Below are 115,343 nucleotides of genomic sequence, written 5' to 3'. Positions count from 1 at the left end.
TAAAGAGTTTGGATAAATACCTTGCCAAACGGGAACGTGGCGAAAAGGTTGGCATGATTCATGTCTTTAAGGACCTAATGAAACATGATGACAAATCTATTCAAGAGGCTGGGGATTTCCTCTTAACAGCAGTCAATCAATCTATTCTAGCGCTTGGATTCTCAAATGGTCAAAATGAGGCTATTTCAGTTAATTCAAAAATTACAATCTTAGAAATCAATGGCCTTAACCTACCTAATGATAAATCCAATATTGACCTAACGCCTGATGATAAGAAAAGCCTAACAATTATGTACGCTTTAGGGTATTACTGTACCAAATTTGGAAAGCAAGATCGAACAGTTGAAACGATTGAGTTTTTCGATGAAGCATGGTTTTTCAATTCAACTACAGTTGGAAAACAAATTCTAAAACGGATGAAACGTGTTGGCCGATCTGAAAACAACTTCCTAGTATTTATCACCCAATCCGTCCATGACTTATCTAGTGAAGAAGATGGTACTGGTTTTGGTTCTGTCTTTGCTTTCTTAGAGGACACTGAAATTGATGCAGTGTTAGAGTATCTAAAGATACCGAAAAACACTACAACATCTGAATGGCTAGGCAATATGACCATGGCTCAATGTATTTTTCTAGATACCTTTGGTCGAAAAGAACGAATTACGGTTGATGGCATGTTCCCTGAAATCACCCAACTCTTTGATACTGTCGAAACAAAGTTGAAGGCTATTTAAATTTATGATTGACTACAATCATCTAATACTGAATATAAAAGGAGTTTACCTTTATGGACACACAAGAATTGCTAGATAATCTTCAAGATGAACTCTACAACCTAGAAATTCGTATTTCTAAGAATGTTTTCAAGGGTGAGATCCCTTCTGAATTAAAGAAATTTGTAGCAGATTTCCTGAAAATTTGTGAACAAAAAGAGTTTGATGTTGCTTTTGAGGTAATCGAGTCGATGTCTTCCCACACTCTTTTATTAGAACAAACACCTCTAGCGTCAGTTGAGTATGTTTCAACATCTATTAAATCATTTTATGAAGATTTCATAGAGCCTACTAAAATTGAATTATATGGATAACTAACTTATTTGCACCTTCATACAAGGTGCTTTTTATTTTAACTAGAAAGGAGTACAATGAATCCAAAAAGAATAAAACCTATTATTTTTCTATCGACTATCTTAACCTCGCTTGTTACAGGAATAAGTGTATTTGCTTCTGAAATTGATTACCAGTATGTCAAAGAGAATCTGTCACAAATTACTAGTAAAGTTTGGTTCAAAGATTCTTGGTTCGGTTTAGACACAACAATGCTATATCTTATTAACAAACTGGTCCAATCAGTCTTTTGGCTAGCTAAATTCTTCTTCACCATCTTTTCGTCTATCTATGAAAAATTGGTTTACTCTGCTGAACTTTTTGCAACTTATGTATCAGATATCATCACAGCAACGGCTTCTATTTTTTCAAGTTTACAAGGAGCGATGTTACCGTTTATTGGTGCAAGTATGGCACTATATTTATCCTATGTTTATTTTGTTAAACACGGTTCTTTCTTTAGAACGTTGATTCGACTCTTATTGGTCTTTACTTGTGGTATACTCTTCTTTTCAAAATATAGTGATGGATCTTATGTTGTTTCTCGCTTTTACACGAATACAGCTTCTATCACGACAAACTTATCATCTACAGTTACTAAAAGTTTAAATGGGACAGCCATAGATGCACCTAATACAGATGGTGCACTAACTGAATACTCAAAGTCTGCTATTTGGGTACCCTATACCTACATGAATTCAGATACTTCAGGAACTGACGGAAAGTTTAAATTGTCCGAAGAGCAACTTAAAAGCTTAGTCGCATATAACGATGGCGATGATGATTATAAAGTCAGTGATGGATCTGAAGAAACTAAAATTTCTGAGATTGCAGGCAGTGAAAAAGAACCTAAGAATAACATGTTAAAATCCAATTGGGGTGCTATGTTCTCATACGCCTTTGTAGCGGTTTTAGAGGCTTTACTAATGGGACTTATCTTAGTTTTCTTTGCGATTATGCAATTTATTCTGAATATCGCTATTCTGATACTATTAGTCTTTACACCATTTACCTTAATCTTTTCAATGATTCCAACCTTTGAAAAGATTCTCTTCAATATCATTAAAAAGCTTGGAGGAACAATCGTCCTAAGTGGATTAATGACATTTATTGCAACCATTGCTCTTTACTTCAATAGTGTCCTTACAGCTATCACAACAGCTATTGGCTTTGACAATATGATTGTTGGTTATGTTTTAAAAGCTATTGTCTTGGTTATCCTTTGGAAAAAGCGGAATTACTTCCTTTCTATTTTAACAGCAGATCGTATTCGCCATATCTCAAATCGTTTCACTCAGCGTGTTGATCAGGCTGGACGAAAGATACAAGAGAATACTTTAGGCAGAGTTCAGAAGAACTCTCAGGCCAAATTAGCAGTTGCAGGCAGTGTTCTAGCCGGTTCTACGACACTTGCTAAACAAGCAATCAAAACGAAATCAAGACAAGTTGCTGGTACTGCGTATCAATCCTCATCTAAAGCCATTTCAGACTCTCTAGCGCATTCTAAAGCTAGACGTGCTGAGTCCTTAGGGGAAAGCTATGCAGTTACGTTTAAAGAAGAAAAAGCGAATCAAGCTCACCGATCTGAACAAGTTTCAAGTGCAGTCCTAAATGTCAAAAAAGGCCTTAAAAATGCAGAGCATGGTATCTACTATGCCAAGTCCATTTCAACAGGCGATAATCGTGATAAAGTGAAAGCAAGTGAAGCTAAAAACCGTTCAGATGAGTTAGGTCAAGCGATTCAAATTAAACGAGAGAGAGTCTCTCAATTGAGACAATCTGCTTATAATCAGAAGTCTAAAGAAAGGCTTCAAGCACAGCGTCTAAACAGACAGAATAGGCCTCAGAGCCAATTTAAAACCTATCTTGAAAAAGAGTCCGCCATCAAGGAACAACTCGCTCAGATAAAACCTAGAAGCTTTAGAAAGCAGGAGGTTTAATTATGAAGTGGTTTGTTAAACGTTTTGGCTGTCTTACTCTATTACTAGCACCACTATTAGCGGTGCTTTTTCTTTTTATAGGTGCTGGTTCAACTTCAAACAGTGGGTCAGCTTCCACTCTAGACGGAGTTCAGTATGTAGACCATTGGTCAAATGGTGATGCCTATACTCACAACATTTTAATCCATCGATATGGTATTACTGCCGAACAACTTGATGGATTTCTAGATTCAACTGGAATTGCCTATGACAAAACCCGTATCAACGGTACAAAACTTTTAGAGTGGTCTAATAAATCAGGACTAGATGTTCGTGCTATAGTTGCTATCGCTCAGATGGAAAGTTCATTTGGGACTGCTGGTGTAGCAACTAAACCTGGAGCTAATATGTTTGGTTATGGAGCCTTTGACTCAAATCCTGACAATGCTTCAAACTATAATGATGAAACAGCGGTTGTTGCATTAACAAGAGTATCCATTATTAATAATCGTAATGAGACCTTTAAAATCCAAGATGAAAAAGCAAAGAAAAATGCCAATGGTACTGTGAACGTCGCTCGAGACGGAGGGGTATATTTTACGGACACCTCTGGTTCTGGAAAAGGACGTGCTGAGGTGATGGAAAAATTAGATAAATGGATAGATGAACATGGTGGAACTCCAGAACCACCTAAAACGTCTGGTTCAAGAACTGGAGGTGGAGTAACTTCTGGTAATATCCCTGCTGGTTATAATCTTACTAAAGCGATTGATAGTTCATCCTATATCACGAGTTCATACCCTTGGGGGCAGTGTACTTGGTTTGTTTGGAATCGAGGACGAGAACTCGGAATTACTTTTGATCCATACATGGGAAACGGTGGGGATTGGAAATACAAACCAGGCTATCAGACCACTAGAACACCAACCAAACATTCAGCAATCTGCTTTTCACCTGGTGAAGGCGGTTCTCATCCGTATTATGGACACATCGCCTTTGTGGAGCAAGTCAAGCCTGACGGTTCAATATTAATCTCTGAATCAAATGTTCAAGGTCTGGGGGTTATCTCGTATCGAGTCTTTGATGCACAAATAGCTAAACAATTCACTTATGTGATTGGGAAATAAAATTAGAAAGGAACTAATATGCTAAAAATAAAATATGTACCTGTGGAAAACTGTGAAGCAGAATGGGGAGATAAAATGGCTTTAATAAAACGATTTGAAGGATTAAAATTAAAAACCCTTAATAATCTACTAACTGAAATGAGACTACATCCAACTTTTGCAGAATATGTCATTAACTCTGGACATAGAACAGTGTGGATAAACTTCAATGGTTTTTTGATGTTTTTGCGATTTAGACAAAACAAAAGATATAAGGAGGTAAGTTGATGAATAATATCCGCCTCCACTCTATTGTTCAGAAGAGTATAAAAAAATCATCTAAAAAAGGTTATGTAGATGTTAAATTCAGGACCCGCTTTATTAACCCTCTAACAGAAAAAAGGCGTGAAATTCTCTCAGAATGGTATACTGTTCCAAATAAAGCAGATGAAAATGGAAAAATAAAAATATCTCCTCAAATAAAATCTTTAGTTTATAAGGAGCTCCAAATTAAAGCAAATGAAACGTTTGAAGAAATAACAAAAAAATCACTCAAAGATAAAGAAAATATAACTTTAAATGAAGTTTGGACCTTATGGCATCAAGAAAGATTAAATCAGAAGTTGGTTCAACCTAAAACATTAGCAGGTGAGGAGGGTAGGTATAGAAATCATATTCAAAAGTATATTCCTCAAGAGACCCTAATAAAAAATATCCCTACAAATTTAATTAAAAACTTTATCGATTCTTTATATCCTATCGGAAGTCACAAAAGAATAGCTCAAAGTGTAAAATCAGATTTATCATCTATTTTTAAATACGCAATTGCTAATAACTTTATCTCTCCAGACCAGAATCCTATGCCCTACATTACAATTGGCAAAAAAGGACTTGAGGAAGAGATTAAAATTCTTAAGGAGAAAAATATTGAAGATTATTACTTAGAGTCATCGGAACTTAGGGAGGTCTTAGAGATAGTTAAAAAATATAACGAACAATACGCAAGAATATTTGAGTTCCAGGCACTTACTGGTATGAGAATTAGTGAAGTTTTAGGCTTAAAAATTGAAACTATTGATTTTGATAAAAAAATAGCTTCTGTAATTAGAAGTCGAGCTACTCATTCTGGAGCTTCAGAATCTAATTACGAAGGAAATGTAAAAAACTTACAAAGCTATAGAAAGGTTCAACTTTCAGATAGAGCAATTGAGATACTTCGTGAAGAAATTGAAGAAAACATTAAGCATATTCAATTCAACCCTGACTACAAAGATAACGGTTGGATTTTTACATCTAAAAGTAAAAACAAACCAGATTTCAATGGATCCCCTTTACATTATAGTGTTCTAAATAATTTTCTAAACTCTTCTCAAAATGGGAAGAAGAATAAAAAAGGCAATCAAAGACGTGTCGGTATAAATATTGATGAAAAGATAAGTTTTAATAAACATATTTCAACTCATATCTTCAGGCATACTCATATAAGTTTTCTTGCAGAACAAGGCGTTCCACTTGAAGCTATTCAAGATCGAGTAGGGCATAATAGAGGAAGTAGAGTTACTAATATATATCTCCATGTAACTCAAAAGACAAAAGACACAATCACACCTCTAATTGATTCATTAACTCAGCAATAACTCATCAAAGTATTAATGGGGGCAAATTGGGGGCAAAATCATACTAAAAAGGCTTACCCTTTCGGATAAACCTTGATTTAATCATGTTTTATAAACTGATTAAGCTTTGTTTGCTGAACCGAATACGTCAATACGTTCTTCAACAGAAGCTTGGATAGCTTTCACGCCGTCTGCCAAGAATTTACGTGGGTCAAAGAGTTTTTTCTTATCGTATTCTGCTTCGTTTGCTTCATAAGCTGCTGCAAATTTACGAGTTGCGTTTGCGAATGCGATTTGGCACTCAGTATTAACGTTAACTTTAGCAACACCCAATTTGATTGCTGCTTGGATTTGCTCATCTGGAATACCAGAACCACCGTGCAATACGATTGGGAAACCAGGTACAGCTTCAGTCAATTTACGCAAGTGGTCAAGATCAAGACCTTCCCAGTTTGCTGGGTATGGGCCGTGGATGTTACCGATACCTGCTGCCAAGAAGTCAATACCAGTTTCAACCATTGCTACTGCATCTTCGATTGGAGCCAATTCACCGCTACCAACGATACCATCTTCTTCACCACCGATAGTACCTACTTCAGCTTCAACTGAGATACCTTTAGCGTGTGCCAATTCTACAACTTCTTTAGCTTTTGCAAGGTTTTCTTCTACTGGAAGGTGTGAACCATCAAACATGATAGAAGTATAACCAACTTCGATACATTCAAGAGCATCTTCGTAGTGACCATGGTCAAGGTGAATAGCAACTGGAACTGTGATGTTCATTGATTCAATCAAGTCTGCAATCAAGTTACGAGCTACTTTGTAACCACCCATGTACTTAGCTGCACCCATTGAAGTTTGGATAAGAACAGGAGCTTGTTTCGCTTCTGCTGCACGCAAGATAGCTTGAGTCCACTCAAGGTTGTTTGTGTTAAATCCACCAACTGCATAACCGTTTTCACGCGCTGCTTGGATAAATTTTTCTGCTGAAACTAATGGCATTTCGAAAGCCTCCTAATATTTTTTGAGGTTGCACCTCATACTCCTCTATTCTACCATTTTTATTTTGAAAATGCTAGTTGAAACCATATTTTTGAGAAAACTTTCACATGTATTTTCATGAAACTCCCTGCAAATTGGACAACAAACGGTAGAAAAGGGGGTAGTGTAACCACTCATATTATTACAAAACAAAAAAAGACTAGCCTCAGCTAGTCTACTATGCGGAGAGTGGGACTTGAACCCACACGACCTAAAGCGGTCACAGGATCCTTAGTCCTGCGCGTCTGCCAATTCCGCCATCCCCGCTCAACACAAGAATTAGTATAACATGAGGAGGGGGCCTTGTCAATACTTTTTAATTACTTTTTGAAATCTTTTGAGTTGATTTATGCTTGCAAAGTATTCCGCCCTCTAAGCAAAATATCATACAAAAAAGTATGTAAAAATCACAAAGAGGGCTAACCACTTTAAACGTGAGGAAAAGGAATCTACAAGAATTCCTTTTTCATTTTATACTAATTACTCTAGCGCTCTGCTTGGCGTTCTGCAAACTCCTCATCGGTCATCATCGAACCACCAAAGTTGGCCGAAGAAGCAAAACGTGTATAACGACGCAGCCAACCACTTGCTATTTTAGGCTTGAATGATTTTAAGTGACGACGACGTTCAGCAAGTACTTCATCATCCACAAGAACATCTATCGTGCGATTGATCAAATCAATCGCTATCTCATCTCCATCCTCTATCAAAGCAATATTTCCACCAGCAGCTGCCTCTGGAGAGACGTGACCAATCGCAATCCCTCTAGTTGCACCAGAGAAACGACCATCCGTTATAAGTGCAACATCTTTCCCCAAACCTCGACCGACAATTTTTGAAGTAGGAGCTAACATTTCTGGCATCCCAGGTCCGCCTTGTGGCCCCTCGTAACGAATCACAACAACATGACCTTTCTGAACTGTACCATTATCAATTGCCTCAAGCGCTTCATCTTGAGAATCAAAGCAAAGAGCCTCACCTTTAAATGTTTTTACAGAAGGGTCTACCCCACCTACCTTAATAACGGAACCATCTTGGGCAATATTCCCATAAAGAATGGATAAGCCACCAACTGGTGAGTATGGATGATCTAATGGATGAATAACCTCTTCATTCTTAATCTCACAACCTGAAACATTCTCTTTCAAAGTTCTACCGGTTACAGTTATGCGATCCCCTTTGATAGAACCATTCTTAATCAATTGATTGATAATCGCTGAAACCCCTCCCGCCTCATGTACATCATGCATAGTGTAAGCTGATGACGGAGATAATTTAGAGAGGTAAGGTGTTTTTTCAGCGATTTCATTAATATCTTTCAAATCATAGGGAATCCCAGCTTCTCTGGCAATGGCTAGCGTGTGTAATACTGTATTCGTTGACCCTCCCATTGCCATATCCAAAGCAAACGCATCATCTATTGCTTCTTTCGTTACAATGTCTCTAGGTTTAATATTCTTTTTAATATTTTCCATTAAGTATTTGGCAGCTTGGCGAACAAGTTCTCGTCGTTCATCCGACACTGCAAGAATTGTACCATTCCCTGGCAATGCAAGTCCCAATACCTCCATCAAACAATTCATTGAATTGGCTGTAAACATTCCCGAACAAGAACCGCAAGTCGGACAAGCATTTTTTTCTAGAAATTCAAACTCCTGTTCTGACATTTCCCCAGCTTGGTAGCTACCAACTGCCTCAAATAGACTAGAAAGGCTGGCATGATGCCCTGTCATATCGACACCACCCTTCATAGGTCCTCCAGAACAAAATACTGCCGGAACATTGGTTCGCATAGCTGCTAAAATCATTCCAGGGGTAATCTTATCGCAGTTTGGAATATAAAAAACTCCATCAAACCAATGCGCATTGATGACTGTTTCAGCCGCATCTGCTATCAATTCCCTTGAAGGCAAACTATATCTCATTCCAATGTGCCCCATGGCAATACCGTCATCAACTCCAATGGTGTTAAACTCAAACGGAATCCCACCAGCTTCCCTTATCGCTTCTTTTGCCACATCCGCCAACTCTCTCAAATGTACATGTCCAGGTACAATATCGATGTAGGAATTGCAAATCGCAATAAAGGGTTTTTGAAAATCCTTTGCAGACTTCACTTGTCCTGTCGCGTATAATAAGCCACGCGCAGGAGCCTTATCAATCCCGATTTTTATCATATCACTTCTCATTGGATTCTCCTTGTATTTAAAATGATTCCTCACATAACATGTTACCACTTTAAAAGTGAATGTCAATAAATTTTCAGAAAATTTGGTCATTTTTGTTTTTGATCTCTCTGTGAATGGATTCATTCACTGGCACATTATTCCTCTCCATAGATTAAGAATGGTAGGAAGGGGTTTCACAACATGATAGGATAGAGCAATGTATCAAGAAATATGATAAATGATACTCCATACAAAAAGAGACCAGGTTTCTCCAGTCTCAGGATACTTAAAGCAAATTTGACTACAGTATTATTTTTACTTGACGAAGATAATCTCCAACCGAAACAGTCTCTGACTTTCCTCGTTCTCCCGTTTCTAGGCTCGGGCTGAAACAGTCACTTGAACTTCCCTCGCTCTCCTATTTCTGGGCTCGGGCTTTCTGTGGTCACTTTCTTATTTCAAGGTGACCATCTGAAACAGTTCCCCGAACTGTTTCACTCCTCATCATCTTCGCTACTTGTTAATAAGGAATTGACATGAACTAAATTGCTTCTACCAAACTCCACATAGTCTACAGCTTCACCTAATAGAACGCCGTTCAAGAAACCAATGACCATAGGCATGTTCATACCTGCATATAGATCAAATTGACCACCATCGAGTAATTTCCGAGAAACTACATTAGCTGGTGTTCCCCCCAACAAATCTGGTAAGCAGAGTAGAGTGTTAAAAGTAATATTTGCCACCATTGCATAATAGTGATCCTCCTTTAAAATTTTTCAAAAAATCCGAATGTTATCTAACCTTATCCAATAATAGCATAAAGCCTTTAGGTGAATCGCCAGGAACCATTTGAGCGAAGAGCTTCACACCCTTAGCTGCCAATGCATCAAAATCTGCAATATCTTTATCTACCACATTGATTGAACGTGTGACAGACCGTGTTTCAGGAGTCTGAGACATATTCCCAACGTTATGTTCAGGAAGGCTTACACCATACTCCACTAGGCGAAGGAAATTTTCAGGACGACGTGCTGCAATAAGCAAGCGTTGAGTATCATATTTTCCTTCTTTAATATTATTTGCAGCTTTATCAATCGGTAAAATAGAAAGTTTTACCCCTGGAGGACAAGCCAACTTCAATCCTTGTTTTTCAAAGTCGCTTTGAGCAACTGCGTCATCAATTACCATAATACGACTAATATTCAATTTAGTCGTCCATAAGTTAGCAACTTGACCATGAATCAAACGACCATCGATACGTGTAGCAATAATTGCCATACTCATTTCTCCTTTATTTTAAATCTTTATAGATGGGTTCTTGAGAAAAAGATAATCTTTCTCTATATTTTCCTTCCGTCTCAAAGACGACTATTTCATTCTCTCCTTTCTTTAAGTATCCGTTTGGAATATAGAGATAGAGAATCGGTCCTTTTTCCCAGAAACGTCCAATATTTACATTGTTTACAAATACAACACCTTTACCAAAGACTATAATTTATATGTAAGCATCCGACAAATCTGACAAGTTACAAGTATAGCGATAGAATGCAGGCTGATTTTCTTGCCAAGTCTTACTATAATCAAGAGCTGAAATTGACTCAAGTGGTAGTGGATAGATTTTCCAGTTTCCAATAAAGTGCAGGTCTGCCATCGCTCCTCTTCCCAATCCTTTAGATTGAGTTGGAGCTGTTAGTTTGTGGCCGTAGTTGACACGTCCTATATTCTCCACAAGAATAGCTAAATCCAATTGCTTGCTTTTGAAATCTAGCGTAATGCCTTCACCAATCTCCGTTTGATATTGTGTTGTAACCTTACACCCATCAGCAAAAACATGAATCCGATCCCGACCATCAATCACACGAAAACGTTCTACTTCTTCCTTATCTTGTTCCAATTAGGTTTTATAGAGAATATAGCCAGTGGATTGATCAAATTGTTCCATATTCTTAGGATAGAATGAATGATAACACTCGCTGATGGTATCAATGGTTTCAAACAAACTAACTCTATTCACTAACTCAGCTGGCTCAAACGCCTTAGCTTTTTTCACTATTGGTTCTGCATAGTCTAATTCTGGATATCTTTCCATCATCAGCTTTTGAAGAATATAAAACTTCTGCGTTGGATTTCCAGCTTCATCTAGAATTGCACCATAATCATAAGATGTCACCTGAGACAAATCAATTTGACCTCGCGCAGAGCATCCATTCATGAAACCAAAGTTCGTACCTTCGTGAAACATGTAGAGATTAATCGAACCAAGTTCAATGCAATCCATGACTGACTGAGCTAGTTCTTCTGGCTCACGACGAATCACTTCATCACCCCAGCGATTGAACCATCCATCCCCAAAATCCCATGCACATCAGTGGCCAAGTCTTTTCATATTCATCAGAGAAAGCTTGCATCATCTGAAAATTTTCGTTCGCTCTTGAACCAAAATTTCCAGTGACCAATATATCATCAGTAATGAGTGAACCTGCACGCAAACAAGCTCTCCATAGACCATCTGATGTGAAGAACGGAGCAGTCAGACCATGTTTACGCATCAAATTCGCAACCGATTTTAAGTAGTCTTTTTCTTTACCATAGGAACCATACTCATTTTCAACTTGAAACATGAGAATGGTTCCTCCTTATGCGAGCTGGAACTTGTCTAATTTAGGAAGAAGAGAAGCGTAATATTCATCTAAGTGCTTCAAATACGTAGGATCACTCGAACGTACTTTCAGCTCTTCCTTCATCAACCAAGCGGGGAGTCCACCTCATTCCCACTCTGCACAAATATAGGGGGGAAGGACGTACAATTGCATAAAGCCCTAGTTCTTGAGCAATTCTTAGAAATCGTTCAACATCTAGAATTCCGTCAAAACAAAAATGTCATTTTTTAGACTCATGCAAATTCCAAGGAACATAAGTCTCAACCGTATTAAACCCAAGAGCCTTTAGGTTGAATAAAGAATGATACCAGTCATCTGGATGTACTCGAAAATAGTGAATTGCACCAGATAATATTTTAAATGGTTTTTCATCTAAATAGAATTGATCTTTTATCTGAAAATCACTCATTTCTACCTCCATGTAATCGTTTATTTTTTCTATCAGTATATCAACTCTTTCTTGCGGTTATGTCCAGTACTTTTGGAAAAAATTTTTATATTTTTTTAAGCAAATAGATGTAAAATAATAAATGGGTATTTTTGCTAAAAAAGCTCCGGAATCATACTAATATCTTTTGATTTTTGTTAGATAATTTAGTATACTAATCACAGAAAGGAGGTATAAAATGAAAGTCCCTAAATATCAACTAATCCAGAATAGTCTTCGTCAACAAATCATTTCGGGAAAATTTGAAAATGGTGATAAATTTTATACAGAAGCGGAATTAACGAAGTTATACAATGTAAGTTCAATTACTGTTATTCGGGCTGTCAATGAGTTAGTTAAAGATGGTTATTTAATTCGCCAACAAGGGAAGGGTACGTTTGTTTCCCGTTCGCGTAAGGGCCGTTTGGTTGAATTTTCAGATGTTGAAATTTTCCCACTTGAAAATGAGCAAGTAATTGTTCTTGCTTGTCAGAAGGGAAATGATACACGAATTCTCGAGAAATTGAACTTAGATAAGAATGACTACTATTATAAAATCGTTCGTATTCGTAAAGCCGACGGAATTCCATTTATTTATCATAATTCTTATATACCTCAACGTTATATTCAAACGCCTGATGCTCCCCTTGAACATTTCCAATCGATCTATCAGCGTCTAAAAATTGATTTTAATATCCACATGTTCGAAGAACCCTTTGTTGAAACAAACGAAGTAAGCTTCCCAACACCCGTGGAAATTGCTGAGGGGTTAGAAACTGATCCAAATCAACCAACTATTTTGCAGAATAAATTGACAACCAATAGTGCTAGTGGAGAAATTATCGAATATACTGAAACTTATAAACATTGGAAATACTATAAATTTGAAATCTCAGCGAATAACCGATAATTCCTATTGAAACAAACACTTTGCTTCCAATAAATAATAAAAAGATTGCATATAATGGTCATTAATCTGACTTTATATACAATCTTTTTATTATTTACATCATTTACAGAGTTAGTTCTCATTCATTGGCTTATGAACCATCCGATACCGAAATTGGTCAGCCCTCGCAATGCTAAACGTATACTCAATAATACGATTCTTATCATTGTATGATTTTCGTAACAAATGAAGGACAGGGCTGTTTCCCCTTACCCCCAAGAGCTTCGCTTCATTATCCAAGGCAATACTAGCATAAAACTCTTCGACAGCCATTCGAATAAATTGATTATATTTTTTAGAGAATACCTCGTATAATGCTGTATTGTCCAAATCTGCAATAGTTAGGCCATCAAATAAATAGGCAGGAATGTAGGTGCGCTCCAACATCATCGGAATACCATCTGCCAAACGTAGTCGTTCTAATTCATAAACATGTTCACCAATATCAATCATCAACTGCTGTGAAATATATTCCGAAGCTTCTATTTCTTGAAATGAAAGAATAATAGTTTGTGGCACCTTACCCATCACTTTCATTTGCTCGGTAAAGCTATAAACCTGAGATAAATCAACAGCTGGTTCTGAAATTTCCGAAACATAGGTCCCTTTACCATGTTTTTTATAGACCAAACCACGTTTTTCTAATTCTTGTAACGCAAGCCGAACTGTAATACGACTTACACCATATAAATGCGTTAATTCTCTCTCCGAAAACAATTTTTCATTTGGCACCATGCTTTCTCGAATTTTCACTTCCAACTCATCCACTAATTGTAAATAGAGTGGTTTTTCTTGGCCATTAATTGACATAGCGCAACCTCACTTCAACTAGGTATATCATATTATACTGTTATTATATCATTTTTTAATAAAATAGACTTTCCAAACCATAAAATGTTCATTCAGATGAGGAATCTAGTTTCCACTGGAAATACTTTAACTTGCATGACGAGTATGTTTGTTCATTAAATAAAACTAACTTCATCAGGCAATGTTATAGTTTCTTGTCCTTGCTTATCTACAACTAATACTGTAGAAGGATAAAATGGATCGAAACGACTTGACAAATCAACCGCCAACACATTTTTATACCGCTCTTGTGAGAAAACTAGGGTAATTTTACCACCTCGGTTTTTAATGGAAAATTGAATCACACTTTTCAAAGGGATAACTCCCTTTAAATAGTTATCAATGACGTACCAGAAACTATCAATCACTTCACCTGGGAGCGAAGTGACAATACCAAAACTTGCATATCTTCCTACCGTCCTATCAAATGCCATCTTTCTACCTCACAGTAAGAAAAAAGCCTGCTAAACAGGTTTTTCTTGAATAACTTTATCGACTTCTCAGTTCTAAATAGCGCTTATACCAGATATTTACATAGGCAGGAGAGAATGGCCCACGTTGATGATTAATCCAATCAACCAATATTTTTACATTTTCCTTCAAAATATAATCAATATCATCTGAATACTTCATATCCTTGCGATGTCGTTCATATTCATCCACATCAAGTAATCTTTTTTCACCATCTGCAAAGACTTTCACATCCAAATCATAATCAATATATTTGAGTGCTTCGTTGTCTAATACAAACGGACTAGCAAGATTACAATAATAAGATACACCATTTTCACGAATCATTGCAATGATATTAAACCAGTATTTTTTATGAAAATATACGATAGCTGGTTCTCTTGTTACCCAACGTCTGCCATCATTTTCTGTCACTAAAGTATGATTATTGACTCCAATGATTGCATGTTCTGTTGTCTTTAATACCATGGTATCACGCCAAGTGCGATGGATTTTTCCGTCATGCTTATAACTTTGAATTGTAATAAAGTCACCTTCTCTTGGTAATTTCACACTGTTACCAACTTTCTACAATTTCAATTTATCTTCATTATTATATCATATTTTTGACACATGTGAAAATATTTCATCACAGATAATTCCTAAGGACTGCCTGAATCTGATCAAACTCGAAACCTTTCCTTGCTAAAGCCTGAATCAAACGTTGCTTCAACTCATATCCATCATATTTTCGACTATATTTTCGATACAGTTTCTCTAATTCCTTACTAATTAAATCGGCTTCCATATTGTCATCTGCAGAAATATCTAACTGACCAACCGTTTTTCTTGCCAAGTCATAGGTAAAACCCTTATTCATTAATCCTTGAACAATCTTATCCTGCAGAGCTCGAATAGGTAATTTATCCTGATACTTTCTAAGCAATTTTTCAGCAACCTTTTCAATCAGATTAGAAAAATCTACCTCAACTAAACAACTATCAATAACAGATTTAGAAATCCCTTTCGTTATTAATTTCTGCCGAATCAGAGCCGGACCCTTGTCACCATTCAACCCATTTTGACGAACGTAGGTTTCCACATAACTCTTATCATCAATCCATCTCTCTTCTTCTAGCGCGGTAATAATCTTTACAGCATTTGCTTCTTTAATTTCATATTTTTTTAAATAATTCAACACTTCTTTTTTTGTTCGTTGTTTGAAAGATAGAAAGTATAATGCTATATTTTTTCCATAAGAGAATTGAGCAAAATCACGAATTTCTTGAAGTTCATTTTCTGTGATTTCCTTATCCTTACTTAGCATAAAACGAACAATGGTATCCTCAGTAATATACAAAGACTCTTGACCATCAAGCTCTAATAAATATAGTCTTTTTTTCTTTTCAATTTTTGTTATTCTCATTCTTTCATTATACAGGAATTTTCGGTAAAATAATAATATGAATCTAAAAGTTAATCAACGAATCCCCTTAAAAATTAAACGAATGGGCATCAATGGAGAAGGAATAGGTTTTTATCAAAAAACGCTTGTCTTTGTTCCCGGTGTTCTTAAAGGTGAAGAAATATATTGTCAAATTACCTCAATCAAACGGAATTTTGTTGAGGCAAAGTTATTGAAAATCAACAAGCAATCCAAATTCCGTGTCACACCACCTTGTGCTATTTATGAAGCCTGTGGCGGTTGCCAAATCATGCACCTCCGCTATGATAAGCAATTGGATTTTAAAAAAGACTTGCTACAGCAAGCACTTAAAAAATTCAAACCTTCTGGCTACGAACAATACACCATCCATCCAACCATTGGAATGGATCAGCCCAGCCACTACCGTGCTAAATTACAATTTCAAACTCGTACTACTAAAGGCAGCGTCAAAGCTGGATTATATGCAGAAAATTCACATCGTCTAATTGGAATTACTGACTGTTATGTCCAGGATCAAGAAACACAGAGAATTATTAACAGTGTTGCGGAACTCCTCGCTAAGCACCGTATCCCAATTTACAACGAACGCAAGGAACAAGGTGTTCGCACTGTCATGGTACGTAGAGCTAGTCAGACGGGACAAGTCCAACTAATTTTTATCACCTCTTGTCAAGTTAATCTAATCAAACTAATTGATGAACTCATCAGTCAGTTTCCAAGTATCGTTACAATAGCCTTAAACTGGAACAGACAAAAAACAAGTGAAGTCTATGGCGAAAAAACTGAAATACTGTGGGGGAAACAAGCTATTGATGAGGCTGTTTTGGACTATGAATTTTCTCTATCACCTCGGGCATTTTACCAATTAAATCCCCAGCAAACCGAAGTACTTTACAATGAAGCAGTAAAAGCCTTGGATATTTCTGGAGACGAAGACCTCATTGATGCCTACTGCGGAGTAGGTACGATTGGCTTTGCCTTTGCCAGAAAAGTCAAATCATTACGTGGTATGGATATTATTCCCGAAGCAATTGAAGATGCAAAAGCAAATGCTAGACAAATGGGCCTAACGAATGCACATTATGAAGCCGGTAAAGCAGAAGACATAATTCCAAAATGGTATCAAGAAGGATATCACGCAGATGCACTCATTGTTGATCCTCCACGGACTGGAATAGACGAAAAACTCCTAAAAACAATCCTTAAGTACAAACCATCAAAAATGGTCTATGTTTCTTGTAATGTTTCAACACTTGCAAGAGACCTGGTTGAATTAACTAAATCCTACCAGGTTGAATATATTCAATCTGTTGACATGTTCCCTCATACCGCTAGAACAGAGGCGGTTGTGAAATTAACAAAAACCGAGTAACTCATCATCATGTAGTCCGAATGCCACTATTCGGACTTTTTTCTCTAAAATTTAAAAATAAAAAAAGTCCCATATGACCTATAATGAAAAGCGTTCAACTAAATCATTAGAAAGACTCATATGGAACAACTAAATCTTATCACAAATTTTCTTAGAATTAAAGACCAAAATATCACTATCACTGATGAATATGATATGGGAACTCACTTAGAACTCCACGGTCACTTGGATTACACAGCCCCTAAATGTCGGACTAATGGCTAAATATGATTTCCAGAAAGCCTCTAAGATCCCCTACCTAGAAACAGCTGGCTATCCACTCCTTTTCCACCTTAAAAAGCGTCGTTTCAAGTGTAAAGATTGCGGAAAAATGGCGGTCGCTGAAACTCCTCTTGTCAAGAAGAACCACCAAATCTCTGTCGCTGTTAACCAGAAAATCGCACAATTACTCATCGAAAATCAAGCAATGCAACATATTGCACACAGGCTATCTATCTCAACATCATCAGTTATGAGAAAGCTCAATGAGTTCAAGTTTGAAACGGATTGGAATATCCTACCTGAGGTGATGAGTTGGGACGAGTATGCCTTCAAGAAGGGGAAAATGAGCTTCATCGCTCAAGATTTCGACTCACTAAATGTCATCGCCATTCTCGACGGAAGAACCCAAGCAACCATCCGAAACCACTTTCTACGCTATCCTAGAAAGGTTAGAAATCGGGTCAAAGTGATTACCATGGATATGTTTAGTCCCTATTATCAACTTGCTAACCCCTTCGCTCTTCTATTTCTGAGCTCAGGCTGAAACAGTCTATTCCCAGACTGTTTCACTCCCCAATGCAAAAATTGTACTCGACCGCTTTCATATCGTGCAACATCTTAGTCGAGCTATGAACCGTGTCCGTATTCAAATTATGAATCAATTCGACAGAAAATCGCAGGAATACCGAGCCTTGAAACGCTACTGGAAATTGATACAACAAGATAGCCGTAAACTCAGCGATAAACGATTTTATCGCCCTATGTTTCGAATGCATTTGACTAACAAGGAAATACTGGAAAAACTCCTGTCTTTCTCCGAGGAACTACGACAGCACTATGAACTCTATCAATTGCTCTTATTCCATTTCCAAGAGAAGAACTCAAACCATTTCTTTGACCTCATCGAACAGGAAATAGCTACTGTTAATCCTATTTTCCAGACGGTATTTAAGACATTTTTAAAGGATAAAGATAAGGTTTTAAACGCCATGGAATTGCCTTATTCCAACGCCAAACTGGAAGCTACAAATAATCTCATCAAAGTCATTAAGAGAAATGCCTTTGGTTTCAGGAACTTTGAAAACTTTAAAAAACGGATTTTGATTGCTTTGAACAGTGAAAAGGGCTGGGGAGAGCCCTTTTCAGCTTATCTCCTAAAAACAAGAAAGAGATAAAGAAAGAGAGAACGAAGTTCGTCCTCTCTAGGTGTTAGCTTTTCATCTACACACTACAGTTGACAAAGAGCCTAAAATTTAAAAATAAAAAAAAAGAGAACCTTGAGTTCTCTGGATTAATCGGGAAGACAGGATTCGAACCTGCGACACCTTTTATCTCCTAAAAACAAGAAAGAGATAAAGAAAGAGAGAGCGAAGTTCGTCCTCTCCAGGTGTTAGCTTTTCATCTACCCACTACAGTTGACAAAGAGCATAAAATTTAAAAATAAAAAAAAAGAGAACCTTGAGTTCTCTGGATTAATCGGGAAGACAGGATTCGAACCTGCGACACCTTGGTCCCAAACCAAGTACTCTACCAAGCTGAGCTACTTCCCGATATCATTAAAAATAAAGCTCCCCTAACGTCTCCATTAAGCGAGTGATGCACCCTAGAGGAGTCGAACCTCTAACCGCCTGATTCGTAGTCAGGTACTCTATCCAATTGAGCTAAGGGTGCTAACTATATATGTAGTCCATGCCGAGGACCGGAATCGAACCGGTACGATGTTGCCATCGCAGGATTTTAAGTCCTGTGCGTCTGCCAGTTCCGCCACCCCGGCTCTTAAAGCGAACGACGGGATTCGAACCCGCGACCCCCACCTTGGCAAGGTGGTGTTCTACCACTGAACTACGTTCGCAATTCTTCTGAATGCCGGCTACATGACTTGAACACGCGACCCTCTGATTACAAATCAGATGCTCTACCAACTGAGCTAAGCCGGCCTATCTCTATTTCTATGCGGGTTAAGGGACTTGAACCCCCACGCCCGAAAGCGCCAGATCCTAAATCTGGTGCGTCTGCCAATTCCGCCAAACCCGCATATGACTCGTGCTGGGCTCGAACCAGCGACCCATTGATTAAAAGTCAATTGCTCTACCAACTGAGCTAACGAGTCTTATATCTTTCTTTGAATTGTACCACAAACAATCCGAACGGTCCCGACGGGAATCGAACCCGCGATCTTCGCCGTGACAGGGCGACGTGATAACCGCTACACTACGGGACCTATCTGTACTCAAGCTAAAATCCTAGTGAAAAAAATTAACTTTCTAGAGTCATTCACTCTGTGTCAGTTTCCTATTTTCATTCGGATTTATTAACGCTTTTAGTAACATGATATGGGAGTTAACGGGATCGAACCGCTGACCCTCTGCTTGTAAGGCAGATGCTCTCCCAGCTGAGCTAAACTCCCAATGGGTGGGACTTAGCTCAGCTGGGCAATGAAGAAAACTTCGTCTTCCTCATCTCCAACTTGAAAGCTCGATTGCCTCTCACTTTCAACTAAGCTAAACTCCCATATGGAGATTTCTCTCCAAATCTTGCTAAGCGACTACCGTATCTAACAGGGGGCAACCCCCAACTACTTCAGGCGTTCTAGGGCTTAACTGCTGTGTTCGGCATGGGTACAGGTGTATCTCCTAGGCTATCGTCACTTAACTACTGAGTCTTGTCAACTCAAAATTGAATATCTATATTCTAACAAGAAAAACCAACGCTGTCAATATTGACTCGTGAGTATTTGTACTCGAACTAAAAAGCTACTGATTTAGATAAATCATACGCTTTTCTTTACGTTCTCTTTACTTATTCTTGGATAAGTCCTCGAGCGATTAGTATTGGTCCGCTACATGTGTCGCCACACTTACACTTCCAACCTATCTACCTGATCTTCTCTCAGGGCTCTTACTAACTTAATGTTATGGGAAATCTCATCTTGAGGTGGGCTTCACACTTAGATGCTTTCAGCGTTTATCCCTTCCCTACATAGCTACCCAGCGATGCCTCTGGCGAGACAACTGGTACACCAGCGGTAAGTCCACTCTGGTCCTCTCGTACTAGGAGCAGATCCTCTCAAATTTCCTACGCCCGCGACGGATAGGGACCGAACTGTCTCACGACGTTCTGAACCCAGCTCGCGTGCCGCTTTAATGGGCGAACAGCCCAACCCTTGGGACCGACTACAGCCCCAGGATGCGACGAGCCGACATCGAGGTGCCAAACCTCCCCGTCGATGTGAACTCTTGGGGGAGATAAGCCTGTTATCCCCAGGGTAGCTTTTATCCGTTGAGCGATGGCCCTTCCATACGGAACCACCGGATCACTAAGCCCGACTTTCGTCCCTGCTCGAGTTGTAGCTCTCGCAGTCAAGCTCCCTTATACCTTTACACTCTGCGAATGATTTCCAACCATTCTGAGGGAACCTTTGGGCGCCTCCGTTACCTTTTAGGAGGCGACCGCCCCAGTCAAACTGCCCGTCAGACACTGTCTCCGTAGATGATTAACCTACCGGGTTAGAGTAGCCATAACACAAGGGTAGTATCCCAACAGCGCCTCAATCGAAACTGGCGTCCCGATTTCATAGGCTCCTACCTATCCTGTACATGTGGTACAGATACTCAATATCAAACTGCAGTAAAGCTCCATGGGGTCTTTCCGTCCTGTCGCGGGTAACCTGCATCTTCACAGGTACTAAAATTTCACCGAGTCTCTCGTTGAGACAGTGCCCAAATCATTACGCCTTTCGTGCGGGTCGGAACTTACCCGACAAGGAATTTCGCTACCTTAGGACCGTTATAGTTACGGCCGCCGTTTACTGGGGCTTCAATTCAGATCTTCGCTTACGCTAAACCCTCCTCTTAACCTTCCAGCACCGGGCAGGCGTCACCCCCTATACATCATCTTACGATTTAGCAGAGAGCTGTGTTTTTGATAAACAGTTGCTTGGGCCTATTCACTGCGGCTGACTAAAAGTCAGCACCCCTTCTCCCGAAGTTACGGGGTCATTTTGCCGAGTTCCTTAACGAGAGTTCTCTCGCTCACCTGAGGCTACTCGCCTCGACTACCTGTGTCGGTTTGCGGTACGGGTAGTGTATACTTATCGCTAGAAGCTTTTCTTGGCAGTGTGACGTCACTAACTTCGCTACTTAATTTCGCTCCCCATCACAGCTCAATGTTACAGATACAAGCATTTGACTCATATCACACCTCACTGCTTAGACGGGCTCTTCCATTCGCCCGCTTTAGTTAGCCTACTGCGTCCCTCCATCACTATATACACTAGTACAGGAATATCAACCTGTTGTCCATCGGATACACCTTTCGGTCTCTCCTTAGGTCCCGACTAACCCAGGGCGGACGAGCCTTCCCCTGGAAACCTTAGTCTTACGGTGGATGGGATTCTCACCCATCTTGCGCTACTCATACCGGCATTCTCACTTCTATGCGTTCCAGCACTCCTCACGGTATACCTTCTTCACACATAGAACGCTCTCCTACCATAACACTTTCGTGTTATCCACAGCTTCGGTAAATTGTTTTAGCCCCGGTACATTTTCGGCGCAGGGTCACTCGACTAGTGAGCTATTACGCACTCTTTGAATGAATAGCTGCTTCTAAGCTAACATCCTAGTTGTCTGTGCAACCCCACATCCTTTTCCACTTAACAATTATTTTGGGACCTTAGCTGGTGGTCTGGGCTGTTTCCCTTTCGACTACGGATCTTAGCACTCGCAGTCTGACTGCCGACCATAAATCATTGGCATTCGGAGTTTATCTGAAATCAGTAAACCGAGATGGCCCCCTCATCCAAACAGTGCTCTACCTCCAAGATTCTCAATGTCGACGCTAGCCCTAAAGCTATTTCGGAGAGAACCAGCTATCTCCAAGTTCGTTTGGAATTTCTCCGCTACCCACAAGTCATCCAAGCACTTTTCAACGTGCCCTGGTTCGGTCCTCCAGTGCGTCTTACCGCACCTTCAACCTGCTCATGGGTAGGTCACATGGTTTCGGGTCTACGACATAATACTAATCCGCCCTATTAAGACTCGGTTTCCCTACGGCTCCGTCTCTTCAACTTAACCTCGCATCATATCGTAACTCGCCGGTTCATTCTACAAAAGGCACGCTCTCACCCATTAACGGGCTCGAACTTGTTGTAGGCACACGGTTTCAGGTTCTATTTCACTCCCCTTCCGGGGTTCTTTTCACCTTTCCCTCACGGTACTGGTTCACTATCGGTCACTAGAGAGTATTTAGGGTTGGGAGATGGTCCTCCCAGATTCCGACGAGATTTCGCGTGTCTCGCCGTACTCAGGATACTGCTAGGTATAAAGACTATTTCAAATACGAGGCTGTTACTCTCTTTGGCCTACCTTCCCAGGTAGTTCTTCTATACTCTTTAAGTCCACTTTGCAGTCCTACAACCCCGAGGAGTAAACTCCTCGGTTTGCCCTCCTGCCGTTTCGCTCGCCGCTACTAAGGCAATCGCTTTTGCTTTCTCTTCCTGCAGCTACTTAGATGTTTCAGTTCACTGCGTCTTCCTCTTCACTACCTTAACAGTAGTGAGTGACAGGCTTTACCTGCCGGGTTCCCCCATTCGGACACCCCTGGATCATTGCTTACTTACAGCTCCCCAAGGCATTTCGTCGTTAGTCACGTCCTTCTTCGGCTTCTAGTGCCAAGGCATCCACCGTGCGCCCTTATTAACTTAACCTTATTAACCTAATTTTTTCAAAAATTAGAAAACTCATTAAATATTCACAGCGTTTTCGGTTTATTTTCTTGTTACTATTTCTTTATGTATCTTTTCAAATACATAAGGATTGTTTGATAGATATTCAATTTTCAATGGACAAGTTTAGGATATGAACGACGGTCGCTTCTGCGAAACTTCTGTAGAAAATTAGGAATCTGACAATGTGTGTCTTGCACACAAGGAAGATGATCTATTTTCCTAAGAAGTTAGTCGTGAATTCAACTTCACTGTTATTCAGTTTAGTAGGATTTCTATCCTAATGGAGCCTAGCGGGATCGAACCGCTGACCTCCTGCGTGCAAAGCAGGCGCTCTCCCAGCTGAGCTAAGGCCCCACGTATAATTACGTGTTTACTGTATTGTTAAATAATATTAAGGGACTTTTGAGAAGTCAAATTGTATTCGAACTAAAATCCTAGTGAAAAAGATAAACTTCTTTGTGTGTTGAACACACTACGTCAGTTTCCTATTTTCATACGGATTTCTTAACGTTCTCATTACTTGGTTCAAAACCTCTCAAAATTAAAGAAGACTAACGTACAGGTTCCTTTTCCTTAGAAAGGAGGTGATCCAGCCGCACCTTCCGATACGGCTACCTTGTTACGACTTCACCCCAATCATCTATCCCACCTTAGGCGGCTGGCTCCAAATGGTTACCTCACCGACTTCGGGTGTTACAAACTCTCGTGGTGTGACGGGCGGTGTGTACAAGGCCCGGGAACGTATTCACCGCGGCGTGCTGATCCGCGATTACTAGCGATTCCGACTTCATGTAGGCGAGTTGCAGCCTACAATCCGAACTGAGACTGGCTTTAAGAGATTAGCTTGTCGTCACCGACTTGCGACTCGTTGTACCAGCCATTGTAGCACGTGTGTAGCCCAGGTCATAAGGGGCATGATGATTTGACGTCATCCCCACCTTCCTCCGGTTTATTACCGGCAGTCTCGCTAGAGTGCCCAACTGAATGATGGCAACTAACAATAGGGGTTGCGCTCGTTGCGGGACTTAACCCAACATCTCACGACACGAGCTGACGACAACCATGCACCACCTGTCTCCAGTGTTCCGAAGAAAAATCCTATCTCTAGGACGGTCACTGGGATGTCAAGACCTGGTAAGGTTCTTCGCGTTGCTTCGAATTAAACCACATGCTCCACCGCTTGTGCGGGCCCCCGTCAATTCCTTTGAGTTTCAACCTTGCGGTCGTACTCCCCAGGCGGAGTGCTTAATGCGTTAGCTGCGGCACTGAGTCCCGGAAAGGACCCAACACCTAGCACTCATCGTTTACGGCGTGGACTACCAGGGTATCTAATCCTGTTCGCTCCCCACGCTTTCGAGCCTCAGCGTCAGTTACAGACCAGAGAGCCGCTTTCGCCACCGGTGTTCCTCCATATATCTACGCATTTCACCGCTACACATGGAATTCCACTCTCCCCTTCTGCACTCAAGTTTGACAGTTTCCAAAGCATACTATGGTTAAGCCACAGCCTTTTACTTCAGACTTATCAAACCGCCTGCGCTCGCTTTACGCCCAATAAATCCGGACAACGCTCGGGACCTACGTATTACCGCGGCTGCTGGCACGTAGTTAGCCGTCCCTTTCTGGTAAGTTACCGTCACTGTGTGAATTTTCCACTCTCACACACGTTCTTCTCTTACAACAGAGCTTTACGATCCGAAAACCTTCTTCACTCACGCGGCGTTGCTCGGTCAGGGTTCCCCCCATTGCCGAAGATTCCCTACTGCTGCCTCCCGTAGGAGTCTGGGCCGTGTCTCAGTCCCAGTGTGGCCGATCACCCTCTCAGGTCGGCTATGTATCGATGCCTTGGTGAGCCGTTACCCCACCAACTAGCTAATACAACGCAGGTCCATCTCATAGTGAAGCAATTGCTCCTTTCAAGCATTTACCATGTGATAAATACTGTTATGCGGTATTAGCTATCGTTTCCAATAGTTATCCCCCGCTATGAGGTAGGTTACCTACGCGTTACTCACCCGTTCGCGACTCATGATTAATGGTGGAGCAAGCTCCGGTATCAATCATGCGTTCCACTTGCATGTATTAGGCACGCCGCCAGCGTTCGTCCTGAGCCAGGATCAAACTCTCATTAAAAGTTTTGATTCAAACTCAAGCTATTGCTAGCTTTCCGTTTTATTGTTTTTTGTTTTGTCATTGACGATTTATCCTTAGATAAATCACCCTGCACGTTTGGTTCGTCTTCTTTAATTTTCAAAGGTCTTGTCGTTGTCACGTCCTTGCGACAACTATATTAGTATATCACTTCTTCAAGGTCTTGTCAATACTTTTTTGAAACTTTTTTTCGTTCCCTTTGTATCGATCGCCCTCAAGAGACAACTCAATTATTCTATCATCTTCACTTACTATTGTCAACTGCTTTTCTAAACTTTTTTCGTTTTTTTTCTTGAAATTTGGGTTCAAATTTACGTCCTAACTCCTGCTCATTTTAACTCATCAATGAAGGACATTTGATAAGATGCGATCGATGATTAGTATAAACTTGAATATAGAAATAGTAAAAGCCGCAAGTTCTCTTGCGACTCAACTGTATTTTAGATTTTATATTATTAGCGAACTTCAAGTAGTCCTAAATCACCATCTTCACGTTTATACAATACATTAGTTGTTCCGTCATTTGCATCTGTATAGATAAAGAAATCATGACCGAGTAACTCAAGTTGCAAGATTGCTTCTTCCATATCCATTGGTTTCAAATCAACTTGCTTTGTACGAACAACTTTTACTTCATCTTCTACTTGTTCTACTAATTCATCTGTAAAGATTTGACCAGTTGCCACTTTTTGTCGATGTTTTCTTTCAATCTTTGTTTTATTGCGACGGATTTGACGTTCAATTTTGTCAACCACTAAATCAATTGAACCATACATATCTTGAGATATATCTTCTGCTCTTAGAGTAATACCTCCAAGGGGAATAGTCACCTCAACTTTTGAACGTTTATCTCTGTACACTTTGAGATTTACTTTTGCATTCAATTCTTGCTCTTCAGTGAAATACTTTTCAATTTTTGCAACTTTTTCTTCAACATAAGTACGAAGAGCATCTGTCACTTCAAGGTTTTCTCCACGAATACTGAATTTAATCATATTAGTACCTCTTTCTTGGCTTTCGCCTTTCTTCTCTATTATTATACCATATTACTACAAAATTGCAACCGTTTTCTCACCTTGCTAGTGAAAATGTCTTGATTTCTTTCTTTCCTGTTTTCATAATCGTGTGTTTTGCTGATTGTAATGTTGAGCCTGTTGTGTATATATCATCAATCAATAAAATTTTGTCGGGGATATTTTTTTCATCTTGGAGAAAAAACTGTTGGTGCATCTCTAAACGCTCCTTCCTATTTTGCGATGATTGTTTTTTACTATCCTGTTTTCCCAAAAGTAATTCATAGGATATATTAGCTGCGGTCAATATCCCTTCTACTTGATTGAAACCACGTTCTTCTTTTCGATTTTCGCTAATTGGAATTGGAACAATTGTATAACCAGGGAATTGACCTAGTGCTATTTTAATCTCTTTTGCAAAAATATTTCTTAAAATATAGTCCCCCTGAAATTTGTATTTACTAAAATAATTCGCCATCGCTTTATTGTATTTGAATAATGCAGTATGGGAAACCGACATTCCCTTACTTAACCAATACTGACAATCCGTGCAACGTTCGATAATTCCATTTTTATAGCAATACGGACAATGTTTTTCCGATATTGCTTCAAAAGATGTTGAACAATCTGAGCAGATACCTGATTTTTTTCTACAAAAAATGAATATTTCCGAAAATTTTATCTGGTTTTTCAGGTTCTGGGAACAGAGCAAACAATTAGACATAACCTGCCTCCTTATTCATTTGTTTGATTTCTGCAATTGCCTTTTCAATTGACCGCGTACTTCCTTCATGAAAAAACAGAAGTAAGCCCGTCGGACGGTCCATACTTCTTCCGACCCGACCTGAAATTTGCACGAGACTCGATGACGTGTATAAGTAGTGATTGGCTTGAACAACAATGACATCTACTCCTGGGAATGTTACACCACGCTCTAAGATTGTAGTAGAAATTAAAATTGTAATTTCTTTGTTGCGAAATCCTTCCACTATTTCAAGCCGATTGTCTGTCTGACTCGATACAAAACCAATTGTTTCTTCTGGAAAGATTTGTTCCATTATGGTTGCAAATTCCAATCCTTTCGAAATTTCTGGTACAAAAATAAGTAATGGATAGCCTGTTTCTCTTTGCTTTTGAATGGCATTTCTGAGTTTTGGAACTAATTTATTTTTCTTCAAATATGTATCGAATTTGGAAAACCAGACCTTTTTCGGAACCACAAGCGGATTTCCATGAAAACGTCTAGGGAGACTGAGTTTTTGCAATTTACCTGATTTGACTTTTTTATCTAATTCATCCGTAGAGGTTGCTGTTAAAAATACTAAAACACCGTCTACTTTAACTGCATTATCTGCTGCTCGATATAATATAGGGTTGTCTGCATAGGGGAAAGCATCTACTTCATCGATCAAGACCAAATCAAATGCCTGGTAGAACTTTAACAACTGATGAGTGGTCGCAACAACGAGTGGCGTTCTGAAATATGGGTCTGATTTCCCATGTAGCAGACTAATTGGGACCGAAAAATCATTTTGTAGTCGCTTGTAGAGTTCAATACAAACATCAATTCTTGGACTGGCTAGACATACAGCACCTCCTTTATTAATTAGTGATGCAACAGCATGGTACATCATTTCCGTTTTGCCCGCACCTGTTACAGCATGAACAAGAGTTGCTTGCCGTTTTTCCACATTCGCAACTAGTCCATCTGATATTCGTTGTTGCCAATCGGTCAGCGCCCCCTTCCACAGAAGACAAGCATTCATTGAAAAATCTTTCTGTGGAAAATAGTAGAGTTTCTCATCTGTTCGAACTCTCCCCAAAAGGAGACAAGCCCGACAATAATACGCAGCATTTGGCAGCTTGTTTTCTTCCTCAAACGATGTACCGCATCGGAAACAAGAATTCTTTCCTACTACACTGGAAATTGTTTTTGCTTTTTTTCTTTCTTCTGACGTTAATTGGTATTTAGTAAAAAGTCTTCCATGGTAATTCTCTAGTTCATTCATCACTTATTTATTCGGAAATTCTTGTCAGCTTGTAAAAAAATTAGTACAATTTGATTATGAAAGAATTTAAGACAATTATAGAAGATGGTCTGGTTGAGGAAGAAATTAAGAAATCCCGCTTTATCTGCTTTATGAAACGAGTGACTAGCGAGGACGAAGCTCGCGACTTTATCAACAAGATAAAAAAAGAACACTACAAAGCTAACCATAACTGCTCAGCTTTCATTCTTGGAGAAAGTATGGAAATCAAGCGTTCCTCAGACGATGGGGAGCCCTCTGGAACAGCCGGCGTACCCATGCTAACCGTTTTAGAAAACCACGAGTTGACAAATGTCGTAGCTGTTGTCACTCGGTATTTCGGAGGCATAAAATTAGGGGCGGGTGGTCTCATTCGTGCCTACGCTGGAGCAGTGGCTAATGCAGTAAAAAATATCGGAGTAGTAAAAGTCAAGGAACAAGAAGGAATTTCTATTATCATGTCCTACGCCCAATATCAAGAGTTTGCCAATTGGCGAGCAGAGCAGTGCCTGGAAGAATTTGATACCCAGTTTACTACAGAAGTTTCAACCATGGTTTCTGTGGATAAGGATTGTTTAGAGCAAACCTTGGCAAGTCTGATTGAATTTTACCATGGAAAAATAACCGCAGAAAAAACCTACTCTCGAATTGTTGAGATCCCAATCTATTAAAAAAAGACTATCACTGAGATAGTTTTTTTATATTATACTTTTTTCATTTTCTACTATATAATAATCAGTAACTTTAAATGGAGGTGCCTTATGGCTATTTATCAAAATATTACGCAATTAGTAGGAAACACACCAATAATTAAACTCAACAATATCGTACCTGAAGGTGCGGCAGATGTTTATGTTAAGTTGGAAGCTTTTAACCCTGGTTCTTCTGTTAAAGATCGTATTGCTTTGGCAATGATTGAGGATGCAGAAAAAGCTGGTACTATCAAACCAGGTGATACAATTGTAGAGCCAACAAGTGGTAATACCGGAATCGGACTTGCATGGGTTGGTGCGGCAAAAGGTTATAAAGTGATTATTGTTATGCCTGAAACAATGAGTATTGAGCGTCGAAAAATCATCCAAGCTTATGGGGCTGATTTAGTACTTACTCCCGGTAGCGAAGGTATGAAAGGTGCAATTGCTAAAGCACAAGAAATTGCTAAAGAAAAAAATGGTTGGGTCCCATTCCAGTTTGCCAACCCTTCAAATCCAAAAATTCATGAAGATACAACAGGACAGGAAATTTTGGAAGATTTTGGTCCAACTGGGTTAGACGCTTTTATATCTGGCGTTGGTACCGGAGGTACAGTAAGCGGCGTTTCTCATGTTTTGAAAGCTGCCAATCCTAACATTGCTGTATATGCTGTAGAAGCTGATGAGTCCGCTGTTCTTTCCGGCGAAGCACCTGGCCCACATAAGATTCAGGGAATTTCAGCTGGTTTCATTCCAGATACTTTGGATACCGATTCATACGACGGTATTATTCGAGTAAAATCTGATGATGCTTTAGCTACTGGACGTGCCATCGGTGGACAAGAAGGTTTCCTTGTTGGTATTTCATCCGGTGCAGCGATACACGCAGCTATTGAAGTTGCCAAGGAATTAGGTGCAGGTAAAAAAGTTTTAGCAATTTTGTCAGATAATGGCGAACGCTATTTATCAACTGCACTTTACGAATTTAATGACTAATTTTCAATGAAAATTAAAAGAGTCAATGATTGGACTCTACTATATTCTTATTTTTAGAGAACAGACCAGAAGCTCCTCTTGGAGCTTTTCGCTTGTCATGGTTGTTGACAACTGATAATGTAGATTGCGAAAAACATACTATTTCAAAAAGGCTAAGGGAAATCCCTAAGCCTTTTTCGTTTTATCTAAAAATTCTTTTGTTTCCTTAATCCATGTTGGCAAATGTTTGGCTAACGGAGCAAAACCTATTTTATGACGTTCATTCGTAAAACGGTGATGACGAGGAATTTTTTGTTGTTCTTCTTCAAGTGTGCGAGTAGATAAACTCGCTTTTCCTGAATATTCATCATAATCAACAACCTGTACAAACACTTCCTGACCTAGTTTAAGATAATCAAATATATTATCAACAAATCCAGTCTTAATTTCAGAAATATGAATGAGCCCAGTTTGACCATTATCCAAATCTACAAAGGCCCCGTATGGTTGAATACCCGTGACTGTCCCTTTAACCTTATCACCGATTTTCATTTTAATCCTCAATCTCGATTGTCTCAATCACAACATCTTCATGCGGTCGGTCTGCTGAATCCGTCGCCACCGCTGCAATGGTATCTAATACATCAAATGACGCTGTATCCATTAAATGTCCAAATACTGTATGCCGTTGATCTAAATGCGGTGTTCCACCATTGTCAACATATGCTTCAGCAATTTGTTTTGGCCATCCACCACGTTCTAACTCTTTTGCATTATAAGGAAAATTTTGATTTTGGACAATAAAGAATTGACTGCCATTGGTATTTGGCCCGGCATTCGCCATTGAGAGGGCCCCACGAAGGTTAAAGGCTTCCATAGAAAACTCATCTTCGAATGAACCACCATAGATTGATTCACCACCCATACCAGTTCCAGTTGGATCTCCACCTTGAATCATGAAATCTTTGATAATCCGATGGAAAATAATACCATCATAATAGCCATCCTTAGAAAGAGCTACAAAGTTTGCTACTGTTCTTGGAGCAATCTCAGGGAAAAGTTTTACATTTAAAACTCCATGATTCGTCTTAATATGTGCAACTGGACCTTCAGCCTTAACCACGTCTAATTGTGGATATTTTTTTTCTTTCTCGACCATACCTAATTTCTCCAAGGCATCAAAAATGCCATCTTCTTCTACTTTTTTCGTAATATAATCAGCACGTTTTTGCAATTCTGGATGTGAATGCCCCATTGCAATTGCAATCCCTGCATACTCAAATAATTCAATATCATTGAGCTCATCCCCAAAAACAAGAACATTCTCTGGTTTTAAACCAAGTTTTTCAACTATTTTAGCCACACCAGCTGCCTTAGAGGAATCTTTTAAAACAATATCTGATGAAATAGCATCCCAACGAACCGTTCGCAAATCTTCCTGCAATTTAGCTGGCAATTCGACTTTTTGTCCATCATTTTCAAAGGTCAACATTTGATAAATATCATTCCCCTTGTAAAATTCAGGGTCGGTTTCCAGGCCATCATAAATCAAATCAATCACTTGACTAATCCGATTGGTCCGAGCTGATAGAGTTCCTTTTTTACTACCTAGCAATCCATATTCAATACCAACTTCCTTCGTCCAGTCTATTACAGACTTCACCAACTCAGAAGACATTGGTTGATGGTAGACCACTTGCCCTTTGGCATTTTCAACATATGAGCCATTAATCATGGCAAAATAATCCGGTTGCAATGCCTTAATTTCTGGCACTATTCCATATGGTGTACGACCAGAGGCAATTCCTGTTAGAATACCCTTTTCTTTCAAGGATTTAAAAACCTGCCGAATAGATTCTGGCATATATCCAGTGGTTTTAACCCGAAGTGTATCATCAATATCAAAAAAGACAATCTTGATTTTTTTGGCTCTATATTTTAATTTTGCATCCACTATATTCGATATCCTTTCCGGAAGCTAACTAACTATTTTTCTATTATATCACTATTCTTCATCTTGTGCTACAAGACCATGCTGAAACGCATAAACAACTGCTTGTGTCCGATCACTGACCGCTAGCTTAGATAAAATATTAGATACGTGAGTTTTGACCGTCTTCAAAGAAATAAAGGATTCATCAGCAATCCGTTGATTATCATACCCCTTTGCTAAAAGGGTTAATATTTCACGTTCGCGAGCCGTCAAGTCTTCATGTAAATCTGGGTAACGCTTGTGATGCTCCACTTTTTTCTCAACCTCAGTTTCGATTGCATATTCTCCACGCGCAACTTTACGAATCGCAGATAATATTTCATCTGCACTCGATGTTTTTAACATATAGCCTCGTGCACCTGCTTCTAACACTGGGTAAATCTTTTCATTATCTAAATAGGATGTTAGTATCACAATTTGTGCTTGAGGCCATTCCTTCAACAATGCTAAAGTAGCTTCGACACCAGTCATTTTAGGCATAACTAAGTCCATCACAACGACATCTGGTTTGACCTCGAGTGCCTTTGTTAAACCTTCTTCACCGTCTCCAGCTTCCGCTACTACCTCAACATCTGGCTGTAAGTTTAAGTAACTTTTTAATCCTAAACGTACCATTTCATGGTCATCAATCAACATCACTCGAATCGCATTCATCTTCTTTTCCTTTCAATAGAGGGATACGAATATCAATGGCAACCCCCTTATTCGGAGCCGTGCGAATTTTAATCGTCCCCGCCATATCCTCAACCCGCTCACGTATATTTTGTAATCCGTAACTCAATTTATCATCAGCACCCTGTTGAAAACCAATACCATCATCAGTCATTTTCAACTGTAACTCTGTCTCTTTTTGCAATAAGTACACATCCAAATGCTTGGCTTTAGCATGCCGCAAAGTATTACTAACGATTTCCTGTGCAATACGGAAAAGGTGTTCTTCTATTAACTTTGGTAATTCATTTACGTCATGTTGAAAATGGACAACAATACTACTTTTATCGCTCACTTCACGTAATATAAGTTCTAATCCTTCTACTAAGGTCTTACTTTCAAGTTCACTTGGACGTAGATGAAGCAATAATATCCTTAAATCTCTTTGAGCAGACTCAATCATATCCTTTACTAAAATCAACTGTTCCTGAACTGTTTCTTGTGGAAGCGAGACAATATTAGATGAAAGACCAGACAAAATCATACTCGTCGCAAACAATTCTTGACTAACCGTATCATGCAAATCCCTTGCAATCCTTTTTCTTTCCCCCTCGACAATCTCTTCACGATTTACTAAGTCTTGATTATCTAACAATTGAACCTGTCTAGTTAAAGTTTTAACTTTATCAGATAATTGTAATAAAAGGGGATCTTCTTCATGGTTGTCCTTAATCGACTTGTTTTTCAAAATTGCCTGCAATTTTAAGCGTATTACTTGAGTGGATACGAGGGATACTGTTTGGACCAAAATTCCCAAAAAAAGGCTCAGCACAATAATCAATAGAACGATTGTCATTATAAATTGATTCGTAGAAACCCAGAGAGACGGATTCAATAACGAATAATTCAACAATGGTAATACGGATGCAATGACAACTAATACAATCAGTGCTGATAGCCAAACAAGCAGAAAATAGGTTCTTCTTTTGATCATACGCGGATTACCTCCACATCACCAAACAAACTATTGACTACTACTTTTACCCGTTTATGTGAATCACGATAACCTGGGCTAGCTATAGAAATACTTTCATTTCGCAAATCCCAAAAAGAGAGATCTAAAAATTGAACACGACCATATATACTTGAAGCAGATACAGAAATTTCAACATCGATAGGCAAAATAATTTTTGTTTTTCCAAATGTTTTGCGTATAACAACAATATTATCGCGACCAACAAGTACTGTTTGGTCTAAGTCAACTACATCGTTACCAAAGAGACGGACAATATTAATATCTTCAAATCCATACCGATCCTGCGAATGGTTTTGGCCACCAAACCACCTATTTTTTTCTTTTTGGGCAACCAATGCATGGTCATCAAAAATAATATGAGTATACTGATTTCGTTTTTCATATCGTGAAAAGAAGTTCACCAACATATACACCACGAGCATCATTATGCCAATGATAAAGAACGGGTTTAGTACAAATACTAAAAATATTAAAGAGACTGCACTAATTAATAGGATACTACTGAGCTCTCTTCCTAAAAAATTCCAAATCACAAGTAGCAGTATAGCCATCAATAATAGTGTTCTACTTGCTTCATTTGCCACCACATCGAACAAGGCTAGAGTGAACAGAACACTCTCTAAAAGTAGAAATATTCTAATTTTCCACATATCATTACTTCCTTTCTATATTATTTTATCAAAATTTCAGAAAAATAACTCCTTCTTTAGATGGAATATTTAAAACCAAGATACCCAATTAAATTATGTCTATAAAACAAAAATATACGTATATTTACTAACATTAAAAGAGAGAACATTATCGTTCTCTCTTTATAAATAATACTAAATATGAAAACTATTCGCTACTACTAGTAGAAGTACTTGAGGAGGGACCTGTCGTACTGGTAGAATTTGTGCTCGTAGTCGCGACTGATACATACAATGTCACTGGTCCATCAATGACAGTGCCCGCAGCAGGATACTGACCTACGACAATATCACTAGTTGTGGTTGTATAACTGCGATCCTCTTGTTTTTCTATTGTGGTAACACCTAAGGATTGTAGCTGATTTCGAGCTTCGGAGTAAGTATAACCTGCAGAAACAAGATCCGGCATGATAATTTCCTTCCCTTTAGAAACTACCATATTAACAATAGAACCTTTCTCTAATTCTACATTTGCTTGAGGATCTGTACTAATAACATTTCCTTCTGCAACACTATCACTATACTCTTCTGAAATAGTACCTATAATGAATCCAGCTGCCTCAAGAAGTTGTTTCGCAGTGTCTTGTGATTTTCCGGTAACATCCTGAACTGTTTTTGGTTGTACCCCTTTAGACACTATCACCGTAATTGTACTGCCTTTTTCTTTTGAACTATTTGCTACAGGGTCTGTCTTAATGACATAGCCTTCTTCTACAGTATCGCTATATTCTTTTTTAAGCGTTACCTTAAACCCGAAATCTTCCAATTCTTTTTGAGCGGAGTCTGCATCGCTTCCAATTAAATTTGGTATAGTGACCATAGCGACCCTAGCTACAACAATGTCAACTTTGCTACCTTCCATCCTAGAAGTATTGGCCCCAGGACTAGTCCGAATAACAGTTCCTTCCTTATATTCTGTCGAGGCCTCTTCTTTTACATCTCCAACAACCAGTCCTGCTACCTCAATTTTTTCCTTTGCAACATCTAAGGTTTCACCAACTACATCAGGAACTTGTACTGGAGAAGGGGTACTATATATCAAAAATCCCAAAGCCGCAATTGTCAAAATAATCGCTCCAATTAAAACTTTGTATCGCGTCCTCATCCCGCGTCGTGGTTTCAAAGCCTGCTTTGATACGTTTTTTGAAGGAGAGGTCTGGTTATTAGGCAATTCCTTGAAATTTTTTTCGCTGTCTTCCTTACTCTTGTTCTCAACGTTTACCTGTGATAATTTTGGTAAGGTTTTGGTATCGACTTTATTGCCTTCTAAAACAATTCGAGGCTCATTTCTTCTGTCCATTGAAAGTGATGAAGCTAAATCCGCATACATTTCTGCAACAGATTTATACCGTTCACTAAGCTTCTTTGCCGTTGCTTTTAACACAACATTTTCGAGAGCTTGTGGAACATTAGCATTTTCTTCTCTAACTGATGGCAGGGGTTTTTGGAAATGTTGTAATGCAATAGTAACTGCACTATCTCCATCATATGGGATTCGCCCTGTCAACATTTCAAAAAGGATAATCCCCATTGCATAGATATCACTTTGAATCGTCGCTTTTGCACCACGAGCTTGTTCAGGAGAGAGGTAATGAACTGATCCAAGCATTGAATTTGTTTGAGTCAGACTTGTTTCAGCAAATGCAACTGCAATACCAAAGTCTGTCACCTTTGCAACTCCATCCGTTGTCAAAAGTACATTTTGAGGTTTTAAATCTCTGTGAACAATTCCTCTAGTATGTGCCATACGCATTGCTAATAGAATTTGTCCCATAATACGAACAGCTACATCATTTGCAAGAGGTGCATTTTCTTTAATATAGCGTTTCAGGTCTAATCCATTGACATACTCCATAGCCAAATATTGTTGGCCATCTTCCTCGCCAATATCTGAGATACGAACAATATTCGGGTGATCCAATTCTGCCATCGCTCGTGCTTCTCTTTGAAAACGCTGAACCGCAATTTGGTCAGTCTGATAGTTGGTGCGAAGAACTTTAACAGCAACCTCTTCACCATCTAATATCAAATCTTTTGCAAGGTAAACATCTGCCATTCCCCCGCGACCAATTTGCCGAATAATTCGATACCGACCGGCAAAAATTTTACCGATTTGAATCATTAGTGCGCCTCCTCCGTTATATGTAGAAGAGCAACTGTAATATTGTCCAAACCGCCGGCATTATTCGCAAATCGAATCAAGGTCTCAACCTTACTCTCCAGCGCAACCTCGCTAAGCACAATATCTCGTATATCTTCGACTGAAACCATATTGGTCAAACCATCGCTATTAACAATGATAAAATCACCCGCCTCTAACGTCTTTAAAGCAATATCAGGTTCAACTGGATCCGCTTGACCAATAGATTGAGTAACAATATTCTTTTGCGGATGGTGTTGAGCTTCTTCCTCCGTCAATTGACCTGCTCTTACCAAGGCTCCAACTAGAGAATGGTCATTTGTAAGGCGAGTATATTCACCATTACGAATCAATCCAATACGTGAATCTCCTACGTGAGCAAAAATCATTTGATTATCGATAATGACAACAGCTTCTAAAGTTGTACCCATCCCTTTGTATTCTTCGATTTTTCCCAATTCATGGATTTTTTTATTCTCTTGATCAATGACATGGACCATCCATTCGCGAACATCATTCAATGTTGATAATTGAGTATCAACCCAAGCGATTCCGAGATCAGTTGCTGTCATTTCACTAGCAATATGCCCCGCTCTATGCCCACCCATACCATCTGCCAATACAATTAAATCAATCCCAGCTCTATTGGTATAGCGATTCACGTAATCTTGGTTGTTTGAACGTTTAAGTCCCACATCAGTTAATAATGCAATTTCCATATTTATTATACAGTTGCTACGCAACTTCCTCCTCTTATTCTAGGATTTTCTTCTTATTTGACTAATGAAAAATCCATCTGTCTCATATAGCTCCGGTGTAATCAATAAACAACCATCCACTACAATATCCGGCAGAGGATGCTCAAGAGGCACCTGCTCAAAATTCGGATGATTGGCCAAAAACTCCTGAATCACTTCTTGGTTTTCCTTGGCAATAATCGTACAAGTACTATAGGTTATTATACCACCTATTTTAAGAGTTTGGCAAACACTGTCTAATATTCGCAATTGAATATGTTTCAACGAATCAAAATCCATAGCAGCTTTATTGTAACGAATATCTGGCTTACGACGGATAAGCCCTATTCCGGAACAAGGAGCATCCACCAATATTTTATCAAAGCTATCGGGATCAAATGTTTCATGAACTTGGCTTGCATCCAATCGCATTGTTTCTATTTTATTTGTCAATCCTAATCGATGAGCATTCTCTTCAATTAACGCCAACTTATGATCATAAAGGTCCAATGCAGTGACTTTACCAGTTGTAAGATAACTCGCTATATGACAGGTTTTTCCACCCGGAGCTGCACAGGCATCCAAGATTGTTTCCTGCCCCTGTAGTTTCAACGTTGGAGCGACAAGTTGACTGGTTTCATCTTGGATCGTTAAAAGCCCGTCTTTAAAATAATCTGTTCCTGCAAAGTGTCCATGAGATTTTACCAGACCAAAAGGTGATAATTTTGAAACATCCGCACCTAATTCTCTTGCTAAACGATTTACTTGTTTACTATCTGTCACGCGAACACTGGCTTTGTTTCGAGTGTGCAGACTTTGTAAAATCTTCTCTGCGCGGTCCTCACCGTATTCCGTAATTAAGGTCTGGACCAGCCAAACAGGTACAGAATATTGAATAGATAACCGTTTGTTTTTTCGTTTAATATCAGATGGACTTGGCAACGAAGTCTGACTGATTTTACGAAGAACTGCATTGACAAACTTGTCTGTTCCACGGCCTCTTTTCGCGATTTGTACAGCCTCATTGGCTACAGCGTGAATAGGCAGTTTATCCAAATAGAGTAGCTGATACAGACTCAACATGAGTAAATAGTAAACCCATGTATCTAACTTTTCTCTATCCTCAATAAAACGTGCCAAATACCACTCTAGGGTAATTTTACGAGAAACCGTCCCATAAACCAACTCGGTCACCAAGCCCTTGTCCTGTGCTGATAAACGAGAAGATTCTAGGGCCTTATTGAGAGCGATGTTCGAGTAAGCTCCCTGATCAAAGACTTGTTCCAATACGGATAAGGCTAGACTTCTTGCTGACTCTTGTTTATTGACCACCAAATCGATCTCCCACATTGATATCTCGACCAGCTCCATTCAAGAAGTCCGCAATTGTCATTTTTGGCTTACCAGCCGGCTGGACTGTTTTCAGAGAAAGTGCTCCCTGACCTGTCGCAATAACCAATTCTTTCTTGCTTCGAGCAATAACCTGGCCGACTGGACCTTCACCTCCTGTTTCAACAGCTTCTTGAATTTTAAACCGTTCCCCTTGCCAATAGGTGTGGGCAACAGGCCATGGGTACATACCTCTAATCTGATTAAATAGTTGACGAGCTGTCTTATTCCAATCCAGCACCTCTTCCTCTGGCTGAATATTAGGCGAGAAGGTTACCTGTTCAGGATTTTGAGCGACTGGTTTCAAGTCACCAGCAATATAGGCTGGTAGGGTTTCTAACAATAAGTCCCGACCAACAACAGCCAACTTTTCAAACAAGGTACCGACATTGTCGCTTTCTTCAATAGCAATACTATTGCTGGAAATCATGTCACCGGCATCCATTTCCTTGACCATTTCCATGATGGTTACTCCGACACGGTCATCACCGTTAATCAAAGAGTAATGGATGGGGGCACCGCCACGGTATTTAGGAAGAAGAGAAGCGTGAACATTGACTGCAAAGTCAACTGAGTTCAATAATTTGATTGGTAGAAATTGCCCAAAAGCTGCCGTCACAATCCCATCTGCTCCTAAATTCATCAGCTCATCCATTTCTTGGCTTCCTGATAGCTTCTCTGGTTGATAGACTGGTAAATTGTATTCCAAGGCTACTTCTTTCACAGGTGTCATTTGGATGACTTTTTTTCGTCCAACAGCTCGGTCCGGTTGGGTTACAATAGCAAGTATTTCATAATTATTATCCGCTAATAACCCCTTTAAGACAGTAGCCGAAAACGCTGGTGTTCCCATAAAAATCAACTTTGTCATGCTTCCTTACTCATCTCCCTTTCATTCGTACTAATTTTTGATTATACTATCTCCTAATTATACCATTTATACTTATTTTTTCCTTAATTCAAGGTTTATTTAAATTAATAACGTTCTATGAAAATAAATTTGGAATAAAAAAATGCAAGATCAATAGTGACCTCACATCATATTCTGCGGTTCATTGTCAATAATCAGCCGCAAATCTTGATTTTCTCTCTCCTGTGTCCAATCCAAAATCTGGTTCAAGACTTCTTCCAAACGGTCTTCATGCCGGTATTTCAAGATAATCTGGTAGTGGTAGAGATTATGGGTTCTGGCAATAGGCTTGGCCGTTGGTCCCAAGATTTGAATTGCATCCTTTAAGTGTTGACGGAGAAAGGCTACAGTTTCATAGGCTTTTTTCACGACAAATTCTTCTGACTTGTGTGAAAAGGTTAAGCCAACCGTAAAATAGTAAGGTGGATAGCCAAGATTTTTCCGAATGCCCATCTCATAACGATAGAAACCTTCATAATCCTGCTCCTTGGCAAAAGTAATGGCATAATGATTGGGGTTGTAGGTCTGAATCAGGACCTCCCCTTTCTTATCAGCTCGACCGGCCCTACCAGCTACCTGAGTTAACAACTGAAAGGTCCGCTCAGAAGACCGAAAATCAGGCAAATTGAGGGCCGTATCAGCATTGAGCACCCCGACCAGCGTCACATTTGGAAAATCCAAGCCCTTGGCAATCATCTGGGTTCCCAGAAGAATATCCGCTTTGCCTCGACCAAACCGTTCGAGCAAATCCTCATGAGCACCTTTTTTCTTGGTAGTATCCACATCCATACGCAAAATTCTAGCTTCTGGCAAGATCTCCTGCAATTCATCGTAGGCCTTTTGCGTACCCGTCCCATAATAACGAATGGAACGACTTTGGCAGTTTGGACAGGTCTGAGGAATCCCCTTTTGAAAACCGCAGTAGTGGCAATTCATCGTCTTTGTGTCCATGTGGAGCGTTAGGGAAATATCACAGTTGGGACACTGGTCAACACTCCCACAATCACGACACATGACAAAAGAAGAATAACCCCGCCGATTCAACATAAGAACGACCTGTTCCTTACGAGCTAGCTTTTCTTTAATTTTATCAACCAAAACAGGGGTAAAGGTACTGGACTCCTGCTGACCAATGTAATCTCGAAAATCCACAACTTCCACTTCTGGAATACGAGCCAAGGGATTGGCCCTCTGATTAAGAGTCAGTCTCCCATAGACTCCTCGACTAGCCCGAGCCCGTGTTTCAAGACTCGGCGTAGCAGACCCCAAGACCAGAGTCGCTCTATTATAGTCTGCCCGCAACTTTGCCACATCACGCGCATGGTAGCGTGGATTGCTGTCCTGCTTGTAGGTCGCCTCATGCTCCTCATCAATGATGATAACGCCCAAGTTTGTCAATGGTGCAAAAATAGCCGAACGTGCCCCAACAACCACTTGGGCATTCCCCGTCTCAATCTTTCTCCACTCGTCATACTTCTCACCTTCAGACAAGCCTGAGTGCAAAATAGCAACCTGCTGACCAAAACGAGAGATAAAACGATTAGTCATCTGAGGGGTCAAGGATATTTCAGGCACCAGCATAATGGCCGTTTTCCCCATTTTTAAAACCCTATCAATGACCTGGAGATAAACCTCCGTCTTCCCAGAACCTGTCACTCCTTGCAGTAGAAATGTCTGACTTTCCTGACCAATAGAGGCCACAATCTCACGAACCGCGATCGACTGCTCTGGATTCAAATCCAAGGCCTGCGTTTTTTCCACCTTATCAAAAACTCCCTGAGTCCGCGATACTTCCTCTTCCCAGACTTCTATATAGCCTTTTTCTTGGAAATAGCGGAGCGTATCAGCTGGATAGTCCGATTTTAGGTTTGAAAGGAGCTCGTCTTCAGAATGTTCCAGAAGAAATTCCCTTAACTGCTGCCGTTTTTTTGCTCGATTGCTAATGTCTGCTTCTCGTAATCTCTCCAGACAAACTCGGTACCATTTTTCTGTCTTAATCTGTTTCTTATCCTTGGCCACATAGTCTACCAAGATTTTTCCTGACTGGGCTAGACGCATGATTTTTCCTTGCTCTGTCACGTCCAAGTCAGAAAAACGAATCTGCTCCTTATTACCAAACAGACTAAGCTGCTCTGCCATTTCCAAACCAAGCCCTGGGCGGAGCAATTTGTCATAGGTCGAATTGAGCATGCTAGGCAACATAGATTTTAAGAGGGTAATTTTATAGGAGAAGACCGACTTCCTCATCTGGTCTGCCAACCAAAATTGCTCTTGATTGAGAACAGGACTATAGTCCAAAACCTCAGCAAGCTCTTTCAAGTCTTGTAAGTTATTTTCGTCATCTTCATCAATCAAGTCAACTACAATCCCTTGAATCAGCCGATTTCCCTTACCAAAGGGTACATGGACACGCACGCCAACCTTGAGCCCCTCTTCCAACTCAGCTGGAACTCGATAGGAATAAGCTTGATCTGTCTGCATCAAAGGGACGTCTACAATAATCTGTGCTAACATACCATCTCCATTTGTTTTACCTTCTAATACCACGATTGATGCGAACAAGGTTCACTTTATGTATAAACTCCAACTATTAATTGGAACAAATATTAAAAGATAAACTAAATGACCTACCTCCTTTCTATCAAAATGTCTATCAATCTGAAAGTGAAAAGAAACCCGGATGGTAGTGCCAACCGAGTTTTATATTTAAATTTTTTCGCCGACTTCTTTTTCTTTAGCAATCTGAGCTTTGATTTTACGTTCTTCTTCCTCAGCTAAACGCTTTGCTTCCTCAGCCCGGCGACGAACAGCTTCTCTTTTTGCTTTTGGATCTGGGTGAATGACCACATTTCCAGATTCAATCTCCTCCAAAGCACGAAGGGTAGATTTAACTGAAGTAAATTCCTGGGTTGCTTTCGCTCCCGCTTCCAATTCATGAGCACGTTTAGCCTCAAGAATAACCAAAGAATACTTAGATGGTACCTTGTCTAACAAGGTATCAATAGACGGTTTTAACATCATAATGCGATTCTCTTCTCTTTCTATTATCGTTCTGCTATTTGCTCGCGAATCATTTCATCATAGCGACCAATTACTCGATCTACACGAAAATGTTCTGCTTCAATAATCCGTTTGACACGTTCAGCCGCCAATGGTACTTCGTCATTGACAACTGCATAATCATACTCGCGCATCAAGGCGATTTCTTCTTTTGCACGTTCAATTCGTTGACGGATTACCTCTTCACTATCCGTTCCACGACCAATCAAGCGATCTTGTAATTCCTCTAAATCAGGTGGCGTCAAAAAGATAAAAACTCCATCTGGAACCTTCTTCTTCACTTGAAGAGCACCTTGAACTTCAATTTCTAAAAAGACATCTATTCCCTTATCGAGAGTTTCATTGACATATGTTAAAGGTGTACCATAATAATTACCGACATATTCAGCGTATTCCAACATTTGACCTTGGCGAATCAAATCTTCAAATTCTTCTCGGCTACGGAAGAAATAATCAACGCCATCCACCTCTCCTGGTCGTTGAGGACGTGTCGTCATGGAAACAGAATACTCAAACTTATTATCGGAGCTTTCAAAAATTTCCTTTCGAACAGTCCCTTTTCCAACACCCGATGGTCCAGAAAAGACAATGAGTAACCCTCGCTCTTGCATGATATCTCCTTTTAAATCTTTCATTCTAGTGTAACAAAATTTGGTCTGAATTTCAACTGCTTTTAAATGTAGTTCATACATTTTCCTTTTTCATCTTTAAACACATTTTAGAACTAGAAAAGAGCCTATTTGATTCACCTTCAACTACCAGATTTTCTCTAACATTTGATGGTATCTCATTCAGACTCTTTCATGTTCATTTTTAGACTTTATTTTGCAATATCTGTTGCTCGCGTTTCACGAATGACTGTTATCTTTATATTTCCTGGATAATCCAAATTGTTTTCAATTTTCTCACGGATATCGTGTGCCAAAATGGTGATCTTATCATCACTAACCTTATTTGGATGCACAATAATACGAATCTCACGACCAGCTTGGATGGCATAAGCTTGTTTGATTCCATCAAAACTATTAGCAATTTCTTCCAAATCTTGAAGTCGTTTAATGTAAGCCTCCATTGATTCGCGACGTGAACCCGGACGGGCTGCGCTCAAAGCGTCAGCCGCAGCGACAATAACTGCAATCGTACTTGTCGCTTCAACATCACCGTGATGACTTGCAATTGCATTAACAATAACGGGATGTTCCTTGTATTTTTTAGCTAACTCTGTTCCGATTTCGACATGACTACCATCAACTTCTCGATCAATCGCTTTTCCAACGTCATGTAAGAATCCAGCCCGGCGAGCCAAATTCACATTTTCACCTAATTCAGCTGCAAGCACGCCTGCCAATTTTGCAACTTCGACTGAATGTCGAAGAACATTTTGACCGTAGGACGTACGGAAATGAAGTCGACCCATGATTTTTATCAAATCTGGATGCAGATTTGGAGCACCTACTTCATAAGCAGCCGCTTCCCCGTATTCACGGATGCGATTGTCCATTTCAATACGGTGTTTTTCTACTAATTCTTCAATCCGAGCCGGATGAATACGACCATCTTGCAGCAATGTCTCCATTGTCATTCGAGCGATTTCCCGACGTATTGGATCAAATCCTGAAAGAACAACCACTTCTGGAGTATCGTCGATAATCACATCAATCCCTGTTAGACTTTCAAATGTACGAATATTTCGACCTTCTCGACCAATGATACGTCCTTTCATTGCATCATCTGGCAAATGGACAGAGGTTATCGTTTGTTCAGCAACATATTCACCAGAAATACGCTGCATAGCTTGAGCTAATAGGTCTTTCGCCATCTTATCAGATCGCTCTTTTACTTCACGCTCTGCTTCCTTAATACGCGTAGCGATTTCATGAGATAACTTATCACGCGTATCTGCTAAGATAATCTCCTTCGCCTCATCCTGACTTAAGGCCGCTACCCTTTCTAACTCTAGTGCTTTTTGCTCTTCTAACTTTGCAACTTCTTGCTCACGCTCATCTATGTGCTTAGATTTATCAGTCAGACTCTGTTCTTTTTTCTCCAAAGTCTTTTCTTTGTTGGTTAAATTGTCGTCTTTGCGATCCAAATTACTTGCTCGTTCTGTTAAGCGAGACTCAATTTGTTTTAATTCTTGACGCTCTGATTTAAATTCTTCTGCAATTTCTTCACGATACTTGCGTGCCTCTTCCTTTGCTTCCAAAAGCAACTCTTTTTTCAAAGTTTTACGATCACGTTCTGCTGTTTGTAGAATAGCTTCAGCTTGATCTTCAGCACGACCACGAACATTACTTGCTTCTTGTTCCGCGTTCAAAAGCGTCAATTCTGCAGCTTCTTTAGCAGACTTCATCTTCAAAGAAATGGCAAAGTAACCAATTACTAAACCAATGACAGCAGAAACAAGAGTCACTACAACTGTAATGATTTCCATATTCTACCTCTTTCAGCCATGTTATTTTGCTTCTTTTCATCACTTGTCAAAACCATACGACTCATCGATTTCTAACAGCATCTAACATAGACTTAATTTTCGATTTTCACAAAATCTGTTTCTATTTTACCACATTTGAAACGATTTCACAATTCCAAAATCATAAATATGTTATAATGAATTTATCACTTTTATGGAGGATCCTATGAAAAAAGAAGTAGTTGTTGAAAGTTTTGAATTAGACCATACGATTGTTAAAGCGCCATATATTCGCTTAATTTCCGAAGAAGTTGGACCAAAAGGAGATATCATTACCAACTTTGATATTCGTCTGATTCAACCGAATGAAAACGCAATGGATACCGCTGGTTTGCATACTATTGAACATCTCTTGGCAAAATTCATTCGCCAACGTATTGACGGGCTCATCGACTGTTCTCCATTCGGTTGCCGAACTGGGTTCCATATGATTATGTGGGGGAAACAAGACCCGACTCAAATCGCTCAGGTCATCAAATCAAGTTTAGAGGAAATTGCTGAAGGAATTACTTGGGAAGATGTTCCAGGGACAACAATTGAGTCATGCGGAAACTACAAAGACCACAGCCTCCACTCTGCAAAAGAGTGGGCAAAATTAATTTTATCTCAAGGAATCTCTACTGATGCTTTTGAGAGAAACATCATCTAATAAAAAAGGTTTACAGCTATTCCATCGAATCTGGTTGTAAACCTTTTTGTATTATTCATTATTTTACTCAATGAAAACCAACCGATATTGTAGCCAGATTTTGAGTTTGAATTACAAATCGTGGAGACTTGCATCTTCAAATTTTTTCCTCATTTCCTAGTTTCTAGACTCGGGCTGAAGCAACTACAATTTGTTCCATTTTTTCACTCCAGTCCTTTCGTTGAGATATTTTATACAAAAACTTAGAACTAGCGCTTGACAACAGATAATATTGATTTTCGAAAGAATTAGTAATCTAAAGCATCAGAATTACCGGCAGCATTCCCAACAAAATAACCTGTTTTACAGTTAATTGAGAACAAGTAGGTGCCGTCTGGTTTAAACATATTATAATAGCCATTACCATTGATAATATTTACTTTTTCCAAAATGTACTGATTGCCCGTGATATAGCCACGTTGTTGTGAAATGGCCACAATATTTTCTAAAGTCCCCTGAGTAAAGTTCCAAGCCTCATTATTTGCATCATCAATCATCGCTTGATTGTACGGAACTCGACTACGATCGCGTTGCAAGGTAACTCCAGCTGGAATCGGAATCCCATATGAAGTTGAAATTGCAGTTGTTACTTCTTCTCCCGCTGTTGTTGCTGCATCTGAGGTACTTGTATCAACTGCTGTTTCTGCACCTTGATTATTTGCTACAACACTCGCTTCTGTCTCTACAGTAGATGAAGCAATTTCTTGCTGTGAACGTCCAAAATTGACAACTGAAGCCAATAATGCATCTACTGAACTAATTCCTGTTGTTGTTGCAGAAAGTGTTTCTCCTGCTTTAACAGTTGCGGTTGTATCGATTTCACCATCTACTATGACGTCTTTATCGAATTGGACATTGGTCGCTTGGATAGCTGCAATTGCCTTCTCAAGTGCATCGTACTGCTCTTTTGCTTTCTTATAGCTATCAGAGCTTTTATCTAGCTTATCTAGTAACGCTTTTAGCTCAGTCAACTTACCAAATTCTGAATTCTTCAATTTTGTCAAACGACTGTCAGTAAAGAAGCTAGCATACAGTTGCTCAAAAGCAGTAATATTTGCATCTGTTGATGATGAGGTCGTGGTTTGACTAGTACTTGTGGAACTAGCATCCGTATTTGATGATGGTTGATTGGCGGAATTCATCCAAACTAAAGCAGTCGCTACCACACCAACAAATAATAAACCAGCTGCTGACCAAAAATAAACTGCCTTTCTTTGTTTTTTGGCTGAAAGATCCACTTGATTTTCATCTTCTTGAGCTAGTTCAAATCCCTTGTCTTCCAAAACCCCATTTGTTTCAATGTTTGATATTGTTGACACAACTGGAATTTCATCCAATACTTCTCTCTGATACTCAGCAGTATCGTCTTCGCTAGATAATAATGGATGATGTTCCACCTCTTCTGACTTTTCAGTTAGAATTGAATTTGTTGTTTCCGTTTTATTTTCAACATCATTTTCAATCGTCTTAAGTAACGGCTCAGAATGAATTTGGGTTTCAAATTTTTGAGACTCAATTTCTTCACGGTGTTGCTTAATATAACGATCTAGCAATCCATCGTCTTCTGTTACTCCTGCTTCTATTTCTTTTTGTTTTTTGACGGCTTCTTCAATCGTTAAATCTTTCGCCACCTCGAAATCCAACACATTTTCCTCATCTAGAGGTAGGTGATGACTATTTTTTTCTACCACAATATCCTCCTAAGCCTGCACTTCTTGTGTAGAGCGTTTCAGCCGTTGTCCGAAAAATTGATACAAATCAACTTTTAAAGTACCATCATATAATTTCCGTTTCTTATCTGCTTGCCGACCATAACGAACTTCAAACTGTTCATCACTCGTTAGAATGAATATAGACCAGGTTTTGAGAGGTTCAAACACTTGCCCCATCTCTTTGTACAATGTAGCAATGGCTTTATCATCTAATAATCGTTCACCATATGGTGGATTTGAAATAATAACTCCATTTAGTTTATCCGTACGTAAATCTTGGACTCGCATCTGTTTGAAAACAATATCCTGTTCAACTCCGGCCGCAAAGGCATTCCTTTTTGCTGTCTCAACCATACGGGCATCGATATCCGAACCAGTTATATCTAACACCAAGTCTGATTTGATAGAAGCTTGCGCTTCTTTGCGTAATGCTGCAACCAGTTGAGTCTCTACCCAGGGCCATTCCTCAAAGGCGAATGAACGCTTTAATCCCGGTGCTATATTTTTGGCTAACATAGCTGCCTCAATACAGAAAGTTCCCGATCCACAAGTAGGATCAATAAGCGGTTTATCTGGATACCAGTTTGATAATTGTAAAATAGCAGCCGCCATATTTTCTTTAATAGGGGCACCACCTTTTTCAACACGGTACCCGCGTTTGAATAAACTAGAACCTGTTGTATCGATCATGACTGTTGCTACATCTTTCAAAATAGATACTTCTATTTTAAACTCTGCTCCAACCTCCTGCAGAGGGACTCCTTCTGGACGGGAGAAATGTTTTTGCAATTTTTTTACTACGGCTTTCTTAGATATAGCCTGTACACTAGGTTCATTATGCAATTTAGATTTGACACACTTAGCCTTTGAAATTGGAAATTTACAGCCAAGTGGTAAATAGTTTTCCCAGTCTAGATAAAAAACTCCTTGAAACAGCTCCTCGAAAGTTTTAGCTGGAAATTGTCCAACGACTATTTTTACTCTATCTGCCGAACGTAACCAAATATTTGTCTCAATCATTGATTTTACATCACCATGGAATCGAACACGACCATTTTCCACTTGACATTCATAGCCAAGGTTACGAATTTCACGACCAACTACTGCTTCCAAACCTGCTGCTGCAGTCGCAATGAATTCAAATTGTTTTTTCATATATTTCCTCTACAATAAAAGCTAGCAAAGCTAGCCACCTATAATATGCAATTTTCTGTAAGCCATGTTTTGTTCCAGTGGCACTAGGTACTGCCACCTTCGATAATCATCTGTCTACTGTCAAAACAGTCAGGATTTCTGTTCGTTTCCATCCATCCCATGCCCCGACCAAAATTTGGGTTGCTAACTTGTGGGGTTTACCGCGTTCCATTTTTTACGTTTCCATAAAAACTTCGTCACTGTGGCACTTTCAGGCCTACTAAAGCATATCAATGACTTAGCTCGTTTGACCGCCGTAACATACAAAGATGTCCCTAGGCTTATTTGTTCGCCTAGCACAAACACTACTGGCATCACAGCCAGTGCTAGCATGGACTTTCCTCATGATAGTATCCTACCACGCGATTATCCAAAAATTGCAATTTCCACCTTATTACTGATCTTGAACGATTTGTTTCCCAAAAACTTCTTTTTCTAATCGGTTAAGACGTCGTAAAATATCAAAATTAGTCGCTGAAGATTGACGTTCTGTTCGCAATACAGCAGTAGTTTCCTCTGCGACTGTTGTCACTGAACGAGAATTATTGGCTGCTTGAGCTTTTAATCGGGCAATCTCACCCTTCAATTCCTTTATAATCGCTTCATACGCATCATAATCCTTCATGATATCATCAAGGAAATCATTTACTTCATCTTGATCATATCCACGAAAACCAATTTTAAAATCTTGTTCAAAAATATCTTTAGTAGTCAACTTAATGCTTGCCATCTCTCTCTCCCTTACCCTTAAACGTCACTGATTCTATTATATTAAAAAAAACATGGAAAAAGCAAGTTAAATCACTCAAAATTCGAAAAATTTTCAGCCACTTCATTTAGTTCATCGAAGGTCAGTTTTTTAACAGTATATTCTTCTTCTTTTAAAGCTTGATGAACAAAATATTTCAAATTTGTTTCATTATCGTTATCATAAAATAAATATACACCATCTGTATTTTCAATCAAAAATTGATTGTACTGACGAAATTGAGCTGGAGATTGATAGTTTGGATAAGTGTATTTCACAAAATCAACATCTTTAAATTTTGTTAATTTTGCCTGATTGGACTCATTCCAATTGTCTCCATGATTTTCAAATAAAAATATACAAGCTAATTTACATTCGTGCCCTTCTAATTGAAGCTCTTGTAGAACTTCCAAAACCCAATATTCGAATCCTAAATTTCCTGTAAAGACAAACCATTTAACTCCTTCCTCTAAAAAATGAAGAAGATCATTTCTGATTGCAGCCTTAATAATTGGAAGACGGGGATCCTTCTGTTTAAAAATTCCTAAATCTGTGTGCTTGTAACCACTTACCAACAAGGTATTAGTATGCATTTCTTGTACTCTTTTCTTCAATTATGATATAATATGCTGATATTTATTTTATCAAGAAGGGGTTCTATGGTCAATTATCCACATAAAATCGGAAAAAAAATCACTAGAACTAGCTCTAACATATCTCAGCATATTGACTTTGCAAATCGTGGGATGTCTTTTGAATCTGCAATTAACGAAAGCAATGCATATTACCTTGCTCATGGATTAGCAGTGATTCATAAAAAACCTACTCCGGTGCAAATTGTAAAAGTCGATTATCCGAAACGAAGCCGAGCTAAAATTGTTGAAGCTTATTTCCGTCAAGCATCCACGACAGATTATTCTGGTGTTTTTAAGGGACACTATATAGATTTTGAAGCAAAAGAAACGCGCCAAAAAAAATCAATGCCTCTAAAAAACTTCCATGCTCACCAGATTGAGCACATGCGACAAGTTGTAGAGCAAGGTGGGATTTGTTTCGTCCTTCTTCACTTTTCAACATTGAAGGAAACCTACTTATTACCTGCAATTCATCTAATTCACTACTATCATTCTGATCAAGGTACAAAATCAATGCCTTTGACATATATTAGAGAATTCGGATATGTTATCGAGATGAACTCATTTCCATCTCTTCCCTATCTTTCAGTGATTGAAAAAAAACTATTAGGTGGTAAATCATTTGAAAACAACAACCTTTAAAAAATATTTACTAGGTTTGGTAAATATCTTATTGGCTCTTGCATTAGTGGGCATAGTTGCTGCTGCAGTTTTAGTTGGATCCTATATCTTAAGTGCTCCTAAATTAACAGAAGAAGATTTAACTGCGACTGTTTCCAGTAAAATATATGATATGGACGGCCAATTGATTGCAGATTTAGGAACTGAGAAACGGTCGAATGCAACGACTGAAGAAATTCCGACTGATCTTGCAAATGCAATCGTCGCAATTGAAGACCAACGCTTCTATAACCATAGAGGGATAGATGTTATTCGGATTGCGGGGTCCTTGCTTAATAACCTTGCAGGCGGAAATCTGCAAGGGGGGTCTACACTTGATCAACAGTTTATCAAGTTGACCTACTTCTCTACGTCTGTAGAAGACCAGACTCTCAAGCGTAAAGTACAGGAAGCTTGGTTATCATTACAGCTTGAGCAGACGAAGACCAAGCAGGAAATTCTTACTTATTATGTAAATAAAGTCAATATGTCAAATAGGACATATGGCATGAAAACTGCATCAGAAACTTTTTATGGTAAAGAATTAAAAGAACTTAGCCTTGCCCAATTGGCATTGTTAGCGGGTATGCCACAAGCACCAAACCAGTACGATCCATATTCCTACCCTGAAGATGCAAAAAATAGACGAGATCTCGTTCTTTCAGAAATGTTGGCTGAGAAGTATATTGACAATAGTCAGTATGAACAAGCCATTCTAACGCCTATAACAGACGGTCTCCTTCCACTTTCCAACGATGCTGCCTATCCTGCTTACATGGATAATTACCTCAAACAAGTCGTTGAGGAAGTTGAAAAAAATACAGGCTATAATCTCTTAACTACAGGGATGGATATCTACACAAACGTTGATTCAGCTGCTCAACAACAGTTGTGGAACATTTATAATACGGATATGTATGTATCGTACCCAGATGAATTATTGCAAGTTGCATCAACTATTATTGACGTATCAAATGGTAAGGTGGTCGCTCAATTAGGGGCTCGAAACCAACCAAGCAATGTTTCTTTCGGAATAAACCAGGCTGTCGAAACAAACCGTGATTTCGGATCAACTATGAAACCAATAACAGATTATGCCCCGGCTTTCGAAAATGGGGTATACAGCTCAACCGCAGATATCATTGTTGATGAACCCTACAATTATCCGGGAACCTCAATACCCGTAAATAACTGGGACAAAAAATATTTCGGTAGTCTCACTGTCAAATCTGCAATACAATATTCTCGTAACGTTACAGCCGTCAAGGCACTAGAAGCGACTGGACTAGAAAATTCACTGAAGTTCCTAAATTCAGTTGGAATTAATTACCCAGAAATTCATTACTCTAATGCGATTTCAAGTAACACTTCTGATACAAGTAGAGAATATGGGGCAAGCAGTGAGAAAATGGCTGCTGCCTATGCCGCATTCGCAAATGGAGGAACTTATTATGCACCTCAATACGTCAATAAAATCGTATTCTCAGATGGAACCGTAAAAGAATTTCCTCAAACAGGAACTCGTGTTATGTCAGAAGAGACAGCCTATTTGATGACCGATATGATGAAGTCCGTAATGGAAGTTGGATATGGACTAAATGCTTCTGTTGCTGGCGTTCCGATGGCTGGGAAAACTGGTACCTCAAACTATACCGATACTGAAATGGAATCAATTATCGCTGCTATTCCAGAAGCAGCCTATAACACCACGGTGGTCCCAGACGAGAACTTTGTAGGATATTCTAGTCAGTATGCGATGGCGGTTTGGACAGGATATACAAACCGCATGACCCCAATTTTAGATAATAGCATGCGGATTGCATCAGATGTTTACCATAATATGATGACCTTTATGCACTCTGATTACACTGCAACCGATTGGGAAGTTCCAAGTGGAGTTGTTAACTTTGGTGGAAATTACTATTTAAGAGATAGCTCTTCTCTTAAAAATGCTTATATAAATTATTATAATAGTTTGTCACAATCATCATCAAGTAGTTCAACGTCAAGCAGTTCTTCTTCAAGTGCACCAGCTTCTGGAACACATGATAATGGTACACAGACTGAAACTTCCACTTCTGATGGTACATCGACTTCAGATACTTCATCAAACCAACAGAATAATGGTAACACTGAAAATACAAACCAATAAGAGATTCCCAGATTCTTCTGGGTTTTTCTTTTCTCAAAAATGTGATAAGATAGAAATATGAAACCTGAATTATTTTATAAAACCTTGGCAGACCAAGGCATTCAATTAACTGACCAACAAAAACAACAATTTCATCGCTACTTTCAACTGTTAGTGGAATGGAATGAGAAAATTAACTTGACAGCTATTACAGAGGAAAGTGACGTCTATCTGAAACACTTCTATGATTCTATCGCACCAATCCTTCAAGGTCATATTCAAAATGAGCCAATTCAGCTCTTGGATATTGGAGCTGGAGCTGGATTCCCTAGCCTACCAATGAAAATTATCTACCCTCAAATAGAGGTTACTATCATCGATTCTCTTAATAAACGAATCAACTTTTTACAAGTTCTTTCAGAAGAACTAGGACTTGAAGGCGTTCATTTTTACCATGGTCGTGCGGAAGACTATGCACACGATAAAAATTTTCGAGCACAATTTGATTTGGTAACAGCACGCGCTGTCGCTCGTATGCAAATCTTGTCCGAGCTGACAATTCCATACCTTAAACTAAACGGAAAATTAATCGCGCTCAAAGCCTCCAGTTCGGAAGATGAGTTAGCTCAAGCCAAAAACGCTCTGAATCTTCTTTTTGCAAAAGTAATTGAAAACCATGATTACACCCTTCCGAACGGCGACCCACGAACATTGACAATTGTTGAAAAGAAAAAGGAAACTCCAAACAAGTTTCCACGCAAAGCTGGTATGCCAAATAAAAGACCCCTCTAAACATAAGAAAAGCGAGTTTTCTAAGAAACCCGCTCTTTTATTATCCAATTTTTGTAATATTGGTTGCTTGAAGACCACGTTGGCCTTGCTCCACTTCAAAATTCACTTTTTGACCATCTTCCAAAGATTTGAAACCATTAGACTGAATTTCAGAAAAGTGTGCAAATACATCTGGTCCATTTTCTTGTGAAATAAAACCAAATCCTTTTTCTGCATTAAACCATTTGACTGTACCTTGTACCATTTTTGTTACCTCTTTTTATTTATTTGTAAAACGAATCAAGAGAAAAACAAAAGATGAAACTGATACTTAAACTCTAAACTTATTTACATTATCTATTTTAACAGGATAATCATCATTTGTCAACAATAAAGGTTGATCATTTGATAAACTTCATCATTTCACTTCCATGGATTATAAAATCTCCCCTGATTTGCAATAAAGAGGGTAATGGTAATGCCTATGAGGAAGAAAATGATAATTAAGACGATGTAATCCATTTGTTTCAGAGGCTGGTAGGTGTACCAGGTTCTCTTTTTATTTTTTCCAAAGCGCCGTAATTCCATGGCAGTTGATATGGTATCAATTCGTTCCAAAGAACTGAAAATCAATGGGATTACAAGTGATAAATTCCCTTTTATCCGATCCACTAATCTCCCTTTTTTAGACAACTCTAGACCCCGTGCCTCTTGAGACATCCGAATCGTATAAAATTCTTCTTGGATATCTGGAATATACCGCATAGTCAGACTTACTGCATAAGCGACTTTATATGAAACCCCAATTTTATTCAAACTTGATGCAAACTGACTGGGATGAGTGGTCATTAAAAAAATCAAGGCAACAGGAACAGTACAAAAATATTTCAATAACAAATTGAGCAGATAAAATAGTTGCTGACTCGTAATAGAATAAGTCCCAATCCCCGACCACAAAACGGTCTCTGCTCCATATAAAGTCACACCATAAGTTGGGGCAAATAGATACACCATCAATGCGTTCAGCAAGGCAAATACTGTTGTAAACAATAGAACAAAGGAAACATCCCGATAACGAATGCCCGATAATTTAAACAGGCTGAGGGAAAACACGGCAATGCATAAAATAAGACGAGTATCGTAGGTAACCATCGCAACGACGGAAAATGCTAGAAAGAACAATAATTTACTGACCGCTGAAAGATTGTAGATAAAACCTTGTCCATTACGATAACCAATTAATGACTGGCGATTCATCAGTTCCTCCTCTCTTCTTGCATATAAAACATCGTCAACTCTAAAGGATTCACTCTAAGACGTTCTGCCAAATGGAATATAGAGGTTTCTTTCAAACTGGCCTGTTCTATCACAGCAACATCTGATAATATTTCTGCTGGACTAGCATCTTCAATAATCTGTCCATCCACCACTACAACTGCTCTGTCTGAATAATCCAGCATGAGTTGCATATCATGGGTAATCATGACAATGGTATGCCCTTTAGCATTTAATTGGTCCAAAAAATCCATCATTTCTCGATAATGTCGCTGATCCTGCCCGGCTGTCGGCTCATCCAGTAGAATGATTTCCGGATTGAGAACCAAGATAGAAGCAATCGTCACCCTTTTTTTCTGACCATAGGAAAGTGCCGATATAGGCCATTTACGGAGTGGGTATAAACCACAAACTTCTAATATATTGAGAACGCGCTGTTCAACTACTTCCTCATCTACTCCACGCAAACGGAGGCCAAGTGCCACCTCATCAAAAATCATATTTTGACTTATCATCTGGTTAGGATTTTGAAGAACATATCCAATACGCCCCGCACGCTCTTTAATAGAATCATCCTGAATAGATTGACCATTCCAAAGAAGTTCTCCCTCTGGCCGAATAAAGCCACAAAGTGCCTTGGCTAAGGTAGATTTGCCAGCACCATTCTTTCCGACAATTGCCAACCGCTCACCCTGATGAATGGTAAGGTTAATATCTTTTAACACCTGCTTCTCTGGATAGGAAAAATGTAGATGGTTTGTTTCTAATAATGCTTCCTCTGACTCACTTTCAAAATGCAAAGCTGGTAGTTGACCAACAGTCAAGGATGCTACATCAACCTCCCATACTGAAGCAAGATGCTCTGCGTCTTCAATTGGATAACCCAACGCTCGAAGAGTAGAAATATAGAGAGGTTCACGTATCCCATTTTCTTGTAACAAGGAAGTCTTCAATAATTGATCTGGGTTTCCGTTAAATAAAATTTGACCATCATTTATCAATACCACCCGATCTACATGACGGTACAAGACATCTTCTAAACGATGTTCAATAATAATCGTTGTGGTGCCTTCTTGTCGATGCAGTCGATCAATCAAATCAATCGTATCCTGACCTGATTTAGGATCCAAATTAGCAAGTGGTTCATCAAACAATAAAATAGGGCTCTCATCTATTAACACTCCAGCTAAACTGACACGTTGCTTTTGACCTCCAGATAAATCTTGTGGCCGATGGGCCAATAAGTCTGTAAGTGACAGTTTTTCTGCCCAATCCCCTATTTTTTGATGCATGATCTGTTGACTTTCCATATCATTTTCTAGGGCAAAGGCAAGATCTTCTGCAACCGACAAACCAACAAACTGTCCATCTGTATCTTGAAGAACTGTTGATACTAGTAAAGATTTATCATAAACTGATAAATCAAAAGCCTCCTGACCATCCAAAATCAGGCTCCCACTGTGTTCTCCCTTATAAATGTTGGGAATAATTCCATTGAGACACTGCCCTAACGTTGACTTTCCGGAGCCAGAAGGTCCAATGATTAAGACTTTCTCCCCTTGATAAATGGATAGTTGAATATCCTTTAAAGTTGGCTCCTGCTGTGCCTGATATTTAAATGTAAAATCTTTAAATTCAATGATTTTTTTCATAGAACCATTATAACGTAAATTGGCTTTGAAAAAAAGGGAGAATCACTAGATTCCACCTTTGTGAAGATGTTCTGTCAATATTTCTCAATCAGAAATGTCATTTATAATAAAAATTGCACTGATTTCTCAATGCAATTTATTTTTTAAGCATTTACAGGCGCCAAACTCTCCCCGATTGCTTCCAATCGTTCTGCCCATTCCTGTCGTGTCAAACCATTTTCAACAATGTAGCGGTTACGCTCATGAGCACGACATTCAGCTGAACAGCCACGAACATACTTGTGCTCATTTTCTTCCGATGTCAAAATACGACGGTTACAGAATGGATTGCCACAGTTGACATAGCGCTCACATGGTGTGCCATCGAACCAGTCCTTACCAACGACAACTGGGTTAACATGGTTAACATCAACCACAATACGCTCGTCAAAGACGTACATCTTACCATCCCACAATTCACCACGAACTTCTGGGTCTTTACCATAGGTTGCGATACCACCGTGAAGCTGACCGACATTCTTGTAACCTTCACGAACCATCCAGCCTGAGAATTTCTCACAGCGAACACCACCAGTACAGTATACAACTACGCGCTTGTCCATGAATTTCTCTTTGTTATCACGGACCCATTGTGGCAATTCACGGAAGTTGCGGATGTCTGGGCGGATCGCACCTCGGAAATGCCCTAGGTCGTACTCGTAGTCATTACGCGTATCCAATACAACTGTATCTTCATCCAAGAGAGCTTCTTTGAACTCTTTTGGTGACAAATAGGCACCTGTTGTTACAAGTGGATCTATATCGTTGTCAAAGTCGTTGTCTTCCAAACCAAGGTGAACAATTTCTTTTTTATAACGAACAAACATTTTCTTGAAAGCTTGCTCATTTTCTTCGTCAATCTTAAACCACAAGTCGCTGAACAATGGGTTTGCATGAACATAGTCCATGTATTTTTGTGTTGTTTCATAATCACCAGAGACAGTACCGTTGATTCCCTCATCAGCAATCAAGATACGTCCTTTGAGTCCGATAGACTTACAGAAAGCTAGATGCTCAGCAGCATAGGCTTCCGCATTTTCAATTGGGATATATTTATAATAAAGTAATACACGAATGTCTTTTGACATAATTTCTCCTTCTCAATCTTTGCAATAGATGATAAAACTCTATCATTTCTAATAAATGACTCTCTAAGATTATATCGTGTACCAGTCAATATTACAAAAATCTGAACTGAAACCTGTTTTGATACAACAAAAAACAATATTGATATTTCACAACGAAAAAATGAACTGTTTTGTAACAGCTCATCCTATTTTATTAGACTTTTGATAGGCTACCAGATTTTACTTGTGTTCTCGCATACACAACCAATAAAATCGTACCTGCAATAGCAACAGTAACACTATTTGCAATGCCCGCAACTAAACCTTGTACAAAAACTTTATTAGCAGGTTCGCTATAAATAACGATGTCTAGTACTGGAGCAATGATACCCCAAGAAACAATGTTTGCCACAATCTGGAAGACATTGAACACAAGGATGTCTTTGCCTTCAAAAATTCCTTCTTGGATACGCAGACGACTTTTTGCTACACCCACAACAAGCCCAAATACACCTGAAGCTAAAATCCAAGACCACCATGGACCATACTGAATAGAGTCTTTAAGAGCATGACCAATAAATCCAACAAAGAATCCAACAACAGGACCAAAAAGAATGGATAGAAGAGCCTGAACAGCATATTGAAGCTGGATGCTCGTATTTGGTACAAAGGTTGGAATATTGATTACCAAGCCAATTACAACGAAAAGAGCAGCACCAATACCAGTTGCAACAACAGTTTTAATCGAATTATTTTTCATTATAAGTCTCCTTGTAAAATAAAGTAATTAATTGACAATACGTCTAATTTCAATATGCCAGTTCTGACCGACACCGACATTATAAGCTTTGGCGAACGATCCTTGATTAATTGCAAGTCCAACACGATAAAGTGAGTTGATATAGAGCAAGGGTTGACCTATGCGCACATCCGCAAATGATTTTCCATATGTTACCTGATTCTGGTAGACAAGCATATCATTATTGTAAATCGTTACCTCGAAGCGATCTCCAAATTCTGGCAAAAGAGTATAAAACTCTTCACGAGTGACTGATGTCCAAAGAGATCCAAATCTAACATCAAGAATATCAATAGCACCTTTGACAAAATCAGAACCGACTTCTGTTTCTACAGTTGGGATCTCGACAATATGTTCCACACTAAGTTCTGGTCCAACTTCTTCAAAACTAATATGCCCTGACGCTAATTTTGCACCCGTATAAGCATAAACATCTCGTCCATGGAACGTATAAGAATGCTCGGTATTCGCACGACGATTAGCGACTTCTGAGATTTCCCTAACAGCTTTTATCCCAACATGTTTCTTAATAAAAGATAGGGTTCCATTATCTGGTGTGACAATATACTGATTTTTATTAGTTAGGGCAACAACGCTTTTTCTCTTGGAGCCCACACCTGGATCAACAACCGAAACAAAAGTTGTTCCCTCCGGCCAGTATTCCACTGTCTGGAAGAGACGATATGAGCCCTCAAAAATATTGTAGGGAGTAATATAGTGCGTCAGATTGTGAACAACAAGATCTCTTGATTCTTGAAGTGCTACACCAATCATAGCTGATACCGCACCATCAACTAATCCAAAATCTGATTGTAAAACAAGTAAGTTATTCGACATTCTTCCTCCTTATATTACTACCGTTCTATCATAACAGAAAAACCATAACCGTTCAAATAGATATTTTTAAAGACCTGTTATAGTCTATCTTTATATCAAATACCTAATTCTATCAATTTTTCTCAAATTCACAAAGAATACTGCCTACCGTCAGTTCCAATCTACAACCTTCTGATAAAAATGACCGTCCCCCGGACTTTTGAGTATAAAGAAAACTGCCTGCCGGCAGTTCCAATCTCCAACCTTCTAGGACGTCCCACGTCCTAGAACCCATCTACATTCGTGTAGATTTTTTGTACATCTTCGTCGTCTTCGAGGGCGTCGTAGAGTTTTTCAAATGTTGCGAGGTCATCACCTTCAAGTGATACCTCTGATTGTGGGATCATTTCAAGTTCAGTCACGTTAAACTCTTGGATTCCAGATTCTTTAAGTGCAACGATGGCCTTGTGCAAATCAGTTGGTGCTGTATAGACAGTGATTGCTCCGTTTTCTTCTTCTACATCATCGACTTCAACATCTGCTTCAAGAAGCAATTCGAAGATGGCATCTGCATCATCACCAGCAAAAACTACAACACCTTTTTTATCAAACATGAATGATACTGAACCAGATGCACCCATGTTCCCACCGTTTTTACCAAAGGCAGAGCGAACATTAGCAGCTGTACGGTTTACATTTGAAGTAAGTGTATCAACAATTAACATTGAACCATTTGGTCCAAAACCTTCGTAACGCCCTTCCACGAAGGTTTCGTCAGTATTCCCTTTTGCCTTGTCGATGGCTTTATCAATAATATGTTTTGGAACCTGCGCTTGCTTAGCACGGTCGATAACGAATTTCAGCTCTGAGTTTGTTTCTGGATCTGGGTCACCCTTTTTCGCTGCTACATAGATTTCAACACCAAATTTGGCGTAAACTTTTGAGTTAGCACCGTCTTTTGCGGTTTTCTTGGCTACAATATTGGCCCATTTACGTCCCATGGGGAACCTCCTACATTTTATAAAATCGCTTTATTATACCACAAATAACAAGGATTGAGAAGTTTTTTTAAAATTGAAAGACAAGCTCAAAATGAACTTGTCTCTCAAATCTTATAATTCTACAGTTGCAACTTGACTATCTTTACTTACTTGTCCAAGGTTTACAAGACTGACAGATTTAATTTCTGCAGAATTTGTAAAGGCTACCACAATTGTTGTTTCACGGTCAGCTGAACGGATAGCATCCAAATCTGCTACAAGGAGTAAGTCACCAGCTTGAACATGTTGTCCATCTGCCACCTTTGTTGAGAATGGTGCCCCACTAAGCGCAACAGTGTCTAATCCAACGTGTACCAAAACTTCTACACCCTGGTCTGACAAAATGCCGACAGCATGTTTTGTAGGGAAAACACTGGTTACAATACCAGAAACTGGTGCGTAGACATTGCCATTTACAGGCTCAACTGCATACCCATCACCCATCATTTTTTGTGCAAAAACAGGGTCATTCACTTCAGTAATAGATACAGCTTGTCCATCTGCTACTGAGTAAACAGCTTCAGTGATTCCTTTGAACTTAGTTTCAACTGTCACTGTATCAGTAGAAACCACTTCTGTAACAGGAATTACAACACCAGATTCTAATAAATCCTGAATGTCTGATTTGAGAATATCTGCTTTTGGTCCATAGACAGCTTGAACACCTGAATCTTTGATAATTAAGCCCATGGCACCAGCCTGTTTCCAAGCATTCTCATCTCCGACTTGTGCAACATCCTTCACACTAACACGAAGACGAGTCATACAAGCATCAACATCTTCAATATTATCACGGCCACCAAGTAGGTTGATAATTTGCACCACTTGTGAATTTGCATCCGCAGTATCTACATTTGAGTTAGAAACTACATCTGTTGTATCAGTATCATAGTTACCATTACGTCCTGCTGTTGCTAGATTAAATTTCTTAATCATAAAGTTAGCAATGAAGTACATAAGAACAGCAAAGAGTACTGATACCCAGATAAAGTTTACAAGGTCCATACCGATACCGGCTTTAATAGCCATTGGTGTACGAGTAAGGAATTCAATATTACCAAAAGAATGCACACGTAAATTAACAACATCGGCCATCGCAAAAGCAGCACCTTGTACGAATGCATAGACTAGATAAAGAGGCATAGCCGCAAACATGAACATGAATTCAATTGGTTCTGTTACACCTGTCAAGAATACAGCTAAAGCAGTTGAAATAAACATCCCTTTATACTTATGTTTCTTGTCTTCGTCAACATTACGATACATCGCGTAAGTTAAGCCCATCAAAATCCCTGAAGAACCAATCATTTGACCAACTTTGAAACGAGCTGGTGTGATGCTTGCAAGAAGATCATTGTATTTAGTCATATCGCCAGCATCTTTTAGATTAATCAAGTCTGTAACCCAAGCCAACCAAAGTGGATCTTGTCCAAATACTTGTGTACCCGCTTGTGCACCTGTCAAGATGTCATAAGTACCACCTAGTGATGTATAGTTCATCGGAATAGTCAACATATGGTGAAGACCAAATGGAAGAAGCAAACGTTCCAAGGTACCATAAACGAATGGTGCTAAGATTGGTGCTGTATCCTGTGAACTTGCAATCCATTTACCGAAGCTGTTGATTCCTGTTTGAATAACTGGCCAGAAAATCGCTAAACAGAGTGCCACCAAAATTGAACGATAAATAACAACAAATGGTACAAAACGTTTCCCATTAAAGAATGTTAATGCATCTGGTAATTTACGATAGTTGTAGTATTTATTATATGCTGTAGCACCCACAAAACCAGCAATAATACCAACGAAAACACCCATATTAAGTGCTGGTTGTCCTAAGATGTTTACAAAGTAACCTGAAACAGGAATTTCAGTACCAAAAACAGTTGTTACTGTTGCAGCAGCATCAGCGAGCATATCCGTTTTCACACCGAAAAAGTGACCTGTAATCAAGTTAATTAATATGAAGGCTAGACCTGCCGAGAATGCACCGCCAGCTTTTTCTTTAGCCCAGCTACCACCGATTGCTAAAGCAAAAAGCAAGTGTAAATTCCCAATAATACCCCAACCAATTTGGGCAATAATATTCCCAATACGAATCAATATTTCTGACTCAGGACTGATCAATGGGATAGAGTTCCCAATAGAAACCATGAGGCCTGCTGCAGGCATAACTGCAATCACGACCATCAAACACTTACCGAATTTTTGCCAAAATTCGAAACTAAGAAATTTTTTCATTTTTTCTCCTTTATTTTTCGGCCTTACGCCATTTATACACTAAATTCAACTTCCACACCAAAATGGTCTGAAATGATAGGACGGTTATGTCCGTTAAAGATAACCTTACTTGTAAAAACTGTTTTTTCTTGGTTGAAAAAAACATAGTCTAACCGTTTCTCTTGGCTATGACCTGCCCAACCATCAATTGCTTTTTCAACAGTTATTCCTTTATCTTTTTCTAGCGCTAACTCATAGGTATCATGGAGCCCAAGATTCTTGATTGCATCGTAGGCATCCCGGTCTGAGATTGCATCAGTATTAAAATCCCCCATCAGAATTTTAAACCGCTGATGACCCGTACGTTCGAAGATTGTTCGAATATTGTCCAGCTGATCCTCTTCTTCACTACCTGGTAAATTAATATGACACGAATAGATATCAATTAACTGGTCTTGATAGAAAACTGTCAACCCCATAATTTTTCGAGATAAGATAGAATGAATACTTTTATTTTGACTGCAATAAAATGAATCAGCCTCATAGACAGGGAGCTTCGTCAAAAAGGCAATCCCTTCCTCATAACGATCATAGCCAATGTGAGAATGACTCCAATGATAGGAATAATCAAACTGCCCAAGATTTCTTAATTTTTCTAATAAAATCAAGCCATAATTATCCATCTTCAATTCTCTTGTGACGAATTTAGAAGCTATAAGCTGATTAACCTCCTGAAGAGCAATGACATCATAAGCCTTTTCGGCAATTGTTTGAGCTAGAATATCTAGTTTTTCATCCTGATTTTCTTCTAACCAAGCATGGACATTTACTGTCAGTAATTTCATGACTCTCCTTTCCTAGATAACACGTAACCGTTTTCTTTATATCCATAGTATAGCGTAAACGTTTGCATTAGTCAATAGCTTTTCCGTAATATTTTAAACTTTTACGTAATATTTTAAACTTTTACGTAAAATTTAATAAAGGTAGTAAAAATACAGCTGTATTTCCCTATTCCAAGCCTTTTATGGTACACTAATGAATAGAAAGATGGAAATACAATGAGTAAATATAAGAAAGTTTATCAAGATATCAAGAAAAAGATAGAGGATCAAGTCTGGTCAACAGGACAAGCATTACCAACTGAGAATGAATTGATGGAGATCTACTCTTACTCTAAAGACACCATTCGAAAGGCTCTGTCCCTTCTTGAAATGGATGGCTACATTCAAAAAAAACAAGGGAAATCTTCAATTGTAATCGAACACGGGTTAATGAAGGAACAGTATCTTTCTGAAATTAAGACCGCCGGAGAATTGAACAATCGTTCTAAACACCAGATTCAAACAGAACTTACCTCTCTATATATCGTTCAGGGGCAAGATGATTTAATGTCTACCTTTGAAGTTGATGATAAAGTAGATTTTTATAGAGTGAGTCGAGTAAGAACGATAGATGGTGAGCGTTTGGAATATGAAATTTCCTATTTTGATCGTAGAGTCGTCCCTTATCTCAGTAAAGAAATTGCTGAAAGCTCTATCTATCGCTATTTAGAGGAAGATTTAAAGTTAACAATCTCTCATTCTCGACGGGAAATTTCTTTCCGCTTTGCGAATGAAGAAGAAAAGCAATTAATGGACCTAGCCGACTATGAGATGGTGGTCGTGGTTACCAGCGTTACCTATCTCTCAAACGGTCAAGCCTTTCAATATGGAACAATTAGCTACCGTCCAGACAAAGTCAGCTTTGTCTCAATGGCAAAACGGTAAAAGGAACTAGCATTCTAGCTCCTTTTTTTGTGCAATTATTAAAAACTAGTCAGTACTTTCTCGAAAAAAAGAATGTCTCTTTTTCGAAACATTCTTTCTTTTCATTAATATAATATAAGGAGGGCTCAAAAGTAGTTTTGAAAATCAAAGCTGTCAGGTCCAAAGCAGTTTGATTTTCATATCAAGGAATAGGTTGATCTGATAAATTGTTGGAGTGGTTCAATCAACTTTCCTCTTTGCTAATTTAAATTAGTTGCTGTGCCAAATATCTTCGTTGTACTGTGCAATCGTACGGTCTGAAGAGAAGAATCCAGCTTTAGCAATGTTATGAACAACTTTCTTGTTCCATGAATCTTGATCTTCGTAATCTGCAAAGACTTGTTCTTTTACTTCGATGTATTCAGCCAAGTCAATCAAGGTCATGAACCAGTCTTTCGAAATCAATTCATGGTGCAAGCGTGCAAGACGTTCCTCGTTACCAAGCGCCTTCACTTCATCGCTTACGATAAAGTCAACTGCACGTTTAATATTTTCATCGCCATTGTAGTAGTCAGCTGAAACATAGCCTGCTTTGTCATAAAGATCAATAATTGTATCAGAGTCTTTACCAAATGTGTAAATATTTTCACTACCCGCAAGTTCTGCGATTTCAACGTTTGCACCGTCCATGGTACCAAGTGTCAATGCACCATTCAACATGAATTTCATGTTACCAGTACCTGACGCTTCTTTAGAAGCCAATGAGATTTGTTCTGAAATATCAGTTGCTGGAATCAATTTTTCAGCTACAGTTACATTGTAGTTTTCAACCAAATGAACATTGAGGTATTTATTTACTTCTGGATCATTATTGATCAACTCTGACAAGCAAAGAATCAAATGAATGATGTCTTGAGCGATAATATAAGCTGGGGCTGCTTTACCACCGAAGATAACAGTGATTTTACGTTTTGGAAGGTTACCATTCTTGATTTCAAGGTATTTATGGATAACATACAAGGCATTCATTTGTTGGCGTTTGTACTCGTGGAAACGTTTGATTTGTGTATCAATAATAGAATTTTCATCCAGTTCGATACCTTTGTTGTCTTTAAGGTAACGTTTCAAAGCCAATTTATTATTGAATTTGATTTCTGCCAACTTAGCATGAACTTCCTTGTCATCAGCAAATGCAAGCAATTTTTCAAGTTTAGTAGCATCTGTTAAGTACTCATCACCAATCAATTCTTTGATGTAATCAGCCAGATCTTGGTTCGCAAATTCCAACCAACGACGGAAAGTGATACCGTTTGTTTTATTGTTGAATTTTTCTGGGTAAAGCTCATAGAAAGCTTTCAATTCAGAGTTTTTAAGAATTTCTGTATGGAGCGCAGCTACACCGTTCACTGAGTTAGAGAAGTGGATATCCATGTGAGCCATGTGTACACGACCTGATTCATCAATGATTTGGACTGCTGGGTCTTTGATTTCTGCACGAATAAGGGCATCCAATTCTTTGATGATATCAACCAAGTGTGGCACCACTTCTTCAAGGAACTCAAGTGGCCATTTTTCAAGTGCTTCCGCCAAGATAGTGTGGTTTGTGTAACCAGTCATATTCTTAACAATCGCAACAGCTTCCGCAAATTCAATACCATGTTTTTCAGTCAAAAGACGAATCAACTCAGGAATCACCATTGAAGGGTGAGTGTCATTGATTTGAACAAACGCGTATTCAGCCAAATCATGCAAGTTTGAACCACGTTCAATAGCTTCATCAATCAAAAGCTGAGCCGCATTTGATACCATAAAGTATTGTTGGTAGATACGGAGTAATTCACCGTTCTTATCAGAATCATCTGGATACAAGAAGAGTGTCAAGTTTTCTTTAATATCAGTCTTGTCAAATGAAATACCATCTGTAATCAAGTTGTAATTTACTGACTCAATATCAAATAAGTTAAGGTAATTCTTAGTTTCTTTTTTATAACCAAGAATGTCAAGACGGTCCAATTTTGATTTCAAAGTGAAGTTTTTGAATGGAACATCATAGCTGATATTTGTTGGAATCAACCAAGAATCATTTTCAATCCAGAAGTTTGGTTCTGCTTCTTGCTCATTTTTCTTAAATACTTGACGGAAAAGACCACAGTGATAGTTAAGACCCACACCTTCACCGTTGATAGCAAGTGTTGACATAGAGTCAATAAAACATGAAGCCAAACGACCAAGTCCACCGTTACCTAGTGATGGTTCTGGTTCAACGTCTTCAACTTGAGCCAATGACTTACCAGCCGCTGCCAATTCTGCTTGAATGTCTTTGTACACACCCAAGTTAATCAAGTTGTTTGACAAGAGTTTACCGATAAGGAACTCAGCTGAGATATAGTAAACCTTACGTTTTCCTGTATTTTTTGGTTTTGTAGTTGCAGCTTCTTTTACGTAGTTTAACAATTGAAGATAGATTTCTTCGTTTGTTAAATCAGCTAATTTTTTCGAAGTATTTGTTTCTGCAAATTTTGTAAATTTAGTCATGTTGTTCATTTCCTCTTTGATATAGTAATGTCATTTTTGTCAAGAAGTCTTTACGTTCTTGCGTTAAATCTTCTGCTTTCATACGCCATTCCCAGTTTCCACCGATAGTAGATGGCATATTCATTCGACTTTCTTCACCCAAATCTAGGATGTCTTGCATGGTTGCAATAGCAGTATCACTTACTGTTGCAAATAACATGCGGAGCATTGCTTGACTAACTTTTTCAATCGGTTTACGATTGCTGTAAGCATCTACATATTCTTGTTGCTCCGGTTCAAGATTATTGTACCATCCGTTGACAACCTCATTATCATGAGTTCCAGTGTAGGCAACCGAATTAGGAATGCAACGATGCGGTGCATCAATACTCTTACCTGTCACGTCAAAGAAACCAAATTCTAAAATTTTCATCCCTGGATAGCCACAATCTGCAAGCAATTTGCGAGCTTTGGCGTCAATATTTCCAAGGTCTTCCGCGATAATTGGAAGGTCTCCAAGTGTCTCTTTAACAGCTTTGAATAAACTGTAGCCAGGACCTGGTTCCCAAGTACCTACTTTTGCCACCTCAGCCTTACCATCGACTTGCCAGAAGTCTGAGAAACCTTTGAAGTGGTCAATTCGAAGGACATCATACAGCTTAAAGCTTTCATGAATTCGATAAATCCACCAGTTATAGCCAGTTTTTTCATGTTCTGGCCAATCGTAAATAGGATTTCCCCATAATTGACCATCCGCTGAGAAGTTATCAGCAGGCACACCAGCTACATAAAGTGGCTTGCGTCCACTATCCAATTTGAATAGTTGAGGTTTTGTCCACACTTCAACGCTATCCGCGGAAACATAAATAGGCATATCTCCGATGATTTTGATATGGTGTTTGTTCGCATATTTTTTCAACTGTTTCCATTGGCTGAAGAAGAAATACTGTGTGACTTTGTAGTAGTCAATTTGATTGGCTAATTCTAAGCGATATTTATCAAGTGCTTCTTCATTTCGAGCGACCACCTTTTTATCTTCCCATTCTTGGAGTGCTTTATTGCCAAAGTATTCTTTGATAGCCATAAATTCAGCATAATCTGTTAACCAAGATGAGTTGGCTTTTTCAAACTCTAGAAGAGCCGCTTTTTTCTTATCATCTTGTAAAAATGCTTGAACAGCTTTTTCCAAAATTGGACGACGTGCTTGATAAATTAGTGCATAATCTACTTTTTCAGGATTGTCCCCGAAATTGACATCTTGGAAATCTTCTGGTGCCAACAACCCCTCTTCTACCAAAAGGTCGAAGTCTATCAAGTGTGTATTTCCTGCAATTGCAGAGAAAGACTGGTACGGAGAATCTCCGTAGCTTGTGGTTGTTAGTGGTAAAATCTGCCAATAAGTTTGCTTTGTTTCTACCAAGAAATCAACAAAATCATAGGCTGATTGTCCAAAAGTACCAATACCAAACTTACCTGGAAGTGAGGTAATATGCATTAATATTCCGCTGGTACGATTTGTCATAAAAACGTTTTCCTTTCTGTCGGTTACGTATATTAGTTTAACGCAAACGTTTGCATCTGTCAAGTGTTTTATAAAAAAAGTTTCTAATTATCAAAAAAGTGCCTGTTTAATCGCATTTGTTAGCGAGTAACAAAAAAAAGAAAATTGGCATTAAAAATTCCAATTTTCTTTTTTTTATATTTTTTAAGCAAAGCTTTGCTCTTTGATTTGGATGGTTCCATTTACCACATCAGCTTCTAAATTTTTAGCTTCAATATGATCCAAATAGAAGTCTGTAACCTTATCCCGAATTTGGCTTTCGATTACACGACGAAGTGGGCGGGCACCCATGGCCTTATCATAGCCTTCTTCCATCAGTAATTCCTTAGCCGCTTCCGTTACCACCAAATGAATACCTTTTTTCGCCAAGGTGTTATTGACCTGTTTTAATAGCAATTCGACAATCGCCTTAAGATCTTCTTTGTCCAAGTGTTTGAATTCAATTACCGCATTAAAACGGTTGAGAAATTCAGGACGGAAATATGGCGTAATCCGTTCCATGATATCACGTTTTTCCTCATCTTCTGGAATATCGTAGCCAAACCCAGCATTGGATGTTGCAATAATGATGGTATTTTTAAAATTGACCTGATTACCTTGTCCATCAGTCAAATGACCATCATCAAGAACTTGTAAAAGTAGAGTGATGACTTGTGCATCAGCTTTCTCAATTTCATCCAACAAGACAATTGAATAGGGATTACGACGCACGCGCTCAGTAAGTGTATGTGAATTATCGTCATAGCCTATATAACCCGCGGTCGTACCAATCAATTTTGAAACAGCTGTCCGATCACTATATTCAGACATATCCAAGCGGATGATTGCCTCTTTATTTCCAAATAATTCAAGCGCCAATTGCTTAGCCAACTCAGTTTTACCGACTCCCGTTGGTCCAACAAAAAGGAAGGAACCAATTGGCCGATTGCCATCATCAAAGCCAGCACGATTACGACGAATCGCACGAGATACAGCTTCAACGGCATCTTCTTGACCAATAACGTTTGTAGCTAAACGATTTTTGAGTCCTTTAAGACGCTCAATATCTGAAGCCCCCATTTGTGAGACTGGAATACCTGTCATTCTTTCTACTGCTTGAGCAATGTCATTCACATTCGCAACAACTTTCTGACGTTCTGTATGATTGTTAATTTGTTCTTGCAAATGGTCAATCCTTACTTTTTCATTCAAGGCTCTCTCATAGTCTTCTTTTTCTGCCGCTTCAAGCTGTAATTTTTTAGCTTCTCTCATCTCTGCTTCTAAGGTCTTTATGTCAGTCACTGGATGTTGAGCAGCCAAGTGAGCCGCGGTCACATCAATCAAGTCAATAGCCTTATCCGGCAAGCTGCGTTGTGGAATATACTGGACAGAATAATCAACCGCTGCACGCAAGACTTCGTCTGGCAATTCAATATTATGATGGGCTTCATAAAGTGGTTTAATGCCTTTCAAAATAAGATAGGTATCTTCTGCAGATGGAGCATTAACCTTCACTTCATTAAAGCGACGTGCCAATGCAGCATTTTTAAGAATTGTATTGCGGTATTCATCCTGTGTTGTAGCTCCAATCACAGTCAGTTCACCACGTGACAGAGCAGGTTTCAGGATGTCTGCCAGACCTTTAGAACCTGAATCTCCACCAGTACTACCAGCCCCTAAAATTTGATGAATTTCATCAAAGAAAAGAATGATATTTCCAACATTTTTAACCTCATCAACCAGGTTTTGTACATTTTCCTCAAAAGCTCCACGGTATTGAGTCCCAGCTTCCAAGCCCGAAATGTCGATGGAGATGATTTCCTTGTTCTTAATGGCTGATGGCACATCACCATTAACTATAGCTTGTGCCAAACCTTCAACTACTGCAGTCTTACCAACACCAGCATCACCAACTAGGACAGGGTTGTTCTTAGTGCGACGTGCCAAAATTTCAGATGTTTCTTGGATTTCTTTATTTCGCCCAATAACAGGATCCAATTTCCCTTCGCGAGCCTCTTGAGTCAAATTGCGACCTAATTTTGCTAGTATCCCATCTGACTTTATCTGACCTTTAGATGGTGCTTGTGCCACTTCTTCGGTCTGTGGCAGGCGACCAGTCTGACGGTACATAGCAAATTCCTCCGGTGTTACTTCACGCCCATTGATAGAATAACGGCGGCGCTCTGTACTGTAACCACCCATGTTGCCCATGAGTTGATTGAAAATATCGTCCATATTGTTAAAGTTATTGAAATTGTTGTTCATAGTAGTTACCTCGTTTAAGTTTCATATATTTTTGACTTTTACTGACCTTTGTTTTAAAAAAATTGACTTAGTCTTTCAGTTTGCTTTTAGTACTAGCTCTAAAGGTTTAGGGAACCTTTGGAGGTGGAAAATAGAGCGAACAAAGTTCGAATCAAAAGCTGCAGGTAGCTTCAATAGTCCAATGAACTATTGAAGGTTGGAATTCGCACTTACGATAGTAAGTAACATTCGTAAAGTACGGCAAAGCGAGTTCAAACAATCCAGTGGAGTATTTGAAGCTGGAAATAGGGAAATGGAGTTTCCTCGTACGTCAAAGTAATAAAAGATAAACTAAATGACGCTAATAGGGTATAATCCTGTCTTTCATAACAACCTCCTTATAAGTTTGCTCTTTACTGACCAATGGTTCAAAATAAAAATCATTACTTTTTTGACTTTTTGACTTTTTGACTTTTTGACTTTTTGATCTTTACTGACCTTTTGATTAAAAATTCCGCAAGGCATTTACCTTACGAATCTTATTATACACAATTAGTCAGTAAAGGTCAATAGATTTGTTAACATTTTGCAAACTTTTTAAAAAGAAAGTTAGATAACAATCCCTTCCAAATGATCTAGTTCATGCTGAACTATCTGGGCTTGGAAGTCAGTCAGTTTTAGTCTCCGCTTTTTCCAAGAAGCATCAAAAAACTCTACTTCAATTTCCTGATAGCGAGTGGTCGGGCGAATACCTACTAGCGACAGGCAGCCTTCCTCTGTCTGATAGGGCTTGGTCTTGCTGATGAGAACGGGATTGTACATGACCAGATTGGTGAAGCCCATGTTGACGATGATTATCCGCTTTTTGACGCCAATCATGTTGGCCACCATGCCCACGCATGCGTGAGCGTTGGCTACCAAAGTATCCTGTAAATCTTGACCTACCTGCACATCTAGCTGAGTCGCAGGCTCAGACTTCTGCTGCAGGAAGAAAATATCTTTCATAATAGGTTTAATCATGGGGTGCCTCCTTACACTCTAGCTACATCTAGTATACCAAAAAGGCCTAGTTCTCACTAGACTTTCCTTATTTATTCTTGGCAATAAATCGCAATAGCTTGACTGACAAAGGCTGCTGTGCCTGGTCCACTTGCTCGGTCGATATTGGCTGAAAATCGCTCATCTTCAACATACATGAAACCCAGATTTTGCAAAATTTCCTTTGTGCAGGTGTAGAAATGTTCCGTGATATAGGCCCGCAAATTCGCTACCTGAGCCTGCACTTCAGGGTGACTGACTTCTAAGAACCTGTATTTTCCAAAAGCTTCAAAAATAGCCTGCATCTCTTGGGCAAACACCCGATTCTTACTGGCATCGTAACCTTCTTCAAACTCCGCATAGGCCGCGGTCTGTCCCCAATTTTCTTTTGCTTCTTCCTGGAAAGCCAACAAATCTGACTTATCAAACACTTCAAAGTTCATGTAATTGTCTCCTTTCTGCTGTAGAGATTTGGCATGTTTTATGACTCTTTCCAAGCGTTTCATCTTCAACTCCAATAGTCGAATCCGATCCTTCAAGGCTGCTTCTTTATCATACGCCACATTCCCTACAATTTTTTTAATTTCTTTGAGAGGAAATTCCAATTCACGAAAAAGTAAGATTTCTTGCAACTTTTCAAACGCCTCATTATCATAATAACGATATCCGTTTTCCGCAATAAAACTAGGTGTCAGCAAATCTATTTCATCGTAATAATGAAGTGTGCGCACACTGATACCTGAAAGCTGACTCATTTCCTTTACTGTTTTCATAGGTAATCTCCTCTCATAAATAGCAGTATAATCTATGACCCAGCGTTAGAGTCAAGGGGAAAATTATAAAAATTTTCTATTTTTCAACTCAGATTCTCACTCCACCCTCACCGGCACGCGCCCGTAGGTTTGCTCTGCTATTGCGTCAGCTCCCAGTTGATAGACCGCATCTGCCTGCTGGGTCAGGCTGTCCCAGGGCTCTTTGCCGATCCGCGTCACCAGTTCCACCCGCTTCTTGACGGTCTTGAGATAGGCCTGGCCTCGAGCCGAGAAGCCTAGGACATGGACCGCATCTGGCAAGGGAGTTTCCACCGCATTGACCAGGATGTAGGTCAGCACCCGCCGCACCCGCGCCTTGGTGTAGCGCTTAGTCGCAACGGCATCCACTAATTCCTCCACGGTCGCTACACTCCCAATGGCAGAGCGGATACGACTGGCTAGTTCTTCGTTGACCTGAAAGACCAGACTGAGATCTCGGTGGGTCGCAACCTGGTAGCGGAGCAGCGGAAAATAATTTCTCCAGCTTACCTTGGTCGCCTCTTCAAAGAGACTGGCAGACGGCAAAAAGGCTCGCACTAAGTCCAGCTGGTCAGCACCCTTGCGAATAGCCGTCGCCGAAGCGTAAGTCGTTTCCACCTCTTCCGAGTGAAAACCAGCCCCCTGCCGCTGAACCGGATCAAGCTGAATACCTGTTCCCACCACTGCCTTAGCGTAAGCCAAACCCAGAACATGGTTGGGCGTATCACCTGTGAAGGTAAGACCTGCAAATTCCTGCCACATGGCCTGGGCCTTCTGTGGATAAGAGAGATTGTCTGGCAAGTTTTTCACAAAATTTTCCATTTCTTCCGACTTATCCACATAAATATCTGCGATTTTCTGATAATCCAGCATTTCTTCCGTACCGAAAACCAGTTTTTCCACACCTAGCCTGTGTAAAATGCTGATTGCTCCCTTTGCAAAATGGTCAGCCGACTGGACCGACACCAAAAAGGGCATCTCGACAACAAGATCTGCCCCGTGTTCCAAAGCCATCTGAGCCCGTGTCCACTTATCCACAATGGCTGGCTCACCCCGTTGCATAAAATTGCCAGACATAACCACAATTTTCAATCCTTCCGCTTGTTCCAACAGGTATTTATGTCCCGTGTGAAAAGGATTGTATTCTGCAATAATCCCTGAAATCATGCCTTGACCGCCTTGAAAAACCACCGCTGGCTGGTTTCTGTCGGAGCTTCTTCTTCAAAGTCCGCAAAGACTTCCACAGATGCAAAACCAGCTTCTTTCAATAATTCCACATAGGTTTCAATCGGATAGGTCCGCTCTTCATGAACTTCATCCCGACGGATAAACCGCTCTTCATGACTATCCTCATCTTTGACAAAGAAAGTCAATTCATGAACAATGGAATGCTCATGCTCCCCTTCATAGGTGTCCCAGACAAAGGCAAAATCCTCATAATTTTCATGGTAGCTATAGCCTGCAAACACTTCCTCCATTTGATAAATGGAGTGAACGTCAAAAAGGAAAGTACCACCTTGATTGAGAACAGAATGAACGCCTTCAAAGACCCGCAAAACAGCTTCTTGGTCAGCCATGTAGCAAAGACTATCTGAGTAACAAGTCACCGCATCGAAATCTCCAATACCTTCCAGAGCCATCATATCTGCTTGGGCCAGTTCCATCATGACACCAGCAGCTTCTGCTTTTTTCTGGGCCAACTCCAGCATTTCATAGGACAAGTCCAGACCAGTCACTTCATAACCCTTTTGAGCAAAACGAACAGCCTGAATCCCTGTCCCACAGGCCAATTCTAAAATTGTCTTGGTCTCTTGAGGCAGGTGTCGCAAGCTAAAATCTGTCCATTTATCATACAAGCTGTCATCCATGATTTCATCATAGACCGCCGCAAATGTTTCATAAGTTGCCATATTTTCCCATTTTTCCTTTCATAAAAAGCAGCCAATCGACTGCTTCATTAACTCACACTTTATTCAAGAAGTCTATCACTTCTAATCACATAATAGTGAACTCGTTCGCATCAGCCGTATAGGTCAGATTTGGAGTGGGAAGCACGAACAAAGCTGCCAATCAACCACTGCGCTGAGATGTTGACTAAAGTTTAAAATAGTACACCCAAATCAAAATCTATCTTCACACTTTTTCCAGAAGTCCATCACTTCTACTCAAATAAACTTAAACTCTCTATGGTCACTTTCGAGTTTCAATGTGACCAGCTGGAGCGCTTCCTTACTTTATTATAAGTCAGGTACGGATAGCCCACCGGACTGTTTCACTATTCCTCGTCTAAAAAGTCTGCGACTTCCAAGAAGCTACCTTCGTGCCATAATTTTTCAAGGTTGTAGAGGTCTCGCATTTCTTCAGAAAAAATATGCACCACAACGCTACCGAGATCCAAAAGGACCCAGCCACCAGTGCTATCACCTTCGACACGGCCACCTTTAACACCAGCTTCTGCAACCTTTTCACGGATATTTTCCGCAATAGCATCCAACTGACGACTATTCATTGAACTGACAATTACAAAATAATCTGTCAAGCTAGTCACACCCTGAACATCAACCACAACAAGGTCTTCAGCTCGCTTGTCATCAGCAGCTTGAACCACAACTTTTACTAAATCTAGTTCTTTCATTTTATCCTCTAATAATATTTTCTAATGTATCTACCTGGGCAAAATTACATGACCAGATGTTTTGGTAGTGGCCAATCAAGTCTTTGGCATCCAATTTCCCTGTATAACCTGTCGTCGTTCCGTCCTGAATCACAGCTACCTTGTAGCCTAGTTCAAAGGCTACTTTAATCGTCGTATCAACACAAAAATTGGTCGCCATCCCCATAATAAGCTTGTTTATCTTTTGTTTATGGAAGTAAGAATGAAGCTCTGTCTCTTTGAAAGCACTATTGAAAGTTTTATCGAAAATCATTTCATTTTCTAAGGGTGCAACCAAAGGATGAATTTCCCAATCATGCGTACCTTTGACCAATTCTTAATCGTGATGGCGAATATAAATCACCTCAACACCTGATTGTCGAACCAGTGCAAGACTACCTTGTCAAAGCTGGAGCCTTTCTTCAATAGCATATGGCTACCCTCCACTACCGAATTCTGAACATCAATGACGAAAAGTGCTGACTGCATCTTGCCTTCCTAACTCTCCGACATAAGCATTATACGTTTCAAAGGTCTGGGGATAAATGGGAATCCCCTTCTTAGCTAAGTAAGAAATAGTTTGGGCAGTTTCAAAAGCTACTGCCTTGTCCAAAGACTCTTTTGCAATCCGTCGTGCCTCGTCCACTCCAGGAAAATCCCGATTGGGTTCGATGTAGTCCGCTACATAGAGCACCTTATCCAGCAAGGACATTTCTCGCGCACCAACTGTATGCCGTTGAATGGCTTGTAAAATCTCCTCATCTTCCAAACCAAAATCTTCTGCGATTTTATAGACTCCTACTACACCGTGCCAGATATTATTATCCCAGTTGAGCAAGTCCTTATCCAATTCATACTTAGCAATCAAGTCCAGAAAGACTTTGTCTTCCACTTCCTTGGCATAGTCATGCAAGAGTGCTGCCAGACTAGCTTTTTTCGGGTCACAGCCATATTGGTCAGCCAATTCAAGAGCCGCCTCCTCCACACCCAAAACATGTTGAAATCGTTTCGGTTTCATAGCGGCACTTATTTTTTCTAACAAGGCTTCACGATTGAAGTCTAAATCTGAATTGATCATTGATAAAGCCCCTTTTCCTCAATATAATCTAACACCTCGTGTGGGACCATAAAGTTTGGTACTCGACCTTGTTTAATAAAATCACGCACCATGCTAGAAGAAATATCCATGAGCGGCACATCTACCCAGATAACCGGGTAGGAAGTCCCAGCTTTATAACGTGGACGTTGTACGCCAACAAACTGAACCATAGTAGCGAGTTCATCAATCTTATGCCATTTTGGAAGATAATCCACCATATCCGCACCAATGATAAAATAATAATCTGTGTCTGGATTTTTTTCCTTCAACAATTTCATAGTGTCATAGGTATAGCTGACACCTCGGCGCTCCAATTCAATGGTTTCAATCCCCAAGCCCTCAATACCTGCAATAGCCATCTTGAGCATGGAATAGCGATGATACTCATCAATTGTTTCTTTTTTATCTACATGTGGTGGAATAAATTCAGGCATCAGCAACACTTCATCCAGTTGCAATTGCTGGCGCACCTGATCAGCTACAATCAAATGAGCATTGTGGACAGGGTTGAAATTCCCACCTAGAATTCCAACTTGTTTACGATTGGTTTCTTTCTTTTCAACCTCTAATTCAACCTTGGTAAAGGGTGTTAAGAGTTCAATAGCCATAGGCTCTCCTTCTTAGATTTCTTTAACCTTTTTAGAAATTTTTCTGTTCTCTTTCTTGCTAGATTGTTTAAATAAAATTAAGATACGACCAATTTTTTGAACTGTATCTACCCCAATTTCATCTTCCAGTATCTCTGCGACCTCGTGAATATTTTCGTCTGTATTTTGTAATAAGGTAACCTTTATCAACTCACGTGCATCAAGCGCCTGACGAACACTGGTTTTAATCTGGTCATTGAGACCATTTTTCCCAATCTGAATAATGGGTTTGAGACTGTGTGCCTGACTGTTCAAAAAGGCACGTTGTTTTGAAGTTAATGACATAATTTCTCTTTTCTTTGTTAAACGAATCAGACCTAGTCTGCTAGCATTTTCTGAATCACTTGAGGGAGCTCTTTCAGCTTGTAGATACCAGTGTAGGGAAACTCCAGATAGCTTCGTAGTATTCCCTCATAGGCAAATGCTGTGGTTTCACCTTCTGCCATGACAAATGTAATCCGCACATGGGGTGAAATCAAAGGTGCATCTTGAACACTATCTTGATTGGTCTTTTTTGCATTTCCTAGTTCTGCCAAAAAGACTGCTATCTCTTCTGACTGGTCGATTGTGACAACTACTTGACCTTGGACCAAACGAATTTCCCGGACCTCACTGGCTTTGGGAAGATTTGGTTCTTCCCCTGGCCAAAACCAATAGGCCAGAACACACAAACCAACAATGGCCAGCATACCAACTACTTTTTTCATAAGTGACTCCATTTTAGACTTCATTAAATAATGGCCTTGCGGATTACAACATCAACACCCTTAGGAGCCCAAGCGGCAATCTTGGCTTTTTCATTGACACGAATCCAACCAAGACCTGAGAAGACAACATCCGTCTTTTCATTAATAGTAAATTCATGGCGGACCAACTCTGGAAACTCTTTTAGTTCCTTACTAGTTGGCGGAACTAACAAAGTTCCCGCATGTTTCTGGTAAAAATCACTAGCACCCTGTAACTTGGTCCGATGGAGTTCAAGTTCATTGTCAAAAAACGCTGTGAAACCTTGGCGTTCGCCAGACACAAAGTCAAATCGTCCAAGACCTGCCAAGAACAAGGTTTGTTCTGGATTGAGCTGGTAGGTCTTTGGCTTGATTTCCTTCCGAGGGCTGATATATTTGAGATTTTTAGCCGTCAGGTAATGTGCCATCTGATGACGATGAATAATTCCTGGCGTATCGCAAATGAAAGAACCATCATCCAGAGGAATCTCAATCTTATCTAAAGTTGTCCCTGGGAATCGTGAAGTTGTGATAACATCCTTGTCCCCTGTGATTTCTTGAATAATAGCATTGATCAAGGTTGATTTGCCGACGTTGGTCACGCCGACTACATAGACATCCCGACCTTTGCGGTATTGTTCTATCTTTTCAATCAAATCCTTGATAGCCTGCTTGTTTTGGGCAGAAGTCAGGACTACATCGACTGGTCGCATCCCGATTTCATGCGCCCGTTCGGTCAACCATTGAGTGACCTTGCCTGTCTTGACAGACTTGGGTAAAATGTCCTGCTTATTGCCGACCAAAAGCACATCATTTCCTGAAATAAAGCGAGGCAAACCAGGAATGATTGAACCATTAAAATCAAATATATCAATAACATTGACCACCAAGGCATCACTCTCTCCCACACTATGGAGAAGTTTCAAGAAATCATCATCGGAGATATTGACATCGGAGATTTCATTGTAATGACGCAAACGGAAACAACGTTGGCAGTATAATTGACCAGTTTCTAAACCTTTTTCTAGGGCTGATTGAGGAGTAAATCCTGCAACATCTTTATCTGTCGTCTGAATATGAGCACCACAACCAATACAAAATAATTCTTCCACTTACATCTCCCTCCTATAGTCTATCGCTCCGTATGTAGCGATGATTTTTTTCATTGTCCGTCGTTCGCGCCAACGGTTAATCTGTGTATTAATAGAATCTGTCTGAATCAAGGGCTTGACTAATACCGACTTAAGTCCAACTCGCTTAGCCGCACGAATGTCTGTCATCAGCTGATCGCCAATCATGACAACTTCATGTGGCTGGACATTAAAGCGTTTCAGTGCACGGTTAATCCCAAAGGTGAACGGTTTGAGAGCGAAGGCTTCAAATTCAATCCCAAATTTTTCAACTGCCCGTTTGACACGCTCATATTTATTGTTGGAAACAACTACTACAGGAATTCCCGCATCACGTAAGTCATGTAACCATTGACGCATTTCTGGCGTTCCATCAGGATTATTCCAGGCAATTAAAGTATTATCCAAGTCAACAAGCACAACCTTAATTCCATGTTTTTTCAAGCTATCAACTGTCACATCATAAGCCTTTTCCAAGGCAAAATCTGGCATATAATTCTCTAAACTCACTATCGTCTCCAAAGGTTTTTATCAGGTAATTATACCATTTTTTTTAGAAAAATGCGAACCGATAATAGAAAACACTAGGATAAACCGAGTGCTCTCTGAATGGAATCATCTTGGTATCTCAATTAAATCTGACCTTTTTCCAAAATCCAATCCTTTGGAATAAAAATCATATGGGTCAGTAACCAGTCAATGTCAAGATTAAATTTTGAAAAAGCAAAACCAATCTGCTCTCATCCTCATCTAACCCTAAAATAGTCAATGCATGTCCGTAATCCGCATGGCTATCATCAAACAATCGCCATATCAGAGCACGATATATTAATTTTTTAGCATCACAGAGACTGTATTGTTCTCGGTATTCCGAAAATGACTGACAATCTTTCCCTTTCGGCTCCACACCTGTCATTTTTGCAATTGCAATTAGACTGTCATAATTATGATAGCGCAAAGTACTATTCAATGTTTGAGCTAAGCGAACGGCATAATCCAATGCTAAATCACTCACTTCAACAGCCACAGTTTCTAATTCTTTACGCAGGGGATTCAAGAGAGACGCAGCATATTGAGCCAATTCTTCACTAATGTCCTTGTCTACATTTTTAATATTTGGCAAGATAATATTTCGATCTTCTTCATTTCCTTTATAAATATTAAGCAGTAATCCTTGTTCACCAAGCCTTTCAATTCAGCATCGAAACCGGATTTTCTCTCTTTAGCATATTCTAGAAGTTTTTCATAATACACTTCTGGCAATACTATCTTGTCCAATATTTCTTGAAGTCTAGCTGTTCCCATGATATCCTCCTGCTACTTTATACTGCTATTCTAGCAAATTTACTTTTTTTGTAAACATTTTCAACTCGGAAATCTACCTGCTTATTTCACATAAAAAAACTATTGTCAAGCGCTATCAATAAAAGATATGTTCGTTGGATAAATATGTATTCTCGTAGAAAAGTTCTCGAGTCTTTTCATTAGCTGTTTCTAGGCTAAATACAGGACTTTAACAACCAAAAATGAAAACAGCCGACTGTGTCGACTGCTTTCATGGAGATTATATGAAAAAGAATAAAAATATTGTATCTTCCAATGCTTAAACAAACCTTAACTTAAAATACTTCTAAAAGACGCACGATTATTATCCTATAATTTTTATTAGGTTCAATGCACCTTACCAAAATAATCTCGTTCCATGTATTTGATTGATTGGTAATGCTTCTAATAAAGTTGGAACATTTTCTGTAGTTAATCCACCGCCAATAAGAATTTCAATTTTTCCATCCGCATAGGTTTGAATGTCTCGTAACCAATCGATATTCTGCAATGCTGAACCTGTCAGACTTCCACGCGTCAAAATCCGTGTTACTTCGTGACTTGCCAACCAGTCAATTGCTTCAAATTGACGACTACGAGGAATCTGATCAAATGCCATATGAAAGACAACTTGCTGACCTGTTGAAACAGCCAGCAATTGTTCTAAAGCTACCTCATCCAACCAATTTTCCTCAGTTAAAACACCATATACCAAACCATCTGACCCCAGCTCTATGGCGATTCTGCAATCCTCAACCATCATCTCAATTTCAGTTTGGTCATAACAAAAATTCCCTCCACGTGGACGAATCATGGTCATGACTGTGGCGTTCTGTTCATGAGCTAGTTGACAAACATGTTTGATCACTGCATAACTAGGGGTCGTTCCTCCAACCGCTAAATTATCACACAGTTCAACTCTTTGAGCACCCAGAGAAAGAGCTTTCACCACAGCTACATGATTTTCGGAACAAAATTCTTTAATCATCTTTATTCCTTTCAAGTCTTTTTCCTTTAGTACAACAAGAAAGAGTATATTAACCAATACTCTTTCTACTAATCATTAAATCTTTCAAGGAAATCAAAAGTACTGCGAGTAAAATCAACAACATCCCAACAAAGTCAATAGTATAAAATTGTTCATTGACCAACCATACCGCAAAAAAGACTGATGCAATCGGCTCAATCGAAGCCAATAGACTCCCGTTTACCGGACCAACTAAACTGACCCCCTTCAAAAAGGCTGTATAGGCGAAAATCGTCCCGACTCCGACAATACCTAGCAGGCCCAGTAAACTGCCACCATCAATAGGAAGTCGATGCTGCCAAGTTTGCAAACCAAGCGTGACTACAAAACCACCCATTAACATCCCTAAACCAATCACCGTTATACTGCCGTATTGACGAATCAATTTACCTGGCAAAATAATATATAGCGCATAAGTAAAGGCTGAGAAGATTCCCCAGAACAAACCGATTGGAGCCACTGACAATTCATCTAATTTGCCATGAGTCGCAATCAAAAATGTTCCTGCTACAGCTAAGATAATTGAAATCAACTCAATCCCTGATGGTTTTTCCCTATTTTTCAAACAGGTATAAGCTAAGACTAAGATAGGGCAAAGGTATTGTAAAACCGTAGCCGTTCCCGCATTGGTATGATAGACGGCTTGTAAATAAGCCGTCTGGTTAAGAAACAGACCCAACATCGCAAAAATAAAAATTCCCAACAAGGCTTTTCTATTTTTCAACACCATCAACAGCTGTTCTTTCGCTGTAGCATATGCCAGGCCAACGAGAAAGAATCCCGATACCAATAAACGCAGGGAGGTAATCATATCCACTGAAACACCACGAGACATCAAGTACTGTCCACTCACTCCAGACAAGCCCCAGGCTATACCTGCTATTAATGTAATCAGTGTCCCCAATCTCTTTTCCGCCATCATATCTCCTTCTCACACTGTGAATACTTCCATTATACCAAAAGAGCAGGACACCGTCCCACTCTTTCTTACATTTATGTTGCTAAACCTACAAATTCTACGAATCGTAGAAAGGCTGCCTGTCCTTCTGGAGTACGTTTGTAGACCCCTGCATCTTCCAATACACGCGCAAAAATTTGCCCCACTGACTCACGTACGACTTGTTCGACAGTTTCCTCTGTCACATCAGGATGATTGTTTTTTAAGTTTTCTGCCCATAGCTGATGGTAAGTAGCAACATGACTTTCTTGACCCAACAAGTATTTTTCAACTTCAGCCAACTCAGCTTTCAAGCGTGGAGGTAAAATCGCCAAGCCCATGACCTCAATCAGGCCGATATTTTCTTTCTTGATATGTTGCACATCTGGATGTGGATGATAAATGCCATCTGGAAACTCTTCTGAAGTTTGATTATCGCGGAGAACCAAATCCAGCTCGTACAAATCGCCTCGTTTCCGAGCAATTGGGGTGATGGTATGATGGGGAGTTCCATCTGTCTCAGCCTTAATCTGAACGCTATCATCTGAGTAGCTCCGCCATTTTTCTAAAATCTTAGCCGCTAGGCTCAAAAGCGCTGGCTTGTCATCGGAGTTCAATCTGATAACTGACATGGGCCACTTGACAATGCCTGCCGAGACGGTCTCAAAGCCGTCGAAGACCAGCTGGCGTTCTATCGGCGCCTGATCCATGGCAAAACTATGCCGCCCACCTTGATAGTGGTTGTGGGTCAGGATAGAGCCACCCGAGATGGGAAGGTCTGAGTTAGAGCCGACAAAATAATTTGGAAAGATGTCAAGCAAGTCCAACAGCTGTTCAAATGTTTGCGGACTAATGACCATGGGCACATGCTCTTGGTTCAAGAAGATGGCATGTTCATTGTAGTAAGCATAAGGCGAATATTGGAAGCCCCACTGTTCCTTGCCAAGATCCAAGCGAATAATGCGGTGATTGGCGCGTGCGGGATGATTAATCCGTCCCTGATAGCCTTCATTTTCCATACAAAGCAGACATTTCGGATAATTGCTAGTTTCTACCTTCGTCGCAGCTGCAATAGATTTTGGATCTTTCTCGGGTTTTGACAGATTGATTGTGATTTCTAAATCTCCATACTCCGTTTGAACCTGATAATAGATATTTTTAGCAATCGCAGCCATCTTGATATAGTCATTACGTTTGCTCAATTCATAAAAGTCACTAATCGCTTGATCTGGACTGTTCTGATAGGTCTGCCAAAAATTACGATCGACCCGACTTGGACTTGGTGTCATCAAATCCATCAAACAAGCCCCAACCATATCCTGTTCTTCCAGCAATTCTCCAACAAAACCAGATTGAACTCCATGAACCAAAAGTTCGTCTTTTAATTCAATCAATTCTTCTAGCTCTGTCTCAACCTCCAACACCTGATCCCCAACTAAGGCTAGAACCCGATTGCGCAGGTAAAGAGCATCCATTTCCTCAAAGCCACTATTGGCAATGACCTGCTCAACAAAACGATCCACCAATCCTGTCATCATTTCTCCAATCTATTTGCGAGATAAGACGCGAGAGCCTCCAGCAATCTCCGCTACATAAAAGCTTGGTTCATATCCAACCACTTCAGTATAGGTCTTACCAACATTTTCAGTAAAGGCTTCAACCTTATCCTTATGGACAATGGCAATACCACAGCCACCGAAGCCTGCACCTGTCATCCGAGCACCAAGAACGCCTTCTTGCTCCCAAGCTGTGTGAGCCAAGGTATCCAATTCCAAACCTGTCACTTCATAATCATGTTCCAAGGAAACATGAGAAGCATTGACCAAACGACCAAAGGTTGCCAAATCTCCTTCTTCCAAGGCCTTACGAGCCTGCAAGGTCCGTTGATTTTCTAAGACAGCATGGCGGGCACGCTTGATACGATTTTCATCCTTAATCAAATAACTATATTGATCAAAAGTCCACTCATCCAATTCTCCCAGCGTTTGAATATTCAAGACTGCATTCAATTCTTCGACTGCTTTTTCACATTCCGCACGACGCTCATTGTACTTAGAATCTGCCAATTCACGACGTTTATTGGTGTTCATAATGACAATCACATGGTCACCTAAGTCAAGTGGCACCAATTCATACTCCAAGCTATTGGTATCCAAATAAATGGCACGTTGGTCTGCTCCCATACCGATAGCAAACTGGTCCATGATACCAGAATTGACACCGATAAAGTGATTTTCCGTTTGTTTCCCAATTTTCACCAAATCAAGGCGAGTCAGTTCTAGACCATACAATTCTTCTGCGATGATTCCAATCAAGAGTTCTAGAGAAGCTGATGATGACAAGCCTGAACCATTTGGAATGTTACCATAGACAAAGACTTCCATACCTGTTTCAATGCTGTGCCCTGCTTCTTGCAAGAACTTAAGAACACCTTTGGCATAATTGGTCCAGTTATCCCCCTTATCAAAGATCAGATTGTTCAAATCCACTTCGATAATTCCAAGTTCTTCAAAGTTTGCGGAATAAAAGCGCAAAACTTGGTCATCCCGTTTGCGAGCAGCCCCGAAGGTCCCCAAGGTAATAGCCGCAGGAAAAACATGTCCACCATTGTAATCCGTATGCTCACCAATCAAATTAATCCGACCTGGTGAGAAGAAAGTCGCATCTGCCTCTTGACCAAACACATCGAGAAAGGCCTGCTTGAGTTGTTCTTTATTCATAAGAACCTCCTAGATTTTGTAATCGTTTTCTATCATTGTACAACTCTCTAAATAAAAAGTCAATATATTTACTAAAAATTTACTAATTTTAATTTTTATGCTATACTAGAGACAAATAAACAGGAGAAAAACATGGTTACAATCAAAGACATAGCAAAACAAGCCCACCTTTCCTCTGCCACCATTTCCCGCGTACTCAAGGGAGACCTGACCCTATCCGTCAGCCAAGAAACCCGCGACCGCATTTTCCACACGGCACAGGAATTGGGCTACACCAAGCACATTAAAAAGCAAGCACCTCAACAAAAAGGCACCATCGGTATTGTCCAGTGGTACACTGAGAGCGAAGAGCTGGCTGACCTCTACTACTATTCCATCCGTGCTAGCATCGAGCAGACCGCCAGCCTTCTCGGCTATCAAATCATCCGCTCCTTCAACGACTTGACCAATCCCCTCCTTCAAGGATTGGACGGCATCATCGCAGTTGGTAAATTTTCTTCTGGGCAAATAGCAGAGCTGGCCAGCCTATCTCCCAAGCTGATTTTTGTGGACTCTGACACACTGACCGAGGGATTCTCCTGCGTCACGACTGACTTTGAACACTCTGTTCAGACAGTTATTGACCACTTCCGTTCACAAGGTCTGACTGATATTGGCCTCCTAGTCGGACAGGAAGAAACCAAAGACGGACACCAACTGCCAACAGATCCCCGCCTGACTGCCTTTCGGACCTATCTAGTCTCCTTGGGCATGCTCCAAGAAGACTACATCTACCAAGGGAAATTCTCCACCCAGTCAGGCTATGAGCTGATGAGCCAGGCTATTTCCGATCTGGGCGATCAACTGCCCCCAGCCTTCTTCATGGCAAATGACACTCTAGCTGTCGGTGCCCTTCGAGCCCTTCAAGAGCGTCAAATCGCAGTGCCAGAACGGGTCCAGCTCATCACCTTTAATGATACAGCCATCACGCGCCAGGTCTATCCAGCCCTATCTTCTATCAGTGTCTTTACTGACGAAATGGGGCAGGAGGCCATGCAGCTGCTGGACCGTATCATAACAAGTCCAGCGCCCCACCATCCCCGTAAGATTAAACTAGGTACCCAGCTGGTTATACGGGAGAGTTCATACTAAAAGTGCATAAGAAAACCCGAGAATTCAACACGAACTCTCGGGTTTCTTCTATTCAATTTTAATCCAACAACTTAGCCAATTCCCGAGCCAAGAGTTGTTGAGCAACTTGTGGGTTGGCTTGTCCCTTGGTTGCCTTCATCAAGAAGCCTGTAAAGGCCTTATCGGCATTACGTTTGCCAGACTTGAAGTCAGCTACGGCTGCTTCGTTATCCGCAAAGACTTGGTGGATAATCGGAATGAGGACTGCTGGGTCTGAAATCTGCACCAAACCAGCCTTCTCAACATAAGCCTTAGCAGAACCACCTTCCTTAGCCAAGTGAACAAAGACTTTCTTAGCGATTTTAGATGAAATGGCTCCATCCGCAATCAAGGCAATCATTTCTACCAAGTTTTCTGGTGTTAAGGCGATTTGCTCAATGGTCTTGCTTTCTGCATTGAGGAACTGAGCCACTTCGCCCTGCAACCAGTTAGACACTTGTTTAGCATCACCACCGGCTGCCACTGCTGCTTCAAAGAAGTCAGACAGTGCCTTTGTAGACGTCAACTGACCTGCATCGTAGGCGGTCAAGCCCAAGTTTTCCACATAGTGAGCACGACGAGCCTTTGGAAAGACTGGCAATTCTGCACGCACTTCCTCAATCCAGCTATCATCAATCTCATAGAGTGGCAGGTCTGGCTCAGGGAAGTAACGGTAGTCAGCTGAACCTTCTTTGACACGCATGAGAATGGTTTCACCAGTAGATTCATCGTAACGGCGAGTTTCCTGCTGGATTTGACCACCTGAACGCAAGATTTTCGCCTGACGTTCTACTTCGTGTTGCAAGCCCTTGCGAACATAGTTGAAGGAGTTGAGGTTTTTCAACTCAGTCTTGGTACCAAATTTTTCTTGACCATAGGGACGAAGGGAAATGTTAGCATCCACGCGCATGGAACCCTCTTCCATCTTCACATCTGAAATACCAGTGTACTGAATAATTTCTTTAAGGGCTGTCAAGTAGGCATAGGCCTCTTCAGGCGAGCGCATATCGGCTTCTGATACAATCTCAATCAATGGCACGCCCTGACGGTTGAGGTCCACATAAGAATAACCGTCTGTTCCGTGGGTATTCTTACCAGCATCCTCTTCCAAGTGGGCACGCTCGATACGAATTTTCTTAGTCGTACCGTCTTCTAGCTCAATCTCAATCCAACCATTGTAGCCAATCGGCTCGTCAAACTGGGAAATCTGATAGGCTTTAGGATTATCAGGATAGAAATAGTTCTTACGGTCAAAGTGCATATCCTTGTGAATATCCATGTTCAAGGCCAAGGCAGCCTTGATACCAGCATCCACAACACCCTTGTTAAGAACTGGAAGGACGCCTGGGAAAGACCAGTCAATCACGTTGGTATTGGCATTTGGATCCTCACCAAAATGAGCAGATGAAGGCGAGAAAATTTTCGAGTTGGTATTCAACTCCACATGGACTTCTAGACCAATAATCGTTTCAAAGTTCATTAGTTAGCACCTCCAAAAATCACTGGTTGTTGCTTGTGATAGTCTGTTGTCGCTTCAAAGGCAGCAGCTACTTGGTAAATGGTCTCTTCTGAGTATTTTGGACCAATCAACTGCAAACCAACTGGCAAGCCTTCTACAAAACCAGCAGGAATAGAGAGCCCTGGTAAACCTGCCAAGTTTACAGGAATTGTTAACAAGTCCGCCAAGTACATGGCCACAGGGTCATGGTTAAGCGTGTCCAAACCAAAGGCAACTGTCGGAGCTGTCGGACCCAAAATCAAGTCATAGTCCGCAAAGACTTTTTCAAAATCCTGGATAATCAAAGTCCGCACCTGGCCAGCCTTCTTGAAGTAGGCATCGTAGTAACCAGATGACAAGCTAAATGTACCTAACATAATACGACGTTTGACTTCCTCACCAAAACCTTGGCTACGGGTTTTCACGTAAATCTCATCCAAGTTTGTCGCATCTTCTGCACGGAAACCATAACGGATACCATCAAAACGTTGCAAGTTAGAAGATGCCTCTGATGATGCGATAATGTAGTAAACAGCAACCCCATACTTAGAATGTGGCAGGCTGACTTCCTCAATAATCGCCCCCAAACTTTCCAAGTGCTTAGCAGCCTTAAGAATGGTTTCCTTGACCTGTGGATCAATCCCTTCGCCCATGTATTCTTTTGGCAAAGCAATTTTCATGCCTTTAATGTCTTGACCAATCTTGCTAGTAAAGTCTGCAATCTCATTAATAGTAGATGTAGCATCCTTAACATCATGACCAGAAACAACATTCAATAATTGGGCATTTTCCTTAACAGTCTGTGCAAATGGACCTATTTGATCAAGTGATGAGCCAAAGGCAATCAAGCCAAAACGTGACACTGTACCATAAGTAGGCTTCATCCCGACAATCCCATTAAAGGATGCTGGCTGACGAATCGAACCACCAGTGTCGGAACCCAATGACAAACGGACTTGACCGGACGCAACTGCAGCGGCTGAACCACCTGAAGAACCACCAGGAACTTTTGTTTGATCCCAAGCATTTTTCGTTGGTTTGAAGGCAGAGTTCTCATTCGAACCACCCATTGCAAATTCGTCCATATTGGTCTTACCGACAATAATCATATCCTTTGCGTATGCCTGAGCAACCGATGTCGCATTGAAAATCGGCTCGTAGTTATAGAGCATTTTTGAAGCGGCAGTGGTCAAAATCCCCTTAGTAGAGATATTATCCTTGACTGCCAAAGGAATCCCTGCCATAACATTGTCCGCATCAATCCCCTTTTCGTCCAAGGCGGCAGCTTGAGCCAAAGCCTTGTCTTCCGTAATAGTCAAGAAAGCATCCACTGCTCCCTCACGGCTTTTAATGTCTTCCAAGGTTGCCTTGGTCAATTCAAGAGCAGAAATCTCCTTTTTGACAAGGAGGTCATGCAATTCATCAATAGTTTTATTGTTAAAAGTCATTAGGCATCTCCTCCCCCATCTAAAATTGCTGGTACCTTGATATAATGATCTTGAGATTCAGGTACATTTTTAAAGAGTTCTTCACGACTCTCACCCTGTAGAGCAACATCTGCTCGCAAAACATTCTTACGATCAGCCATAGTTGTTGTTACTGCAACACCAGTTGTATCTACTTCATTGAGCAATTCAACCATATCAACAATTTTACTCAAAGTAGTCGCGAATTCCGCAGTTTCTTGATCCGAAAACTCTAGCTTAGACAGCTTGGCAACATGACGGACTTCAGCTTCAGAAATCTTCATTCTAACTTTCCTCCTAATGGAAATCTATCTTCTCATTATATCATATTTCTAACCCACAACAAAGGTTGAAATAACTGAGTATGTAAGATTATTCAGCAAAAAAACCAGTCCACAGACTGGTTCCTAAACATTATTCAATAACCGTCGCACCGAGTACATGACGTAGGTGATTCAGTGCAAATTGATGACTCTCCTCCGTCAATGCAGCAATTGCTGACGCAACTACTTCAATCCGATACCCCTTATTATAGGCATCGATAGCCGTATGGAGGACACAGATATCAGACAATACACCTGTTAGAACAACCGTATCCACACCACGTTCCCGCAAACGAATATCTAAATCTGTTCCAGAAAAGGCCGAATAATGCCGTTTGTCCATCCAACGGACACGCTCATGATCCTTATTTTCCAGATAAAAGTCTGCTAATGGACCATACAAATTCCGACCTGACGTACCGATGATATTATGAGGCGGAAAAAGCTTACTTTCAGGGTGAAACTCATCCCCTGTTTCATGCCCATCAATCGCAAAGAAAATATAATCTCCATTTTCAAATGCTTCAGATGTAACCTGAGCAATCCGTTCTGAGATGGCTTGTGCAGGCTTACCTGCAGTTAAGTTTCCCTCATCTGCGACAAAATCTATCGTATAATCTATTGAAATCAGTGCTTTTGTCATATTAGTAATCACGTTTCTTTATTTCATCAAAAATTGCTGGAATCAGTACTTTCAAATAAGTACCTTTCATTCCTAAGGAACGACTTTCAATAATCCCTGCACTCTCTAATTTACGTAGCGCATTCACAATAACAGAGCGTGTAATACCGATACGATCTGCAATAACAGATGCTGTCAACTGACCTTCATTGCCATTTAACTCACCCAAGATAGCTGCAACAGCTTTCATCTCTGAATATGAAAGTGTATTAACCGCCATATTCACAGCGGCGCGTCGACGAATATTTTTTTCATCTTCTTCTCTTTGGAAGTTCAACAATTGAATTCCAACCACAGTCGCAGCAATCTCAACCAAGATTAAATCATCATCAAGAAACTGACGATCATTCCGCCAAATAATAAGTGATCCAAAACGAATCCCTGTCACATGAATAGGGGCAATCGTAGTCAGACCATTTGGATAAGCCGAACGTGACTCAACAGGGATAGCCGTCAATTCACTTTCTACTGGCAAGTTCACTTGTGTATCATAAACCTGTGCAACTGCTTTAACATAACTTTCTGGAAATTGTTTGTTTTGGAAAAATTCTTCCACACGATCATTATTTGTCTCATAATTCATGTGGTAACCCAATACTTCACCTTCACTGTTAATGATGCAAGAGTTACAGTCGATGATAGCAGACAAATGATCCGCTATTGCATTGTAAGGCAATTCTTCTGCCAATTTCTCCTCGGAACGTTTCAAAATCGATGTAATGTTCCGTGTTTTTTCTAATAATGTTGTCATAAATTCCTCTTTACACTGTAATTGCTTTCAGTATAGCAAAAATTGAGTTAAATTTCAATAATTATCAGAAAATTTACTATTGTTGTTAAAATATTGACAATTTCTCACTCTGACATCAAAAAAGTCGGAGAACCCCCGACTTTCCTTCGCTCCTAACGTCGATATTGCGCTAAGAATCGTGTCATTTTTTCTTGGATTTCTGCTAGTTCGTCAACACGTGGTAAATAGACAATACGGAAATGATCTGGCTCTTTCCAGTTGAAACCTCGTCCATGAACCAACAATACTTTTTCTTGCTTCAAAAAATCAAGAACAAACTGCTCGTCATCATCAATTCGATACATTTCTCGATCAATTTTAGGGAAAATATACAGACCTGCTTTGGGTTTAACAGCAGACAGTCCAGGTATATCTTGAATCGCCCTTGTAATGAACTCACGTTGTTCATAAAGTCGCCCACCTGGAGTCAACAATTTATCAACAGATTGTACGCCACCTAATGATGTCTGCACCACCTGCTGGGCTAATACGTTGGAACATAGACGCATATTGGACAGCATGTTTAAGCCTTCGATATACCCTTTCACATGATGTTTAGGGCCTGATAACACCATCCAACCAACACGGAAACCACAGATACGATGTGATTTTGATAGACCATTCATCGTTACAACAAATAAATCCGGTGCCAAGGTCGCAATTGGAATATGAACCGCTCCATCAAATACCATACGGTCATAAATCTCATCAGAAAAAATAATGAGCTCATGTTTCCGAGCAATCTCAACGATTCCTTCCAACACTTCTTTTGGATATAAAGCACCCGTTGGATTATTAGGATTGATAAGAACAATAGCCTTAGTCCGTGATGTCACCTTGGATTCCATATCCGCTAAGTCAGGATACCAGTCTGCAGACTCATCACAAACATAGTGAACTGCATGTCCACCAGCTAAGCTTACCGCTGCTGTCCACAAAGGATAGTCAGGCATCGGTACCAACACCTCATCACCATTGTCCAACAAGCCCTGCATAGACATGGCAATCAACTCACTTACACCATTACCAAGATAAATATCATCAATATCAACATTTGGAAATTTCTTGAGTTGACAGTATTGCATAATCGCCTTACGAGCTGAGAAAATCCCCCGACTGTCCGAATAACCTTCTGATTTACGAGCGTTATGGATTAAATCACGAATGACCTCGTCTGGCGCAGTAAAACCAAATTCAGCAGGATTTCCGGTATTCAACCTTAAAATCTGCTCACCATTAGCACGCATCCGCATAGCCTCTTCCAAGACAGGACCACGAATATCGTACGCAACGTCATCTAATTTCATTGACTTCTCAAATTTTCTCATAAGTCACCTCGACTTTCTTATGGTTTATATTGTACTGTAAAAGTAAAAAAATCACAAGAATACTTTACATTTTTTCAAAAAAGACTTATAATAAAAATGTAAGCAAGTACACTGTTTATTTGTGTTCTCCACTTGAAAGGAGTGATTGGTATGTCTCAATCTTATAAAACAATTCTAGTCGCTGTTGATGGTTCAGCCGGTGCTGAACTAGCACTACACAAGGCTATCCACGTCGCAAAACGAAATCAAGCACGACTGATAATTGCCCATGTCATTGATACACGAGCGTTACATAACGTTGTTGCTTTTGATGCAACAGTCTATGAGTCTTTAGAACGTGAAGCTGAACTATTACTAGAAGATTATAAACAGGAAGCACTGAATGCCGGTATAGAAGATGTTCAAATCCGTATAGAATTTGGTAACCCAAAAACACTCTTGGCGATAGATATTCCAAAGGAAACCGGTGCTGACCTAATGCTACTTGGTGCAACTGGGTTAAATGCTTTTGAAAGATTGCTCATTGGTTCCTCTTCAGAGTATATCATGCGTCATGCAACGATTGACTTATTGATTGTACGAGAAGGCGAGAAAATTTTATAAAATCATAAAGGACTTGATTTTAGTGATCAAGTCCTTTCATCTGTCTCTTTAGCTCTACTTCAATTTTTCTTTCGGGAGCAAAACGTTCCTCCCAATCATTTGGCTTTAAAATTTTATGAGTGACTGGGTCAAAATGAGCACGTCCATCCGGAAATCTTTTGCCCATATTAGCTTCATGGACTAGCTGAAATATCGGTTCTGGATCCACTCCCATTAATACAAAAGAACCATAGGTAAAATACAAAAGGTCCAATAAAGCATCTACTTGGTCATGCAAAGAAACCTTTGCCTCTTTTTTACCTTCTACCTTGGCGGCAGCCTTATCTAATTCAGAGTGCAGCCGCTCAATCCCTTCTCTAAAACCACTCTCACTCTGTGAGGAAGCATGAACAAATTCAACAATTTCTTCTATCTTAAACCCTGCCCTGAAAACGGCTGTCTCAGAATCAAACTCCTTTGGAAATTCTTGAGTTTGACCATCCATCAGGTGGTGAAACTCTTTTACACGATTAAAATGTTGATCCTTACTTTTAAACATTTTGTTCCTCTACTAGATTAAAATGACGTAAGCCTTTATAGATACCATCCTTATTGTTAGTATCAGTTATATAAGAAGCCACTTGTTTTGCTTGCTTTGTCCCATTTTTCATGGCAACAGAATACCGAACCTCCCCCAACATCTCAATATCATTATTTGAGTCTCCAAAAACCATCACTTCATCGGTCGAAAAATGATAAAAATCTCCTAACCGTTTGATACCAATCAGTTTTGAATTCCCCTTACAAATAATATCCGTCGCATAAGGACTTGAACGAGTAAAAGTTAATTGTGGAAAATGCTCCGCTAATCGCTGCGCCTCTTTTTCCATCGTTAATAGCATCATTTGGTAAATGGGTTGAGTAATCAAATGATTGAAGCTCCCCTTATTTTGCGGTCTCACAATACGGATAATATGGTTAAAAATAAAGTTTACAAAGCCCGCACAAACTTCAGGGACCATACGTGAAAATCGATAAGCAAAATTCCCAGTCCCCATACTCATAATGCCACTACCAACTACCCCTAATGCAGTACCAAATGAAAGATCACGTTGGAATTTTTCGGCGTACGCAATCATTTTATCGATGTCCACTTTTTCAATTGGCTGGCTGAAAACCACTTCATCTCTTGTAAAAACATATTGTCCATTGTAAGCAACTGCCATATCAAGTCCCAGACTAGCCATATATTGTAAGATAAAGCGCGGATCTCGACCAGTTGCCAAACCAACCAAGATTCCTCTTGCTTTCAACTGGTTAATGGCAAGAATAGTTGACTTACTCACAGTTCGGTGGTCCGTCAATAAGGTTCCGTCGATATCAAAAAAAACTGCCTTCACTGTCAACCATCTCGCCTACTTTCATTAGAATTGTGTTACAATTAAGTATAGCATATTTTGAAAGAATCAGGAAAATTTATGAAAAAAATTCTCGTTCTCCATACTGGCGGAACAATTTCCATGCAAGCAGATCAAAACGGCGCTGTCGAATCAAGTCCCATTAATCCAATGACCCAAGTCACTTCACCATTAGAGAACATTGAAGTAGTGTCCGTTGATTTTTTGAATCTTCCAAGTCCTCATATTCAAATTGACCACATGATGATGATTTATAAAAAAATTAGAGAAGAAGCCTCCCATTTTGACGGGTTTGTCATCACACATGGAACTGATACCCTAGAGGAAACAGCATATTTTTTGGACACAATGTCTATTCCAAAAATGCCAATAGTCATGACAGGTGCTATGCGCTCTTCTAACGAATTAGGAAGCGATGGAATCTATAATTATAGAACTGCACTTCGTGTTGCTGCTGATGAAAAATCTGCTGACAAAGGTGTTCTTGTGGTCATGAACGATGAAATTCATGCTGCGAAGTATGTAACAAAAACACATACAACAAATGTTTCAACCTTTCAAACACCAACTCATGGACCCTTGGGCCTTGTAACAAAACGAGAAATACTCTTTTTCAAGGCAGCCGACAAACGTGTCCGCTTTGATTTACAGGCCATCAATGGTGTTGTCCCAATCATCAAATCATACGCAGATATGGATACTATCTTACTGGATGCACTTGTAGAGGGCCCCATTTCTGGCTTAGTAATTGAAGCCTTAGGAGCTGGAAACCTACCACCAGCAAGTATTTCAGCCATTAAAAAACTTATCAATAAGCAACTTCCTATCGTGCTCGTGTCACGTTGCTTCAATGGTATTGCAGAACCAGTATATGCCTACGATGGTGGCGGAATACAATTGGAAGAATTAGGTGTCTTATTTGTAAAAGAACTGAATTCCCAAAAAGCACGTATCAAATTACTGATTGCCGTAAATGCTGGCTTGAACGGGCAGGATTTAGCTGATTATATTCAAGGATAAAACAATAGGTGCACGTTTTTTCATGCACCTATTGTTTTTTGTTAAAAATAGATATTCTTAAAAATCAACCATTTTCATGGTAAGCCTCATGAAAAAGGTACGGCTCCAACAAACTACTTTCAGTCAATGGCTATATAACAAAAGACTAATAAGGTTTTATCTTCAGATTGAGAAAGAGAACATATTTGCACTATATATAACCCCTAAGGTTCCTCAAACATTTAATCCAATATCGATTGATGTTCTAAATTTTCCAGTAAACAGAACCACATTGGATTGTTCCGCCAATTTTCTTCCGTGACAATCCGCTGAGCCACACGCCTAGCCTCTTCTAAAATAGGATAATCCTCAATAATATTAGCAACTTGAAATTCCGGTAAGCCCGATTGTCGTGTTCCGAAAATTTCACCTGAACCCCGCATTTTCAAATCAACTTCTGCCAGAACAAAACCATCCGTTGTCTCGGTCATTGTGGCCATACGCTCTTTACCAGATTCTGTTTTAGGATCCGCGACCAAGATGGCGTAAGATTGCTTCACTCCACGACCTACACGACCCCGCAACTGGTGTAATTGACTCAGGCCGAAACGATCCGCATCCATAATGATCATTATCGTAGCATTCGGTACATTGACACCAACTTCTATAACTGTAGTTGAAACCAATATGTCCACATTGCCATGCTTAAACTCCTGCATGATTGCTTCTTTTTCATCATTTTTCATTTTTCCATGCAATAATTCAATCGATGCTTTTGAGCCAAAATGGTGTTCCAACTCCACTTTTAGATCAATGGCATTTTTTAAATCGAGCATCTCGGATTCTTCAATCAAAGGTGAAATAAAGTAAATCTGAGCCTCTTTTTTCAATTCCTTCTCAAGCCATGACAATAAAACTGGCAATTGAGCATGCTTCACCCATCTTGTTACAATTGGTTTCCTTCCTGCTGGTAATTGATCAATAATGGAAACATCCATATCTCCAAAAGCAGTGATTGCCAATGTTCGAGGAATTGGAGTAGCCGTCATCATTAGCACATCAGGGTTATCACCCTTTTCACGAAACAACTTCCGTTGTTTGACCCCAAAACGATGTTGTTCATCCGTAATAACTAATCCCAATTTGTGATAAATAACACCTTCTTGAATTAAAGCATGTGTCCCAACAATCATATGGACCTCCCCACTAGCAATATGCTCTAACGCCTCTCTTTTCTCTCCAACTTTCATACTACCAGTTAATAATGAAATTTTACATTCAGGAAATAAAGAACTAAGAGTTTCATAATGCTGCTCTGCCAAAATTTCCGTCGGAACCATTATTGCAGCCTGCATACCGGCAGTTACCGTAGCGTACATGGCTAAACCAGCAACAACCGTCTTACCAGAACCAACATCACCTTGTAATAAACGATTCATATGACCTGGATGCTTCATATTTTGTAAAATTTCATTTAAAGCATTCTCTTGCGCATCTGTCAGTGAAAAAGGCAAGGTTTCTATTTTTCTTTTAAGAGAGTCCTCAACATACTGAATTTCTAATCCATTTGAAATATTCCGATTATCATGTTTTAACAGTTGTAGCTGCAATTGGAAATATAATAATTCCTCGAATTTAACTCTTCTGAGAGCTTGGCGATATTCTTCCAAATCATTCGGAAAATGCATAGCATAAATAGCTCGTTTTCTATCCATTAATTGATAATGGCATAATAGAATCTCTGGAATATTTTCAGAAACCAAATCCAAATAACCCGTATCTACAGCAGAACGAATTAATTTCACAATACTGGCCTGAGAAATACCTTGTGAGACATGATAAACTGGCTGTAAGTCCTCGCTTTGATGCGATAAAATCTTAAGCCCAGTCAAACTAGCCTTCGCCTTATCCCATTTTCCCCAAACGACCAGTTCTTGTCCAGGAACAACCTTATCTGCCAAATATGATTGATTAAAAAAAGAGACAGAAACAACAATTTCTCCCTGCTTAATAGAAAATCTTAACCGATTTCGCTTCCCATAATATTGGAGCGTGGCCGGAGTTACAACCTGACCCTTTAAAACAGCTTTTTCCCCATCCTGCAAATCAAATACAGATTTAACTTCAAAATCTTCATAACGAAAAGGGAAATAAAGTAAGGCATCCTCAATTGAATCAATCCCAAGCTTACTAAACTTTTCAGCTGATTTTGGACCTATGCCAGGTAATACAGATATGTTATTCGATAATTTCATCATAGAACTATTATATCAAAAGAAAAGCAAATACGAGTTTTAAAAAAAAAAAAAAAGAGCATTAGCTCCTCAAAAATATAGTCCGTACGGGATTCGAACCCGTGTTACCGCCGTGAAAAGGCGGTGTCTTAACCCCTTGACCAACGGACCATATAAAATGGGCACGAGTGGAATCGAACCACCGACCTCACGCTTATCAGGCGTGCGCTCTAACCATCTGAGCTACGCGCCCAAACCATTATGAAAGTTTGGTAAAAAGAACGAAATGTTCAAAGCGGGTGACGAGAATCGAACTCGCGACAACAGCTTGGAAGGCTGTAGTTTTACCACTAAACTACACCCGCTTAAATGGGAGTTAACGGGATCGAACCGCTGACCCTCTGCTTGTAAGGCAGATGCTCTCCCAGCTGAGCTAAACTCCCAATGGGTGGGACTTAGCTCAGCTGGGCAATGAAGAAAACTTCGTCTTCCTCATCTCCAACTTGAAAGCTCGAATGCCTCTCACTTTCAACTAAGCTAAACTCCCATATGGAGATTTCTCTCCAAATCTTGCTAAGCGACTACCGTATCTAACAGGGGGCAACCCCCAACTACTTCAGGCGTTCTAGGGCTTAACTGCTGTGTTCGGCATGGGTACAGGTGTATCTCCTAGGCTATCGTCACTTAACTACTGAGTCTTGTCAACTCAAAATTGAATATCTATATTCTAACAAGAAAAACCAACGCTGTCAATATTGACTCGTGAGTATTTGTACTCGAACTAAAAAGCTACTGATTTAGATAAATCATACGCTTTTCTTTACGTTCTCTTTACTTATTCTTGGATAAGTCCTCGAGCGATTAGTATTGGTCCGCTACATGTGTCGCCACACTTACACTTCCAACCTATCTACCTGATCTTCTCTCAGGGCTCTTACTAACTTAATGTTATGGGAAATCTCATCTTGAGGTGGGCTTCACACTTAGATGCTTTCAGCGTTTATCCCTTCCCTACATAGCTACCCAGCGATGCCTCTGGCGAGACAACTGGTACACCAGCGGTAAGTCCACTCTGGTCCTCTCGTACTAGGAGCAGATCCTCTCAAATTTCCTACGCCCGCGACGGATAGGGACCGAACTGTCTCACGACGTTCTGAACCCAGCTCGCGTGCCGCTTTAATGGGCGAACAGCCCAACCCTTGGGACCGACTACAGCCCCAGGATGCGACGAGCCGACATCGAGGTGCCAAACCTCCCCGTCGATGTGAACTCTTGGGGGAGATAAGCCTGTTATCCCCAGGGTAGCTTTTATCCGTTGAGCGATGGCCCTTCCATACGGAACCACCGGATCACTAAGCCCGACTTTCGTCCCTGCTCGAGTTGTAGCTCTCGCAGTCAAGCTCCCTTATACCTTTACACTCTGCGAATGATTTCCAACCATTCTGAGGGAACCTTTGGGCGCCTCCGTTACCTTTTAGGAGGCGACCGCCCCAGTCAAACTGCCCGTCAGACACTGTCTCCGTAGATGATTAACCTACCGGGTTAGAGTAGCCATAACACAAGGGTAGTATCCCAACAGCGCCTCAATCGAAACTGGCGTCCCGATTTCATAGGCTCCTACCTATCCTGTACATGTGGTACAGATACTCAATATCAAACTGCAGTAAAGCTCCATGGGGTCTTTCCGTCCTGTCGCGGGTAACCTGCATCTTCACAGGTACTAAAATTTCACCGAGTCTCTCGTTGAGACAGTGCCCAAATCATTACGCCTTTCGTGCGGGTCGGAACTTACCCGACAAGGAATTTCGCTACCTTAGGACCGTTATAGTTACGGCCGCCGTTTACTGGGGCTTCAATTCAGATCTTCGCTTACGCTAAACCCTCCTCTTAACCTTCCAGCACCGGGCAGGCGTCACCCCCTATACATCATCTTACGATTTAGCAGAGAGCTGTGTTTTTGATAAACAGTTGCTTGGGCCTATTCACTGCGGCTGACTAAAAGTCAGCACCCCTTCTCCCGAAGTTACGGGGTCATTTTGCCGAGTTCCTTAACGAGAGTTCTCTCGCTCACCTGAGGCTACTCGCCTCGACTACCTGTGTCGGTTTGCGGTACGGGTAGTGTATACTTATCGCTAGAAGCTTTTCTTGGCAGTGTGACGTCACTAACTTCGCTACTTAATTTCGCTCCCCATCACAGCTCAATGTTACAGATACAAGCATTTGACTCATATCACACCTCACTGCTTAGACGGGCTCTTCCATTCGCCCGCTTTAGTTAGCCTACTGCGTCCCTCCATCACTATATACACTAGTACAGGAATATCAACCTGTTGTCCATCGGATACACCTTTCGGTCTCTCCTTAGGTCCCGACTAACCCAGGGCGGACGAGCCTTCCCCTGGAAACCTTAGTCTTACGGTGGATGGGATTCTCACCCATCTTGCGCTACTCATACCGGCATTCTCACTTCTATGCGTTCCAGCACTCCTCACGGTATACCTTCTTCACACATAGAACGCTCTCCTACCATAACACTTTCGTGTTATCCACAGCTTCGGTAAATTGTTTTAGCCCCGGTACATTTTCGGCGCAGGGTCACTCGACTAGTGAGCTATTACGCACTCTTTGAATGAATAGCTGCTTCTAAGCTAACATCCTAGTTGTCTGTGCAACCCCACATCCTTTTCCACTTAACAATTATTTTGGGACCTTAGCTGGTGGTCTGGGCTGTTTCCCTTTCGACTACGGATCTTAGCACTCGCAGTCTGACTGCCGACCATAAATCATTGGCATTCGGAGTTTATCTGAAATCAGTAAACCGAGATGGCCCCCTCATCCAAACAGTGCTCTACCTCCAAGATTCTCAATGTCGACGCTAGCCCTAAAGCTATTTCGGAGAGAACCAGCTATCTCCAAGTTCGTTTGGAATTTCTCCGCTACCCACAAGTCATCCAAGCACTTTTCAACGTGCCCTGGTTCGGTCCTCCAGTGCGTCTTACCGCACCTTCAACCTGCTCATGGGTAGGTCACATGGTTTCGGGTCTACGACATAATACTAATCCGCCCTATTAAGACTCGGTTTCCCTACGGCTCCGTCTCTTCAACTTAACCTCGCATCATATCGTAACTCGCCGGTTCATTCTACAAAAGGCACGCTCTCACCCATTAACGGGCTCGAACTTGTTGTAGGCACACGGTTTCAGGTTCTATTTCACTCCCCTTCCGGGGTTCTTTTCACCTTTCCCTCACGGTACTGGTTCACTATCGGTCACTAGAGAGTATTTAGGGTTGGGAGATGGTCCTCCCAGATTCCGACGAGATTTCGCGTGTCTCGCCGTACTCAGGATACTGCTAGGTATAAAGACTATTTCAAATACGAGGCTGTTACTCTCTTTGGCCTACCTTCCCAGGTAGTTCTTCTATACTCTTTAAGTCCACTTTGCAGTCCTACAACCCCGAGGAGTAAACTCCTCGGTTTGCCCTCCTGCCGTTTCGCTCGCCGCTACTAAGGCAATCGCTTTTGCTTTCTCTTCCTGCAGCTACTTAGATGTTTCAGTTCACTGCGTCTTCCTCTTCACTACCTTAACAGTAGTGAGTGACAGGCTTTACCTGCCGGGTTCCCCCATTCGGACACCCCTGGATCATTGCTTACTTACAGCTCCCCAAGGCATTTCGTCGTTAGTCACGTCCTTCTTCGGCTTCTAGTGCCAAGGCATCCACCGTGCGCCCTTATTAACTTAACCTTATAATCGTACTCAGACTAGAAAACTAGTGATTTAAATAAATCATACGTTTTCCTTAACGTCTTCGTAACTTGTTTTAACCTAATTTTTTTAAAAATTAGAAAACTCATTAAATATTCACAGCGTTTTCGGTTTATTTTCTTGTTACTATTTCTTTATGTATCTTTTCAAATACATAAGGATTGTTTGATAGATATTCAATTTTCAATGGACAAGTTTAGGATATGAACGACGGTCGCTTCTGCGAAACTTCTGTAGAAAATTAGGAATCTGACGATGTGTGTCTTGCACACAAGGAAGATGATCTATTTTCCTAAGAAGTTAGTCGTGAATTCAACTTCACTGGTATTCAGTTTAGTAGGATTTCTATCCTAATGGAGCCTAGCGGGATCGAACCGCTGACCTCCTGCGTGCAAAGCAGGCGCTCTCCCAGCTGAGCTAAGGCCCCACGTATAATTACGTGTTTACTGTATTGTTAAATAATATTAAGGGACTTTTGAGAAGTCAAATTTTATTCGAACTAAAATCCTAGTGAAAAAGATAAACTTCCTTGTGTGTTGAACACACTACGTCAGTTTCCTATTTTCATACGGTTTTCTTAACGTTCTCATTACTTGGTTCAAAACCTCTCAAAATTAAAGAAGACTAACGTACAGGTTCCTTTTCCTTAGAAAGGAGGTGATCCAGCCGCACCTTCCGATACGGCTACCTTGTTACGACTTCACCCCAATCATCTATCCCACCTTAGGCGGCTGGCTCCAAATGGTTACCTCACCGACTTCGGGTGTTACAAACTCTCGTGGTGTGACGGGCGGTGTGTACAAGGCCCGGGAACGTATTCACCGCGGCGTGCTGATCCGCGATTACTAGCGATTCCGACTTCATGTAGGCGAGTTGCAGCCTACAATCCGAACTGAGACTGGCTTTAAGAGATTAGCTTGTCGTCACCGACTTGCGACTCGTTGTACCAGCCATTGTAGCACGTGTGTAGCCCAGGTCATAAGGGGCATGATGATTTGACGTCATCCCCACCTTCCTCCGGTTTATTACCGGCAGTCTCGCTAGAGTGCCCAACTGAATGATGGCAACTAACAATAGGGGTTGCGCTCGTTGCGGGACTTAACCCAACATCTCACGACACGAGCTGACGACAACCATGCACCACCTGTCTCCAGTGTTCCGAAGAAAAATCCTATCTCTAGGACGGTCACTGGGATGTCAAGACCTGGTAAGGTTCTTCGCGTTGCTTCGAATTAAACCACATGCTCCACCGCTTGTGCGGGCCCCCGTCAATTCCTTTGAGTTTCAACCTTGCGGTCGTACTCCCCAGGCGGAGTGCTTAATGCGTTAGCTGCGGCACTGAGTCCCGGAAAGGACCCAACACCTAGCACTCATCGTTTACGGCGTGGACTACCAGGGTATCTAATCCTGTTCGCTCCCCACGCTTTCGAGCCTCAGCGTCAGTTACAGACCAGAGAGCCGCTTTCGCCACCGGTGTTCCTCCATATATCTACGCATTTCACCGCTACACATGGAATTCCACTCTCCCCTTCTGCACTCAAGTTTGACAGTTTCCAAAGCATACTATGGTTAAGCCACAGCCTTTTACTTCAGACTTATCAAACCGCCTGCGCTCGCTTTACGCCCAATAAATCCGGACAACGCTCGGGACCTACGTATTACCGCGGCTGCTGGCACGTAGTTAGCCGTCCCTTTCTGGTAAGTTACCGTCACTGTGTGAATTTTCCACTCTCACACACGTTCTTCTCTTACAACAGAGCTTTACGATCCGAAAACCTTCTTCACTCACGCGGCGTTGCTCGGTCAGGGTTCCCCCCATTGCCGAAGATTCCCTACTGCTGCCTCCCGTAGGAGTCTGGGCCGTGTCTCAGTCCCAGTGTGGCCGATCACCCTCTCAGGTCGGCTATGTATCGATGCCTTGGTGAGCCGTTACCCCACCAACTAGCTAATACAACGCAGGTCCATCTCATAGTGAAGCAATTGCTCCTTTCAAGCATTTACCATGTGATAAATACTGTTATGCGGTATTAGCTATCGTTTCCAATAGTTATCCCCCGCTATGAGGTAGGTTACCTACGCGTTACTCACCCGTTCGCGACTCATGATTAATGGTGGAGCAAGCTCCGGTATCAATCATGCGTTCCACTTGCATGTATTAGGCACGCCGCCAGCGTTCGTCCTGAGCCAGGATCAAACTCTCATTAAAAGTTTTGATTCAAACTCAAGCTATTGCTAGCTTTCCGTTTTATTGTTTTTTGTTTTGTCATTGACGATTTATCCTTAGATAAATCACCCTGCACGTTTGGTTCGTCTTCTTTAATTTTCAAAGGTCTTGTCGTTGTCACGTCCTTGCGACAACTATATTAGTTTATCACTTCTTCAAGGTCTTGTCAATACTTTTTTGAAACTTTTTTTCGTTCCCTTTGTATCGATCGACCTCAAGAGACAACTCAATTATTCTATCATCTTCACTTACTATTGTCAACTGCTTTTTTAAACTTTTTTCGTTTTTTTAAGCTGACTAGTCTTGCGAGACAACTTAACTATTCTATCAAATCTTATCCATCATTGTCAAGTAGTTTTTCCTGTTTTTTTCACTTTTTTATTTTTAACGATTCAGTAAATCGTTTAGAGTTGAAAAATCAGAGTGTCATAGCAAAGATTATATTCTGTGACAATTCAATAAACAGTGGTTATGTATTAACTTTTTTGTAGGTAATGTAATGTAGGAATTATAGTAATCATTGTTCATGTCTACTGGTTGAAGCTAGAGCTATGTTCGTTTCTTATTTTACGGTGGTAGAAGTATGGTTCTACTAGAGAATTTCAGTTAGCAGGGAGAGTAAATTCTATTCAAAATCTTATCTGATAAAAAAATAGAAGACAATCTTATCAGACTATCTTCTTTATATGGATTTGTTTTCTACTGTTTCAATACACCAAGAGATAAGCTTATCGAGTCGTTCAAATTGATTTGTCATATGGAGATAGCCCAAAACTGCCTCAAAACCTGTAGACATACGATAAGTCACAATATCTGCATTTTTAGCCTTTGTATGGCTATTTGCATTACGACCTCTTCGATAGATTTCTTCTTCTTTCTCATTTAATAGCTGAGCTTCTAAGAGAGCTACGATAAGATTGGCCTGTGCCTTTGCCGAGACGTATTTATTTGCTTCACTGTGTAATTTGTTGGGCTTAGTCAATCCCTTGAATATCAAATGTCGCCTTATATACATAGAATATACTGCGTCACCTTCAAAAGCAAGAGCGATTCCGTTGATAAGGTTCACATCAACTACACTAGTCACGTGTCCACCTCACGCCATCTTTTGTATCTAATAATTTAATCCCTTGCTCCGCCAATTCATTCCGAATACGGTCCGCTGTTGCAAAGTCCCTATTGGCACGCGCTACTTGCCGCTCCTCAATTAAGGCTTCAATCTCACTGTCTAAGACCTCTTCCTCAAAGACAATTCCAAATACTGCCAACATTTTTCCAAAAGCTTCCTTGACAATGGCATCATAGTTTCCAGAGTTGATCCATTTTGCAAAGTCGAAAATAGCTGTAATGCCATTTGCAGCATTAAAATCATCATCCATTGCGGTCTCGAACGCCGCTAAATGTTTAGCCAATACCGTGTGTTCAGACACATTCAGCACTGGTTGAGTATAGGTGTTTTTTAAGTATTTTAAATTAGTTTCCGCATCGGAGATAGCTTTCTCCGTGTAGTTCAGTGGTCGGCGGTAGTGCTGGGTAGCAAGGAAAAATCGTAAAACTGGCCCATCAATTTTCTCCAACATATCATGTGCAGTTAAAAAATTCCCCAATGACTTGGACATTTTTTCATCATTGATATTGAGCATGGCATTGTGCATCCAGTAATTTGCGAATGTCTGTCCTGTTTTACATTCTGATTGGGCAATCTCGTTGGTATGGTGCGGAAACTCTAAGTCTGCTCCACCACCATGAATATCTATGGTGTCTCCCAATATCTCTGTTGCCATAACCGAACATTCGATATGCCATCCTGGACGCCCGTGACCCCACGGACTTTCCCATGACACTTCTCCTGGCTTTGCTGATTTCCACAAGGCAAAGTCAAATGGATGTTCTTTCAACTGCCCCTCTCCATCGACACGCCCAGATGCTCCAGCTTCTAAGTCTGACAAAGTTTTATTGGACAAACGGGCATAATTTCTTGCCTTTTCAACACGGAAATAAACATCGCCAGAAGCTTCATAGGCGTACCCCTTGTCAATCAAGACCTGCACAAAATCAATGATTTCATCCATGTAGTCAATAACACGAGGATTTTTGGTAGCTGGTTTGACACCTAACTTTGCCACATCTTCCTTGAAAGCTGCGATAAATTTATCAGAAAGTTCCTTTGTTGTCATACCAGCTTCATTTGCAGCCTTTATGATTTTATCATCCACGTCCGTAAAGTTAGAAATGTAGGTCACATCGAACCCACGGTATTCAAAATAACGGCGGATGGTATCAAAAGCTACCACACTCCGAGCATTTCCGATATGGATATAATTGTAAACCGTTGGACCGCAGACATACATCTTGACCCTCCCTTCTTCCAAGGGCACAAAATCACGCAAACTGCGAGTCATGGTATCGTAAATTTTAATCATAGTTTCTCCATTACTTCTGAGTATTCTTTAGGACTTGATACTTTTGATATAATTTTACTAGCCAATAAGCTGTCGCTGCCAACCAGATCATCCCAACCTGCCAATTACCTTGTGAAAATTTAAGGATAAACATGATTGTCCCAGCAACGGCGGTCAACACATAAGGCCAATTTTGTCTTACTAATTTTTTTAACATGATCTACTTTCTAATTTTCTTGCAATCGCCATGGCCACTTCAAAGAAGGTCATACTGTCAGCCGTCCGTTCCTCTCGACGGACATCCCATTCATTTTTGTGGTGATCCACATAGTCTGCCGTGTAGAAAAATTGATAGACCTTGGCCTGACGAAAGTTTGCCCAGGCCATGATAGCAGAAGCTTCCATATCAACCACCATTGCCCCAGCAGTCAAGCGACGTTTAACCTTAGCTGCTGTTTCTCTATAAAATGCATCTGTCGTCCATGTCTTAGTCCGAACATGTTCAATTCCTGCTTGATCCAAGGCTTCTTCCATGGTCAATAATAGTTCCGAATGATAGCTAATCTCATCACTGGCTGGTGCATAATGATAACTAGTTCCCTCATCACGTAAGGCTGAACTTGGTAGAATAATCTTATCTACTGCAATAGACCGATCCAGTACTCCACAAGTACCAAATACAATAAAATTTTGAAACCCTTTGGCTTTCAATTCTTCTAGGTTCCCAACAATCATAGAAGCTCCAATTGGGGCTAACATGACACCAACTCTCACTCCACTTTCTTCATAAATATACCATGGCAACCGGCCATTTAGATTGTGAAGAGCTCCACCCTCATATACATTTTCTAACTCGGCAACTCTCTTAATAATTTCTCCATTAAATGACAGAATTAAAGTATTACAGGTTTCACCACCACCCCGAATAGAGGTATCTGTCGGTTCAATGACCGCAGAGGTATTTTCAAATTCTTCTAGTAGCATTTTCCCTCCGAATCTTGTCCCTTAAACCTATAAATCAACTCTACAAATGCGAGGAGCGATGGCTAGCTTCTCTTAGTTCTGCTAGCTTGGTTGTGTAGTATTCACGACCGCCTTCCATATCATGAATGGCTTGCTCATCTTTTTTCCCATGAACACGGACAATTTTAGCAGGCATACCGACAACTGTCACGTCTGCTGGAACATCTGCTAAGACAACAGCAGCAGCACCTACTTTCGAATTTTCTCCGATTTCAACTGGGCCAATCACCTGGGCATGAGCAGAAACGAGTGCCCCTTTTCGAACTGTTGGATGGCGCTTCCCTGTATCCTTCCCTGTTCCTCCAAGAGTTACTCCATGGTATAACATTACACCAGATTCGACAATTGCAGTCTCACCAATTACCAATCCTGCGCCATGATCAATAAAGACTCCCGAGGCAATTTCTGCACCTGGATGAATTTCAATGTTGGTCCAAAATCGCCAAAACTGACTGTGCATCCGAGCTAATAATTTAAAACCATTTTGCCACATCCAGTGAGAGAGACGATGAGCAGCCAGTGCCTTGACTCCTGGGTAGGTCAAAAGGACTTCCAAGGAGTTCCGTGCCGCCGGATCTTTTTCTTTTACAATTTCTATGGTATCCTTCCACCAACCCATGACTTCTCCTTCTAGCGAGAAGACAAGTCCATTTCGGGACTTGCCTACTTCACCATTATTTTATATCTACTTTATGAAATTTAAATTCACCAAAGTTATTATCTTTTTTCTCTTTGTATTCTTTATGACGACGAGGTTTTTCTGAACGTTCACGTTTTTCTGGTTCCACGTAGCCTTCTGGTTTTGGTAGAAGGGCTTTCATAGAAGCATCAATACGTCCCTTATCATCAATTTTTATCACCTTAACATCTACAACATCGCCAACCTCAACCAAATCTTCTGGTTTATTGACACGTGTCCAAGCCATTTCAGAAACGTGGACGAGGGCATCGGTCTTGTCAAAAAGGTTGACAAAGGCACCGAATTTCTCCAAACGAACCACTTTTGCTTGGAAGACTTCGTCCACTTTTGCTTCACGGACAAGACCAGCGATGATTTCTTTTGTGCGCTCAATTGCAGCACGGTCTGGTGAGAAGATCGCCACAAGACCGTCTTCGTCGATATCAATTTTCACGCCAGTTTCTGCAATAATCTTATCGATGGTTTCACCACCCTTACCAATAACAATCTTGATCTTGTCCACATCAATCTTGATAGTGTCAATCTTCGGCGCAGTTGGTGCCAAGTCAGGACGAACTTCTGGAATAGCCGCTTCGATGACATCAAGGATTTCAAAACGTGCCTTCTTAGCTTGTGCCAAGGCTTCTTCCAAGATTTGTGGTGTGATACCGTCAATTTTAATATCCATTTGAAGGGCTGTGATACCGTCACGAGTACCAGCTACCTTGAAGTCCATGTCGCCGAAGTGGTCCTCAAGACCTTGAATATCGGTCAAGACGGTGTAATTGGTACCGTCTGAGATCAGACCCATAGCAATCCCTGCAACGGGTGCCTTGATTGGCACACCACCTGCCATAAGGGCAAGGGTGCCAGCTGTGATAGATGCCTGTGAAGAAGAACCGTTTGACTCCAAGACTTCTGCCACCAAGCGGATAGCGTAAGGGAAGTCTTCCAAGCTAGGCAAGACTTGCTCAAGAGCGCGCTCACCTAGAGCACCGTGACCAATCTCACGACGACCTGGTGCACCGTAACGACCAGTTGAGCCAACTGAGTATTGTGGGAAATTGTAGTGATGCATGAAGCGTTTCTTGTACTCATCATCCAAACCATCGATGATTTGGGTTTCACCCATTGGTGCCAAGGTCAAGACAGAAAGGGCTTGCGTTTGACCACGGGTAAAGAGACCTGAGCCGTGAACATTTGGCAAGAAGTCTACTTCTGCATCCAAAGGACGAATTTCATCAACACGGCGACCATCTGGACGGACCTTGTCTTCAGTAATCAAACGACGAACTTCTACATGCTCCATAAGTTCCAAGATTTCATGGACATCACGCATGATATGGTCAAATTCTTCGTGCTCAGCGTATTTTTCTTCGTAAGCTGCGATGACAGTCTCGCGAACGGCATTGGTCGCATCTTCACGGGCCAATTTTTCTTCAACCTGCACCGCTTTTTTCAAATCGTCATTGTAAGCTGCAACAATCTCAGCCTGCAATTCCGGGTCCACTTGAAGAAGCTCCACATCTGCTTTTTCCTTACCAACTGCTGCCACGATTTGATTTTGGAAATTCAAGAGTTCTTGAATGGCTGCATGACCTTTCAAGAGTGCTTCCAACATCACTTCTTCTGATAATTCTTTGGCACCCGATTCAACCATGTTGATAGCGTCTTTGTTACCAGCAACTGTCAATTCTAAAAGGGATGCTTCTTGTTGAGCTTGATCTGGGTTAATAATCAATTCGCCATTAACATAACCAACCTGAACACCAGCAATTGGACCATTGAATGGAATGTCTGAGATTGCTAATGCCAATGAGGAACCAAACATGGCTGCCATTGGAGCAGATGCATCTGGATCATAAGAAAGCACTGTGTTGATGACTTGAACTTCGTTACGGAAACCTTCCGCAAACATTGGACGAATCGGACGATCAATCAAACGAGCTGTCAAAGTAGCATCCGTCGATGGACGTCCTTCCCTCTTCATCCAACCGCCAGGAAATTTACCAGCAGCATACATCTTTTCTTCGTAGTTAACTTGGAGGGGGAAGAAATCACCAGTTGCCATTTTCTTAGACATAACCGCTGCAGTTAATACTGTTGAATCTCCATAACGAACAACTACTGCACCATTGGCTTGTTTGGCAACCTGACCAGTTTCAACGACTAGTTTCTTGCCAGCAAAAACCGTTTCAAATACTTGTTTTGACATGAATTGTCTCCTGTTTTTTTCTGAAATTTTTCTTGCGTGTTTTCTACAAAAGACAATCAAACAGCTTGTTTCACTCTCTTTTGCACAAAACCACGCTTAAACTTTATTTTATCATATTTTAGAGAGAAATAAAGGCTTGAAAGTTGATTTTGACAAGAAAACTTCACCATGGTACACTATCAAAAACATCTGGAGGTGGAAAATGGAAACATTGTATCTGGTAAAACCAAGTCTGGCAAAGAAAGAGGAGATTCTCGCTTATAAGCAAGCCTTCACAGGCGAACACTTGCATGGTGGCAGCCATCTTCAGCAAATGGATAACTTCGAGGAATGGCTGGAGCACGTTGAAAACGAAGCATCTCCAGCGACCTGTCGTCCCAACCGCGCTCCTTCTTCAACTTTTATCTGCATTCGCGAGCAGGACAAAAAAATGGTGGGCATTTGCAATATCCGCCATCATCTCAATCAGGAATTTTTGGTCCATATCGCCGGTCACATCGGCTACTCCATTCATCCGAATGAACGGCGCAAGGGCTACGCCAAAGAGCAATTGGCCCTCGCTCTGCAAGAAGCCAAAACTCTGGGCATCAATCGCGTCCTCATTACTGCAGCCGACTGGAACATTGGCTCTCAAAAAACGATTTTAGCCAACGGCGGCGTCTACGAAGATACCCGCATCGATCCTGACGACGGCGACCGCATGCTCCGATATTGGATTAAAAATTTGTAATATAAAAACCTGAAATGCATAATAATTTTCTAAATTATTACGATAAAAAAAACACAGCTCAGTATACAAGATACTGGTGCTGTGTTTTTTGTTTCTATACCTGCTAATTAACGACGCAAGCCAAGTGAATTGATTAATTCGCGGTAACGGTTAACATCTGTGCGGCGGAGGTATGCCAACAAGTTACGACGGCGACCGATTTTTTTCATCAAACCACGGTAAGTTGCGTGGTCTTTTTTGTGTTGTTTGATATGGTCGTTCAGGTGGTTGATTTCCCAAGTAAGTACTGCTACTTGTACTTCAACTGAACCTGTGTCGCCTTCATGACGCGCATATTGTGCCATGATTTCATTTTTTTTCTCTTTTGAGATTGCCATAATGTATACTCCTTTTTATTGAGCTCAATCCGAGTGACAGGTTGGCGACCCGTGACCAAGAAAAAGCTAGATTTGTCCTTTTGGACCTTATCCATTCTATCAAGGAACGGTGCTTTTGTCAACTGATTTGAGCAATTGCTGAGCTGCTCTGCTATCTCTCCGAAAGAACTGTTTGAACTGTTTCAATTAAGTCATTTTTCCATATTTCAATCGCATCTACATGCAAGGCAAAATCGAAATCCTTGAGATTCACTTGAACCTGCAATCTGTCTTTTTGGTAACGAGCCATCAGCACGATTTGATCCAACCCTTGCCCCATATACCAATAGATAGCTTCTACACTTGGATTGTCCACAACATCTCCATGTATTCTGACCGCAACTTCATTTAAGCTGACTGAACTAGTATCAAAAATACGACCATATTCGTGGTCTGCCATTACATCTGTCTCATACCAAATATGAAGAGTGTTGCTATACATTTCTTTTGCTAATTCTTTCATGAGCTTCACCTTTTTCCCTTTACTATACCACAATCCAAAAAAGCCAGCCTGAGCTGACTTCAAAATTGAGTGTAATTACTTGGCTTTTTCAGCTTTGGGCAAAACGAGGTTAAGGATAATCCCAACGATTGCCGAGAGGGCTGTTCCTGAAAGGGTAATTGCACCAATATTCAGAACTGCACCACCAAGTCCTAATACCAACATAGAACTTGCAACAATTAAGTTACGAACTTGACCAAAATCTACTCGACTTTCAATCAATACTTTCAAACCATTTGATGCAATAACACCATATAGTAAGATGGACATTCCCCCGAGAACGGCACTTGGAATGGTAGAAATGAGAGCTGTAAATTTACCCAAGAATGAGAAAGCAATTGCAATCAAAGCAGCATTGCGAATAACCGATACTGACGCGATGCGAGTCATACCGATAACCCCTGTATTTTCTCCATAAGTCGTATTGGCAGGACCCCCGATTAAAGCTGAAACAGCTGTCGCTACACCATCACCAATCAAGGTACGACTGAGACCTGGGTTTTTCAAGAACTGACGACCACAGATTTGGCTGAGAACTGTATGGTCACCGATATGTTCAGCTACAGTAACTACAGCAATTGGTAAAATAGCAACCATCTCAGGTCCGAAGTAAAAATTATACGATTTGAATACACCTGTTTCAAATGGTAAATAGAATCCTGGCAACTCAAACCATGCTGCTTCGAGCACAGGTGTGAAATCCACCAGACCAAGCAAGAGAGCAACAATATAACCACCGATGATGGCAATTAAGAATGGAACAATCTTGGCGAAGCCTTTCCCTTTGGTATTGACAAAAGCTGCGATCAAGAAAGTGACAATGGCTACAACAACATTTTTCCAGTCACCATCCGCCACAAAACCTGCAGAAGTAACTGCCGAATTGGCAAGACCAAGACCGATAACGATAATCATAGGCCCAATAACCACGGGTGGTAATAGAGTATCAATCCATTTTGTACCAATGGCTTTGACAAGCCCTGCAATCAGTACATAAATCAGACCAACAAAGAAAATACCTGTTTGTGCTGCTGAGATATCTCCGCCCATTTCTTTAATAGCTAAGGCCATAGCTGAAATATAAGCAAATGAAGAACCAAGATAAACCGGTACTTTAAATTGAGTAGCTACTTGGTAAATCAGGGTTCCAATACCAGATGCAAATAGGGCCACGGATACGGGCATTCCCAAAATCAAAGGCACTAAAATCGTTGCACCGAACATGGCAAACACGTGTTGGAAACTGAGCAAAATCCCTTGAAAAGGAGCTGGTTTCTCATGGACATCAAACAAAAGGTTGGCTTTTGTATTCATCATTCTCCCGCTCTGGGTACACAAAAAGACCCAGACTTTCTAAATTTACATAGTCATAGGCCCTTAATGAATTATCCTGTTGTCTTTCTCACCTCACGGGATGAGTTTAAAAACCTACGCTTTTGGTATTGTATCATAATCTTTCGGATTTTGGCAAGGAATTTTAAAAAGTTTTATTTTTTAGGAAAATGGCAGAGCGAGGATAAGAACTCGATTGCTTATTCGAGTTCATCTATCAGCTTTTTTTCCACCTGCTTCTGACGGTACTTATTCGCCCAAGAGAGAAGATTCGCCAATAAGAAAATGAGACTTGTGATAGAAAGAAAGAATATCAAAATCACCGCCCAAAAATGCCAATTCCAGACACCAGAATAATGCTGTCCATAGGTCTGGTAGTTGGTCCAAGCCATTAAAATCGTTGTCCCAGTAATTACCACTCCTATGTAAAGGTAGCCCTGCCAAGAAGTTCCCCGTTCCATATCAAGCCCCTTCCTCCAATAACCGTAAAAGAGATAGACTGAAACTACCAACATGGCAAACAGTTCAAAAACATAGGTATCAAACGGCCATTTTAAGACCAGGCTCTTGATTAGAAATGAGAGGGGCAAAAGAAAATTCATGGTCCTGCCTACCCAGGCAAAGACTTGGTTTTCTTCTTGTCGAACACGCTCATCAGTCACAATTTTTTTCATTAGTTAGTTCCTCCCAAAATAATTGATCTAAACTTTTCCCTAAACAGTGGCAAATTGATAAACAAAGACTTAGACTGGGATTATATTTTCCCGCCTCAATCAGACCGATGGTCTGGCGGGTCACTCCTATAGCTTCCGCCAAGTCCCCTTGGGTCATATCTTTTTCCACACGCGCTAACTTTAAACGAATATTTTTCATGCCATAGCCATCCTCCTGTACATTTTTATAACTTTATTATACACTATATTTTTCGTTATGCAATATATATCTTACATTTTGTCTTCTTTTTATTCAAAAAAAGAAGATAAAACCGCCTCCTTAAAATATATATGCACCTCTCTGCTTATTCTACACTCTTAATCCGTCTCTTGATTTTCTGGCTAAATTCGACCATTCGTCATTTTTCTTCTGGCCAGATTTTAGTCACACGATCCACTGCGATAATAAAAATAACCACAACTGCATAGTCTTTTGCACTATTAATCACACCTAAGTTTTCCAAAATGGTCAAAAGTAGGTAAAAACTGAATAAGATGGTCCGTTTAGGAAGGGCCATTAAGAACTCAATCCCAGCCTTATATCCCAGATAAATTTGCCGATTGAGACCCTTGGCGTTTTCCAATCGACGATTGAGAAAAGTACGGATTCGTTTGTAAAACCAGTCTGAGGTGAAAAAAAGGGATTGAATGGCTATGGCGATATAGGCCAAATTATTGGCATGTTCTGCATCCATGCCAAACACTCTAGCAAAAATATAGGTCCAGTCACCATTGTCCAGACAGATAATGATTGAAAAATAAACTACTGCTACAACTACAAGAATCAGGGGCACAGCGCGAAGATATTTAAACATTGACATGCTTCACTCTATTTTTTTCTATTATCAACCATAAGAACAAGTAAGTCAAGAACTTCATATATGGGATAAATTTTCCTTCTATCTCACCTTGCTCAGAATGACTGGCAATAGGATATAAGGTCGTTCCTTGAAACCAATCCTCGACTCTATGTCAGACTGGGGAGAGTGGTACCCTGACCAACAAGCTGAATAAGCAAGAACTCCGACTAGATGTTTCTAATCGGAGTTTTCTGTTACATATATCCATAAAATTCTCTGCGAACGACTGCTGAATGGCCCCAGTTAATCAAAGTAGTAAAATCAAAAACCGGTAGTCCTGTTTCTCTATGAAGGGCTGCTGCATAGGGTGGCAGGTCACTGCATTCCAGCAAAATGGCACCAATTTCTGGGTGATTGGCTTGCAAATCCTGAACAACTGCTACTAAGTCTGACTTCAAACGCCCGTTGTCCAAAAATGGCTTGTTGTAACGAATTGGAGCGAAACTATCCAGACTACCTATCTCCTTGACAATACAGTCTGAAATGGAAGCGTTGGTTTTGGCGAAAAAGTCTGCACTCGCTCCCTCACCATCTGCTACTAGTACCGCAATTTTCTGGTCTGGTTTGAGTCCCATTTTAATCAAGGGAATTTGAAGCACACTAGACAAATAGACAGGAACTGCTACAGCATCTCGCACCTGCTCCTGAAAGTGGTTAAAGTAACCACAGGCGCCTACAATGGCTCGCACACCCTTTTTCTCTAACTTCTTAGCTGCCTCAATGACCATTCCCAACAGTTTCTCCTCACCATTGAACAGATCCTCAATTTCCAAAACAATATCCTCATAGACAACTGAAAAAGAAAAAGTAGTCGCGTTAGCTACATTACCCGGCAACTTGACATAGTTAAAATCGATAGTGATAATCCCAATCGAAAATCCTGCAACAGAGGCATTTTGTACCTGATAGAACTGATCCAATTGCCCAGCTTGCTCAAAACTTGCTCTAAAGTGTGTCATTTATACCTCCTTTTCACCATTAACTATTAATATACCAAAACCAAATTCTCTCGGGCAATACCAATAAATTTTGACTATCTATAAGAATAGACTATCACGAGGATAGCCTATCTGAATATTATTTTTCTTTTAAAACCATGTTCAAAATCAGTGCAGCTAAGGTCCCTGTAGAAATTCCTGATGATAAGACCATTTGTAGCGCTGACGGAAGATGGCTCAACAATTCTGGACGTACCGTCACACCGATACCAAGTGCAAAGGCAATAGAAATAATTAGGAGCTCACGGTCACCAATTTTTACAGTTGCAAGCGTCTTAATACCTTGAGCAGCGACCAAACCGAACATGATAATTCCAACACCACCAAGAACAGGCTGAGGCATGATGGAAATCAAGGCAGACAATTTTGGAAAGACACCAAGTAAAGTAAGAATA

The 115,343-nt window shown here is 40.3% G+C and carries 96 protein-coding genes, 16 tRNA genes, 6 rRNA genes, 1 other RNA gene and 6 pseudogenes (2 of these 125 running past the window's edge); 20 read left to right on the top strand and 105 right to left on the bottom strand.

Features of this window, described 5'->3' with window-relative positions; translation table 11 throughout:
• The 6 genes and pseudogenes from D2A30_01860 to D2A30_01835 form a co-directional block, all read left to right on the top strand.
• A pseudogene (locus D2A30_01860) lies at positions 1–734 on the top strand (DUF87 domain-containing protein); it begins 1,129 nt to the left of the window's first position.
• Between the two features lie 53 nt (positions 735–787).
• Positions 788–1,087, top strand: a complete 300-nt coding sequence (locus tag D2A30_01855; GenBank protein ULL20431.1) for a hypothetical protein — start codon at positions 788–790, stop codon at positions 1,085–1,087.
• 57 nt (positions 1,088–1,144) lie between these two features.
• Entirely contained in the window at positions 1,145–3,046 is a 1,902-nt protein-coding gene (locus D2A30_01850) for a hypothetical protein (GenBank protein ULL20430.1), read from the top strand.
• Between the two features lie 2 nt (positions 3,047–3,048).
• Entirely contained in the window at positions 3,049–4,152 is a 1,104-nt protein-coding gene (locus tag D2A30_01845) for a CHAP domain-containing protein (GenBank protein ULL20429.1), read from the top strand.
• An 18-nt stretch (positions 4,153–4,170) separates the two neighbouring features.
• The gene (locus D2A30_01840) at positions 4,171–4,419 is read left to right on the top strand and encodes a DNA-binding protein (protein ULL20428.1); all 249 of its coding nucleotides are present in this window, start codon (positions 4,171–4,173) and stop codon (positions 4,417–4,419) included.
• The gene (locus D2A30_01835; protein ULL20427.1) at positions 4,419–5,768 is read left to right on the top strand and encodes a site-specific integrase; all 1,350 of its coding nucleotides are present in this window, start codon (positions 4,419–4,421) and stop codon (positions 5,766–5,768) included. Before D2A30_01840 ends, D2A30_01835 begins: the two co-directional genes overlap by 1 nt.
• Before the next feature lie 99 nt (positions 5,769–5,867).
• Here the strand turns inward: D2A30_01835 and D2A30_01830 are convergent, their stop codons facing one another.
• From D2A30_01830 to D2A30_01805, 6 genes and pseudogenes are all read right to left on the bottom strand, one after another.
• Complete coding sequence (locus tag D2A30_01830) at positions 5,868–6,749, bottom strand: fructose-bisphosphate aldolase (GenBank protein ULL20426.1); 882 nt, start codon at positions 6,747–6,749, stop codon at positions 5,868–5,870.
• 220 nt (positions 6,750–6,969) lie between these two features.
• Positions 6,970–7,055 (bottom strand) — tRNA-Leu (locus tag D2A30_01825).
• A gap of 218 nt (positions 7,056–7,273) precedes the next feature.
• The gene (ilvD, locus tag D2A30_01820) at positions 7,274–8,977 is read right to left on the bottom strand and encodes a dihydroxy-acid dehydratase (GenBank protein ID ULL20425.1); all 1,704 of its coding nucleotides are present in this window, start codon (positions 8,975–8,977) and stop codon (positions 7,274–7,276) included.
• Between the two features lie 473 nt (positions 8,978–9,450).
• Positions 9,451–9,663: pseudogene (locus tag D2A30_01815) on the bottom strand (PTS fructose transporter subunit IIA).
• 88 nt (positions 9,664–9,751) lie between these two features.
• Positions 9,752–10,237: a PTS mannose/fructose/sorbose transporter subunit IIB gene (locus D2A30_01810; GenBank protein ULL20424.1), complete on the bottom strand. Its 486-nt coding sequence runs from the start codon at positions 10,235–10,237 to the stop codon at positions 9,752–9,754.
• Between the two features lie 13 nt (positions 10,238–10,250).
• Positions 10,251–12,028: pseudogene (locus D2A30_01805) on the bottom strand (beta-galactosidase).
• A gap of 217 nt (positions 12,029–12,245) precedes the next feature.
• Here D2A30_01805 and D2A30_01800 point away from each other — a divergent pair.
• A complete protein-coding gene (locus D2A30_01800; GenBank protein ULL20423.1) occupies positions 12,246–12,956 on the top strand; it encodes a GntR family transcriptional regulator in 711 nt (236 codons plus the stop codon).
• A 111-nt stretch (positions 12,957–13,067) separates the two neighbouring features.
• Here D2A30_01800 and D2A30_01795 read toward each other — a convergent pair whose 3' ends face one another.
• The 4 genes from D2A30_01795 to recX all read right to left on the bottom strand — a co-directional run bounded on the left by D2A30_01795 (position 13,068) and on the right by recX (position 15,720).
• Positions 13,068–13,805 carry a GntR family transcriptional regulator gene (locus D2A30_01795; GenBank protein ULL20422.1) on the bottom strand — a complete coding sequence of 246 codons (738 nt, stop codon included), beginning with the start codon at positions 13,803–13,805 and terminating at the stop codon, positions 13,068–13,070.
• A 155-nt stretch (positions 13,806–13,960) separates the two neighbouring features.
• On the bottom strand, positions 13,961–14,278 hold the full coding sequence (locus D2A30_01790) for a hypothetical protein (GenBank protein ULL20421.1): 318 nt from the start codon (positions 14,276–14,278) through the stop codon (positions 13,961–13,963).
• Positions 14,279–14,333: 55 nt separating this feature from the next.
• Positions 14,334–14,867, bottom strand: coding sequence for a DUF402 domain-containing protein (locus D2A30_01785; protein ULL20420.1), 534 nt, complete (start codon positions 14,865–14,867; stop codon positions 14,334–14,336).
• Positions 14,868–14,943: 76 nt separating this feature from the next.
• Positions 14,944–15,720 carry a recombination regulator RecX gene (gene recX / locus D2A30_01780; protein ULL20419.1) on the bottom strand — a complete coding sequence of 259 codons (777 nt, stop codon included), beginning with the start codon at positions 15,718–15,720 and terminating at the stop codon, positions 14,944–14,946.
• Positions 15,721–15,757: 37 nt separating this feature from the next.
• On the opposite strand from recX, the gene rlmD reads away from it, so the two are divergent.
• Both rlmD and D2A30_01770 read left to right on the top strand, forming a co-directional pair.
• Complete coding sequence (rlmD, locus tag D2A30_01775; GenBank protein ID ULL20418.1) at positions 15,758–17,113, top strand: 23S rRNA (uracil(1939)-C(5))-methyltransferase RlmD; 1,356 nt, start codon at positions 15,758–15,760, stop codon at positions 17,111–17,113.
• A gap of 120 nt (positions 17,114–17,233) precedes the next feature.
• A pseudogene (locus tag D2A30_01770) lies at positions 17,234–18,549 on the top strand (transposase).
• 301 nt (positions 18,550–18,850) lie between these two features.
• On the opposite strand, the gene D2A30_01765 reads toward D2A30_01770, so the two are convergent.
• The 16 genes from D2A30_01765 to D2A30_01690 form a co-directional block, all read right to left on the bottom strand.
• Positions 18,851–18,924 (bottom strand) — tRNA-Pro (locus tag D2A30_01765).
• A 44-nt stretch (positions 18,925–18,968) separates the two neighbouring features.
• A tRNA-Arg gene (locus D2A30_01760) sits at positions 18,969–19,045 on the bottom strand.
• Positions 19,046–19,064: 19 nt separating this feature from the next.
• Positions 19,065–19,148 (bottom strand) — tRNA-Leu (locus tag D2A30_01755).
• Between the two features lie 6 nt (positions 19,149–19,154).
• A tRNA-Gly gene (locus tag D2A30_01750) sits at positions 19,155–19,226 on the bottom strand.
• Between the two features lie 12 nt (positions 19,227–19,238).
• A tRNA-Thr gene (locus D2A30_01745) sits at positions 19,239–19,311 on the bottom strand.
• Between the two features lie 15 nt (positions 19,312–19,326).
• Positions 19,327–19,408 (bottom strand) — tRNA-Leu (locus D2A30_01740).
• Between the two features lie 3 nt (positions 19,409–19,411).
• Positions 19,412–19,484, bottom strand: a tRNA-Lys gene (locus D2A30_01735).
• Between the two features lie 38 nt (positions 19,485–19,522).
• Positions 19,523–19,595, bottom strand: a tRNA-Asp gene (locus D2A30_01730).
• 113 nt (positions 19,596–19,708) lie between these two features.
• Positions 19,709–19,781 (bottom strand) — tRNA-Val (locus tag D2A30_01725).
• A 129-nt stretch (positions 19,782–19,910) separates the two neighbouring features.
• Positions 19,911–20,026, bottom strand: a 5S ribosomal RNA gene (gene rrf / locus D2A30_01720).
• A 152-nt stretch (positions 20,027–20,178) separates the two neighbouring features.
• Positions 20,179–23,082 (bottom strand): 23S ribosomal RNA (locus D2A30_01715).
• A 301-nt stretch (positions 23,083–23,383) separates the two neighbouring features.
• Positions 23,384–23,456: transfer RNA gene (locus D2A30_01710), tRNA-Ala, on the bottom strand.
• A 215-nt stretch (positions 23,457–23,671) separates the two neighbouring features.
• Positions 23,672–25,234: ribosomal RNA gene (locus D2A30_01705) — 16S ribosomal RNA — on the bottom strand.
• The 16S, 23S and 5S rRNA genes sit together here with 10 tRNA genes alongside, the layout of an rRNA operon.
• Positions 25,235–25,708: 474 nt before the next feature.
• Entirely contained in the window at positions 25,709–26,248 is a 540-nt protein-coding gene (gene raiA, locus D2A30_01700) for a ribosome-associated translation inhibitor RaiA (GenBank protein ULL20417.1), read from the bottom strand.
• A gap of 76 nt (positions 26,249–26,324) precedes the next feature.
• On the bottom strand, positions 26,325–26,990 hold the full coding sequence (locus D2A30_01695; protein ID ULL20416.1) for a ComF family protein: 666 nt from the start codon (positions 26,988–26,990) through the stop codon (positions 26,325–26,327).
• Complete coding sequence (locus D2A30_01690) at positions 26,983–28,275, bottom strand: DNA/RNA helicase (protein ULL20415.1); 1,293 nt, start codon at positions 28,273–28,275, stop codon at positions 26,983–26,985. Before D2A30_01690 ends, D2A30_01695 begins: the two co-directional genes overlap by 8 nt.
• A 50-nt stretch (positions 28,276–28,325) precedes the next feature.
• Here D2A30_01690 and D2A30_01685 point away from each other — a divergent pair, with 50 nt between their 5' ends.
• On the top strand, positions 28,326–28,964 hold the full coding sequence (locus D2A30_01685) for a YigZ family protein (GenBank protein ULL20414.1): 639 nt from the start codon (positions 28,326–28,328) through the stop codon (positions 28,962–28,964).
• 90 nt (positions 28,965–29,054) lie between these two features.
• Positions 29,055–29,981, top strand: coding sequence for a cysteine synthase A (gene cysK, locus D2A30_01680; protein ID ULL20413.1), 927 nt, complete (start codon positions 29,055–29,057; stop codon positions 29,979–29,981).
• A gap of 165 nt (positions 29,982–30,146) precedes the next feature.
• Here the strand turns inward: cysK and D2A30_01675 are convergent, their stop codons facing one another.
• The 13 genes from D2A30_01675 to D2A30_01615 form a co-directional block, all read right to left on the bottom strand.
• On the bottom strand, positions 30,147–30,512 hold the full coding sequence (locus D2A30_01675) for a S1 RNA-binding domain-containing protein (GenBank protein ULL20412.1): 366 nt from the start codon (positions 30,510–30,512) through the stop codon (positions 30,147–30,149).
• A 1-nt stretch (position 30,513) separates the two neighbouring features.
• On the bottom strand, positions 30,514–31,914 hold the full coding sequence (locus tag D2A30_01670; protein ULL20411.1) for a Cof-type HAD-IIB family hydrolase: 1,401 nt from the start codon (positions 31,912–31,914) through the stop codon (positions 30,514–30,516).
• A gap of 51 nt (positions 31,915–31,965) precedes the next feature.
• A complete protein-coding gene (locus tag D2A30_01665) occupies positions 31,966–32,607 on the bottom strand; it encodes a DNA-binding response regulator (protein ULL20410.1) in 642 nt (213 codons plus the stop codon).
• Positions 32,579–33,595, bottom strand: coding sequence for a sensor histidine kinase (locus D2A30_01660; GenBank protein ULL21968.1), 1,017 nt, complete (start codon positions 33,593–33,595; stop codon positions 32,579–32,581). The genes D2A30_01665 and D2A30_01660 overlap by 29 nt, the downstream gene beginning before the upstream one ends.
• Complete coding sequence (locus D2A30_01655) at positions 33,595–34,290, bottom strand: hypothetical protein (protein ULL20409.1); 696 nt, start codon at positions 34,288–34,290, stop codon at positions 33,595–33,597. The genes D2A30_01660 and D2A30_01655 overlap by 1 nt, the downstream gene beginning before the upstream one ends.
• 187 nt (positions 34,291–34,477) lie before the next feature.
• Positions 34,478–36,451 carry a Stk1 family PASTA domain-containing Ser/Thr kinase gene (gene pknB / locus D2A30_01650; GenBank protein ID ULL20408.1) on the bottom strand — a complete coding sequence of 658 codons (1,974 nt, stop codon included), beginning with the start codon at positions 36,449–36,451 and terminating at the stop codon, positions 34,478–34,480.
• The gene (locus D2A30_01645) at positions 36,451–37,188 is read right to left on the bottom strand and encodes a Stp1/IreP family PP2C-type Ser/Thr phosphatase (protein ULL20407.1); all 738 of its coding nucleotides are present in this window, start codon (positions 37,186–37,188) and stop codon (positions 36,451–36,453) included. Before D2A30_01645 ends, pknB begins: the two co-directional genes overlap by 1 nt.
• A gap of 39 nt (positions 37,189–37,227) precedes the next feature.
• The gene (gene rsmB, locus D2A30_01640) at positions 37,228–38,541 is read right to left on the bottom strand and encodes a 16S rRNA (cytosine(967)-C(5))-methyltransferase RsmB (protein ULL21967.1); all 1,314 of its coding nucleotides are present in this window, start codon (positions 38,539–38,541) and stop codon (positions 37,228–37,230) included.
• Positions 38,528–39,466: a methionyl-tRNA formyltransferase gene (locus tag D2A30_01635; protein ULL20406.1), complete on the bottom strand. Its 939-nt coding sequence runs from the start codon at positions 39,464–39,466 to the stop codon at positions 38,528–38,530. Before D2A30_01635 ends, rsmB begins: the two co-directional genes overlap by 14 nt.
• Positions 39,467–39,628: 162 nt before the next feature.
• On the bottom strand, positions 39,629–42,019 hold the full coding sequence (locus tag D2A30_01630; GenBank protein ID ULL20405.1) for a primosomal protein N': 2,391 nt from the start codon (positions 42,017–42,019) through the stop codon (positions 39,629–39,631).
• A gap of 192 nt (positions 42,020–42,211) precedes the next feature.
• On the bottom strand, positions 42,212–42,526 hold the full coding sequence (locus D2A30_01625; protein ID ULL20404.1) for a DNA-directed RNA polymerase subunit omega: 315 nt from the start codon (positions 42,524–42,526) through the stop codon (positions 42,212–42,214).
• Positions 42,527–42,549: 23 nt separating this feature from the next.
• A complete protein-coding gene (locus D2A30_01620) occupies positions 42,550–43,176 on the bottom strand; it encodes a guanylate kinase (protein ULL21966.1) in 627 nt (208 codons plus the stop codon).
• A 209-nt stretch (positions 43,177–43,385) separates the two neighbouring features.
• The gene (locus D2A30_01615; GenBank protein ID ULL20403.1) at positions 43,386–44,999 is read right to left on the bottom strand and encodes a ribonuclease Y; all 1,614 of its coding nucleotides are present in this window, start codon (positions 44,997–44,999) and stop codon (positions 43,386–43,388) included.
• Between the two features lie 205 nt (positions 45,000–45,204).
• Between D2A30_01615 and D2A30_01610 the strand changes: the two genes are divergently transcribed.
• Positions 45,205–45,687, top strand: coding sequence for an S-ribosylhomocysteine lyase (locus D2A30_01610; protein ULL20402.1), 483 nt, complete (start codon positions 45,205–45,207; stop codon positions 45,685–45,687).
• Positions 45,688–45,974: 287 nt separating this feature from the next.
• On the opposite strand, the gene D2A30_01605 is transcribed toward D2A30_01610, so the two are convergent.
• The 5 genes from D2A30_01605 to D2A30_01585 form a co-directional block, all read right to left on the bottom strand.
• The gene (locus D2A30_01605; GenBank protein ULL20401.1) at positions 45,975–47,417 is read right to left on the bottom strand and encodes a hypothetical protein; all 1,443 of its coding nucleotides are present in this window, start codon (positions 47,415–47,417) and stop codon (positions 45,975–45,977) included.
• Positions 47,418–47,426: 9 nt separating this feature from the next.
• Entirely contained in the window at positions 47,427–48,593 is a 1,167-nt protein-coding gene (locus D2A30_01600) for a class I SAM-dependent RNA methyltransferase (GenBank protein ID ULL20400.1), read from the bottom strand.
• Positions 48,594–48,646: 53 nt separating this feature from the next.
• An RNA gene (rnpB, locus tag D2A30_01595) (RNase P RNA component class B) lies at positions 48,647–49,010 on the bottom strand.
• 16 nt (positions 49,011–49,026) lie between these two features.
• Positions 49,027–49,362, bottom strand: a complete 336-nt coding sequence (gpsB, locus tag D2A30_01590; protein ULL20399.1) for a cell division regulator GpsB — start codon at positions 49,360–49,362, stop codon at positions 49,027–49,029.
• A 71-nt stretch (positions 49,363–49,433) separates the two neighbouring features.
• The gene (locus D2A30_01585; GenBank protein ID ULL20398.1) at positions 49,434–49,973 is read right to left on the bottom strand and encodes a DUF1273 domain-containing protein; all 540 of its coding nucleotides are present in this window, start codon (positions 49,971–49,973) and stop codon (positions 49,434–49,436) included.
• A 66-nt stretch (positions 49,974–50,039) separates the two neighbouring features.
• Between D2A30_01585 and recU the strand changes: the two genes are divergently transcribed.
• From recU to rsmG, 3 genes are read left to right on the top strand one after another with little or no spacing between them, the layout of a single operon-like run.
• Positions 50,040–50,657: a Holliday junction resolvase RecU gene (gene recU, locus D2A30_01580; GenBank protein ULL20397.1), complete on the top strand. Its 618-nt coding sequence runs from the start codon at positions 50,040–50,042 to the stop codon at positions 50,655–50,657.
• Positions 50,626–52,827 (top strand): PBP1A family penicillin-binding protein, encoded by a 2,202-nt coding sequence (locus D2A30_01575; GenBank protein ID ULL20396.1) that lies wholly within the window; start codon positions 50,626–50,628, stop codon positions 52,825–52,827. The genes recU and D2A30_01575 overlap by 32 nt, the downstream gene beginning before the upstream one ends.
• A gap of 57 nt (positions 52,828–52,884) precedes the next feature.
• A complete protein-coding gene (gene rsmG, locus D2A30_01570) occupies positions 52,885–53,598 on the top strand; it encodes a 16S rRNA (guanine(527)-N(7))-methyltransferase RsmG (GenBank protein ID ULL20395.1) in 714 nt (237 codons plus the stop codon).
• 40 nt (positions 53,599–53,638) lie between these two features.
• Here the strand turns inward: rsmG and D2A30_01565 are convergent, their stop codons facing one another.
• The 9 genes from D2A30_01565 to D2A30_01525 all read right to left on the bottom strand — a co-directional run bounded on the left by D2A30_01565 (position 53,639) and on the right by D2A30_01525 (position 63,330).
• Complete coding sequence (locus tag D2A30_01565; protein ULL20394.1) at positions 53,639–53,842, bottom strand: cold-shock protein; 204 nt, start codon at positions 53,840–53,842, stop codon at positions 53,639–53,641.
• Positions 53,843–54,000: 158 nt separating this feature from the next.
• On the bottom strand, positions 54,001–54,834 hold the full coding sequence (locus D2A30_01560) for an energy-coupling factor transporter transmembrane protein EcfT (GenBank protein ID ULL20393.1): 834 nt from the start codon (positions 54,832–54,834) through the stop codon (positions 54,001–54,003).
• Positions 54,834–56,504, bottom strand: a complete 1,671-nt coding sequence (locus D2A30_01555; GenBank protein ID ULL20392.1) for an ATP-binding cassette domain-containing protein — start codon at positions 56,502–56,504, stop codon at positions 54,834–54,836. The genes D2A30_01560 and D2A30_01555 overlap by 1 nt, the downstream gene beginning before the upstream one ends.
• A 143-nt stretch (positions 56,505–56,647) precedes the next feature.
• Positions 56,648–57,631 carry a rhodanese-related sulfurtransferase gene (locus tag D2A30_01550; protein ID ULL20391.1) on the bottom strand — a complete coding sequence of 328 codons (984 nt, stop codon included), beginning with the start codon at positions 57,629–57,631 and terminating at the stop codon, positions 56,648–56,650.
• 193 nt (positions 57,632–57,824) lie between these two features.
• Positions 57,825–58,370, bottom strand: a complete 546-nt coding sequence (locus D2A30_01545) for an ECF-type riboflavin transporter substrate-binding protein (protein ULL20390.1) — start codon at positions 58,368–58,370, stop codon at positions 57,825–57,827.
• A 27-nt stretch (positions 58,371–58,397) separates the two neighbouring features.
• Complete coding sequence (locus D2A30_01540; GenBank protein ID ULL20389.1) at positions 58,398–59,246, bottom strand: DNA-directed RNA polymerase subunit delta; 849 nt, start codon at positions 59,244–59,246, stop codon at positions 58,398–58,400.
• Between the two features lie 263 nt (positions 59,247–59,509).
• The gene (locus D2A30_01535; protein ID ULL20388.1) at positions 59,510–60,226 is read right to left on the bottom strand and encodes a YebC/PmpR family DNA-binding transcriptional regulator; all 717 of its coding nucleotides are present in this window, start codon (positions 60,224–60,226) and stop codon (positions 59,510–59,512) included.
• Between the two features lie 111 nt (positions 60,227–60,337).
• Positions 60,338–62,506, bottom strand: a complete 2,169-nt coding sequence (locus D2A30_01530; protein ULL20387.1) for a PTS glucose/maltose transporter subunit IIBCA — start codon at positions 62,504–62,506, stop codon at positions 60,338–60,340.
• A 32-nt stretch (positions 62,507–62,538) separates the two neighbouring features.
• On the bottom strand, positions 62,539–63,330 hold the full coding sequence (locus D2A30_01525) for an endonuclease (protein ULL20386.1): 792 nt from the start codon (positions 63,328–63,330) through the stop codon (positions 62,539–62,541).
• A 216-nt stretch (positions 63,331–63,546) separates the two neighbouring features.
• On the opposite strand from D2A30_01525, the gene D2A30_01520 reads away from it, so the two are divergent.
• The gene (locus D2A30_01520) at positions 63,547–64,254 is read left to right on the top strand and encodes a UTRA domain-containing protein (GenBank protein ID ULL20385.1); all 708 of its coding nucleotides are present in this window, start codon (positions 63,547–63,549) and stop codon (positions 64,252–64,254) included.
• A 249-nt stretch (positions 64,255–64,503) separates the two neighbouring features.
• Here D2A30_01520 and glgP read toward each other — a convergent pair whose 3' ends face one another.
• From glgP to D2A30_01415, 21 genes and pseudogenes are all read right to left on the bottom strand, one after another.
• A complete protein-coding gene (gene glgP / locus D2A30_01515) occupies positions 64,504–66,768 on the bottom strand; it encodes a glycogen/starch/alpha-glucan family phosphorylase (GenBank protein ULL20384.1) in 2,265 nt (754 codons plus the stop codon).
• On the bottom strand, positions 66,761–68,269 hold the full coding sequence (gene malQ, locus D2A30_01510; protein ID ULL20383.1) for a 4-alpha-glucanotransferase: 1,509 nt from the start codon (positions 68,267–68,269) through the stop codon (positions 66,761–66,763). The genes glgP and malQ overlap by 8 nt, the downstream gene beginning before the upstream one ends.
• 183 nt (positions 68,270–68,452) lie before the next feature.
• Positions 68,453–70,552 (bottom strand): ATP-dependent Clp protease ATP-binding subunit, encoded by a 2,100-nt coding sequence (locus D2A30_01505; GenBank protein ID ULL20382.1) that lies wholly within the window; start codon positions 70,550–70,552, stop codon positions 68,453–68,455.
• Between the two features lie 588 nt (positions 70,553–71,140).
• Positions 71,141–71,551, bottom strand: a complete 411-nt coding sequence (locus D2A30_01500) for a peptide deformylase (protein ID ULL20381.1) — start codon at positions 71,549–71,551, stop codon at positions 71,141–71,143.
• Positions 71,552–71,622: 71 nt separating this feature from the next.
• Complete coding sequence (locus D2A30_01495) at positions 71,623–72,342, bottom strand: MerR family transcriptional regulator (GenBank protein ULL20380.1); 720 nt, start codon at positions 72,340–72,342, stop codon at positions 71,623–71,625.
• A 96-nt stretch (positions 72,343–72,438) separates the two neighbouring features.
• Complete coding sequence (locus D2A30_01490) at positions 72,439–73,527, bottom strand: nucleotidyltransferase (protein ULL20379.1); 1,089 nt, start codon at positions 73,525–73,527, stop codon at positions 72,439–72,441.
• Positions 73,524–74,270, bottom strand: coding sequence for a class I SAM-dependent methyltransferase (locus D2A30_01485; GenBank protein ULL20378.1), 747 nt, complete (start codon positions 74,268–74,270; stop codon positions 73,524–73,526). Before D2A30_01485 ends, D2A30_01490 begins: the two co-directional genes overlap by 4 nt.
• A gap of 365 nt (positions 74,271–74,635) precedes the next feature.
• On the bottom strand, positions 74,636–74,995 hold the full coding sequence (gene rsfS, locus D2A30_01480) for a ribosome silencing factor (GenBank protein ID ULL20377.1): 360 nt from the start codon (positions 74,993–74,995) through the stop codon (positions 74,636–74,638).
• Position 74,996: 1 nt separating this feature from the next.
• Positions 74,997–75,502: pseudogene (locus tag D2A30_01475) on the bottom strand (cysteine hydrolase).
• Complete coding sequence (locus tag D2A30_01470) at positions 75,477–76,091, bottom strand: HD domain-containing protein (protein ID ULL20376.1); 615 nt, start codon at positions 76,089–76,091, stop codon at positions 75,477–75,479. Before D2A30_01470 ends, D2A30_01475 begins: the two are co-directional and overlap by 26 nt.
• Positions 76,088–76,720, bottom strand: a complete 633-nt coding sequence (locus D2A30_01465; GenBank protein ID ULL20375.1) for a nicotinate-nucleotide adenylyltransferase — start codon at positions 76,718–76,720, stop codon at positions 76,088–76,090. The genes D2A30_01470 and D2A30_01465 overlap by 4 nt, the downstream gene beginning before the upstream one ends.
• 12 nt (positions 76,721–76,732) lie before the next feature.
• On the bottom strand, positions 76,733–77,044 hold the full coding sequence (yhbY, locus tag D2A30_01460; GenBank protein ID ULL20374.1) for a ribosome assembly RNA-binding protein YhbY: 312 nt from the start codon (positions 77,042–77,044) through the stop codon (positions 76,733–76,735).
• Between the two features lie 32 nt (positions 77,045–77,076).
• A complete protein-coding gene (locus D2A30_01455; GenBank protein ID ULL20373.1) occupies positions 77,077–77,490 on the bottom strand; it encodes a hypothetical protein in 414 nt (137 codons plus the stop codon).
• Positions 77,490–78,596: a ribosome biogenesis GTPase YqeH gene (gene yqeH, locus D2A30_01450; GenBank protein ULL20372.1), complete on the bottom strand. Its 1,107-nt coding sequence runs from the start codon at positions 78,594–78,596 to the stop codon at positions 77,490–77,492. The genes D2A30_01455 and yqeH overlap by 1 nt, the downstream gene beginning before the upstream one ends.
• Positions 78,597–79,124 carry a YqeG family HAD IIIA-type phosphatase gene (locus tag D2A30_01445; GenBank protein ID ULL20371.1) on the bottom strand — a complete coding sequence of 176 codons (528 nt, stop codon included), beginning with the start codon at positions 79,122–79,124 and terminating at the stop codon, positions 78,597–78,599. It abuts the gene before it with no gap.
• Between the two features lie 122 nt (positions 79,125–79,246).
• Positions 79,247–79,773: pseudogene (locus tag D2A30_01440) on the bottom strand (SEC10/PgrA surface exclusion domain-containing protein).
• A complete protein-coding gene (locus D2A30_01435; protein ULL20370.1) occupies positions 79,716–79,919 on the bottom strand; it encodes a hypothetical protein in 204 nt (67 codons plus the stop codon). Before D2A30_01435 ends, D2A30_01440 begins: the two are co-directional and overlap by 58 nt.
• Before the next feature lie 376 nt (positions 79,920–80,295).
• Complete coding sequence (locus D2A30_01430) at positions 80,296–80,925, bottom strand: copper homeostasis protein CutC (protein ULL20369.1); 630 nt, start codon at positions 80,923–80,925, stop codon at positions 80,296–80,298.
• A 49-nt stretch (positions 80,926–80,974) separates the two neighbouring features.
• On the bottom strand, positions 80,975–81,883 hold the full coding sequence (locus D2A30_01425) for an EamA family transporter (GenBank protein ULL20368.1): 909 nt from the start codon (positions 81,881–81,883) through the stop codon (positions 80,975–80,977).
• Between the two features lie 74 nt (positions 81,884–81,957).
• Positions 81,958–83,439: a UDP-glucose--hexose-1-phosphate uridylyltransferase gene (gene galT / locus D2A30_01420; GenBank protein ULL20367.1), complete on the bottom strand. Its 1,482-nt coding sequence runs from the start codon at positions 83,437–83,439 to the stop codon at positions 81,958–81,960.
• A gap of 9 nt (positions 83,440–83,448) precedes the next feature.
• A complete protein-coding gene (locus D2A30_01415) occupies positions 83,449–84,621 on the bottom strand; it encodes a galactokinase (GenBank protein ID ULL20366.1) in 1,173 nt (390 codons plus the stop codon).
• A 132-nt stretch (positions 84,622–84,753) separates the two neighbouring features.
• On the opposite strand from D2A30_01415, the gene D2A30_01410 reads away from it, so the two are divergent.
• On the top strand, positions 84,754–85,752 hold the full coding sequence (locus D2A30_01410; GenBank protein ULL20365.1) for a LacI family DNA-binding transcriptional regulator: 999 nt from the start codon (positions 84,754–84,756) through the stop codon (positions 85,750–85,752).
• 58 nt (positions 85,753–85,810) lie between these two features.
• Here D2A30_01410 and gatB read toward each other — a convergent pair whose 3' ends face one another.
• The 6 genes from gatB to D2A30_01380 all read right to left on the bottom strand — a co-directional run bounded on the left by gatB (position 85,811) and on the right by D2A30_01380 (position 91,857).
• A complete protein-coding gene (gene gatB, locus D2A30_01405) occupies positions 85,811–87,250 on the bottom strand; it encodes an Asp-tRNA(Asn)/Glu-tRNA(Gln) amidotransferase subunit GatB (protein ULL20364.1) in 1,440 nt (479 codons plus the stop codon).
• Positions 87,250–88,716 carry an Asp-tRNA(Asn)/Glu-tRNA(Gln) amidotransferase subunit GatA gene (gatA, locus tag D2A30_01400; GenBank protein ID ULL20363.1) on the bottom strand — a complete coding sequence of 489 codons (1,467 nt, stop codon included), beginning with the start codon at positions 88,714–88,716 and terminating at the stop codon, positions 87,250–87,252. The genes gatB and gatA overlap by 1 nt, the downstream gene beginning before the upstream one ends.
• Positions 88,716–89,018, bottom strand: a complete 303-nt coding sequence (gene gatC, locus D2A30_01395) for an Asp-tRNA(Asn)/Glu-tRNA(Gln) amidotransferase subunit GatC (protein ID ULL20362.1) — start codon at positions 89,016–89,018, stop codon at positions 88,716–88,718. The genes gatA and gatC overlap by 1 nt, the downstream gene beginning before the upstream one ends.
• Before the next feature lie 130 nt (positions 89,019–89,148).
• Positions 89,149–89,700, bottom strand: coding sequence for a cysteine hydrolase (locus D2A30_01390; GenBank protein ULL20361.1), 552 nt, complete (start codon positions 89,698–89,700; stop codon positions 89,149–89,151).
• Position 89,701: 1 nt separating this feature from the next.
• Entirely contained in the window at positions 89,702–90,490 is a 789-nt protein-coding gene (gene codY, locus D2A30_01385; protein ID ULL20360.1) for a GTP-sensing pleiotropic transcriptional regulator CodY, read from the bottom strand.
• Between the two features lie 152 nt (positions 90,491–90,642).
• Positions 90,643–91,857: a pyridoxal phosphate-dependent aminotransferase gene (locus tag D2A30_01380; GenBank protein ULL20359.1), complete on the bottom strand. Its 1,215-nt coding sequence runs from the start codon at positions 91,855–91,857 to the stop codon at positions 90,643–90,645.
• Between the two features lie 150 nt (positions 91,858–92,007).
• Here D2A30_01380 and D2A30_01375 point away from each other — a divergent pair, with 150 nt between their 5' ends.
• A complete protein-coding gene (locus D2A30_01375) occupies positions 92,008–92,460 on the top strand; it encodes a universal stress protein (GenBank protein ID ULL20358.1) in 453 nt (150 codons plus the stop codon).
• Between the two features lie 19 nt (positions 92,461–92,479).
• On the opposite strand, the gene D2A30_01370 is transcribed toward D2A30_01375, so the two are convergent.
• The gene (locus D2A30_01370; GenBank protein ULL20357.1) at positions 92,480–92,998 is read right to left on the bottom strand and encodes an HAD family hydrolase; all 519 of its coding nucleotides are present in this window, start codon (positions 92,996–92,998) and stop codon (positions 92,480–92,482) included.
• Positions 92,991–93,845, bottom strand: a complete 855-nt coding sequence (locus D2A30_01365; protein ULL20356.1) for an HAD-IIB family hydrolase — start codon at positions 93,843–93,845, stop codon at positions 92,991–92,993. The genes D2A30_01370 and D2A30_01365 overlap by 8 nt, the downstream gene beginning before the upstream one ends.
• Before the next feature lie 72 nt (positions 93,846–93,917).
• Here D2A30_01365 and D2A30_01360 point away from each other — a divergent pair, with 72 nt between their 5' ends.
• Positions 93,918–94,877, top strand: a complete 960-nt coding sequence (locus D2A30_01360) for an asparaginase (GenBank protein ULL20355.1) — start codon at positions 93,918–93,920, stop codon at positions 94,875–94,877.
• Between the two features lie 221 nt (positions 94,878–95,098).
• Here D2A30_01360 and recG read toward each other — a convergent pair whose 3' ends face one another.
• From recG to pnp, 15 genes are all read right to left on the bottom strand, one after another.
• Positions 95,099–97,114, bottom strand: coding sequence for an ATP-dependent DNA helicase RecG (gene recG, locus D2A30_01355; GenBank protein ULL20354.1), 2,016 nt, complete (start codon positions 97,112–97,114; stop codon positions 95,099–95,101).
• Between the two features lie 75 nt (positions 97,115–97,189).
• Positions 97,190–97,261, bottom strand: a tRNA-Glu gene (locus D2A30_01350).
• A gap of 8 nt (positions 97,262–97,269) precedes the next feature.
• A tRNA-Ile gene (locus tag D2A30_01345) sits at positions 97,270–97,343 on the bottom strand.
• A gap of 41 nt (positions 97,344–97,384) precedes the next feature.
• Positions 97,385–97,455, bottom strand: a tRNA-Gly gene (locus D2A30_01340).
• A gap of 5 nt (positions 97,456–97,460) precedes the next feature.
• A tRNA-Val gene (locus tag D2A30_01335) sits at positions 97,461–97,533 on the bottom strand.
• Between the two features lie 129 nt (positions 97,534–97,662).
• Positions 97,663–97,778, bottom strand: a 5S ribosomal RNA gene (gene rrf, locus D2A30_01330).
• 152 nt (positions 97,779–97,930) lie between these two features.
• Positions 97,931–100,834 (bottom strand): 23S ribosomal RNA (locus tag D2A30_01325).
• Positions 100,835–101,208: 374 nt separating this feature from the next.
• Positions 101,209–101,281: transfer RNA gene (locus D2A30_01320), tRNA-Ala, on the bottom strand.
• A gap of 215 nt (positions 101,282–101,496) precedes the next feature.
• Positions 101,497–103,059 (bottom strand): 16S ribosomal RNA (locus D2A30_01315).
• Positions 103,060–103,760: 701 nt separating this feature from the next.
• Positions 103,761–104,165, bottom strand: a complete 405-nt coding sequence (locus tag D2A30_01310; GenBank protein ULL20353.1) for a Mini-ribonuclease 3 — start codon at positions 104,163–104,165, stop codon at positions 103,761–103,763.
• On the bottom strand, positions 104,158–105,501 hold the full coding sequence (locus D2A30_01305; GenBank protein ID ULL20352.1) for a cysteine--tRNA ligase: 1,344 nt from the start codon (positions 105,499–105,501) through the stop codon (positions 104,158–104,160). Before D2A30_01305 ends, D2A30_01310 begins: the two co-directional genes overlap by 8 nt.
• Positions 105,502–105,511: 10 nt before the next feature.
• Positions 105,512–105,697 carry a hypothetical protein gene (locus D2A30_01300; protein ULL20351.1) on the bottom strand — a complete coding sequence of 62 codons (186 nt, stop codon included), beginning with the start codon at positions 105,695–105,697 and terminating at the stop codon, positions 105,512–105,514.
• A complete protein-coding gene (locus D2A30_01295) occupies positions 105,691–106,464 on the bottom strand; it encodes a phosphorylase (GenBank protein ID ULL20350.1) in 774 nt (257 codons plus the stop codon). Before D2A30_01295 ends, D2A30_01300 begins: the two co-directional genes overlap by 7 nt.
• Before the next feature lie 40 nt (positions 106,465–106,504).
• Positions 106,505–107,122, bottom strand: a complete 618-nt coding sequence (gene cysE / locus D2A30_01290; protein ID ULL20349.1) for a serine O-acetyltransferase — start codon at positions 107,120–107,122, stop codon at positions 106,505–106,507.
• 55 nt (positions 107,123–107,177) lie between these two features.
• Entirely contained in the window at positions 107,178–109,397 is a 2,220-nt protein-coding gene (gene pnp / locus D2A30_01285; protein ID ULL21965.1) for a polyribonucleotide nucleotidyltransferase, read from the bottom strand.
• 202 nt (positions 109,398–109,599) lie between these two features.
• Here pnp and D2A30_01280 point away from each other — a divergent pair, with 202 nt between their 5' ends.
• The gene (locus D2A30_01280) at positions 109,600–110,127 is read left to right on the top strand and encodes a GNAT family N-acetyltransferase (GenBank protein ID ULL20348.1); all 528 of its coding nucleotides are present in this window, start codon (positions 109,600–109,602) and stop codon (positions 110,125–110,127) included.
• Between the two features lie 107 nt (positions 110,128–110,234).
• Here the strand turns inward: D2A30_01280 and D2A30_01275 are convergent, their stop codons facing one another.
• The 8 genes from D2A30_01275 to D2A30_01240 form a co-directional block, all read right to left on the bottom strand.
• Positions 110,235–110,504: a 30S ribosomal protein S15 gene (locus D2A30_01275; GenBank protein ID ULL20347.1), complete on the bottom strand. Its 270-nt coding sequence runs from the start codon at positions 110,502–110,504 to the stop codon at positions 110,235–110,237.
• Positions 110,505–110,655: 151 nt separating this feature from the next.
• Positions 110,656–111,006 (bottom strand): hypothetical protein, encoded by a 351-nt coding sequence (locus D2A30_01270; protein ID ULL20346.1) that lies wholly within the window; start codon positions 111,004–111,006, stop codon positions 110,656–110,658.
• A 75-nt stretch (positions 111,007–111,081) separates the two neighbouring features.
• Positions 111,082–112,359: a uracil permease gene (locus D2A30_01265; GenBank protein ULL20345.1), complete on the bottom strand. Its 1,278-nt coding sequence runs from the start codon at positions 112,357–112,359 to the stop codon at positions 111,082–111,084.
• A gap of 218 nt (positions 112,360–112,577) precedes the next feature.
• On the bottom strand, positions 112,578–113,051 hold the full coding sequence (locus D2A30_01260) for a hypothetical protein (GenBank protein ID ULL20344.1): 474 nt from the start codon (positions 113,049–113,051) through the stop codon (positions 112,578–112,580).
• On the bottom strand, positions 113,032–113,250 hold the full coding sequence (locus D2A30_01255) for a transcriptional regulator (GenBank protein ULL20343.1): 219 nt from the start codon (positions 113,248–113,250) through the stop codon (positions 113,032–113,034). Before D2A30_01255 ends, D2A30_01260 begins: the two co-directional genes overlap by 20 nt.
• A 199-nt stretch (positions 113,251–113,449) precedes the next feature.
• Positions 113,450–113,905, bottom strand: a complete 456-nt coding sequence (locus D2A30_01250; protein ULL21964.1) for a hypothetical protein — start codon at positions 113,903–113,905, stop codon at positions 113,450–113,452.
• Between the two features lie 239 nt (positions 113,906–114,144).
• The gene (locus D2A30_01245) at positions 114,145–114,909 is read right to left on the bottom strand and encodes an aspartate/glutamate racemase family protein (protein ULL20342.1); all 765 of its coding nucleotides are present in this window, start codon (positions 114,907–114,909) and stop codon (positions 114,145–114,147) included.
• Positions 114,910–115,027: 118 nt separating this feature from the next.
• A protein-coding gene (locus tag D2A30_01240) for a purine permease (protein ID ULL20341.1) crosses the window boundary here: on the bottom strand, positions 115,028–115,343 show its end. It continues 992 nt past the right edge of the window; 316 of the gene's 1,308 nt are visible here — the last part of the coding sequence; the start codon falls outside the window, past its right edge; its stop codon occupies positions 115,028–115,030.

This window comes from Streptococcus suis (assembly GCA_022354845.1).
GTDB classification, from domain to species: Bacteria; Bacillota; Bacilli; order Lactobacillales; family Streptococcaceae; genus Streptococcus; species Streptococcus suis_AA.
The sequence above is the reverse complement of the archived record's forward strand: the minus strand, read 5'-3'. Positions and strand labels throughout refer to the sequence as shown.

Bases quoted from the DNA above. Each gene is read 5' to 3' on its own strand.
- D2A30_01520 (ULL20385.1), top strand. From the start codon at position 63,547: ATGAGTAAATATAAGAAAGTTTATCAAGATATCAAGAAAAAGATAGAG.
- D2A30_01835 (ULL20427.1), top strand. From the start codon at position 4,419: ATGAATAATATCCGCCTCCACTCTATTGTTCAGAAGAGTATAAAAAAA.
- malQ (ULL20383.1), bottom strand. From the start codon at position 68,269: ATGACAAATCGTACCAGCGGAATATTAATGCATATTACCTCACTTCCA.
- D2A30_01645 (ULL20407.1), bottom strand. From the start codon at position 37,188: ATGGAAATTGCATTATTAACTGATGTGGGACTTAAACGTTCAAACAAC.
- ilvD (ULL20425.1), bottom strand. From the start codon at position 8,977: ATGAGAAGTGATATGATAAAAATCGGGATTGATAAGGCTCCTGCGCGT.
- rlmD (ULL20418.1), top strand. From the start codon at position 15,758: ATGAATCTAAAAGTTAATCAACGAATCCCCTTAAAAATTAAACGAATG.
- D2A30_01465 (ULL20375.1), bottom strand. From the start codon at position 76,720: ATGGCTATTGAACTCTTAACACCCTTTACCAAGGTTGAATTAGAGGTT.
- D2A30_01600 (ULL20400.1), bottom strand. From the start codon at position 48,593: ATGAAAAAACAATTTGAATTCATTGCGACTGCAGCAGCAGGTTTGGAA.
- D2A30_01375 (ULL20358.1), top strand. From the start codon at position 92,008: ATGTCTCAATCTTATAAAACAATTCTAGTCGCTGTTGATGGTTCAGCC.
- D2A30_01305 (ULL20352.1), bottom strand. From the start codon at position 105,501: ATGATTAAAATTTACGATACCATGACTCGCAGTTTGCGTGATTTTGTG.
- D2A30_01615 (ULL20403.1), bottom strand. From the start codon at position 44,999: ATGGAAATCATTACAGTTGTAGTGACTCTTGTTTCTGCTGTCATTGGT.
- D2A30_01295 (ULL20350.1), bottom strand. From the start codon at position 106,464: ATGCTACTAGAAGAATTTGAAAATACCTCTGCGGTCATTGAACCGACA.
- D2A30_01380 (ULL20359.1), bottom strand. From the start codon at position 91,857: ATGAGAAAATTTGAGAAGTCAATGAAATTAGATGACGTTGCGTACGAT.
- D2A30_01635 (ULL20406.1), bottom strand. From the start codon at position 39,466: ATGACAAAGTTGATTTTTATGGGAACACCAGCGTTTTCGGCTACTGTC.
- gatA (ULL20363.1), bottom strand. From the start codon at position 88,716: ATGACTTTTAACAATAAAACTATTGATGAATTGCATGACCTCCTTGTC.
- D2A30_01500 (ULL20381.1), bottom strand. From the start codon at position 71,551: ATGATTAAACCTATTATGAAAGATATTTTCTTCCTGCAGCAGAAGTCT.
- D2A30_01470 (ULL20376.1), bottom strand. From the start codon at position 76,091: ATGATCAATTCAGATTTAGACTTCAATCGTGAAGCCTTGTTAGAAAAA.
- recX (ULL20419.1), bottom strand. From the start codon at position 15,720: ATGAGAATAACAAAAATTGAAAAGAAAAAAAGACTATATTTATTAGAG.
- D2A30_01525 (ULL20386.1), bottom strand. From the start codon at position 63,330: ATGAAATTACTGACAGTAAATGTCCATGCTTGGTTAGAAGAAAATCAG.
- D2A30_01540 (ULL20389.1), bottom strand. From the start codon at position 59,246: ATGTCGAATAACTTACTTGTTTTACAATCAGATTTTGGATTAGTTGAT.
- D2A30_01610 (ULL20402.1), top strand. From the start codon at position 45,205: ATGAAAAAAGAAGTAGTTGTTGAAAGTTTTGAATTAGACCATACGATT.
- glgP (ULL20384.1), bottom strand. From the start codon at position 66,768: ATGACTAAATTTACAAAATTTGCAGAAACAAATACTTCGAAAAAATTA.
- gpsB (ULL20399.1), bottom strand. From the start codon at position 49,362: ATGGCAAGCATTAAGTTGACTACTAAAGATATTTTTGAACAAGATTTT.
- raiA (ULL20417.1), bottom strand. From the start codon at position 26,248: ATGATTAAATTCAGTATTCGTGGAGAAAACCTTGAAGTGACAGATGCT.
- D2A30_01695 (ULL20416.1), bottom strand. From the start codon at position 26,990: ATGTCTAATTGTTTGCTCTGTTCCCAGAACCTGAAAAACCAGATAAAA.
- recU (ULL20397.1), top strand. From the start codon at position 50,040: ATGGTCAATTATCCACATAAAATCGGAAAAAAAATCACTAGAACTAGC.
- D2A30_01545 (ULL20390.1), bottom strand. From the start codon at position 58,370: ATGAAAAATAATTCGATTAAAACTGTTGTTGCAACTGGTATTGGTGCT.
- D2A30_01250 (ULL21964.1), bottom strand. From the start codon at position 113,905: ATGTTTAAATATCTTCGCGCTGTGCCCCTGATTCTTGTAGTTGTAGCA.
- gatB (ULL20364.1), bottom strand. From the start codon at position 87,250: ATGAACTTTGAAACGATTATTGGTCTAGAAGTCCATGTGGAGTTGAAT.
- D2A30_01655 (ULL20409.1), bottom strand. From the start codon at position 34,290: ATGTGGAAAATTAGAATATTTCTACTTTTAGAGAGTGTTCTGTTCACT.
- pknB (ULL20408.1), bottom strand. From the start codon at position 36,451: ATGATTCAAATCGGTAAAATTTTTGCCGGTCGGTATCGAATTATTCGG.
- D2A30_01830 (ULL20426.1), bottom strand. From the start codon at position 6,749: ATGCCATTAGTTTCAGCAGAAAAATTTATCCAAGCAGCGCGTGAAAAC.
- D2A30_01550 (ULL20391.1), bottom strand. From the start codon at position 57,631: ATGTCAAAAGACATTCGTGTATTACTTTATTATAAATATATCCCAATT.
- D2A30_01555 (ULL20392.1), bottom strand. From the start codon at position 56,504: ATGAAAAAAATCATTGAATTTAAAGATTTTACATTTAAATATCAGGCA.
- rsfS (ULL20377.1), bottom strand. From the start codon at position 74,995: ATGAAAGAACTAGATTTAGTAAAAGTTGTGGTTCAAGCTGCTGATGAC.
- D2A30_01585 (ULL20398.1), bottom strand. From the start codon at position 49,973: ATGCATACTAATACCTTGTTGGTAAGTGGTTACAAGCACACAGATTTA.
- D2A30_01360 (ULL20355.1), top strand. From the start codon at position 93,918: ATGAAAAAAATTCTCGTTCTCCATACTGGCGGAACAATTTCCATGCAA.
- D2A30_01845 (ULL20429.1), top strand. From the start codon at position 3,049: ATGAAGTGGTTTGTTAAACGTTTTGGCTGTCTTACTCTATTACTAGCA.
- D2A30_01370 (ULL20357.1), bottom strand. From the start codon at position 92,998: ATGTTTAAAAGTAAGGATCAACATTTTAATCGTGTAAAAGAGTTTCAC.
- D2A30_01425 (ULL20368.1), bottom strand. From the start codon at position 81,883: ATGGCGGAAAAGAGATTGGGGACACTGATTACATTAATAGCAGGTATA.
- D2A30_01280 (ULL20348.1), top strand. From the start codon at position 109,600: ATGGAAACATTGTATCTGGTAAAACCAAGTCTGGCAAAGAAAGAGGAG.
- D2A30_01560 (ULL20393.1), bottom strand. From the start codon at position 54,834: ATGAATCGCCAGTCATTAATTGGTTATCGTAATGGACAAGGTTTTATC.
- D2A30_01790 (ULL20421.1), bottom strand. From the start codon at position 14,278: ATGGCATTTGATAGGACGGTAGGAAGATATGCAAGTTTTGGTATTGTC.
- cysE (ULL20349.1), bottom strand. From the start codon at position 107,122: ATGGGTTGGTGGAAGGATACCATAGAAATTGTAAAAGAAAAAGATCCG.
- D2A30_01245 (ULL20342.1), bottom strand. From the start codon at position 114,909: ATGACACACTTTAGAGCAAGTTTTGAGCAAGCTGGGCAATTGGATCAG.
- D2A30_01795 (ULL20422.1), bottom strand. From the start codon at position 13,805: ATGTCAATTAATGGCCAAGAAAAACCACTCTATTTACAATTAGTGGAT.
- D2A30_01810 (ULL20424.1), bottom strand. From the start codon at position 10,237: ATGGCAATTATTGCTACACGTATCGATGGTCGTTTGATTCATGGTCAA.
- D2A30_01565 (ULL20394.1), bottom strand. From the start codon at position 53,842: ATGGTACAAGGTACAGTCAAATGGTTTAATGCAGAAAAAGGATTTGGT.
- D2A30_01260 (ULL20344.1), bottom strand. From the start codon at position 113,051: ATGAAAAAAATTGTGACTGATGAGCGTGTTCGACAAGAAGAAAACCAA.
- D2A30_01850 (ULL20430.1), top strand. From the start codon at position 1,145: ATGAATCCAAAAAGAATAAAACCTATTATTTTTCTATCGACTATCTTA.
- pnp (ULL21965.1), bottom strand. From the start codon at position 109,397: ATGTCAAAACAAGTATTTGAAACGGTTTTTGCTGGCAAGAAACTAGTC.
- D2A30_01675 (ULL20412.1), bottom strand. From the start codon at position 30,512: ATGAAAATCGGTGATAAGGTTAAAGGGACAGTCACGGGTATTCAACCA.
- rsmG (ULL20395.1), top strand. From the start codon at position 52,885: ATGAAACCTGAATTATTTTATAAAACCTTGGCAGACCAAGGCATTCAA.
- D2A30_01435 (ULL20370.1), bottom strand. From the start codon at position 79,919: ATGGGAACAGCTAGACTTCAAGAAATATTGGACAAGATAGTATTGCCA.
- D2A30_01415 (ULL20366.1), bottom strand. From the start codon at position 84,621: ATGAATAAAGAACAACTCAAGCAGGCCTTTCTCGATGTGTTTGGTCAA.
- D2A30_01275 (ULL20347.1), bottom strand. From the start codon at position 110,504: ATGGCAATCTCAAAAGAGAAAAAAAATGAAATCATGGCACAATATGCG.
- recG (ULL20354.1), bottom strand. From the start codon at position 97,114: ATGATGAAATTATCGAATAACATATCTGTATTACCTGGCATAGGTCCA.
- D2A30_01410 (ULL20365.1), top strand. From the start codon at position 84,754: ATGGTTACAATCAAAGACATAGCAAAACAAGCCCACCTTTCCTCTGCC.
- codY (ULL20360.1), bottom strand. From the start codon at position 90,490: ATGACAACATTATTAGAAAAAACACGGAACATTACATCGATTTTGAAA.
- D2A30_01390 (ULL20361.1), bottom strand. From the start codon at position 89,700: ATGACAAAAGCACTGATTTCAATAGATTATACGATAGATTTTGTCGCA.
- D2A30_01430 (ULL20369.1), bottom strand. From the start codon at position 80,925: ATGATTAAAGAATTTTGTTCCGAAAATCATGTAGCTGTGGTGAAAGCT.
- D2A30_01255 (ULL20343.1), bottom strand. From the start codon at position 113,250: ATGAAAAATATTCGTTTAAAGTTAGCGCGTGTGGAAAAAGATATGACC.
- D2A30_01495 (ULL20380.1), bottom strand. From the start codon at position 72,342: ATGAAAACAGTAAAGGAAATGAGTCAGCTTTCAGGTATCAGTGTGCGC.
- D2A30_01625 (ULL20404.1), bottom strand. From the start codon at position 42,526: ATGATGTTAAAACCGTCTATTGATACCTTGTTAGACAAGGTACCATCT.
- D2A30_01455 (ULL20373.1), bottom strand. From the start codon at position 77,490: ATGAAGTCTAAAATGGAGTCACTTATGAAAAAAGTAGTTGGTATGCTG.
- D2A30_01620 (ULL21966.1), bottom strand. From the start codon at position 43,176: ATGCAAGAGCGAGGGTTACTCATTGTCTTTTCTGGACCATCGGGTGTT.
- galT (ULL20367.1), bottom strand. From the start codon at position 83,439: ATGATGACAGGATTGGTGGATCGTTTTGTTGAGCAGGTCATTGCCAAT.
- D2A30_01665 (ULL20410.1), bottom strand. From the start codon at position 32,607: ATGAATGCGATTCGAGTGATGTTGATTGATGACCATGAAATGGTACGT.
- D2A30_01490 (ULL20379.1), bottom strand. From the start codon at position 73,527: ATGATTTCAGGGATTATTGCAGAATACAATCCTTTTCACACGGGACAT.
- D2A30_01300 (ULL20351.1), bottom strand. From the start codon at position 105,697: ATGTTAAAAAAATTAGTAAGACAAAATTGGCCTTATGTGTTGACCGCC.
- cysK (ULL20413.1), top strand. From the start codon at position 29,055: ATGGCTATTTATCAAAATATTACGCAATTAGTAGGAAACACACCAATA.
- D2A30_01485 (ULL20378.1), bottom strand. From the start codon at position 74,270: ATGGCAACTTATGAAACATTTGCGGCGGTCTATGATGAAATCATGGAT.
- D2A30_01530 (ULL20387.1), bottom strand. From the start codon at position 62,506: ATGAAAAAATTTCTTAGTTTCGAATTTTGGCAAAAATTCGGTAAGTGT.
- D2A30_01535 (ULL20388.1), bottom strand. From the start codon at position 60,226: ATGGGACGTAAATGGGCCAATATTGTAGCCAAGAAAACCGCAAAAGAC.
- yhbY (ULL20374.1), bottom strand. From the start codon at position 77,044: ATGTCATTAACTTCAAAACAACGTGCCTTTTTGAACAGTCAGGCACAC.
- D2A30_01840 (ULL20428.1), top strand. From the start codon at position 4,171: ATGCTAAAAATAAAATATGTACCTGTGGAAAACTGTGAAGCAGAATGG.
- D2A30_01265 (ULL20345.1), bottom strand. From the start codon at position 112,359: ATGAATACAAAAGCCAACCTTTTGTTTGATGTCCATGAGAAACCAGCT.
- gatC (ULL20362.1), bottom strand. From the start codon at position 89,018: ATGAAGATTTCTGAAGCTGAAGTCCGTCATGTTGCCAAGCTGTCTAAG.
- D2A30_01690 (ULL20415.1), bottom strand. From the start codon at position 28,275: ATGAATGAACTAGAGAATTACCATGGAAGACTTTTTACTAAATACCAA.
- D2A30_01630 (ULL20405.1), bottom strand. From the start codon at position 42,019: ATGTTAGCACAGATTATTGTAGACGTCCCTTTGATGCAGACAGATCAA.
- D2A30_01270 (ULL20346.1), bottom strand. From the start codon at position 111,006: ATGAAAGAATTAGCAAAAGAAATGTATAGCAACACTCTTCATATTTGG.
- D2A30_01855 (ULL20431.1), top strand. From the start codon at position 788: ATGGACACACAAGAATTGCTAGATAATCTTCAAGATGAACTCTACAAC.
- D2A30_01505 (ULL20382.1), bottom strand. From the start codon at position 70,552: ATGAACAACAATTTCAATAACTTTAACAATATGGACGATATTTTCAAT.
- D2A30_01800 (ULL20423.1), top strand. From the start codon at position 12,246: ATGAAAGTCCCTAAATATCAACTAATCCAGAATAGTCTTCGTCAACAA.